Raw genomic sequence first — 115,343 nt, 5'->3', positions numbered from 1 at the left:
ACCATAAAAATATTGATAAATACTTTGCTAGCGTTTGTTATATTGATCCCCAAACCGATGCTTATTTTGATATAACTCACCTTGCTAAAGTTGATAATCTTTACTTGTATGCAGATCCGAAAAATCTAAATGATATTAGAGCGCGATCATCGGTATTTATCTCCACTTCAGAACATGAACCTTTTGGCCTGTCGATTTTAGAAGCAATGGCTGCTGGACTCGCCATCGTAATACCCGCCGACAATGCTTATTGGGATCAAAACCTTACAGATGGATATGACTGTATTAAATATAACCCAGATGACATGGAAAGTTTAGTGCAAGCATTAACCCGATTAATCAATGATCCTACTTATTTATTGAAAATTGCTCAACAAGCAAAGCATTCCGCACAACAATATTGCCATTTACGCTGCTATTCTCAGATTCTCAAATGCATTCCTAATTAGCAAAACACACTTTGCAATATGCAAATAAAAAACCACAGAACACATTAAGCGATTGATTTTAAAGCACATATACAACTGGCCTGATAGCTGCATCTCAATAAAGTAGCTAAACAATATAAAAGAGGTAGTTGTTATGTGTGGAATTATTGGGGCAGTAGCAGAATCAGCAATAAAACCAGTATTAGAAGGTCTTGGCAGACTTGAGTATCGCGGTTATGACTCATCTGGTATTTCAATATTATCTAATAATGAAATTCAAACAATTAAAGCACAAGGCAAACTTAGCAACTTAAAACAAAGATTATCAATGCAATCTATTGATGGTGATTGTTGCATAGGTCATACCCGTTGGGCAACACACGGCAGAGCTAATGTAACCAATGCCCATCCTCATCAATGTGGCCAAGTATCCGTTGTTCACAATGGAATTATCGAAAACTACCTACAGCTAAAACAACAATTAATGCAATGGGGCCATCACTTTAATAGTTCAACTGATAGCGAAGTAATTCCTCATTTAATAAATCATTATCTCGGTCAGCAAATGACTGAAGAACAAGCTATTGAGAAAACCATCAGCCAATTAAAAGGCAGTTATGCCCTTGGTGTGCTAATCAATGGTGTCAGTAGTAATCTTTATGCAGTTAAAAAAGATAGTCCTTTAGTGATATCACAAGGTAATAATGGTGCTTATATGGCCTCAGATGCCATGGCTTTAGGCACTGATAGCGGTAAAATCTATTACCCTAAAGATAATGAATTAATAAAATTAAACAGTCATGAAATAAAACTTTGTAATAGCTCTACCAATAAGGAGATTCATTATATTGCTAACAAACAATGTGCAAAGGTTGTGTCAAAGGGAGAGCATAGCTCTTTCATGGAGAAAGAAATCTTTGAGCAAGTAGATTTACTTAAAAGACTGTCAGTTACTAATCAAAGCAGTGAATATTCAATCATTAATTTTAACAGCTTGAATAAGATCACCATTATTGCTTGTGGCACTTCATATTATGCAGCCTCAGTGGCAAAATCTTGGTTTGAAAAGTATGCCAATATTTCAGTTGAAATAGATATAGCCTCAGAATATCGTTATCGCTCACCTATCGTCTCCAATAATGAATTGTCTATTTTTGTCTCTCAATCTGGAGAAACAGCGGACACGCTAGCAGCATTACGTTATGCCAAAAGTAAAAAAGCACAAACACTGGCATTAGTTAATGTGGCTAATAGCAGCATAGCGCGAGAGGCAAATTTTACTTTTGAAATTTACGCCGGTCCTGAAATTGGTGTTGCTTCAACCAAAGCGTTTACTTGTCAGTTAGCAATATTTTATAAAATGGCTGTTGAAGCAGCACAACAAAGAGCATTTATAGAGGAGACTGAATTAGCCCAATTAACACAAAGCTTTCTGCAATTGCCCTCTATCATGGAGAAAGTTTTACAACGCTGTACTGAAATGAAAATGATGGCTAAAAAGTTGTCTAACTATAAAAACATCCTTTTTCTTGGTCGTGGTGCACTCACCGCGATTGCACAAGAAGGTGCGCTGAAGCTCAAAGAGATCAGCTACATTCATGCAGAGGCTTATGCCGCAGGTGAATTAAAACACGGCCCTATAGCCTTACTTGATGAAAATATGCCAGTACTGGTCATAGCCCCTAAAAATAGCCTGACTGATAAATTGCTTTCAAATATTCAAGAAGTACAAGCGCGCAATGCACCTCTGTTTATTATTGGTGATAAGAGTATACGCCAGCATATCACCATAAAAGAGGATGAATTCTTTGAATTACCATCAATACCAGAGTCCATTCTACCCATAATCAGCGTTATCCCCATGCAACTACTCGCTTTATACAGCGCTCAGATGTTAGGAAAAAATGTTGACCAACCTAGAAATTTAGCTAAATCGGTGACAGTCGAATGAATACATTTAACATAAATCACGCCAAGCAATGGGCTAAAACCAGTGACAGTTTTTTAGCCCTGTTGATTAAAAAATTATGGTTTAAAATTAAAACCATAGAGATGCCGAATATCCCTGTCGTCTTTAAATTACTTTATTTTATTCACTTAGTATTAAAACAGACGATTAGTGATGTACTGCGCATCATTTATTACACACCTTTACTTAAATCAAGGCTTAAAAACAACCCCAAACAGCTTTATTTATATGGCGGTTTGCCTGTAGTAATTGGCAGTTTAGACATTGTTATGGGGGATAGAGTCAGATTGGCAGCCATGACCACAATAAGTGGCCGTGCTGTTGGCCAGTACATCCCGCAACTAATCATTGGTGATAATGTAGGCATTGCCTGGCGTACCTCTATCTCGGTAGGTAAGACTATTATCATTGGTAATAATGTGCGTATAGCCGGAGATTGTTATTTAGCAGGTTATCCTGGACACCCTGTAAATGCCGAGTTACGCGCTTTAGGAAAACCCGATGAAGAATCACAAGTTGGTGATATTATTTTAGAAGACGACGTTTGGTTAGCAACTGGGGTAAAAGTAATGCCAGGGGTAACCATTGGCCGTGGCACTATCGTTGCTGCAGGTAGTGTTGTCACTAAGAGTTTGCCTAGCTATGTCTTAGCTGGCGGAGTACCAGCAAAAATTTTGAAATCAATTGAGGATGAAAGTCATGAATGATTATAAAGGAAATTCAACACCTTCAGTTGCTGCTAATAAAGATAGACCTTTGATTGTTTTCGGTGAAGACTGGGGCGCGCATCCCAGTTCAACTCAGCACATAGTTAAAGTACTCGGCCAAAATAGGCCGGTGATCTGGCTTAATTCAATAGGCCTTAGAAAACCAAGGCTAACCCAGCATGACTTGGTCAGAATGTTTAACAAAGTTAAATCTTTCATTGTTGATCAACAAAAGAGTAATAAAACTAAAGAGGGTAATAAAAATAGCAACAACGATAATGACAGTCGATTCATCATCATTAACCCTTTAGTATTTCCCTGTGCAAGCAACTGGTTTACTTTAAAGCTGAGTAAGACTATTTTAAAGTGGCAGCTTAAGTTCGCCTGTAAAAAGCTAGATCTAACAGATGCCATTATTTGGGCATCATTGCCAACCACTGTTGATTATTTAGAACTCTTTGACAAAGCTCCTTGTGTGTATTATTGCGGTGACGACTTTAATAGCCTTGCTGGTGTTGACCATCAATTTGTATCACAAAAGGAAGGGGAATTAATTAAAAAATCTAGCTATATCTTTACTGCTAGTGAAAAGTTACTCGGTAAGTTCCCTAGCAGTAAAGCAGTCAATATTCCCCATGGCGTAAACTTTTCCCTGTTTAGTAAGCAGGTAAATAGTATTCCTGGTGATTTACCATTAGGTAGACCTATCGCGGGCTTTTACGGCAGCATTTCAAACTGGTTAGATCAAGATTTATTAGTTCAAACAATTAAGGCGCTGCCACATTGGCGATTTGTTTTTATCGGTAAAATTGACTGCGATGTTGATAAACTTGAGCAGTTTTCCAATGTCTATTTTCTAGGAACTAAGCCCCATACTGACTTACCTAAGTACATACAAAACTGGAACGTTGCTATCCTACCCTTTGTCAATAATAAACAAATCCAAATGTGTAACCCTTTGAAATTAAGAGAGTACTTAGCGAGTGGCACACCAATAGTTACCACTGATTTTAATGCTTTAAATGGCTATCGAAAATATCTGCAAATAGCAGACGCAGCCAAACCATTTTATCAAGCGATATTACTCGCCAATGCTGAAATAGTACCGGCCATTAATTTTGACAAGCTTGAAAATATAAGTGACTTACTCGCCATAACTCAAATTAAGCAGTCGAGGAAAAATTCGGTCATCGATGAGTCATGGGAGAGTAGAGCAATGGCTGTGCAGCGTTATTTACTGATGTGCGAAGAGGGATAATGCATTATTGCTAACAGTTAATACAGGCTTAATTAATGGGTATAAAGACTGAAAAACAACTACCTTTGCCTAACTCTGATCTAACCGTTATTTTACCATCATGTTGTTCAATTATTTGATGACTAATGGACAGACCTAAACCAGTACCTTCGCCAACAGGCTTACTGGTATAAAAAGGAGTAAATATTTGTGCAATGTTCTCCGGGTCTATACCTGTGCCAGTATCTTCAATTTCAATGACAACACAGCTTTCATCAATAAAGCTTCTAACAAAGATATCGCCTTTACCGGTTATGGCTTGCCCTGCATTTATCAGTAAATTCATGAATACTTGGTTCAACTTACCTGGAAATACATGTACTTTGGGTAATGCTTTTAAATCTATATGCATTTTACAACAGTATTTTAATTCATTGTGAACCATATTCAGTGTTGCACTCAAGCCCTCATTAATATCGACCAGTGCTTTTTCAGGCTGATCAATACGAGCAAAGGTTTTTAAGCTTTTTACTATTTCAGTAACACGATCAACACCTGAAATACTACTCTTTATCAATGGTGGTGAATCTTTAAAGAGAAACTCTAGTTCATATTTCTTTGCTAATTTTTTGTGATTTTCTTTGTCTTCTTTACTAGCAAGTGTTTCATTAAATTCATGATAATATTTTTCAATATCAGAAAAGTAATCTTCTAGTACTTCTAAATTACTGCGAATAAAGCCGATAGGATTATTAATTTCATGGGCTACACCCGCAGCAAGAACGCCAATACTGGCCATTTTTTCAGATTGAACCAGTTGAGATTCACTCTGCTTTAACTCTTCGATAGTATTTGAGAGTTTCTCATAGCTTTCCTTTAACGCTCGTTCACGCTCGGCTACCTTTTCACTCATATGGTTAAACTGCCTAAATAATCCGGAAAACTCAGTAAACCTTAAGTTTTCTTTAAGCGCGGTGTGTTCATTACCTTTTTCAAGACTTGATGTTAGCTGAGAAAGAGCGAGAATGGGTTTAACAAAATAACGATAGCCATATAAATAAGCCAACAAGGTTGTAAATACTATGGCAAGAACTATATAGCTAGCCAATTGGATAACTAAGTTAGATATAGCATTATTTCTATAAGCTTCATCTACGGTAAAGTTAAAACTAACACCAACATCTTGCCATTGGATGGTTTGCTTAGTCCCTATAACCTGCTTACCAAAAGTTGCAATAGTTTTCGAGCCTTTCACCACTTCAATCATTAAACCATCAAGCATCTCAGAGTCAATTTGACCAGAATGAATGGTGTCTAATGGTATATTAGCAACTAAAACCCCCTCAACTTGCTGGTTATATAATACAGGAAAAGCTATGCACCAAAAAAATGCACCTTCAATATTTAATATTTGAATAGAGTAACTTTCTTTTTGAGCAAATATGTCTTCCAACCAGGGAAATTTTTTATAATTAAGAGTACTTTCTAGGGTGGAGTGTAATGTTGTACCTTCAAAATCAAGTAGAGTTTCATCATACTTTTGACCTAATAAAGTTAAACCCGCCATATAATCTTTTATTTTCCCCAAATTACTTTTAGGCTGCATAAGGGCTTGTACAAAAAGAGCCGCTTGGGACTGCTCTTTCAATAAAATTAAATGGTGATTAATGAGCACATGGTAATTATTATTTATGGTGTTAATTTCTCTTTTAGCTATTTTCTCATATTCAGTATTAACTAAATCAACCACATGATTGTTCACTAAGCTGGTAATAATCACCGCCAAACCAACACAACTAATAAAAACAAACCTTGCCAGAGCAAAAGATACCGTAGTTTTAACCATTTATACCACTCAATAATAATACATTCACTATTCATACTCTTTACTATTTAAGTAAAACAACCTCGTCTTTACTGTTATATCTTCCCATCGAGTAATCATCAATAGTTAGCGCTTCATGAGCATCAAGCTTTTGCTTGCTAAACGGTGTGAAAGGTCGATGATATGTTTTCAACAATCCAGAGACAGGCTCAGCTAAGTGTTCTAAGGCATGATGCACCAAAACCTTGTCTTGGTTTTTATCACCGGTTAACTTAACTTGTCTAATAGCTGCAATGACTATTTTGGTTAGATCATAAGCATGAACAAATCCAGTTGGTGCTTTAATGTCAGTTTTATTGTTTAAACCTTCATTTGATTTAATACTCAAGGCTAATACATTTTCAGCCAAGGGTGATATATTATCATTGAGAAAGGAAAAGCTTGTTTGAATAAATTGCAAATCTACTTTTTTTCGTTCCGTGGCAGTAACTTTTTGGGTAAAATCACCACCCGTTATGCCCCAGTGACTTCTTATAGGCAAACGGATATTTTCCGGTAGTTCAACCATAGCATGAGTAAAAGTAACGCCTTCTACTGAGTTACCAACAAAGAAAATCACATCAGCACCACTGTTTTTAATATCTCTCAGTAATACTTTTGCGTGATTCTTGCCTGCCCCCCAATTGAACCAAGACAGTCCTACCGGTTTTATAGACGCTTCTTGTAAGGCTTTTGTCATGGTTTTTTCATTTGAACGTCCCCAGCCAGTATCCTCTAATAATAAATAAGGTTTACTAAAGCCCTCTTCAATGGCTTTTTTACTTATAAAACTACCGGCATTACTATCATCAATGGATAAGCGAAATATCCAGTTTTGTGATGATGAACTACGCGTAATAGGCCCAGCAGCTGCCCAAGGATCTAAAAGTAATATTTTATTGTCATTAATAAAAGATTTGTTGGCTAATAAAGGTGGGGAATGCAACCCTGAAAAAACCATTAAAGCTTGGTCATCGAGTAGGAATTTTTCTAAATTACGCCGACTACGTAATGAATTAGCTCTATGGTCTTTGATAACAAGCTCAAACTGAATTCCCTGTATTTGGTTATCAACTTCAGCCAGCGCTGTAGTAATACCTTGCTGAATGGCTAAGCTCGATGCTGTCGCGCCACTAAAATCGGCATCAAGATAAATAGTATATTTTTGCTCTGCGTACACATTAGAAGAGAAACTGGTGATAAAGATGAAGCTGGTACAAATTAAAAATTCAAATACATATTTCATAAAAAACATAAACTATCCTTTTATTAATTAATGACATACTTGTCTTATTCATTATAGTTAAGTTATTACTTTAGCAGATTAATAATACTATTTTTTGAAAAATATGACTTAAAATAGACTAATAACGCTTTTGACTATTCTTTTAGCCGCTTGAACATGTTTTTTAAAGTTAAGTGAATTAGCCAAAAGCAGCTATCTAACCTAACTATGGCCACAAGTTTGCCGAAAGTTAGAAAAAATAGTGTGATAAAAGAAGTAAATTCTAGGGGGGAGTTGGTTCAGTTAATTAAAAAACTATTGAGGGAAGTTATCAATACATCCTCAATATTGATTGATCTGTAATTATAATAGTACTCTAATTTCATCTCTAGCATCACGAAGATTTTGCCCAAGCTGCTCAACGGCTTGATCAACTTTTCGCTCAAAACAATGCTCGAGTAACTTACAAATAGCTATGTATTGTTTTGCTTTATTAATACGTAAAAAACAAATATGGTTAAATCGTTCAATTTTAGTTCTTATATTAGTAATCATTTCCTCTGTTTGTGGCCGTCTAATGCCCGAATATAAACAGTTGTAATATTCGGTATTTAAACCGTTCCATACTTTCGCTGAAGAAGCCATATTGATTTTCTCAATAATTTGTTGTGCGTCTTTTAACTTTTCATCAGAAATGAGCGGAAGTGAAGCCGCTAACATGTCAGTTTCTATCAGTATCTTCAAGGCAAATAATTCGTCAATTTGCTCTGAATTAATACTAGAAACAATCGCACCTTTATTTGCCTCAATAGAAATATAACCTTCACCATTTAATAACTGTAACGCTTCACGAATAGGAATTTTGCTGACATTATATTCTTTTGCTAAAACTTCTTGGTAAATACGTTCTCCTGGTTTTATTTCCCCTATTACAATTCTCTCTCTAAGACTTTCAACGACAAGCTCGGTAATCGTTTTATACTGAGGTCTAATTGTCTCAAGCATCTAATTTCCTAATGATATAATGAATATGACACTGAAAATCACCGGTTAGTAACTTCAGTTTTAAGCGTTATCAGGCTTAAAGTAAGTGAAATATACGATATTCATCATATCTTTGTAAGCCGTGAAAAAGTCAAATGAAGCAATCATTTAGGAAAAATGATAATAATGATTTAACCGCTGTAATGCGCCAACAGCATTACAGCAGTGAAAATAAAGAGCTTATTTACAACAATGGCTCAATTGGTAAGAAAAATTAACTTATAAGGGTGTTTTATTACTTTGATAAAAGATGATACAAAATTATAAATTACTAGCTAAGCCATACAGGAAAACTAATGCAGACTGCTTTTTGCTTTAGCTATTACGCTAAAAGATTTTATCGCCACTATAAATATCATCGACACGGGTATCAAACCTCTCACCGTAAAGAGCAGTAATTTAATCTAATTGACTTGTCCTTGCAGGGCAATTACCTGAGCGTGAATATGACAGCAGTGTCGATAATGTTTGGGGATTTTATTGAAGAAAATAACATAATGCGACGTTAACACCGTCATAAATAATGATTGATAATGACAGTGTTTTTGCAACATAGTTTATTCATTATAGCTATAAAGAAGTGAGTCACTGTATTCGCCTAGTTCAGGAATCTTGCTTAGCTAGGTATTAAAGCAAATGTTGACATAGTATTTACAAATACATACTTGCCACTATATTTACCTTAACGGCTGAGTAACGTTCAATGTAATGTCAATAATGTCACCTTAATAATGACCTACGTTGCTGCGTTATTGCTAACGCCTGCCGGAGGGTTAGTCAATCAGAAGCAAACTAGTATTATTGTCAACCGACTCGATCAGGAAGATAGACTTTTCATCTTGACTAACCACTATATTGGGATAATTATCTTTGCTTTTGACAACATAAATGACTTTTTGGCTGGCAAACTCATAAAAATATATAGCATTTTGGGTAACCGCTACTCGGTCCATAAAATAGATGCCTTTTGCAGTCACAACAAAGTCATTAACTGAATAGCGATTATTAATATAGGTTCGATCGATGATTTTATGCTCTTGCCCTGTTTCAGCATTAACATAATAAATATCAAAACTTACCTCTTTGGAATAATAGAAACTGCCATCGCTATTTTCATGAACTAGGTTGGCTTGTGCTAACTGTGGCAACTCTTTAATTGGATAACCAGTGCCACCCATTTTTACCGCACGTGCATTACCTTGTGCAAAGCCGGGCAGATAAATATCATTACCGTCATAGGAAAACCTTCCCGCATAGAGGTTTTCATTATCTGGGCATAACGGGCTGTCTTTACCATTGCTTATATTGATTATTCGACAAGTTTTATTGATAGAAAACAAGGCAGATTGAGTACCTTTTCGCCAATGCAAACTCAACGGATATCTATATTCAGGCTTTTCATTAAACTCTACCAATTTAGCCGCTTTACCCTCACTAAACTTCCATAGCTCAACTTGATAATTAGGCTTAATTGAGGCAAAAATCAACCCATCGTCCCCTATACCAGCAATAGCACGAATAGATAGGTTGTTATTGACAATGACTGCTGCTGTACCGTCTCCTCCTAATATTGGGTTATTAATTTTGATAATTTGAGTGGTTAACGAGGATAGTCCCCAGTCTTGCTGCATAATAAACTGGTTACTCTTGGGGACTTTTAATGGCCAGTAACCTAGGTATTGCTTTGCCGACAATTTAACTATTGTTTGCTCTTGCAGATGGTAGCTTGATAAATATCCCTGCTGATCAACGAAGTAAATTTCTTTACTGTCATCAGAAAAACTTATATTTAAACGCTCTTCCAGGCTCTCCACTTTTGTTGCCACTAAAGTTTTATTGACCAAATCATATAAATATAATTGATAACCGGCATTTTTCTTTGACCGCATAATAGCCAGCCAATTTTTATTAGGTGAAACCATAGCGGCATAATCGCCTAAATTACCAATATCGCCAAATAGGTCTAAAGGTGGCGAGGTTATTTGTTCTGAGCGATCTAAAGCGAGATCGTATAAATAGATTCTTAACGGAGCCGATACAGCTTCTCTAGCACTGTAATAAAATTGACTGTCATCCAACCAACTTATAGCTGGCGATAGATTGGTTTTATTAAGGGGTATAATAAGTTTGGCATTACTTGCAGTTAACCGCTTAGCATTAAAGTCAGCAATATAAATACCTTTGGCGGCTTTACGCCGAATAAACGCTATATATCTTTTATTGGGCGAAATACTGACAAAATTGTCTTTATTATCTCCACTATCAAACACTTTTTGTACTTGCAGAGGCGCTTGCATTTTACTGGCGTACAATTCCCAAGTAGAGTTTCTTGATGTACGATTTGAATAAATTAGAATTTCGCCATCTTGGCTAATCGCTGGGCTTTGCTCTCTCCCTTGTTGTGTGGTTAATACACTACTATGCTGATAAGTTTTGGGGATATTAACAACATAAATCAACACAATAATTAAGCTTAGCAGTACGCTAGCAATCAATGCTTTCACATAAGTCTGTTTGTTGATAGTTCGAGTACTATTTAGGTCAGTCTTTTCATCGGTAGTGCTATGGTTGTACTCAGCCGTATATCTGCTGCTTTGTGTGCTTCCTTCGGTTATTTCATCCGTAGGAGCTGTCGTCAATTGTGACTGTTGGCTAACGGTTGCAATAAGTCGATAACCACTTTGACTGCCGGTAACCGTATGAAAAAACTTAGTTTGAGAGTCTAGTTTTGCCAATGTCTGGCGTAGACTATAGATGTGATTATTTATGGTGTGATTTGACGCCGTTGAGTTTTGCCAAACATCTTCTCTAAGGTTGTCCCGAGTAATCACCTGTTCAGAGTGCGCGGCAAAGTAGCAAATCACCTTCATCGCCATCGATTTAATTTCAATGGTATTACCATCAAAAGTAATTTCATCTGTTGCCGGATTAATGGTTACATTAGCGAGTTTAAAAGGTTTATTCGTATCGAGCATAGTTGAGTTTTTATTTATTATTATTATTAAAGCACTAAGTCACCCTCTCACTTTGAATAAAAGAAGTCAATGCAGAATGGTTTCTTGCCTCTAAAGAAAAACACAAGCTAATAAAGCTTGTGTTTTAATTCAAAAAATAATGCTATTTTTAATGAGGCTTAGAACTCATATGAGAAGCCACCGTAGAAGTAACGCCCCATAGAGTCATATTGCGCTCTACCGTAAGAAGTTGATGGATGATCGAAATAGTTTTTATCAAAAACATTATTTACACCAAGGTAAACACTACCATTTTCTGTTACATCATAACCGAATCTAATATCATGCATGATAGAGTGTGGCGCAAACGGTTCATCATATAATTCATAAGTGCCATCTTCATCAAGTTGATACCCTTCGGCATAATTAGTGGTCCAATTCACTGTTAATGCTTCATAATTATAGGTCATCACAAAGCGTGTTTTAAGCTCAACGTTTCTATAACCAATGCCTTTATCAGAATTAACTGAACTTTCTGCACTATTTTGGTAAGTTGAATCTAATAGTTTGGTTGCATTAAAGGCAAAATCAACCTCTCCAAATTCAGCTAAACTTTGCAAATAAGATAATTCAAAATCGACTCCTGTAACATTCACAAATGCTTGGTTTACTGTAGTATTTAACACGTTGCTAATATTACCGTCAGCACCACGTGTAACCAGTGGACAATAAATACTATTGTTAACATCGTCTTCTTTAGCACATTTATCTAACGTGCTTTGAATCCCTGCGCTTCCCATGGCATCTTCTAAGTCAATATCATAGTAATCTACAGTCATTGATAAATTGTCAATGAAACTTGGTGTATAAACAATACCCACAGTCAATGTTTTCGCGGTTTCAGGTTGCAATTCAATATTACCCGTAGTGGTAGCATTTACACCTGCTGCTAACTTTGTTGCAGAATCAAAATTAGCAGGATCTGCTATGCCCCATGCTTGACAATTGGCAATGATTTGATCTTTATTTTCTGCTGAGGAATTTTGAATTTGAATCGAATCACAAGGATCCACTTTACCACTTGAAAATGCTGTTCTTACCGCGGAGAACTGCTCGCTAAGTTGTGGTGCTCGTGTAGTAAGCGCATACGTAGAACGCATTGCTAAACCGTCAATAATGCTCCAATTAACACCCAACTTCCAGGTATTATGTTTACCCGCATAAGTATAATCAGAGATACGGCCCGCAGCGCTCAATAATAACTCATCAACTAAGAAAACATCAGACAATACAGGAGCTTCCACCTCTAGAAATACTTCTTGAGTCGTTTTTGCAGCATACCAAGGTTGTTTCTTTGTCCCTGCTATGCCACTTTGCCATGATTCATCCACTTTCATATCGAGTGATTCACGACGCACATCAATACCTGCGGCAAACATTAATGCACCATAAGGTAACTCCAGAATGTCACCCGACGTTGTCGCTGCTAATGCATATTGCTCTGACGTTATTTGACTACCAAACGCATCTAAGGAGATGTAATCAAGTGCTTCTTGTGACATAGGCAATGCCGGGTGGCTTCCTGGGCAATCAAAAACATCTACACCACAACGTTCGCCATCATCATTAGTAATAGCCTTATGTCCATCGCTAAACCTGTCTTCATTGGTATAGTTTGACAAAAGTGTATCATGTTTTGTTTGACCGGCTGAGACATAAACATCCCATACCCAATCATTAGAGAATTCACCCGCTAAAGAGCTTGAAAAAGCAAAAAGCTCGCGTTCTACATCACTGGTACGTGGACCTAACTCGTTAAGACCAATAGAGGTATTAAACCAGCCATCATCTTCAGCTAGTAGTGCTTGAACATGTGCAGGGCGTACTAGGCTTTGGTCAAAATCACTATCATTGCCGCTAACCCAATAATTATACTGAGGGGAAATCTGGTTTTGACTGGTTACTTTGGTATAACGAAGATCGGCAGTAAATTGTAAGTCATCTGACAGTTCATAATTAAATAGCGTGTAAAAATTGCTTCTTTCATAAGGACTATTTACTTTGTTATAGCGGTTGATATTCCAACCTTGGGCATTATCACCTTGTTGCAGATAAAAAGGTGAGCGCCAATCATCACTATTGTACATGTAAATGGCTTCATCTCCAGTTACATTATAATAGTCTCTTCCATCAATATCGTCATTCCAAATGCCCAACATTTCACCATGAACATTATAATCTGGCCAGGCTAAGTTAGTACCTACTATTTTTGCAGGTATGCCATCATCATCACCTGTATTTAACGGGTTGTTTAGCCAAGATGTTTGTGCACCTGAGCCGGGACGGTCCATAAGACTCGCTTCACCTTCGTTGTAATAATCAATTGAAAAAACAACATTGCCTTTATCCTGATTAAAATTTACACCGGTGGTAATTGTAAACGAAGTTTGTTCACCATCGCCAATATCAGATTGGCCATATTGACCAGAAACGCGGGTGCCTTCATATTCTTTTTTCATAACAAAGTTTACGACACCGGCTACAGCATCAGCACCATACGTTGCTGCGGCGCCACCAGTTAAAATATCCACTCGTTCAAGTAAATCTACAGGAATATAACCGGTATCCGTTACCATTCTTCCATCGTCGAAAGTTGATTGTACAACTCGTCGACCGTTTACAAGTACTAAAGTACGCGATGTACCTAAATTACGTAGGTTTACTGCGCTTAAACCGGCGTTGCCAAAGCTTGAGTTACCTTGTGAACCATCATAACCCATAGCAAATTGTGGTAATTGCGTAAGTAAATCATTTATATTTAATACGCCCGTGCCTTTGATAGCGGATGCATCAATGGATACTACCGGTGAAGCTGTTTGCGTATTAATACGTGCAATACGAGAGCCAGTAACAACAATGCGCTCAACACCTTGCTCTGCACTTTCATCTACTACATCAGCTGCCAAAGCATAGGGGGTTGATAATGCTGCGAATAGCGCTACCGCAACGGGGGTGTGTTTAAATTTCATTTTCTACATCTCCAAATATATTGTTTCAAAGTTAATCTTTGCTTAAGCCATTGTTATTTTTTTAACAGACTGATGAATGTTACCGTCCGTATTTTTGTAGTTATGGCTACCCTGAGTTACAGGATGTATACAATATATTGCTAAATCACTTTCACTGTAAATATCACTTTTTTAAGGGGTATTTGCTGCAAAACAGCTTAGATGATTGTCATACCTCTGTATAAGGTGATTATTCACAGCCCTTTACAATAATGATAAACGACTGTTTAATCTTGGTTTTTTGTACAATAGATTTTAACGTTAAATAAAAACAATTAAAAAGTAACTGAGCGATGCAATTGGCTTAATTGATTTTAGAGATGATAAGCATGTGGTCATAAATGATAAGAAATTATCAGTCACCATGCAGAGTTCGTTACAATTTGTCCTTAAAAGCTACTACGCTAACAACAGTTGTAATTTATTAATGCGAAGAAAGTTTTATTAACTTGTTCATGATGATTTAAATTAAACCAATAAAGGTGGGGTTTTATCGAGAGATTATCGAGCGCTTCTTGAAAGTTTCTTGGTAATAATTACCTAAAGGTAAATATTAGAATTATATTATTCGGCTCTGCTTTTACGTTCAGGTATTGCTTTCAAGCATTGCTCTCAGGTATTAGCCTGTGAGCTTACTTTCTAGTATTAATCTCAGATATTAGCTACTGGTATTAGCCCTAGTATTGCTCGGTGCTCAAGACAGTTAATACCCACTTGTCCACTTTGAGCCACTTTTGCAATAAGTTGTAATATATTTTAGAGCCTTAACAGGTTATCTTGTTGCTGCTTTGGGCTAACGCTAATTTTGCCGGCAGTGTTTATTTACAACATTTAATTATCTTAAGGACGTTTTAATAAAATTTTAAAGTATTTGAAAGACATACAAAATTACATTTACCCAAAATCATATACAAAAAGCAAATATAAAAATAACAAGAGGAAATACCTATGAGTACAACTGATGAAACCTTTGACATGGTCGCTAATAGTGAAGGGAAATTTATCCCAAACAAGATTACCTTGAATAAAGCATTACACCAAAAAGTATGTTTATCGGTTAAAGATGAGAACACGGTAGTGCATTGCCAGTTTTATATCCACCTTGATGGGAAGAGTGACCCTATAGGCGAACCTTTCGTTGTTAGTATAGATAACAGCAAAACTTATAATTCAAGCGATTATAGTGATAGAACTTATTATTTAGTAAGCAAACTAGATAAATCTGAGTTAACCGCTATCAAACCAGAGCAACTACAGCTGGTTGATGGTCATCTTGTCGGTGCTGGTGAAGGTGGCAGTGGAAGAATTATTATCGACAACTAAATAAAAAGTACAGCCTATGTATTAGTAAAAATGGCTTAAAGTAGATGATTTAGGGTACGTGCCCTGAAATAAACTAACTAAGTCATTTTTATTATTTGCTCTTGCTTGCCCTTTTTATCTTCCCCTACTCTCATTTTAACCCTCTTTTTAGCTCTGCTTTTAGCCATCTGCTTATCTCGCAGTGACTAGTGCTGGATAATAGCGTGTCAATTTATCATTAAGCTGCTGAATTTGTTGTGTTAATTTTTCTATTTGTAAATTAAGGTTGTTTTTTTCAACCAGAGAAAGTGATAGTTGTTGCTGCCCTAGCTGTAACTGCACTACATTAAGCCAACGCTGTAAATGCTGGCGACGATATAACCACAGTAACGAAGGGTAATATTGTTGTAGAGTATTGAAGTATTGATCGGCCAGTCGATATTGACCACTTTGTGAGTACCACTCTGCTTGTGCTAATTGTGCGGCATTATTTATCGGTAAAGCCTCAATCTCTGCTTTTGTTATATCGTGCCAATTATGATTGAGTAGTTGCAGTAAAAAATAGCCTTCTTGACCATAACTAACATTTTTTTTCGCTTCAATGAGTGCTTGTTGATAGTTATCAATATTAACAATTTTCAAGCCAGTTCCAAAATAGCTGAGTTGCTCTTGCATTCGATGTAATAAGGCGCTGTTATCTATCAACAATCTATTGTCGGCATTGGTTAACAAGGCTTGTGTTAGCTTGTCTTTCGCCTGCTTTATTAAGCTTTGAAAAGGCTGGCCCTGCTGCCATTGATAAATGGCCCTGTCGGCTGCTAACAACGCTTGTTCAACCAGAATAAAAGCATGGTTTTTTCGTACTTGTTCAGCCTGTGTCAAATAATGCTCAGCTTGTTTGAGTTCAGCACTATTATCTATCAACAAACTGTTATTGATTTTAGCTAACCAGCGATAACTCTGTCCTAAATAATAAATAACAACAAAATGTTGCCGGTTAAGTGTTAACGCTTGTTGATATTGTATTATCGCTTGTAATAGTTTTTGTTGTGCTTGTAATAGCGGTAAAAATTGCGACCAATATAGATACGTGGTAGCTAAATTTACCTTAGCGCCAATGCGGTTTGGCTGTAACTGACTGGCTTGTTGATAAAGCTTAATGGCCTGTTCAAAATAACGACTTATTGCTAATTCTTGTATTTTTTCACTGTTTTTTGCAGCGGACTTTACTCGGTAAGCTTGCAGTTGTTTACCCTTATCAATCGCCAACATTTGCAACAAACCGGCGTAACTATTAAAGAAAAAATAATCACGTTTTGTTTTTAAAATACGCTCAAAGGTATTAATCGCCTGGGCAAACTCATCTGTTACCGGGTAATCCCTGTCCTGCAATAATCTTATTTTATGGAAATAAGCCCGAGCAAGTGAAAATAATATATTTGGGTTTTCAGCGGAGTAATTTAGTGCCAACTGTAGCTGCTCAATGGCCTGTTGTTGAGTGTTGATTGGTTGACCCGAATGCTGATCTTGATAATTACTTTTTATCGATAATAACTGCCCCTTAATAAAATAAGGCTGGTAATGTTTGGGCGCAATAAGCATGGCATTATTGACCAAAGTCATCGCCTGCTGATAAAGGCTAGCAAAGTCTTGCTGCTTACCGTATAGCGCATTGGTTAATTGCTGAAAATGCACGCCTAACGGTTTTAACTGTAACTGCAAATCAGAGCGACCTATTTCAGCGGCATTACCATAATGTTGCAATGCTAATTGACCATTGTCGATAACTTTATCATTTTCATTAATAGCACCCGCAGCTTCTGCTCTAGCCAAATAAATATCGCCGCGCAGCAGATGATGCTGATAAAACCATACAGGTAAATCTTCACTGCTGTCCAGTGTGGTAAGTGCCTGCTGTGGCTGTCCCTGATAAAACTGTAATAGCGCTTTAGCATAAGATTGATAAGGAGAGCCCTCCATGCCTTGCTCTAAGTACTCTATCGCCGGCTGTTTATGTTGCTGCGCTAACATTGCTAGGCGATCTTTACGGGCCGAGCTGCTACTAAGATTACTGATAATGGTCTTTTGTCGTTGATAAATAGCACTGTGACTAAGGGCTAAGGTATAAGCCACCCGTGTTTGTCGAAAACCGCTACGCCAGGCTTGTTGTAAATGCGTAAGCGCCAAATCATATTGTTGTAAGGCATAATACATACGGCCAATAGCATAATGTCCGGGGCCATAAGCGGCTGCACCCAGTGTGCTTATTTGCTCGGTGAGTATATCGATTTGCTGTCGCCATTGAGCGGTTTCTGCGCTGGTATCATGGCGCGGTGCCATTTTACTCATTTTTACTTTAGCTTCTAGCGTTTCTACTTGAGTGATAAAACGGCTAAGCAGCTGTTCACGCACTTGTTGTTGATGTGTTTGCACTTGTTGCCAAACTAGCTGGCTAATGCCGGCCACGCTTAATAAAAGCAATAACATCACTGGCCATTTATGTTTAATGGTTTTCTTTTTTAACCAATAACGGCGCTTAGTGATGACCGAGACTGGCTCGCCGGTAATATAACGCTGTAGATCACCTTTTACTTGTTCAGCGCTTTGATAGCGGTCAGCTGCAGCATGACTAAGACAATGGTTGACTATCGCCCTTACATCCTCAGGAATCTCCGTAGGTAGCGCTTTATAGTCACCATTAATAATCGCTTGGTTACGCTCTTTGCCATTTTTACCGACAAAGGCACGTTTACCGGTCAACAGTTGATAGAGTAAGGTACCAAACGAAAAGATATCAGAGCGTAAGTCTAAAGGCAGTGATAATGCCTGCTCCGGTGAGACATAACCCGGTGTACCAGTAAAGCCCTCGGTTATCATGGCCTTATCTTGCTGCTTGTTTTTATCTGCTGCTAACACTGTTTTTTGATGGCAAATAAGGCCAGCAATGCCAAAGTCGAGCACCTTAATGCTGCCATCAACCGTTAACATGATGTTTTGTGGTTTGATATCACTATGCATGATGTTGCTTTGATGCGCACAACTGATACCCGCGATGATTTCGCTAGCATAAGTTAACGCTGTGGCAAGATCGAAGCCTTGTGGCGGAATAACTTGGTCAAGGGACTGGCCGTCAATCCATTCCATGATGATAAAGTTACTGTCATCTGTCCTAGCGACATCAAAAATGGTAACGATATTGGGGTGATTGAGTTTACACGCCATGCGTGCTTCGTCGAGCAACATCAATTTTGTCGCTTGATTAGTGCCGACAGTGTTTTTTAACATTTTTAACGCGACGTTACGCTGCAAAGTTTTATCTTTAGCGCGATATACTGCCCCCATGCCGCCCTGGCCAAGAATTTCATGCACCTCAAAGTGTGCTAATTCTCCAGTGAGACTAAAGCCATGTTTTGCCGTTATTGATGATTTGGTTGATGATGATGACGAGTATGGCGCTTGGGTAATATCCATCTCACTACTGTTAATGCTGCTATCGTCGACATAGCGAAAAACACTGCCATCTATTATTGCTGACTTCGATTGCTGATTTTGCTGATTTTGCTGATTTTGCTTCGTTTTCTGCTCTTGTACGCTATGGTTTTCAACGGTGCAGGTTTTATCGAGATCAACATCATCAAGCAGTGACCAGTTGCATACTTGGCAGCTAGTATTACTTAAGGCATTATCAAAAAAACATTGCGGGCAGGCTGTGGTGCGGCTGTTGTCATTGCTCATCGGTGGTAATCGGCCTATATTGGCAGTTAACTATAAATTATTACGCGATTACGACCTTGGTTTTTTGCTTGATATAAGGCTTGATCTGCCTCTTCTAATAATAAAATAACCTGATCGCCATGTGCTATCTTGTAACTTGATATGCCTATGCTAACAGTTATCTTGATGATTTCACCGTCTTTTTTTATTTGGCTTTGTTCAGCTGCTTGTCGAATGCGCTCGGCGCATAATTTGGCACTGTGATGATCTACGCCGGGTAATACCACTAAAAACTCTTCACCGCCATATCGGCAGGCTCTATCACAATCGCGTATCTGGCTTTTAATGATGTTGGCAAAGGCTTGCAAAGCAAGATCGCCGCCAGTATGACCATAACGATCGTTCACTTGTTTAAAGTGGTCAAGATCAAGAATAAGGATGGTAAAAGGTATTTGGTGGTTTTGTGCCCTTTGTCGTTCTTGTGCTATCCGTTTGTCGATATAACTACGGGTATAAAGCTCGGTAAGATCATCGGTGGTGGCACGTTTGTATAACTGTGCATTATGTAAGGCGATACTGGTATGAGAGGCAAACGTTTTTAAAAATGGCAATTGTTTTGGCTCAAAACAGTGTGCTTGGCTTTGGCTGTCGAGATATATTACCCCGATCACTTGATTGTCTTGCTGTAATGGAATAACGATGATGCTGCGACTGTTGCTGTTATGGATATTGCCTATGCCTGATTGGCCATTATTTAGAGTTGCATCGCCGACCATGAGAATTTTATTTTGTTGTCGGCAGTTGGCTATTAACACATTACAGTGTTGCTGTATTAACTGTTGCTCTTGCTGGTTATTATCAGCACTGAAATTTCTCGATGAAATAAGTTCAAAAGCAGAGTCAGCTGGTGCGTTATCTAAGGCGAGTAAAACAAAACCTCGTTCTGCATTTAATACTTTACTGACTAAGTTAAGTGCCGTTTTAGTTAGCTCTTCTGTGGTTAAACTGCGATTTAACATATAACTAATAGAGTGCAGAGTTTGTTGCTCTTTTAATACAGCTTGTTGTTCGGCATTTAAACTTAATAAGTTTTTATCAATGTCCTGCATTAATTCTGCCGGCAGCGCTACAAAACCCAAATGATGTTTTAATTTTTGCTGTAAGCTTGTTCTAAAAGTATCGATGGCGACAGATAATTCAATTTTTTCCGTACTTTTACTCGGAAAAAAGCAGGTTTGCATGGTCTCATTGGCATTATCTGCGCTACGCATTTCATACCACAGACTTAAATTACCGATTCTAATTTCAGTATCATTGTAGATAGTAATTGTTTGTTCCGGCGCCAACTTTTGGTTTTCAACCCAAGTGCCAAAACTGGAGTTAAGATCGGTGATCATTAAGTGCTCTTGCTGCCATGATATTTTCATGTGCTTACGAGAGATGCTGCTATTGATCAGCTCAATATCAGATAACGGTGAACGACCAATAACTAACGAGCCTTCGCTAGGCGATAATAATTCAGATCTTATCTGGTTGTTAGCATCTATCCAAGATAAGTAATGGTCTATGTTATCTGTCATAAGTGTCCGAGTTTGCGAAAGCTTGCTAAACAAAATTAAATATCCCGCCCCTGGCGTTTACTTAGGTGACATTTGCTACGCAAATATGGGTATTTTAGTTAGTCAAAGGCAAATACTTTAGCTCGAAAACGACTAACTATTTAAGCCTTTAAACACTATTGATGTCTTATATCATAGCGTTGCACCAGTTTATATTACAAAGTATTTCGAATCGAGATAAACTAGTGATCTTTTTAAGTTAACCAATCACTTGCATGGCTATATTAATTAATATTGAAACAAAAAAGAGCCTGGTATTGAGAAACCCTCATATTTTTGGTCGCTCTGCCAGCTCCTGTAATACCTTATTAACTGGCACTAAGGCATCTAGATTACACTGTTCTATTCATTGGAATGGCTCGTATTGGTTGTTACAAGATTCAAGCACTAATGGCTGTTTTATTAACCAAGTTCGCATGACTAAAACTAAGATGAAGCGCTTAAAGCCAGCAGATAAGTTAAATTTTGCCGATTTAGATAGTGAAACTTGGCAATTAGTTGATGATAGTGAGCCAAAATCGATGTTAGTACCTTTAAATAAAAGTTTGCCAAGCATAGCGCTTGAGCATGTTTTTGTGCTGCCCGATGAAAACTCGCCGGAAATAACCTTATATTTATCGCCTGAACGTCGTTGGTTAGCTGAAAGCAATACGGGCACGGTCGAATTAATTTCTGGTGATAATGTTCGAACATCTAAAGGTGATTGGTATTTTGTCGGTAATTATCCGATAGCTGAAACTTGCTTTGTTAATAATTTTCATCAGGAACAAGTGCTAACCGTATCGGCTGAATTTAAAGTGAGTCAAAATGAAGAACATGTTTGTATATCTTTAGCGATAGCTGATAAAACAATTGAGCTTGGTATAAGAAGTCATCATTATCTGGTGTTAATGTTAGCGCGTAAATGGCTGGAAGACGATAGTCATAACAGGCAAAATAGCGAAAGAGGATGGATTGATAAAAGTTTATTATGCCATGAGTTAATCATGACAGAGCAATATATGAATATTCAAATTTATCGTTTTAGAAAACAAGTCGCTAGTTTGATGTCAGATAGCATAATACTTCCTCAACCTATTGAAAGACGTTTAGGCGAGATCAGGATTACCTTTGATGAAATTACTATTATTGGCGGTGCACTGTTGTAATCCCAATAGCTGGCTATTGGGATTGAGAGCAACGCCGCCTTAGAGTATTTTAACCAGCACAAGTAGGCAATAAGTTATTCGAATTGGTATAAAGCAGCTTACTAATGACGTGATTTAATATGGGTAAAGTGTGGTTTACACAGGTATAAACTTTTAGATAATTAAATATATATTTTATAATAAATATTTCAAGTAACAGATTTCAAATAATATAATTTAGGAGAGAGATTGTAGTTGAGGTTATTATTTATAACTAGAAAGTAATGGTACCCGGAGCCGGACTTGAACCGGCACGCTTTTCGGCGAGGGATTTTAAATCCCTTGTGTCTACCAATTCCACCACCCGGGCATTGTATCTTTTTGGCTTAAACCTAAAGATAAGGGAGTATTTTTATAGTAGGTTGGTACCTACTCTTTATAAATTTATTTATCATTTTATTAATGATGACTGACTACTTGTCATAAATTTATAAAAATTTGGAGCGGCTAACGAGACTCGAACTCGTGACATTCACGTTGGCAACGTGATGCTCTACCAGCTGAGCTACAGCCGCTTCATAGAGATTTTCTTTTACTATTTACCATTTTAAATAAATGGTACCCGGAGCCGGACTTGAACCGGCACGCTTTTCGGCGAGGGATTTTAAATCCCTTGTGTCTACCAATTCCACCACCCGGGCATCGTTATCTATAAGATAAAGGGAGTTTTTTATAGTAGGTATTGGTAACCTACTTATTCTTTAAAAACATATTAAATGGGCTAACGAGACTACTCTCATCAACATAAGTCGTGACATTCACTTCGCTTTTGGCAACGTGATGTTCTACTAGCTGAAACAACCATTCCATATAACATTAATTTTACAGGTAAAAACTCTTTTAGTATTACAACTAAAATTGGAGCGGCTAACGAGACTCGAACTCGTGACATTCACGTTGGCAACGTGATGCTCTACCAGCTGAGCTACAGCCGCTTCATGAGAGCTTGTACATTTTTACTTAATAAAACTTCTTTTAACTGCAAAAGCTAAAATTGGAGCGGCTAACGAGACTCGAACTCGTGACATTCACGTTGGCAACGTGATGCTCTACCAGCTGAGCTACAGCCGCTTCATGAGAGCTTTACTTTTTACTTCCCAAATCGTTGATGAATGGTACCCGGAGCCGGACTTGAACCGGCACGCTTTTCGGCGAGGGATTTTAAATCCCTTGTGTCTACCAATTCCACCACCCGGGCACAAAATGGAGGCGGATACCAGAATCGAACTGGTGTACACGGATTTGCAATCCGCTGCATAACCACTCTGCCAACCCGCCATTTTGTCAACGATGTTTTCAGTGATATCACTATCATAAACTTGTTTTCATCAAACTTAAATTGGAGCGGCTAACGAGACTCGAACTCGTGACATTCACGTTGGCAACGTGATGCTCTACCAGCTGAGCTACAGCCGCTAAATTTAAACTTAATAATTACAAACTTTGGTAAACCGATTAGCTAGATAATGTAACATCAACTTAGCTTAGTTCGCTTTACTTGCTGACTCCCTGTCAACGAAAACGCATTCTACATCTAAATATTTTCCAGTCAACTATTAAATCAACTTTTTATTCTAACTGCTTAAAAAGCGAGTTGTTTGTTCCATTTTTAACTAAAAGGCTTATTAATTGCCCCATTAGTTATAAACAAAGCCATGAAAGGCTTATTGTGCTTTCAATTCAGGCCATGCTGCTTTGAAGTAACTTACCCAGGTAGTAACGGTTAAAACGGTAGCTATAGAATAAAAACCATAAGAAAGGTAGTTAATCACTTCATGAGGCAAGTAAAACAAAATTAGCGGGATGTCATAATCAGGTCGCCAAATGAGTCCCATGATACCGAGCATTTGCGCTGCAGTTTTATATTTGCCCATATTAGATACCGCAATAACATCACGTTTGCCTATTGAAGACATAAATTCACGCAAAGCACTAATAAAGACTTCTCGCGCTATCATGATAATTGCAGCGATGGAGATTAGCCATGAGCTGTAGTCTTGGGCAATCATCACCAAAGCTACAACAACCATGAGTTTATCCGCTACAGGGTCTATGAATGCGCCAAAGGCTGAAGATTGATTAAGCTTTCGAGCAAGATAACCATCTAAGATATCACTAATCGCTGCCAACCAAAAAACGGCAAATGCACCAAAGTGGCTCCACGAAAGTGGTAAATAGAAAATTATCAAGAAAATAGGGATCAAGATGATCCGAAATAAGGTTATTTGGTTAGGTATTGTCCACATCTATTTTTCACTACAAGTCTTTTTCTTTAGTTTACACAAGTTGTTATAGCAGTGCTACGCCAGAATAGGACAAGTTTGTGTAAAACCTTTGATTAAAGGCTTACAGTCAAAACCTTAGGGGATTTTTACAAAAAATGGGAAATAGCGTTTTATTATCTTACTTTTCATGTAAAGCATTATGAATTTTTTCTGCCAGCAGATGACTTATGCCTGGAACTTTCGCTAACGTAGTAACGTCGGCTTGCATAACTTCTTGTAAGCCACCCAAAAACTTCAATAAACTTTGACGTTTTTTCGCGCCTATACCTTCAATGGACTCTAGTTTAGATTTCTTACTGGCTTTTTGCCTTTTTGCCCTATGCCCAGTTATGGCAAAACGATGCGACTCATCTCGAATATGTTGCACTAAATGCAATGCTGGTGATGTAGGCGGTAATGAAATTAGCTGATGGCTACCAGCCAATATTAATGTTTCTAATCCTGGTTTACGTGACTCACCTTTAGCAACACCGACTAATAATGGCGTTCTTGTTAGTGCTAACTGACTAAAAAACTCTTCAGCTTTAGCAAGTTGCCCTTTACCACCATCTATAAAGACAATGTCAGGTAGCTTTTCTAAGGCACTATGCTCATCGGGTTTAATCGGATTTGCTTTTAATTTCCCATAACGCTTATTTAACGCAAAAGCCATAGCTGCATAATCATCTCCAGGGGTGATACCATAGACATTATAACGTCGATAATCCGTTTTCAGTGGTCCATCTTGATTAAATACAACATTAGACGCTACGGTTTGCTGTCCCATTGTATGACTGATATCAAAACATTCAATACGCTGAATACCATTTTCTAGCTCAAATACTTCATTCAATGCGGCAAAACGCGCATGCATCGACTCTTTATGACTATTTCGAGTAATTAGTGCTGTTTGTGCATTAGTGCCTGCCAGCTTTAGGTACTGAGCTCGTTCACTACGAGTATTGGTAGAAATCTTAACTTCGTGCTCTGCTTGAGAGCTCAGTAACGCCGATAATTCTTTAACTTGCTCAATCGATTCTTGAATCACTATCTCTTTGGGGATATTCCCTTGGATTTTACCATGACTTGAATTGTCATTAGTTAAGTAGTGTTGAGCAATAAAAGCCTGCAATATTTCACTGTCACTACTGGCACTTGGCACTATTGGGAAGTAGCTTTTGCTACCTAATATTTTATGCTGTCTGATAAATAGCAGATGAATACAAACTTGCGATTTTTGACGATATAAACCAACCACATCAAGCTCGGCAACATGACCACTCACAAATTGTTGCTGTTGAACTTTACGCAATGTTGCTATTTGGTCACGATACTTAGCTGCAAGCTCAAAGTGCAACTCGTTACTCGCCAACTCCATTTTACTCACCAATTGTTCAATTACCGTTGAGCTTTTCCCCTGCAAGAATAGCTTGGCTAATTTGACTTGAACTTGGTAATCATCAACCGATATTTTATCCACACAAGGGGCTGAACAGCGTCCTAATTGATGTTGTAGACAAGGCCTTGACCGTGCACGGTAATAACTGTCTTCACATTGTCTAATAGGAAATATCTTTTGCATTAAGCGTAAGCTTTCCCACACGGCGCCAACAGTAGGAAATGGACCAAAATATTCACCTTTTATTTTTTTACCTCCACGATGCAAACCTAACTTAGGGTGTTTATGGGCAGTAATCAATAAATATGGATATGACTTATCATCGCGTAATAAAATATTGTATTTGGGTTGGTACTTTTTAATGTAGTTATTTTCAAGTATCAGCGCCTCACCTTCGGTGTGGGTAACAGTAACTTCAATAGCAGCAATCTGCCTAACTAATACTTGTGTTTTTACTGAGCCGACATCTTTTCGAAAATAACTCGCTAAGCGTTTTTTTAATTGCTTGGCTTTACCGACATAAATAACCACTTGTTGGTTATCATACATCCGATAGACCCCCGATTTTTCCGTGACTACACGCAAAAAAGCCTCACTATCAAAAGTTGAGGCTTGCGGGGTTTGACCTAATTGTTCAGGGGGTAAATTTTCGCTATTCTTTTCAGACATTGCAGTAGAGCTTCTTTACAGACTTATAGCTTTTCTGTTTTTAACATACCATGGCGAATGGCTAAATGCGTTAACTCAACATCATTGCTCACACTCAATTTCTCAAACATGCGATATCGGTAACTATTAATAGTTTTAGTACTTAAGTTAAGGTGCTCTGAAATAGCAGGAACTTTATCACCACGGGTTATCATAATCATAATTTGTAACTCTCGATCAGATAAAGCGTTAAACGGGTTTTCGTCAACCGATTTAAATTGGCTTAATGCCATTTTTTGGGCAATATCAGAAGGTAAATAACGTTGACCGCTGTGCACTGCACGAATAGCATTAACCATTTCATCCGGTCCAGCATCTTTGGTTAAGTAACCTGCTGCACCCATTTGCATTACTTTACTTGGGAACGGGTCTTCCGTATGCGCAGTTAAAACAATAATTTTAACATCTGGCGCAAAACGTAATATTTTTTTGCTAGCTTCTAACCCCCCCATGCCTGGCATATCCATGTCCATGAGTAAAACATCAGGTTCACTTTTACGACAGAATTTAATTGCCTCTTCACCCGTTTCACATTCGCCGATAACACTTAATCCCTTAACGCTGGTTAAAATTTTACTAATACCGACACGAACAAGATGATGATCATCAACCAATAGAACATTTATCACGCAGAGTAACCTTAATTAACTTGTAGAGTTAGCCAGAATATAGCGAAAGCGCTGACTATTCAATTGAATCTTACCGAATAATTATGCGATTAAATTTATTGTTAGCTCAGACTGCGCTATAACTTTATCAATAGCTTAGGCTGGTTTTAGAGTTTATTATTTTTCAGCCAGCTATTTAACAAACCAACTTGGCCATTTTTATATGCAGCATAAGTTAACCGCACGGCATTACTTAAAATAACGCTGTCAGACCAATTTGTTTGCTCACTTATGAGTTGATAACAATGTTTTGCCTCAGGTGACATATAACCACGCATTTCCTGCAAACCACGTTCTTTTTGCTTATCGCGATAACGCTTTTGTTTTTCGGCATTGCTCATAGCAATCTTTTTAGTTGGCTGCTCGTTCATTTGTTCGGCATTTGTCATGTCTGTTAAATTTATTTCTAGCTACATGTACCTATAGTCACGCATAACGAGAGCATAATCAAGGCATGACGTTAATTTGATTTATGAGAAATTAATTATATTATTTAACTGTTCGGAGTTGTTTAGTGTACAAGTGTACGCTAAAGTAGCTGCCTAAAATTTATTATCGGATTTCAGCTCATTATGGCAATGCCACAACAAAACTCATACAGTAAAGAAGATTTAGTAAAAGCAGGTACCGGAGAACTATTTGGTGAAGGTAATTCACAACTTCCTTCTGATAACATGCTGATGATGGATCGTATTATTACCATATCTGAAGAGGGTGGCGACCATGGTAAGGGCTACATCTTAGCTGAATTAGATATTACACCAGACTTGTGGTTTTTTGATTGTCACTTTAAGGGTGATCCGGTAATGCCTGGTTGTTTAGGTTTAGATGCTATGTGGCAACTTGTAGGATTTTTCCTAGCTTGGACTGGTGGTCCTGGTAAAGGTCGTGCTCTAGGTGTGGGTGAAGTGAAGTTTACTGGCCAAATATTACCTACCGCTAAAAAAGTTACTTTCAAAATTGATTTCAAACGCGTTATTAAACGTAAACTTTATATGGGCCTTGCCGACGGTAGTGTTAGTGTCGATGGTCGTGAAATTTATACCGCTAAAGATCTTAAAGTAGGCTTATTTACTGATACTAGTAAATTCTAATCTCAGTTAAAGCTTTATCGATATACGATAGATAAAAAAAGCCCAGCAATCAGCTGGGCTTTTTATTATATTATTCATTTACTTATAATCTGTTTGAACTGCTCTTGTTAAAACAAGTAATTGTTTATTTAAACAGCCCTTGATGTTTATCTTCTATGGCCTCTCGCCATCCGCCAAGCCATTGTGACTTTATCGAATCATTTTGGTACGGGCAATGTTCCTTAGAACGACCAGATATACCTGCTTGGTAACCTCTTGTGTGTGCCCTATTTTGGCGATCGCGTTTTTGCCGCTTCATCATAAATACACGCTCCTTGGTTCTTCTTAATAGAAATACCAATAGCAGACTTGAGCAATTATTCTTAAACTTTACTTACATTATTCACATTAATAAAAATAACTCGCCCAGCTGGTATTGCAATACTCCTCTAAGCATAGCTGAAGAAAAGCTATTTTCAATAAGTAAAAAGATAAATTTCACCCATAAAAAAAGCACTGCAACAGTGCTTTTTTTTTATACTTAATAATCAATAATTAAGTATAAAATTCGAATGAAAACCTAATATTTTTAGTTGTTGGCTTTTCTACGGCGAAGACCAAACAAGGCCATTAGTGACAATAAACCAAAGCCAGAAAAACTTGCTCCTTGCCTCTCTACTTTCTCTTCAACTTCTCCACAGTCTTCAACTTCACCGGCAATGGGGTTTAGTAAAACAGCGCGAGCAACGTCAATCATTACTGGATTACCGCTATCATCAACTATTGCTACCCCTTTGGCATCAAAACTTTCCGCCTTCATAATGGCAATCGCGGAAATCTGCCCTGCATCATTAATATCACTGGCTTTAAGAATGTCATAAGATGAATTACAAGCTAACAGATCGTTAACATTTGTCATTACAGGGCTATCACTTGAAGTATCATAGATAAATCCAGCCGTTCGGCGAGGGTTTTGTGTACTATCATTATGGGTTTCAATTTCAGCTTCACCGACAATAACACCAGAAGAGTTCACCCCAAAAGCGGTGCTTTTAGAGGTAGTGAAAAAGTCTTTTGGTATAATAACTTCCATGTCACTTTCAGGAACACTACTGTCTACATAAAAGAATTTTTTGACTCCGGTATCGATATTATGGGTAAAACCTACCACTAAACCGTTATCGTTAATATCGTTCGCACGAGAATATGGGAAAGTTGAACTGGTACCAAAATAATAATGTTGTTGGTTAAAATCAAAAACTTTGCCATCTTTAAATAATACGGCATATGAGCCACTAACTCGTTCATTTGAGTCTGGCGTAGTTACCTCACCAGCATCCCAACCATGAGAATACCCTACGGCAACACCACTTGCATTTACTGAAAGTGCCTGGCTAGAAAAGGCCCTATCATCATCCTCATGTGGAGTGATTAACAAACCTAAATCTGTTGTTTCTACTTCACCTGTATCTAACAATGTCGCCTTGAACGCCATGATATGATACATACCATTTTGGATATTTTGGATACAGATTTCTTCTGGAATATTCTTCAACACATCAGGGTCGGCACAACCACCCGTGGTATCAAGAACATATTCTTCTCGACTTGCCCCTAACTTATAACTGTAATAGCCAACCGCAGCACCGGAGTCATTCATATCAAAGATGGCTGATATCCCTCCCCCATAGCGAATTTCCTTTGGGATTACTGGGTAAATTTCGTTACCGTTATCTGGGGAGAAGAATCCACGTTGACCATGATCTCGTAGCCAAAAATCTCGTACAGTGCCATTGCTATCAGTAAATTCTGGCATAGGTAGATAAGGTGCGCTTGCAGTACCGTAAGTAATGCCCGTATCGGTAATACCTTGAACAACGGTAACGGTTGAGCGTGTTAATGTTCCAGAGCAAGCTGTAGAATCAAAATCAGTATCAAAAACACAGATATCAATAGATGATGAGTTACCAGCATCTAAATTAAGTAAGGCGGCAGTATCGGCAACAACTTGATATTCAAAATACGGGTTAGAGCTGGACGTATTTAGATCTTTCAAGTACATTTTTGACCAAGTAAGATCATTGGCTGTCGGGTTACCCGCTTTTAATGCTTCAAAATCTTCAATTGGTTCAAGCCCAAAATAATAGTCATGATTTCTCAGAGCATTATATTGTATTTGATTAAAGTCATTATCATCAAGATATTGAAATTGCACAGGGAAATTAAAAGAATTAGTCCCTGAAACCGCCATTTCGCCCTTGATGTTTAATGTTCCACCGTAAGTATACCCGGTGGAGTCTTTATCAACTTCAATCACTTCATAAGTAGCTCCATGGCTTTGACTCATGAGGCCAAGACTTAGAGTACTCGTAACCGCTAACACCAATATTTTTTTTGCAAATTGCTTCATACTACTTATTAACTCTTTATGGTTTATCTATTTAACTCGCTTTAACTTATCTGGGTTAAAGCGAGTTAAAGTTTATAATTTAGGCCGTTGTCTGCAGAAAACTGATGATTTCTCAGTTATTACTCATCATCAAGTTCTTGCCATCTGGCATAGACAATCTCGAGGTTGGACTCTGTTTCTGCCAGCTGGTTCAAAACTTTTTGTGTTATTTTTTCATCTTGACTGAAAAAATCAGCTTCATTAACTTGGCCTTGTAATACATCAATCAGTTTTTCTAGTTCATCAATTTTTTCAGGCAGCGCTTCAAGTTCACGAGCATCTTTAAAAGATAGCTTTTTCTTTTTAGCCACAGGCTCAGCAGAAACTTGCTGCGCTTGCTTACTTTTATCTTCAGTGACTTTATTTTTCTGCTCAGCACCATCTGCCATATTCTGACGTTGTGTATCTTTTAGCGCAAGGTAATCATCAACATCATCATAACCACCAACAATCTGATTTATCTGTCCGGTACCATCAAAATACAAACAAGTATTCACACAGTTATTTACGAAATCACGATCATGGCTCACTAAAATAACGGTTCCAGCATAATTTGCAACAACTTCTTCTAGTAGCTCTAAGGTTTCAATATCAAGATCGTTGGTTGGCTCATCGAGAATAAGTAAGTTACTTGGGCGTAAAAACAAACGTGCCAGTAATAATCTATTTTTCTCACCACCCGATAAAGCTCGAACGGGAGTACGTGCTCGTTTAGGGCTAAATAAGAAATCTTGTAGATAACCTAGTACATGTCGAGACCTACCATTTACCATGACTTCTTGTTTACCTTCACCAACAATTTCTTGCACGGTTTGGTTTAAATCAAGCGCTTCTCTGTGCTGATCAAAATAAGCGATGTCTAAATTAACACCTGAGCGCATTTTACCGCTAGTTGCCGCTTGTTTTTCCATGATCAGTTTGATCAAGGTTGATTTACCGGTACCATTCGCGCCGATTAACGCTAAGCGGTCATTACGAGAAATAAGTAGATTAAGGTTTTTAATAACGACGTTGTCACCGAAAGCTACTTTGACACCTTCCGCTTCAAATACTAACTTGCCAGAGCGATCGCCTTGGGTAATATTCATGGTGCTTTGATTACGTACATCACGGCGCGAAGTACGTTCTTTACGCAACTTCTCCAAAGAGCGTACTCGACCTTCATTACGAGTACGACGCGCTTTAACGCCTTGACGAATCCACACTTCTTCTTCGGCTAATTTTTTATCAAATAAAGCATTTTGCTGAACTTCTACTTGTAAATCATGCTGCTTTTGTTCGATATATAAATCATAGTCACCTGGGTAACTTTTAAGCTTGCCTCGATCAAGATCTAAAATACGGGTAGATAAACCACGGATAAACGCCCTATCATGGCTGATAAAAATAATAGTACCGGCAAAGTCTTTTAAGAATTGTTCTAGCCATAACACGCTTTCAATATCTAAATGGTTAGTTGGCTCATCGAGTAATAAAATATCTGGGCTAGTTACTAATGCTTTAGCCAAAGCAACTTTACGTAACCAACCACCTGACAAATCACAAATTTTCGCATCTGCATCCAATGATAAAGTAGTCATGGCTTGGTCAATACGCTGTTCGTCCAGCCAAGCATTGGCTTTTTCAAGCTCTTCTTGTACGTTTGCTAACTTATTAAGGTTTTTGTCACTGGGGTCTTCGCCAATCAAGTGAATTAAGGCGTGATAACGACGGATTAGTTCGGCATTTTCTTTTACACCTTCAGCAACATAGTCAAACACAGAGATTTCAGACGATTCTGGTGGATCTTGCTCTAACATAGACATTTTCATGGTACTAGACTTTAAAATCTGACCATCGTCTAAGTTTTGTAAGTCCATTAATATCTTCATTAACGTCGACTTACCTGCACCATTACGGCCCACTAAACAAATTCGCTCACCGGTTTGGATACTTAACTCGGCTTTATCTAATATTTTATCTTCGCCAAAGGCAAGCTCACCGTTGGCTATTCTTAATAATTCCATAATTCTTCTTAACTTCTAATAAATTTAATAATTTGCTATTAATTTTCTAATGATAGCTACAGGCTAAATTGTTCAACTTGTGTTTGGGTAAAAGGCCAAAACAGCTTAGTATTTTCACTACTGTTTTCTTCCAGTTTTTCTAAGACGGGAATATGCACACCATACAATTCAACCAATGTTTGTTTTTCATGAGCCACCTGCTCTTGTTCAATAATATCAACTTTTTTTAACTGTTCATCAGTCAATACAGTTAAACAAAGTGCCAAGGCCTGCTCACATAAATGGCAGCCTTCACTGCCATATAAATTATATTTTGTCATTATTACTATCTACTACTTAGGTAGCTTTGCGTTTAATAGACCAGCTATTATGAATATGTTTGTTACGAGCAAAATCTTTATCTCGTGTGATATCAGACATAGCCTCTGCACCCAGGCCGTGCTCAGACAATGCTTCAAAGTCTATTTTAAAGTTACGTTTATTATTAGTGAAGAATATTTCCCCTCCCCTATTAAGTGACTTTAACGCATCAGTAATTAACTCAACGTGGTCTCGTTGTACATCAAAACTATCTTCCATACGCTTTGAATTTGAGAATGTCGGTGGATCAATAAAAATCACATCAAACTTAGTAGTGTTTTTCTTCAACCAGTCTAAACAGTCTGCTTGAATAAATTGATATTTATGACCGTTCAACTTATTCAGGGCAAAGTTATCTTGTGCCCAGTTAAGGTAGGTATTAGACATATCAACGGTAGTCACAGATACAGCACCTTGTACAGCGGCTTGTACTGAAATTGAGCCGGTATAAGCAAATAAATTAAGTAAAGTCTTACCTTGAGATTTCTTCGCTACTATTTGACGTGTTTTTCGGTGATCTAAAAACAAACCGGTATCAAGATAGTCCCATAAGTTAATTTTAAACTGAGCACCATGTTCATTGATAGTAAGAGATTGTTTCGATTTGTCTAGGCGTTGATATTGATCACTGCCCCTTTGTTTAGCACGGGTTTTCAAAACGACTTTATCTGTTGGAATATCTAATACTTTAGGCGCCCAATAAATAACTTCTTGTAGACGTTTCTTGGCTTTTTGCTCTTCAATAGTTTTTGGCGCGGCATACTCTTGTATCACTAAATACTCGCCATAAATATCAATAGCAACATTATATTCAGGGATATCACCATCATATAAACGGTAAGCTTCTATTTCATTTGATTTTAACCAGCCTTTTAAGTTTTTACGGTTTTTCTTGAGGCGGTTTGCAAAAGCGCTGTCTTCCTCAGCGAAGTCCGATTGCGGATTTACGGCATCTTTTGCTCTTTGTTTTTCATCAACATTGTATAAAGCTAATTGACAATCTAATGGCCCGTTTTTAAATTTATAACGCTTGAAACTTGAGAGTTTCAACATAGCCAGCAAGTCGATATTTGCCGTTAATATTGCCACACGCCAGTCGATAAACTGCGTTTTAAGTTTTTGACCAAATAAAACAAAGTTTTCGACTAACTCGGGTAACTCACCAATACGTTCACCATAAGGAGGGTTAAACAACACAGTGCCAGGACCACCAAAGGTGTTATTCATGTCGTTAGTATTTTTACAGGAGAATTCAATATATTGTTGTAAACGTGCATTACGAGCATTTTGCTGCGCCGTTTTTAATACACGGCCATCAATATCAACACCAAATACTTTCACACCTTGAAGCGTATCTAATGATTTTTCAGAATTTGTTATAGCTTTGTCTAATTGCTCTTCCCAAAGTTCATTCTCATGTGATAACCAATATTCAAAGCCCCAAGAAGCACGGCTGATACCCGGCGCTTGCTTAGCTGCCATAGCAACAGCTTCAATCAAAATAGTACCTGAGCCACACATTGGATCAACTAACGGTGTACTAGTATCCTTTAACCAACCAGAACGAATTATAAGAGCCGCAGCTAAATTTTCTTTTAATGGCGCAGCACCACTGTGCTCACGATAGCCACGTTGAAATAAACCTCGGCCTGAAAAATCAAGGAAGATATGGATCTGATCTCTAAGTAATCGCGCTTGAAAACTAATTTGTGGCGATTTTTTATCTACATTCGGGCGCTCTTGGCCTTGCTCTCTAAATTGATCAACGATCGCATCTTTAATGGTTAAGCCACCAAACTGACTATTTCGAATTTCTTCGCTATAACCAACAAAGTCAATGGCAAAGGTAGTTGTTGAATTAAAAATATCAGGCCAGTTAATCGAACTCGCGGCTTTAAACAACTCATCTTTGTCTTTCGCTTCACCCTCACCTAATTTAAGCATGATACGAGTAGCAAGGCGTGTCCAAAGAGATATTTTATATCCCAACGCTAAAGACGCTTGAAAATAAACGCCTTCGGGTTTTTGTACAACGCGGTCTGCGCCTAGGTTTATTATTTCATCGAACAGTAAAACTTCAATACCAGGTGATGTTAAAGCTAAAAATTGGTGCATGGATTCTTTCATGGTGCGTTTCCGGAGTAAGCAGCAGTGTAAACTATGGGCGCGATTATATACGCAAACACAAGGTACATAAACAAAAGTTAGCTTTAACTGGCAGAAACCGCCTGATTTTCACTCGTAACGGATGACAATTGAGCGAACAGTATTATTTTGATAAAAGCGCTTGCTTTATCGATGCGCTATCCTTACTATACGCCTCGCTTTCAGGGACTAACCTTTTTGAAAGAAACTTCTCGCAATAAGAAGTAAAATATTGTGGCTTGTTTAAGTTTATACTAGCAATAGTAATCTTAAACCATTCGGACGCGGGATGGAGCAGCCTGGTAGCTCGTCGGGCTCATAACCCGAAGGTCGTCAGTTCAAATCTGGCTCCCGCAACCAATTCTTTTTAGAATGAATTAAAACTTCTAAGGCTTGTTTAAGTTAACCACTTAAACCATTCGGACGCGGGATGGAGCAGCCTGGTAGCTCGTCGGGCTCATAACCCGAAGGTCGTCAGTTCAAATCTGGCTCCCGCAACCAATTCTCTAATAATAGAATTAAAATAATTATTGGCTTTCCTACTTTAATGTAGGTCATTCGGACGCGGGATGGAGCAGCCTGGTAGCTCGTCGGGCTCATAACCCGAAGGTCGTCAGTTCAAATCTGGCTCCCGCAACCAACTTATATCAAGTATAAAGAGTAAGGTCGTAAGCTCCCTCTCCATAAGATAAGGGCTCCCGAACCAATCATTTTTATCTCCATATAAATTTCTATATAAAAAATCCATACTTTAGTTCGTCAGGCTATTACTTATAACTAGCCGAAAGTCGTCATTGTTTCTTCAAATCTGGCTCCCGCAACCAACTTCTCTTAAGTATAAAAGTAGGTCGTTAGTTCCCTATCCATAAGATAAGGGATCTCGTACCAATTATTTTTTACCTCCATATAAATTCCTATTTAAATAATCAAAACTTTAGCTCGTCGGGCTATTACTTATAATAGCCGAAAGTCGTCATTGTTTCTTCAAATCTGGCTCCCGCAACCAACTTCTATCAAGTATAAAGAGTAAGGTCGTAAGCTCCCTCTCCATAAGATAAGGGCTCCCGAACCAATCCTTTTTATCTCCATATAAATTTCTATATAAATAATCCATACTTTAGTTCGTCAGGCTATTACTTATAAATAGCCGAAAGTCGTCATTGCCTTTTCAAATATTGCTTCCGCAACCAATTTTTCATATCAACATTTTTAAAATAACATCTCATTTAAACCATCCAAGATATGCCTCGTAGGACAGTCCCTCTATAAACTTAAGTAAATAGCCGACAGTAATATTTTTTCACTCTGCATACTTCCAATTATCTTCTCCCCCCTATAATTTCTACTCATTATTTACCACTATGTGGAGCCTTAGTTCCTAGACTCTGCTGAGATTTTCATTACAATCCAGCCATCTTATCTAACTTGATAATTTACCCTATAAAACTAACCTGGAGAAATAATATGAATGTTGACCAACATATCAAAGTAGCACAATGGCATTTAGAGCAAGCTCGTTTACATAATGTTAGTGATCATACTTGTGGTTGTCCTGCTAACAAGCATGACCAACGCGCGATTGATGCTGTTGAAGCTGGTTTAATCATTGAAGAAAAGGCGTGTACATTAGAAGCTAAAGAAGCACGGGTTTAAGTTAGCCACTGATGTAATGAATTAAAACCGATAAAGCTGCGTTTATCGGTTTTTATCCTTGATATAAACTCCCGCCACTACTCTTTTCTGCAAATCAGCATTGTATCTCCTGCTTGCTTTAGCAAATATCACACTATATTTATCATTGAATAAAAAATTAAGATAAATATAGTGTTGTCGTTAACCTCATTACTTTATAAGATTCATTTACTCTAACTATTTATTTAGTAATTACATAAGGATTTTTATGGCTGGTGCAAGTTTACTGACCTTATTAGATGATATTGCCATGTTACTCGACGATGTAGCTGTTTTATCCAAAGTCGCAGCAAAAAAAACCGCAGGGGTTTTAGGTGATGATTTGGCTGTAAATGCCGAGCAACTTTCTGGTGGTTTAAAAGCCGACCGTGAACTACCCGTAGTATGGGCTGTGTTTAAAGGATCTATGCTTAACAAAGCTATTTTAGTCCCTATTGCACTATTACTGAGTTATTTTTTGCCCGTAGTGATAATGCCCTTATTAATGCTAGGCGGTGCCTATTTGTGTTACGAAGGTTTCGAGAAAGTGTGGCATAAATTTAGCCATAAGGTTGAACATAAACAGCAACATGAACAACGTGTTGCTGCACTCCAAGATGAAACTGTTAATATTACCCTCTATGAGAAAGATAAGATTAAAGGTGCCATCCGCACTGACTTTATCCTCTCTGCAGAAATTATTATTATTGCTTTAGGCACTGTCGCTGATAAAGCAATCACCACACAAATATCAGTATTAGTTTTTATCGCTATCTTAATGACCATAGGTGTATATGGCTTAGTTGCCGGTATTGTCAAAATTGATGATGGTGGCTTTTTATTAATTAAAGATAAGTCCATCAGTCTTTGGGGAAAATTTAAACGCGCATTGGGTTACTTTATGATTGCCTTTGCACCTAAACTTATGAAATTTTTGGCTGTTGCTGGCACAATTGCTATGTGGTTAGTAGGCGGCTCATTGATTACTCACGGTGTTCCTGCTTTTCATCACTTCATTGAATCAGCGATACACTTTGCTGGTAATTTACCTATATTTTCAGGGTTATTGGTCGCTATTACGCCACTGCTAATTGATTTAGTGGTAGGTTTTGTCCTTGGAGCGGTATTGGTTTTTGCTTCTTTAGCCGTGATGGCAATAACTAAGAAAAAAAATAAGCCGGTAAGCGAATAAGAACTCAAGTAACAACGAAATTAAGTAGCGATAGACTCTGTCGATGTTTCAATTTATTCGATTATCAAGGCAAAACGTTTATGAATAACGGGTTATTTATCTACGTTTTAACGCTGAGAATCGGATAAAGGGGAATATTGAGCAAGTGCTGCTTATCCAGAGATCAGGTTAACTAACAACTAAAATTAATTTTCCAATATTCTCATTATTGGCCATTTTTTTATGAGCTTGTTCGACTTGCTGCCACGGATAAACAGAGTCAATTACCGGTTTAATTTGACCAGTAGCTAACTCAGCATAAAAATCATTAATGAAATCAGCAACTAGTTGGGCTTTATAACCTTCACTACGATTACGTAATGTTGAAGCGGATAAGGTTAATCGCTTTGCCAGCAACTTGGCTATATCAAGTTGCGCACAATAACGACCGCCAAGCATAGAGAGAGTAACAATATGACCATCTAGCGCGGCAACTTTAATATTTTTCGCGACATACTCCCCTGCAATCACATCAATAATAATGTCAAAACCTAAAGGCATATTCGCTTTAGAGTATGCAACAAAATCCATTTCCTGGTAGTTTATCGCCACATCTGCACCAAGGGCTAAACATGCTTGTGCTTTTATCTCACTGCTGACGGTGGTTACCACATAACAATCCTTCGCTTTTGCCAGTTGAATAGCAGCGCTGCCAACACCACTTGCACCCGCGTGAATAAGTACATTACCTTTATCCGCTAAGTTAGCAATACTGAATAAGCTTTGATAAGCAGTGAGGAAAACTTCGGCACAGGCTGCACCTTGTTCAAAAGTAAAATGTTCCGGTAAAGAAAACAACTGCTTCGCTTTCACTTTGACGTATTGTGCGTAACCACCACCAGCAACTAACGCAAAAACCTTATCATTAACTTTCCATGGTTTAGCTAAATGATTTACACCAGCGTACTCACCACATTGAACAATTTCGCCCGAAACTTCTAAACCTAAAATTAAAGACTCCCCCATTGGTGGTGGGTACTTGCCCGCACGTTGTAATAAATCAGCTCGATTAACGCCAATAGCCTTAACCTTAAGCAAACATTCATCCGCAGCTATTTCTGGCATGACTGTTTCACTGAATACTAATGATTGTTGGTTGTCGACCTGGATATATTTCAAGGATATTTCCCTGTAACTGAGCTTTAAGATATAAGAAAAAAATGAGTTAAGCTTAAACTAAATAGCTTAAGCTTACGGCGTTAGCTAAAAAGCATTAACTAAGAGGCACTTAAACTAAAGAAGATAAAGCAACGGTATTGAATTTTACTTTGCTCCAGCCATTTTGGATAAAGTTACGAATGTTAGCGTGATCGTTTCCTTGTGGGTTTTTAACGACATCATCTCGATAAAAACGACCAAAACAATTTAATGTTTGCTGCTCGGTGAATTGATTAAGCTTGGCAAAATAAAATATCTTACAAGAGCCTTCATTAGTACCTGCTTCATTAACTAAATCACCATTACTAAAACTTGCTGGTGTATAATTATAATGTTCACTAATCACATGCATCACTTGTTCAAAGCTTATTTTTTCAGCATTAGCACTTAACTCGTCAATAAAATCAGCTAAAGCGTGCTTACCTGCAACACTCGCCATTATAAATCACCAGATTTTAGTTTTGCTTTGGCTTCTGCGACTTTAGAGAAGTCTAAACCTAGTTCATTAACCGCTTGTTCAATAAGTCCAGGATCAGCCATCACTAAGCTCATAATAGCTTGTAGTTTTTCTGGTGGAATACCAAGCTGGGCAATGAATGCCATTGCCATCATAGGGTTTTCAGTAAGCGCTTGAAAAAGCTCTCCAATTTTTTCATCACTGATATTTAATTCTTTTAAAATTTGAATAATCGGGTTCATTAATTTTTCTCAAGTTAACATTAGGTAATAATCATCTTATTTTAACAAATATCAGCCATTGTGAAAGCCTCAAATCAGCTAAAATTTTCTCTCTTCATTATATTTATGGTTTTATCCGGTTGCTTACAAACCTTATTGAGTGACAGCTAACTACACTAGCCTGCAAATAAAAAGTATAATAACGCTGAATTGATATATTTTACACGAAACTCATTTATATCATTAACATTTACTTTCAAACTAACTGTCGCTATATCCTTATTTATGCAACCAAAATTTAAACCTCAAAAATTTCAACAAACAAAGCTTAAGTATCTCACTGCCTACTCAAATGAGGTACAGATGCAAGTACAACGGATGCTTGAACAAAAAAAACTAGCACAATATTTATTAAATAAATATCCAATAACCCATGAAATAAGCAATGATAAAGCCTTACGTACTTATGTAATGTCACTCAAAAACCAATACTTGAAAAAATCTGCACCTTTGAGCCAGATAAAATATGATGACAAGATTCATATCATTAATAATGCCTTAGGCCTGCACACTTATGTCTCTCGAGTCCAAGGCAATAAACTAAAAAGTAAACATGAAATTCGCATTGGTAGCTTATTCAAAAAAGCCCCAGAGGCCTTTTTAGCTATGATAGTTGTGCATGAGTTAGCTCACTTAAAAGAAAAAGACCATAACAAAGCGTTTTATAAATTATGCATGAGCATGTTGCCTGATTATCATCAATTAGAATTAGACCTACGCATTTACCTAACGCAATTGGAGGAACTAGGTGGCATCTACTCTTAATAATGCCCCGTTAACTACTCGCCGTTTACTGATGATCTAAGGTGAATGCTGAAATGCAAAGTTTGCTTTAGGCAACTATACTAATGACTCAGCTAATACTAAGATCTATCTTGTTATGTTAGTGAAATCGATAATATTGTGTTTACTATTCTTAGCTCCCTACGGGTTTTCTGAGCCTGTGCAAATTGATATTCGCCATCGCCCGCCTGAAATGTCGATAGTTGATAAAAAATATTCTGGTCCTTTAATAGACATTATTAATCTTTTACTGATAGATGCTGACTTAGAAGCACAATGGTTAGTGGTTCCTTGGCCAAGAACCTTACTCAGGGCTAAATTAGGCCAAGTCGATATAATTCCTCGCCACTCCATGACCCCTGAACGAAAAGAATACTTATTACCTATGTTGCTAGGTTATGAACAACGAAGTGTTCATTACCTACTCTCACCTCACCTCAAAAATATCGAACAATATGAATCACCCCAAAATTTTAGTGACTTGATTTTTGGCTTGTTACGGGGGTCCTATTACGGACCTTACATTGAAAGTATTAATACCAATATAAGTACTGTTTTTACGCATGATATTAATCAGTTAATGTCATTGCTGCTTTCGGGGCGAATAGATGTAATGCCGATCCAAAACCTAAATTGGGCTAAGTCAGCTTATCAAAAAGTAAAAGATAAACATTTAGGGCAACATTATAAAATAGCAGGGTTTAAAGAATCGTTTATGAGTGGAAAATACATCAGTATTCCAAAGAGTTCCCCATTAGCTAACAGGTTTCATCAACTCAACTGTAAATTGTTTAAACTGCGTAATTCTGGTGCTATTAATAGCTTTTACCAAGAGCATGGTATCACTCCCTACATTCAAATCGTCGACAATAAAGAAAGCCAGCAACAACTCAACTCTTGTTTGAAGCAGAATAGCGGTTTATAAGGTGCTAAATAACTTAAATGAACTTTATCTCCCTAAAGTTCATTATGGCTAAATTATATACTTCAAGGACAAATAAACAGATGATACCCCTGAGTAAACAATAGAGAAAATAGCTAAACGAATTATCATGCGGGAGTATTAACAATGTGCAAGAAGAGTAACCGAGCAGGCCCAGTATCAGCTCAGGTATCAATGGTGAAATCTAAACAAATAGAGCCAAGTGATGAGCAGACTATAGTTGATATAAACAGGAAAAATACAGCAGCCTTAAAATTAAAAAAGGCTATAACAAAGCAAGCAGTTGACTTAGAAAACCCAAATTATATTCTGGGCTATAACTAAACATATGATACTAGTTATGCCAAACAATAATAAAAGGCTGAATGGCCAGAAAAACACCTAAACGCTAACGCCTTAGCGTTATATTTCAATAGCTTTTATTCTAATAATTTTTATTTTAATAGGTAATGACGCTCTGGCCGCCCTACTGTGCCGTATTCAATATCGGCAATAATCTCATTACAGCTTAATAGGTACTCTAAATAGCGTCTTGCTGTAGTACGGCTTGTGCCAATATATTCAGACATAGATTCCGCAGTATAGGCCGTGCCAGAATTATCACTAAACACAGCACGAATTTTGTCTAAAGTTAATGAATCTATGCCCTTAGGCAATGGCGCAATCTCATTGATTACTGAATCTGATTTTGACGGATTAGCTAACTTCCCCTGATTATGGAAGAGTTCATCTAGATCATCTTGCTCAAAGGGCTGCTGAGTACTTAATCGCTGACGATACTGAATAAACCGAGCCAGTGTTAATTTTAAGCGAGAAAATGCTAAGGGTTTTAAAATATAATCGAAAGCGCCATAGGACATAGCCTCTTGAATCACTTCACTATCTTTAGCGGCTGTTAACATAACAATACTGATATCAGCTGCATTTAGGTCTTGTCTAACGTATTTTAAAACATCTAAGCCATTGCTCTCAACTAAGCTAACATCGAGAAAGATAAGTTCAGGCTTAAAAATGTCAAGTAGGTCTATTGCTTCTGTGGCGTTTTGTGCGATACCAACTACCTCAAAACCAGCTTCTCCATTAATTGTTTTTGACAATATATTAGCAATACGCATATCGTCTTCAACTATCACTACGCTATTTATATTTGTTATTTCCATGACTTCATCCACTCTATTATATTTACTTTACTCAGAATTTTGAGCTTTGGGGATTGTTTGCTTAATAACTTAACTTTATTTTTGACTGAGTATTAAGGCGCTTATTGGGCGATTTATTTAGGTATATACACTGTCATTATCGTGCCACCCGTTTTCGAACGGGTAATTGATAAAGTACCTTCCACTTGATCCAAACAGTTTTTCACCAAAAACATACCAATACCATGTCCCATGGCACGTTTTGTTGTTTGACCAAAGGTGAAAATATCTTTAATTGCCGCATCAGTCATACCGACGCCAGAGTCTTCGATTTCAAAAATTATATCTTCGCCCATATCGGTAAACGACAGTGTCACCTGAGCTGGTTTCTCTTTATTACTACTTGCCGCGTCAAAAGCATTTTCCAGTATATTGCCAAGAATCGTCACCAATTTTGAGCGTGGCAATTTATTCGGTACTTGCAGCAAACTGCTTTCATTATCAATAATTAATTCAATTTTTCGTTCCTTGGCAACATCATATTTACCAAGGATAAGGCCGGCTATTATGGGGTCTGGCACAATACGCATTAGAAAAGCAATCAACTCTTGATAGCCAGTATTTTCTACCATAATTAAATCTAGCGCATCATCATAAGAGCCTATTTGAATTAAGCCGCCTATGGTATTGAGCTTATTCGAATACTCATGTGTCTGTACCCGTAACATGGTAGAAAACTGCTTCACTTGCGATAGTTTCTCACTCAATTCAACAATGTCATCTTTGCGGCGAAAGGAAACCACTACGCCACGTTGTTTATCGGCAATCATTAAAGGCGTTTTGGTTAATATTAACGTTCCTACCGAAATATCTACCTCAATATCTCGCCATATCCTTGATGAACCACTGGCAAATATATATTGATAATCAGGTAATAATTCATCTACAGCAGAGCCAATCAATGCCTCTTCAGTAATATTGGCTAAAATTTCGATGGCCATAGGATTACAACTACTAATAATACCTTGCTCATCAATGACTACTACACCTTCAAGAATTGATTCAAGCACCGCTTTTCGTTCACTATAAACCCTAGATATTTCCTCAGGCTCCAAGCCAAATATCTCATCTCTATAACGCTTAGCAATATACAAGACCAAACAGCAGCCGGCGACTAAGGTAATACCAAAAACCCATGAAAATGTATCTCGGTAATTACTAATACTGAGCATCATACCGTGTTCTAAATAACCTACAGAAATTAAACCGATGATCTGGCCATCGTTCGACAAAACCGGCGTTTTCCCTCGAATAGAAACACCTAAAGATCCCTCAGCCTTTGAGACATACGACTCGCCAAGGCTAAGGGCTCTAATACTATCTCCCCCTATCATGGCTTTATTTATTTTTATTGGATTAGGGTGTGAATAACGTATGCCTTTATCATCACCAACTACGATAAAAGAAGCCGCTATAGCTTCTCTAATAGGCTCTACATAAGACTGGATAGGTTGGCTTTTTTTATCTAGGAGGGATTGTACAATAATAGGGTTTTTAGCTAAGGATTGAGCAACTGAAAGCGCTTTTTCACCAAGCTGTTGTTCAAACTCTTGCTCTAAATAAGAAACACTAAACATACCTAAAAAAATGGTCTGTAACATCACCAGCAGCACAGACAATAATGCTAACTTATTATGTAAACCCATTACTTTAAATTTACTGGTTATTTTCATTGGCATTTCTTTTAAATCGGCAGATAAGAAAATTCATCGGTAATACATCGAAGTTACTTTAAATTTAGTTAATACTGACAAGCTAAGCAACATGGTATTACCTAGCTTGTGCAATTGTATCAAGCTCTACACTTAGAAACTAAATTTCAGCAACCTTGCTTGAAGCATCAGAGTCATCGCCTTTTCTCAATGAAGAGATAATTGGCATTAACAATACCAGCACGGTTACCGTCAATATCCCTAAGGTAATTGGTCTATCCCACAAAAATGAAATTGAACCATCATATAACGTTAGCGACCGACGTAAGTTTTGCTCTAACATGCCACCTAAAATAAATCCTAAGATCAAGGGAGACATACTAAAATCAAGTAACCTCAAACCAATAGCTATTACCGCAAAGCCAGCCATCATATAGATATCAAAATTATTAAAGGAAACTAAATAAACGCCAATCAATGAAAAGAACAAAATTAAAACCGTTAGCAGTTGCTTAGGTAACGTCAGTGCTTTAGCAATATAAGGTATCAAGGGTAAATTGATTAGCAATAACACTATGTTGCCGATATACATAGAAACAATAACTGACCAAAACACTTCAGGGTTATCAATAAACAAACGCGGACCTGGCTGAATACCATAGGCCATTAACGCACCTAGCATAACAGCAGTGGTACCTGAGCCCGGAATACCTAAAGTAAGTAAAGGTACAAATGAACCACTACAAGCCGCATTATTAGCAGTTTCAGGGGCAGCTAAGCCACGTAAACTGCCTTTACCAAATTTAAGCTTTTCTTTGGCTGAAGATAAATTACGCTCCATACCGTAGGCAAGAAAAGAAGCTATGGTCGCACCCGCACCAGGCAATACACCAACAAAAAAACCAAGTATGGATGATCTACCCACTGTAGGCGCCATTTCTTTTATTTCTGCTCTAGTAAGTTTCAAGCTACCTACTTCTGTCGCGGGAGTAACACCTGAGCCATCATCTTTATTATTAACAATTGATAAAAGCGCTTCTGATAGGGCAAACATAGACATTGCAATTAACAAGAAGCTAATACCATCGAGTAAATCAATTTGACCAAAAGTAAAGCGTTCAATCCCTGAGGCTTGGTCTGTGCCTACCGTAGATAACATCAAACCAAACAGAGTCATCATAATAGACTTCAGAAAATTGCCTTTACTGGAAAATGCAGCAACTGCCGTTAAGCCTAGTAATAGTAAGGCGAAATAATCAGGCGATTGGAAGCTAAGAGAAATACTCGACAGCGCAGGCGCTGCGACTAGCAAAAATACTGCTGCAATAGTGCCGCCACTAAACGAAGCATAGGCCGCAATAGCCAAGGCTTTACCTGCTTGCCCTTTACATGCCATAGGGTAACCATCAAATGATGTCGCTACTGTGCCAGCAACACCAGGAGCATTAATCAATATTGATGAGGTTGAACCACCAAAAATAGCACCATAATAAACCCCAGCCATTAAGATCATGCCAGATGAGGGATCGATCCCATAAGTAATAGGGATCATCAACGCTATCGCAGTGATTGGACCTAAACCCGGTAACATGCCAATAAAAGTACCGACAAAACAGCCGAAGATAACAAATAGTATGTTTTGCATCGACATCGCGGTTTGAAAACCAATAATTAAACCATCTAACATAGTATTATCCCCAAAGGTCGCCGGTTGTTAAGTAAATACCTAATAGCTGCGTCATGATTGCCCAAAAGACAATAACAACAGGAACTGAGGCAAGAAATAAGTTTTTAATGCTACGCTCACCGAGAATAAGGAAGCCAAAAACTAGAAAAGAAATGGTCGATAAAATAAAGCCAAATTGCTCTAAAGTAGCACCGTAATAAATCATTAACGCAATAAGACTCGCCACCTTTATCCAGCTTTCCTTATCAAAACTACTCGCATCAGCAGCTGAATTATTAGTACTGCGAATATCGTTAATAACTGACATAACAATAGCTAAACTTGAGACGATAATGCCTAAAAGGGCATAAAGTTTAGGCATGGATTGTGATGTGAAGACATCGTATTCTTCGCCAGGGTATAAAGGAATTTGTCCGGCGTAGTAACCATAACAAACACTAAAAATAAAAAATATTAATGCGCCAATGACATTTTTACTGATTTTCATAACTCACCTCAAACTGCACGGCCATTGTTATTAAAACTTAGCAAACAAGACAATGCAGCATTACAACTAAAACTTTATTTCAAGAAACGTTATTTTTTCAAAAAGCCTAATTCATGCATCAATACACCAAGCTCTTTTTCTTGGTTTTCTAAAAAGTGATAGAACTCGCTGTCAGGGTTATACAAGTTTACCCAACCATTACGGTCTTTAATTTTTGTCCACTCAGGCGTTTCTTGCACATCGCCTAATAATTTGGCATAGGCTTTAACTTTTTCATCAGACATTGCTGGTGAAGCAAAGAAACCACGCCAGTTGGCAAAAACTACGCCATAACCCATTTCTGATAAAGTTGGTATTTCAGGAAGGACGTCTAAGCGCTCTTTTGAGGTAACAGCTAAAATACGAACATCGCCACTTTGTGCCATAGTTAATGCTTCACCAACACCGGTAGATAAAATAGCGGTTTCACCTGAAAGTAAACCAGCCATTGCTTTACCGCCACCATCATAAGCAACATAAACAACCCTTCTAAATTTAGCGCGTCCTGCTTTGATTGCCATTGCTGCAACAAGGTGATCTAAACTACCGCGTGATGAGCCACCAGAGAATTTCACTTTGCGTGGATTAAGTTTAAAGTCAGCTAAGACATCACGCCAATCATGGTACTTAGAGTCTTTACGAACGACAAAAGCGCCAAAATCAGCAATGGTGCCAGCAACAGGTTTTAAATCACGAAATGATTGTGGGAAAACACCGGTTAACGAACGAACTACTATGGGTGTTGAATTCACCATTAGCGTGTTTTTTTGCTTTGCCGCAGTTTCAATCATATAAGCAATGGCTTTCCCGCCGCCGCCACCTGACATATTTTGAAAAGAAGCATTTTTGATTTTCCCTGATTTCATCAAAGCTTCACCGGTGCCACGTGCTGTACCATCCCAACCGCCACCAGGGCCACCTGGAATAAGGAAATGTATCTCTGATGTATCTACCGTATCGCTTGCCATTGATGAAGTAGAGACAAGCGAAAGAAGACCAATAGCCATAGAGGCTAAGGTAAATTGTTTAATATTCATAATTAATCCTAAAATTTTTTGATAAACGCTAATCTTGGGCTAGCTATAAACAGCCCAAGCATTGAGGTAGAGCTAGAACAGATATTGCAGTCTTGCGGTAAAGGCTTTACCGTCAGTGTGCTCGCCAACTAAATCATCAGCGCCTGGACCACCCACTTCTGAAATTAAGTAATTGGCCATTATCTTAATCTTTTTATTAAGGTAATAAGTCGCACCTAAGGTGATGACATCGGCCTTGGTACCTTGATTATTTGCTGTAGCATCGAATTGGCTCATTCGGGCATAGACTTCCCAAGCGCCATTATCTGAAATAGGCGTTGGTGAATTAAATACACCACGTTTTTTATAAACCCTACTCTCGCCCGTTAAGAAATAACTAGCGGTCACATAATAACCATCGAAGCTACTATCATTCATACTATCAACAGCATCTACATCACGTACAGCATATTCAGCTTGAATAGACATAGGTCCATAGACTCCGGCAAACTCTAAGCCAAACTGAGTCATATTATCAACAGCAAAAGTATCGCCACCAGCAGCATAGTTAACCAAACGAACATTGGTATTACGCACTTCACCGCGAGCAAACTTGGCACTCAGCTTATCGCCGCCCATGTCACGTTGTGAACCCCAAGCGCCAAAATGTACCGTTTCACCTTTATTATGAATCGGAGACCAAGTTAAACGACCCGTTACTGAAAGATTAAGATCACCATTTTCATCCTGACCATTAGTACCAAAGCTACCACCCTTGTATGCGCCAACAGCATAACGAAGACCTGTGTTTTTAAAGTATTGATAGGCTGAAGCACCGTATTTAAAATAAGGTGACATGACGTTAGACAACATAGGTCGAGAGATAGCAGTAATATGTTTACTACTCGTTAATGCTTCTAAACTGATATCTTCGCGAATCTTACCCACTTTAATAGTAGGACCATTTTCAAACCCTTTATAACGTAAGCGAGCTAAAGTAATTTCACCTTTGTTTTCAGAAAAATCGAGTAATAATTTGTAATCCCAATTATCAGCCTTTCCTTGAACATAAGTTCGAACACGACGCGGGAAAAGGTCTGAACCCGTTGCACCATCATTATCCGCATTATAGGCGCCATCAAAACGGTTATAGTCCAGCTGGAATCGACCTCCTATTTTAAAAGATTTGTCACCATCATTGCTTTTAATCTTAACACCACCGCCTTTCGTTTTAACTTTGGGCGTTTTTTTTATTTTTTCAACAGCTTTGGTTAATTCATCAACTTGTTGTTGTAGTTTTTTTACTTCTTCTGATTCATTGGCCTGAGCAGCCACTGGCAATGTTAGGGCTAATGCTAACGCTAAACTAACGCCGCCCATTCGGTATTTTGACGTGAAGTTTTCTATAGTTTTTTGATGTTTTTCTCTCATGAGCTGAAATCCCTCTAACTTGTTGTAATATATTTTTTATAAATATTTCTAGTACCAATGGTGAATTTATATTCACTTAAATCTGAGATTAACTCAGGTATTGGACGCCTATAGTTGAGTTTTGAGGCATGGAAAGTAAACAATGAAAAACTAAATAACTTTAAGAGCATAAAAACAATTAAACACATAAAATTTACGTTAAGTTACACTTTTCTATAAATTTAAAAATAACTGATAAGTAGCAAGTACTTAATCAGTATAGGTTAAAATTTTACCGCTTTAGAAGTGAAGGTGTTGAACCAAACTTACTGAGGTAGGTTTACTAGAAACACTCGACAGTTTTTTTAATTGCATTACAATAAATGCACTTTACATCAGCAAAGCAATCAAGATGTCTGAAACTAAGATTAAGTTTGAACTGGAAAAGCAAAACAAGAATAGTGTCCGCTATAAAGAAGTCCCCAAAGACGGCATGCCGCCAATTCTAGGCTCTATTTATGTACAAAAGTGGTATGCGGGGAATAGTAAATATTTAGAGGTAACGGTCAATAAGGTTGAATAACTCGTCTTGTATAAAAGGTTTAGATAGCGTAAAAAGCAAAAAACCAGAATACCTTATAATGAGGTAATTCTGGTTTTTTTGGCTTAACCGTTAGTAAATAAACGGTTAATATTTCTGCTTGTTACGCTTGGTATAACATAGCTAGAAATTCTTTAGACTCATTCAATTGGGTAAATTTAAACAATTGTGAACCTGCTTGGTCTTTAACAACAACATTTAATTTGTTGATTGAAATAGACTTTACTGGTGCTTCAATAGCGTAAATCTTACCTTGATAAGTATAAGACATAATATAACTCCTTTAATTGCGTAAAAACGCAATATTAAAAAGCCGATAACTGCATACACATAATGATAATAATACGATGAACCAATCGAGAACAACTCGAGATTTCATGCAGCAAAAAGCTTTAATTTAATAACTTTTTATTAAGGTATTGGCTGACTGTGAAAGGGAAAGACAAAACACGAAAAAATCACTGGGGATTAACGTTAACTAGCTGTGAAAAGATAATTAACGTAGGGAAATATACTAGTCTTTGTTGAAAAAGTAAACATTTATTTTTAATGGCGTTTAAAAAAAGCATTACCGACTTAATGCTAGTGAGTAAATCAACCTATCTGACTTAAGTATTTTAACATTTCAACGATAAAATATCACAGTCAATATTGTCGAGTACTTTTTCTACGGTATTACCAATAAATTTACCGTTATTCGCCATGCCCATAACTAATAAGTCAACTTGCTGACTTTTCACTAACTCTGGTATTTCATACTCGGCAGACCCCGCAATCAGGTGAGTCAATTGTTCATCAAATGTATAGTTGCTCAGTAACTCACTAAAAGCTGCTTGGTGATGAGCCTTAATAGCATCACTGTACTCATGAAAGTCGCCATTGATCAAACTATGGTCCATGCCCACTGAGCTCATGCCTTGCCATAATTCTATCCCGATCGGTTGATAACAATGGCACACATGAACTTGCGCATCAAATAACTCAGCCATGACCAAGCCTGCTTGTAAAATATTAACATCTAATTTTTCGACTTTATTATGTGTTTTTTCAGGGTCTACGGCTGTCATAACTTTATGGTATGAGTCGTCATCTCTGTTTTTAGTAAGTAACAAAGGCACAGGGCAATGTTCAAGTAATTGCCAATCGCAAGGAGTAAAAAACATTTTATTAATCATCGAGCTTTTCTGGGTTGATTTAACCACCATAGACGCGTTGACTTTTGCTGCTTTGGTCAGTACTGCACAGCTTACATCGGCATGCCATACGACATCAAAATGTACCACAATATCAAGGGCTTTCACTTCAGGTAAATAGGTTTCTAACCAGCGAAGTTTAGAGGCTATATATTCCTTTTGTAAAGCATCTAACTGCTCTTGATTAAAGTTCCAATGACTAACAAACTCATTTTTATATACAACAAGAAAAAGCTCAATCGTGGCAGAGGTTTTTTCCGCTATATTAATGGCTTGTATTAATGCCGTTTGGCGGTCACTATTATCATCCATTACCACCAAAATACTTTTAATAAACTTCATAATTTACTCCTAAGTATCAAGCCTATAAACCACATCTGCTTCAATAAATTCCCTCTTCACTTAGAACATAACCTTTGTTACTCCCCTTACTTAAAAATTAGTAGAATGAATGACTTTTAGCAACGTATTTATCAGAAGTTTTCAGAAAAACGCTTCTACTTAAAGCATTCAAAATCGAAAGTCGCACATCTAAACATCAAAAAGCGAAATGGAGTGATAATCGTCAGTGTTTTCATGGTGTCTAGCTTTGTTATTATTTATACTAAACTTATTATAAAGTAAGCCAATCAAACAACTAATTTGAAGTTAATTACAAGAAAATATCAGCTAAGATTACTTGCTTGCATGGTGTTATCATTATTAAGTCATCATGCTTTAGCTAAAAACAAAGTTTACTTCGAAGAACTATTCTCTACAGCGGTAGTGCTCACCGATTCAGAAACAATAACCTTAGGTGTGGGTAACTTTGACCCCGACAAGTTATTAAAATCACACGAGCAGGATTTTACTGAAAGCGACTCTATAAAACTGAGGAATGAATTAACCGCTTACAGTATTCCGTATACTTGGGTGTTGTCAGAAAGCAAACCTAAAAAAAAGCAGTCTACATTCTTTTATAAAGATGAGTTAACTACATCAATATCTTACCTTAAACAGAAAACTAAAACAGACTTGCTATCACAATCGTCGATAACTGATGACAATAAAGATGAGATTTATTCCGCTTATTTTGCTTATAGCAAACATAGTCAACTTAATGATAATTGGGATTTTAGGTTAAGAATTGGTTCGTATCTAATGCACCATGAGAATAGCTTTAACTATAACAGCGAAGAGTCACAACAGTATCAAGATATATTTGATGGCGTATTTTTAAACTTATCAGCCAATGCTTTTATTATTGAGCCTAATGTTAAGTTAACTTATAGCCACCCCAAAGATTGGGGAAAGTGGCAGTATATAAGTGATTTAAATGTATTTAATGGCGTAACCTTTAATGGTGTTGAGTCGAGCCAAGACGCTAATCCTCATGGTTGGCGGTTTAACAATGCCTTAAAATTGCATTACAACCTCAACCAATCAAAGTTTCATGCCGAATCTTTATATGTAAAATTTCAACGCTCGGACATTGGTGGCGACATGGTTAATAGCTTAGGAACAGATCACTTTTATGAGTTAGGCATTGGTATATTACTCGACACCCGTAAATTCACTGACTTAGCGGAAAATGTTGGCATAGGCATTAATATCCATCATGGTAGTAACCTTAATGGCGGCAGTATTGTTTTTTATTTTAATGAGTTATAACTATCTTTAATTGCCTAACTTTCACTATCCCTTTTCCATTCAAGTAATGTGTTTAATATCCTTAGTATATTCTCTGACTAGGTAACTTTTTTCGGCGGTTATCATTCGGTCTACTATAAAAAATCCGCTCTATTAAGATTAATGAATGACCTTAATAGAGCGGATGATATTATTGATAGTAAAGTAAAAGTTATAACTTTACCCACCGACAGGCACTACACCCTTGACCGTTAACTCACCGAACGTCTCAGTTACGTCCACTTTATGGTATTTAAGGGCAAATGACATTGCTTGTAGTTTGCATTGATTTTTACCATTAATTAAAATTGTGCTTTGTGGAGATAATTTTATTTTTCGGATCGCTTGAGGGGTATTAAATTCCATTTTATCATTCCTTTGAAGTAGTGAAACCCAGTATGTATATTTAACATACTACAGTCAGTGTAGGCTAAACCTTAATTAACGCCAATCATGAGGGGGATTATTCACCATATGGAATTGGTATAAAAATAACCATAATATTTATATTTTGCTGTTGTGAAGGTAGCTCGAGTGAGATTTCTGTCTTACAACTCGTATCTTTAAGTAATATAACTATATAGCGATCAATAAAGCTATTATTCATCATAGTCTTAATAATAAAATGTGCATAAGTCAGTTTTCCATTATAAAAATATGCACTATCAGGAGTAAACAATGTTAGAAATGGCTGTAATATATCTCGCCGCGGCAATTATTGCGGTGCCTATAGCAAAACGTGTCGGTTTAGGTTCGGTACTCGGTTATTTGTTAGCGGGTATTTTGATTGGGCCTTTTTTGTTGGGCTTAGTTGGCGATCAAACTGATGTCATGCATTTTGCCGAGTTTGGTGTAGTGATGATGTTATTTTTAGTTGGCCTTGAATTGCAACCTTCACGTTTATGGAAATTAAGGCACTCAATTATCGGCCTCGGCGGCTTGCAAGTAGTGGTAACAACCTTGCTTATTTCTGCGGCCTGTTATTTTGTTTTTTCTTTAGTTTGGCAAACCTCACTTGCCATAGGTTTAATGCTAGCGCTCTCCTCTACTGCCATCGTTTTACAAACCTTAAATGAAAAAGGCTGGATAAAACAAGAAGCTGGTCAAAACTCATTTTCAGTATTACTTTTTCAAGATATTGCCGTAATACCTATTTTGGCATTAGTGCCCTTATTAGCTTTTAGTGACAACATTGCCAGCTCAGGCTCTCATGGCAACTTGATAGAACATTTTCCTGTTTATATACAAACGCTAATATCCGTTGGTGTTATCGCTGCGATTGTCTTAGCGGGAAAGTATGTTTCTGCGCCCTTATTTCGCTATATTGCCGAAACACGCCTACGTGAGCTATTTACTGTTTTTGCCTTATTTTTGGTGATTTTCATTGCGGTGATCATGCAAAAAATAGGTTTATCTCCTGCCCTTGGCACCTTTTTAGCCGGTGTGGTTCTAGCTGAAAGTGAATTTAGACACGAATTAGAAGTAGATATCGAACCCTTTAAAGGCTTGTTGCTTGGTTTGTTTTTTATCACTGTCGGCGCTTCAATTGATTTCCCATTATTGTTTGCAGAGCTAAGCTTAGTGACCTTATTAGTGGTGTCGTTAATTGTGATCAAAGCCGCGGTTTTATTTTGTTTAGCATCGTTATTTAAAATGGCAAAGAAACAGAAGTTACTATTTACCCTTGCCTTAGCACAAGGCGGTGAATTTGCTTTTGTATTGTTATCACTAACCTCTACCTTACAAATACTCACGCCAGAACAAAGTAAAATAACAACCTTAGTGGTCGCTATTTCTATGTTGATGGCGCCAGTTTTATTAATCATCTATGAGAAAATTATCGATAAAGAACAAGAAGAAGCACACGAATTTGATAAACCTGAAGATATTGAAGCAACCAAAAGCGTTATTATTGCCGGATACGGTCGTTTTGGTCAAATAGTAGGCCGCCTACTCAGCTCTCAAGGTTACCATTTATCTATTTTAGACCACAGCCCCAGTCAAATAGAACTGCTAAAAAAGTTTGGTAATAAGGTATTTTACGGTGATGCCGCACGCAAAGATTTATTAGAAGCCTCAGGTGCACAAGAAGCACAATTATTAGTAATAGCCATTGATGATGCTGATAAAATCATTGAAATAGCCCAACTTGCACAGAAACATTACCCTAACTTACAAATTGTTGCTCGGGCAGTTGATCGCCACCATGCCTATGAATTAATTCGCATTGGGGTCAAAACCATTAAAAGAGAAACCTTTGAATCAGCCTTAGGTTTAGGTGTTGAAGCATTAAAGTTATTGGGTAATAGCCAAGAAAGCGCTAAACGTGCCGGTGAGTTATTTGCAGAGCATGATAGAGAGTCAATGCATGTATTATCAGAAATATGGGGGGACGATCACAGTTATGGTGTAGCGGTTAAACATCGCATGGAACTGCTGCAACAAGTATTAGTGAATGATAAAGAAGAGCAAAGTAAAATACAGACTTGCCAGAAATCAGCAGAAAGTAAATAAAAAAACATCACAATATACTATTACTTACAATCAATAAAAAAGCCCTTATCTAGAGGATAAGGGCTTTGACTAACCTTGTTACTTAGACAGCAATAAGTTTATGCCGTCATGATTTTCCAGAAATTCAACTCATTTTTTGTTGGCGAGCTAATAAGATTAATGCCATAAACATTAACAACACAGATGCTGGCTCAGGTACATCAACTGGGTTGCCTGAAGTAACAGAGTAAGTATTACCACTACTGCTAACACCAGTAAATGCTGCGCCAAAATCATCACCAAAGGCCAAGTCGCTTAAACCTAAACTTCCTGAGCCACTGCCAATCACTGTAAAATCAACACTCGCTAATATAAAGCGGCTTAAACCATCTTGCACTGGTAATAACTCATCCCACCATGCATAGCTGGTTTCTGACAGGCCTAAATTATCAACCATAACATCACTAAATTGATCACTACCTGCGCCTACATTGAGTTTATTGCCAAAACTGGTCGATACATACTCAATGAGTGAATTATCCCAAGAGACATTAAAGTCAAAAGTAGCCAATAATTTTTGAAAGCCAAAAGTGTCTTCTTCAATATCAGAAATGATAAAGTCTGCCGTTAAGACATCTCCTATTTGATAGTTATCTTGATTTAGCTCAACGCTAAGTAATGTTGCCTGCGTGCTTAACGAAACTAAAAGTGCCGTTAATAATGTTATTAATTTTTTCATGGTTACTTCCTTTTATATAATTTTTAATTTATTAATTTGTATTGAATAAATTGAGTTAAGATAAGTTAACTGTTATTCCACAGCACAGCGCGAACGTGTACATAAAGACATTAATGCTCTGACATCACGGCTATTAACGACATTATCGAGATTGAAATCATATTTGCTATCATCCGCCGTACCAGCGCGAACCATGGCTGAGAACTGATTAACATCATTTCGGTCAACATCACCATCACCATCAAAATCTCCGACAACATCAACTGAGCTAGTTAAATTCAGCGAAACTATAACGGGATCATGATCTGATGCACGATAAGCATCTTCAGCAAAATATTTTGCTAATTGCTCAGACGATTTATATTCAGTGTTGTAATCGAAAATACGAGGTTCATCAGCATTGATGTGCCAAACAGTGGTATCAACAACTTGGCTAGCTAAGTCGTTACTTGCTAAGGCGTGGTCTAAGTAACCTATTTCACCACCAAAGCTATAAGAGTAAGCCGCATTGCCCAGATGATCTGCCACCAAGTTATGATAATTACTGGCGGTAATAACATTAATAGGGTCTTCTTTACCATAAGCATTTAAATCACCAATGATAAGGAAATCACTATCTGTAGAGCCTGTAGGTTTAGTGTTTAACCAAGCGGTTAAGGCACTAGCCGCTTGAGTTCTCAGTTCATTCCAACAACCTTGGCCATCTCCTTGATCAAGGTTATTACCCGAAGCGCTGCCACAACTTCCTTTAGACTTAAAGTGATTAACTGCAATAGTTAAGGTTTCATCAGTGACAATTTCTTTAAACGTTTGTACCAATGGTTGACGGTTACCATAATCAAATGGGCTTTGATTAGTGGTGATTGCATCACCAATTAAAGCAACGGTTGCTGGCTTATAAATAAAACCAACAGCGATTGCATCGCCGCCAACGCCAGCTTGATTAATGCTGACGTAGTTATATGTTCCGTCACCTAATTTTATATTTAGCTGAGCAACAAGTTCAGCAATGGCACTGTTACTTGCAAAACCATCATTTTCTAGCTCCATTAGACCAACAACATCAGCATTAATCTCGGCTAGTGCCGATACGATTTTACTGCTTTGACGATTAAATTCTTCTAAGGTATCCGCGCCCCGTTCTGTCGGAAAACCTTGTCCGGCGCCATCACCATTGAAGTAATTTAATACGTTAAAACTTGCTACTTTTAAAGATCCAACACCACTAATATCAGGTTGTGAAGTTCTGGCATTTGTCGCACTAAATTGTGGCGTTTGGCTGGGTAAAATACGGTAAGCATTAAAACTATAATCAATAATACCGGTTAAGTTAGCAACTGAATCACCTAAACGTACAGTATTTTGATAACTTAATCCTGGCGCCGGAAATGGCACATCATCAGGATTTTGCGCATTATTCATATCATCTAAAGTGATACGGTTTCGACTGTTTTTATCCGCTAAAGTAATAGCTTGCTCACTACCCGCGTTATAAATATTGGTAGGTAAAATCAAACGTCCATTAGATAAGGTTAGCTGGCCATAACGTGCCAAATTATAAGTATCACTTACTTTTAAGGTATCTGAAAAACTAACCATCATACCTTCGATGGTCTCCCAGTAATCACTACTTGATATAGGTAAAGACACTATAGTAGCTTCAATTGGTTCACCAAGACCACAATCAACAAAGTCAGTTGTGGCGGTTAATTGTGTTCGGCCAAAGCTCTCTTTTATAGTGCCGTTTATTCTTACTTTATTACCCACAGTAGGAAAGTTGGCAATATTATTGAAATATATAAAAAGGGCTTCAGAAGTCATTAAATCAACATCAGTATCCTGCACTTCTTCTTGAACAAAATAGCCTTTTAAACTTGGCACTGCAGAGGTAACGGTTCCCTCAATCACCTTAACTTCGCCAATGAAAGTTGAATTACTACCACTGCCTTGGATGACATTAATTTTATCTGCCTCATCACCACACATACCTATTACAGGATCTTCACCAGGATTAGGATCGGTAGGTGGCGTATCAGCTAAATGGGTTCCTAAATTATCAAAAGTATCTTTTGAGTTTGATTGCCATTGCTCTGCTTTAATAAACTCATCTGTTCGATCATTATCTCCTGATGTTACTGAAGCTAAGCGTACCAATGAGGTATCTTTACCCCAATTTTGTCTAATACCATAAGTGCCAACGTTATCAATAATAATATCGCCATGAAGAAGCTCGATATAATCATCACCATTAAAATTAACAGCACCGACAAAGTGGTCAATATAAGGAGCTAAAGCACTGTTATCTGCAATTTGGCTAGAGCCTAAAACCACAACATCATTGGCGAGAAGTTGTCCCGTTAAGGTATAACTACCAGTAGCTGTTGAGCTACCGTTTGAATAAAGTTTGAATTGATAATCAGCTAAGTCGATAGTTGCATCTGTTGGGTTATATATTTCTACCGCTTTATTAAAACTTGAACCTTCAACGTATTCAGAAAAAAACAAATCAACGTCAGGTTCAGTTGGATCAACAGGGTCTACCGGATCGACTGGGTCAACAGGACCAACATCTGAACATGATGCACTGTAAATTGTTGCAATCCACTCAGGGTGATCAATAAATGGGTTACGATTTCCTTGAAATTCATAAATTTTATTATTTCTATTAACTTCAAATTCATCAACCGGATCCGCTTCACTCCACGCTAACAGCGTACATAATTTACCTAACTTTGCCTCTCCGACAGAAGTTATTCTATCAACAACTTGTAAGTCTGGCGTCACTGAGTCTAAGCCGGCATAACGAGTATCCATATATAACACTATTCGAGCAACATCACCTTTCACTGCATCTCTTGGCTCAAATGAATTACCGTCGACGCGATTTTCTGGCGATTCAGGTAAAGCATTGTCACTGTTATCAAAGTCTAAATTACCTCGTGATGAGTTAACTGAAATGTCAGTAGGTCTTAAGTGATGAATATCTGAGTAAGCAAATGCACTAGAGCTTGGAAAACCATGACTTTTTGCCCATACATGTTCGCGGTTCCAGTTATCAGGATCGGTCGATTGTGAACCGCTACCATTTGAGTGTTTTGCCTTGGAAATACCACGATAAAATAAGATGACATTGTCAGCATTAAGTGGGTCTTCATCTGTTACCGTTAATGCTGTCCAAGCCTCAGAATAGCTTAGCTGCTTGTGGTTAACAGAAATAACGTCATTGATATTTGTGCGGATAACCGCAGCACTTTGTGCTGAGTCAATAGCGCTAATAACAGGAGCATAATAGGTAGCATCATCAAATTCTGCAGCACTGGCAATTCGGCTCAAGTCTGGACAGTTATAACAAGCATTAGTTACTGTACCACCGTCATTACCATTGTCACCGCCGCCATCGTCAACACTAGAGGTGATGACTACATCATCTAAACGTATGTATTCAGAGCCAGAGTTATTTGCCATTGACACTTTTATTTGTAGGCTACTTCCCTCAGGAATGGCTTGTGTAACAGTAACTGAAGTGAAATCATCAACTAAGGTATGATTGTCATTGCCCTTGCCTTGCCAATTGTCTACCCTGACAAAAGCAGCATTATCTACTGAATATAACAGGTTAAAAAAATCTGCTGATTCGTGGTTTCCACTTTCCTCTGCTAAAACAGAGAGTTGAATATTATTCTTTCCGGCAATGTTGATAGTCTCTGATAACCAATCAACACTACCATCAACATCTCTTGCTTCAATCTTGTTATTAGTGACTTTAAACCAATCACTCGTTGCAGTTAACTCAGCATTACTAACATCGATAGACCAACGCGTAATACCATTCATATCGATAGTATTAAAAACAGCACCTTTATTGGCTAATGCTGGGTCATTAAAATTTTCTGACCATAATGTTTCAGCGCTTAAAGCACTATGAGTCACAAAACTTGAAGCAATACAAAGTGCAATCAAGCTTACATTTAACTTACCATGGCCGAAAAATCGACTTGGCCTTGCCTTACTAGTATTCATTTTATCTCTCCAGATTTATAATTATATTTGCTAAAAAATACTGCTATTGGCTAAAACTTCAACTTGATTCTGCACGATTAATGTTACAGTTTTGTTATTTAACAGTAGGATCCTTGTAAATCCTGACTAAATAGTCAACAGTTAATTGCATATAAAACAATCAACATGATAAAAACCATCCGGATGGTCAGATAGAGAAAGACTTCAGATTGATTATGTTTTTATTGAAAGAAATGAAAATTCTTAACTAAGCACATATTTAGCCAATAGCATTTAAAGAGCCGGACTTGGCAGGCAACAAAAATGCTTATTTTTCAGCCATGGTCACTGAATAGCAGGTAGGAGGTTTATTTTTGATGATTGATTCTAAGTCGTTTATGGTAATGGCTATCAATTGAAGACAAATAAAAAGCCCTAAATAGGGCTTTAATAAGCTGAGTAAACTATTGGTATAACCCGATAAAAGCACTGAAAATAGCTTGATAATCGAATAAATTGAGAGAGTATATCGTCACTTAACTTTGTAGATTTTGTAGCTAACAAGCTAAGTTTTGTATTACTTAAACAATAACTACCTATTATCCAGAGTTCAGGTTAAGTAATTAAAAATTAGAGTTTAATCACTGCCATTTTATCCTGAGACATATCGTGCATGGTATAAGCAATACCGCCAGTATTATAACCAGACTGTTTACGTCCAGCGAATGGCATCCAATCAACCCGAAATGCACTATGATCATTAACCATTACAGCTGTCGCGTTTAATTCACGTATTGCCTTCATAGCAACATCAAGGTTTTTTGTGAATACCGAGGCTTGAAAAGCATATTCCAATGAATTGGCTTGAGCAATGGCTTGGTCAATATCATCATAACCATAAACACAAACAACCGGTCCAAAAATCTCCATGGTAGAAACTTTGGCATCAACGGGTGGTTCAAGTAATACTGTCGGCGTATAAGTACTATCGCCTAACCTTTTACCGCCGGTAATTAAGGTTGCTCCCGTCGCCACCGCTTCATCAACCCATGCTTCAACGCGATCAACCTCTTTAGGCCGAATTAATGGGCCACATTCGGTAAATTCATCGATAGCATTACCAACAATAAGTTTCGCTGCGCCATCAGCCAACATCTGCGCAATGATCTTGGCTTTCTTTTTCGGTGCAAAAATACGCTGAACGGATACACATACCTGCCCTGAATGGTAAAACCCGCCTTTCAACAAACTCGGAATCATCGCTTCAACATCAGCACTATCTTCAATAATTACTGGGGCAACGCCGCCATGTTCTAGCGCACAACGTGTACCCGGAGCTAACTTAGCACGCAACATCCAACCAACATTACCTGAGCCAATAAAGCTGAAAAAAGCGATACGAGTATCGGTGATCATTTTTTCAGAGGTAGGAATATCACAAGCAATAAAACGGCACCACTGCGGCGGCAAACCGGCTTCATGTAAAATATCTACAAATGCTTTACACGATAATGGCGTATCTCGGGCCGGTTTAACTAAAACAGGACAACCCGCAGCAACGGCCGGAGCTACTTGATGTACAATTAAGTTGAGTGGGTGATTAAATGCAGAAACTGCCACGACAACGCCGATAGGCTCCTTAGTAGTAAAGGCTACTCTCCCCGCACCTGCCTGGGTTAAATCCATCGGTATTTCAGTACCGGTTAATTTAGAAATTTCTTGTGCGCAAAGCTCCACGCCATCAATGGCTCTGGTGACTTCTACTCGCGCATCCATCAATGGCTTACCGCCTTCACTGGCAATCAATAACGCTAATTCATCTGTTCTTTGTGAAATTAGATTTGCTGCTTTTTTTAGAATATTAATACGTTCAAAGGCTGGCAGCCATTGATTTCTATCCTTAAAAAGTTGCTCTGAGGTAGCTAAGTATTTATCAATATTATTCCAGTTTACTGTAGGAACTGAACCGATAAAACTTTGATCATAAGGGTTAACCACATTAAGTTTTCCAGCTAGCTGCTTTTTTCCTGCTGCACTGCTTTTTGTTGAATCAGCCATAATGTTGCTCTTTAATAAGTTGAAGTTTGATTTATAATAAATTGAATCGACTTGATATTTTTATATCAAACAAACCTTTTCGGCCAATTCATCAATTAATACTTTTTGATTTTCAGAGTAATCAACCGGCAATTCAACAAGATGGACACCCCCTGCAGAAAATGCTTTTTCAAACGTTGGAATTAGATCTTCTGTACAAGTCACTCTATGCCCAGTTGCGCCATAACTTTGCGCATATTTTACAAAGTCAGGATTACCGAACTCTAAACCCCAATCATCAAAACCAGCACTGGCTTGTTTCCAACGAATCATGCCATAAGAATTATCATTTAAAACGGTAACCACAAGGTTTAGTCCTAGGCGAATGGCTGTTTCTAATTCTTGTGAATTCATCATAAAACCGCCGTCACCACATACCGCCATCACGCGTCGATTTGGGTTTAGCATTGCCGCCATCATCCCAGAAGGCAGGCCAGCTCCCATAGTAGCAAGGGCATTATCAAGTAATACCGTATTGGGTTGATAAGCCTTATAGTTACGTGCAAACCAAATCTTGTAAATACCATTATCCAAAGCGATAATATCTTTATCGCCCATTACCGCTCGAATACCTGCAACAAAGCGTTGTGGAATAATAGGGAAACGAGCATCAGCGGCCCCTTCTTCAATATGCTCGTCAATAGCCAACTTTATTTTTTCAAAATAGCTTCTATCAAAATTAACTTCACCGCCTAACTGCTCTTTTAATTCATCAACGGCAGCCGCGAGATCGCCAATAACTTCAACTTGTGGAAAATAGACTTGGTCAACTTGCGCAGATTTATAATTTATATGGATAACCGTCTTGCCGCCTTGCTCCATAAAAAATGGCGGCTTTTCAATAACATCATGACCAATATTAATAATTAAATCCGCGCGTTCAATAGCACAATGTAAATAATCTCCAACAGATAATGCTGCGGTCCCTAAAAATAGGCTTGAGCGTTCGTCAACAACACCTTTGCCCATTTGGGTAACAAAAAATGGAATACGCGTTGAATGGACAAAGTTGCACATTGCCTCGCGAACATTTTTCCGATTAGCGCCAGCACCAATAAGAATTAGCGGCATTTTTGCCGACTTAATTAATGTAACTGCTTCTGCTAATGCGACCTGATTAGGACTAGCGTAATAGCGTTTATGCGGTGTCATAACACTTTCGCTGCAGTTTTCAGCGGCAATATCTTCGGGTAACTCTAATAACACAGCACCGGGCCGCTCTTCTTCACCAAGGCGAAAAGCTTCACGCACTAATGAAGGAATAGTATCGCCGTGTACTATTTGTTTAGACATTTTGCATATTGGAGCAAACAAACCAACCACATCAATAATTTGGAATTGACCTTGCTTTGATTTTTTGATTGGTTTTTGCCCGGTGATCATAATTAAAGGCATTCCTCCTAAGTGAGCATATGCAGCAGGAGTCGCCAAATTTGTAGCGCCAGGGCCAAGGGTAGCCATGCAAACACCTGCTTTACCTGTCAGGCGACCATAAGTAGCAGCCATAAAACCTGCGCCTTGTTCATGGCGCGTCAGTACTAACTTAATAGTAGATTTACGTAAGGATTCAACCATATCTAAGTTTTCCTCCCCTGGCACAGCAAAAATGTACTCTACCCCTTCAGCCTCTAATGCTTGTACAAATAAATCAGATGCCTTTATCTTATTATTACTCATAGTTTTATCCTAAAGCCCATACGCCGTGTTTAAAAAATTACTAAGTTATTCAAATCATTATTTATAACCCTTAAAATATTCTAGACCATAAGAGCAAGGCTTCCATAAATGTCGCTATTTAAGCTAATAAATGTCTACTAATTAGGCTATGAAACTGTTCACTTTCTAAGACGGCTTGATAATTACTGACCTGTGAACCAGTAATTTCCCTAGTTAATTGCCAAACAATTCAATACAATTGGCGACATCACTATGGTGTATAACTAGAACTTAACTTTTAAAATAAATTTTTAGCAAGTACCTCGTTTTAATGGAGCTAATACCAATTGTTGGCAATTTTTTTAAGTGTTATTTACTTCTTCGCGATTACGGTTTTATCTTATTATCAGTATTTATCAGCAAACCTGCTGCTTGTATTCTTTGCTTTCAATGGCATTAGTTTTTTACTTTATGCACTAGATAAGTACAAAGCAAAACAAGGCTATTGGCGTATTAAAGAAACAACACTGCACTTTGTGTCTTTATTAGGTGGTTGGCCAGGCGCAGCTTTAGCCCAACAATTACTAAAACATAAAAATAGAAAAGCTGCTTTTCAAGTAAGGTATTGGCTAACGATTATTGCCAACATTACCGTTTTGACTAGCATGCTTTATTTCTATCACGGTACTAACCACTATTACTCTTAAATAAGAGTACTTTTAATATTTCTATCTTTAATATCAGTACTTTTAACCACTCTATTTTTAATAAAAAGACCTCAAACAGACGATGCAGTTAACAAAAAATATCTTTAATTATTACTTTAAAATCCCGGCGAACAAATTGAGCCGATCATGCATTGTCATCAAAAAGTCGTTAACTCTGTTAATAATTTTATGCTGTTGCTTATTAGCTAAATCACAAGCAAATACGTTTAATAAGCTAACCACAGAAGAAATTAAAAAATATCATCAGTGCGAAAAAAAGTTTGAATATGATGTTTCTTTTCTAGGAGGTAATGTTGGTCATTTTCAGCGAACAATTACCTGGCATAAAAGTGCAACATCAATCAAAGCAACGGTAAAATCACAGGGCGAAGTATCTTTTCTTTGGCTTGACTCAACTTACCTACAAACAAGCACAATGCACTATTCACCTCAATATAAACATTTTTTAACGCCCGGTTTCTCACAAAAATTAACCGGCATGAAAGCAAGAGAAATGAAGGTCGAAATGTCGAATAATGGCCATTCGTCAACCGTCAGCTTAAACGCTGAAGTAATTCATTATGATAATGAAAACCTACCTTTATATGATATTGATACTTTAGGTGCACAAGTCCGCCTCAATTTATTGCAAGGAAAAACACATTTTAAGCTCTCTCGTCAGGCAAGTAACAAAATTGACAGTTATCAATTTGAAGTGGTCGGAACCGAAGTTATTAATCATAAAAAATGGGGCATGTTAACCTCAATTAAAGTCGTTGAAGTTGGCAAACATAAAGATATGGCTATGTGGTTCTCTGCAAAACATGATCATCAAATGATAATGGCTGAACTTGATATGATATTTTCTCCGGTGGTCTGGTTAACTCACTTTAGTAAACAGTGTCAGTAATCGATCAAATGAATCTCTATTAACATTAATTTATTCAATGAAAGGTAACCTCAAGTACCCTATTTGCCAAATCACACAAGTCGGTTGGCATCTGACTAAAAAAAACACTGCAACGCCATATAAAGTGACTAAACTAGATATTAGGGTTTGCTTTAATTGAGCGTTTCCAATGAAAATATCCAGCAAGATTATTTTAGCTTCAGTGGTACTATCAGCCATTGGCATTATAACAGCGGGTGGCTTAGTGGGTTGGCAAGCATCTTCTATTGCCGCTACAGCAATGGAGAAAAGAGCCTTTAGCCAGCTCGTTGCTATTAGGGAAATTCAAAAAACACAAATTGAAAATTACTTTAAAACCATAAAACAAGATGTCATTACTTACTCCAATGACGTCATGATTATCGATATGATGCAGCAACTATCAACGGCTTTCTTCAACTATGATAATCAAACCTCAATGCGTGACAACACCAAGATTGAGGGTTATTACCGTGATCAATTTGACCCCGAATACAGAAAGCAAAACCCCTCTTCTTCCTTAAGTTCTTTAGAAAAATTTCAACAGCTAAACCAAAACACTAAGTCATTACAACATGCTTATATCAGCGGTAACGCCAATCCATTAGGCAGTAAAAATGGCTTACTTTTCGCAGAGGATGGCTCAAAATATAGTCAATTGCATAAAAAATATCATAGCCATTTAGATCAATACTTAAATGCCTTTGGGTTTTACGATATATTTTTAGTTGAACCTGAGACTGGTTTTGTTATTTATACTGTCTTTAAAGAGCTAGACTTTGCCACATCACTATTATCTGGCCCGTATAAAGACACAGGACTTGCCCAAGCTTTTAGAGCAGCGAATAGTAGCTCAGATAAAAATTCCAGTTTTTTAATTGATTTTAAACCTTACTTTCCTTCGTATCATGCCGCAGCGGCTTTTATTGCTTCGCCCATTTATTCAGACTCCGGTGAAAAATTAGGCATATTAATATTTCAAATGCCAATTGCTAAGATCAATAACCTAATGACATATGATCAACAATGGAAAAAAGTTGGCTTAGGTGAATCAGGAGAAACTTACCTTATTGGCAGTGACAACCTACTTAGAAGCCAAAGCCGCTTTCTTATTGAAGATAAAAAAGGCTATATCAGTGCGTTGGAATCTGTTGGCACTAATAAAGCAACAATTGATAAAATTATCGCCAGTGATTCTGGCATTGGCTTACAAGAAGTAGCAACACAAAGTGCCAATGCAGCATTGTCAGGGCAAAGTGGTATCAAACATATTAAAGACTACCGTAACGTAGATGTTCTATCTGCTTTTGCGCCATTGAGTATCGAAGGAGTTGATTGGGCAATATTGAGTGAAATCGATGTTGCTGAAGCAATGAAAGACAGAGAGGAAATGCTTAATAGCATCTGGTTTATTATTAGCATCATTATGGTGGTATTGATCCCGCTAACGCTTGTTTGTGGATTTATGGTTGGTCGGGGGATATCAAACCCAATCAATAATTTCATTGGTCAAGTCAATAAAATCAGTAAGAACAAAGATCTAAGTCATAGCGTAGAATATAATGGTAATGATGAATTACTTGGCTTAGCCAATTCCTTTAATCACTTAATTAGAGAGATTAGAGAGATTTTGCAATGCGTCGAGAAACTATCGGAAACATTGCTTGAATCTACAGATAAAATGTTAACTAACATGGATGAAACAACGAGCCAGACCCAAAGTCAGTCGGATAATGCTGATAGTATGGCGGTTGCAACTAACCAGTTATTAGCGACTATCAAAGAAGTAGCTCGTAATGCTGCAGATGCCGCCAATACAGTGAAAGAAACCAGTGATAAATGTGCCGAAAGTAATAGTTCTGCCGAAAACTTGGAACATGATATGGATGAACTAAATCAGCAAATGTCATCGGCCTCAAGTTCTATCGAAAAACTCGCCGAAGAGAGTCTATCTATAGGCTCTGTTTTAGATGTTATTCAATCCATTGCTGAACAGACCAATTTATTAGCCTTAAATGCTGCCATCGAGGCAGCTAGAGCGGGTGAGCAAGGACGTGGCTTTGCCGTCGTTGCCGATGAAGTAAGAACACTTGCCAGTAGAACGCAACAATCTACTGAAGACATTAGAGCGAAAATAAATTCCTTACAGCAAGAGACACAAAGTACCGTGAAAATAGTCAGCTCTTCCAGTGAAATGGCTAACCACAGCATCGACTCCTGTGAGAAGAATCGACACATCATTACCGACATTCTAGCCTTAGTTGATCAATTAAGTGATATGAATATCCAAATTGCTACGGCCTCGGAGCAACAAAGCATGGTAGTCAACGATATTAACCAGAACGTTACCGAAATCGCGGATAACTCTCATAACATTTCAGATAAGGCTAATGTAAGTAGAAAAGACGTTAAGCACCTCAGTACCTTGGTGAAGAATCTTGAAGAAAAAATGCGAGAATTTAGCTTATAGCTATACTTATCACATTGTCTATAAAACAACCACAGGCGTTGTTGTACTTGAAACACTAAAGTACAAACACCAATGCTACAGGGGAAAAAATATGAAGAACTATTTATTAATAGTATGTTTTAGCTGCTCAATATTAACAGCATTATTATTTAGTAATAACGTATATGCTGTTGATGGACTATCTGCCAATGTTGCCATAACCAATAACTACCTTTGGCGTGGTTTAGAGCAAACCAATGGTCAATCCGCTGTATCTGGTGGTATAGATTATGCTTCTGACTCAGGGTTTTATGCCGGCACATGGGTCTCGAATGCTGATTGGGCTGCTGAAATGAGTTATGAACTGGACTTTTATGGCGGCTTTGCTGGAGAGATGAATGGTTTTGGGTATGATCTTGGCTTAATTTATTATGCCTACCCTGACAGTAAAGATGATGTGGATTTCAGTGAAATTAGCGCGAGTATTTCTTACGGGGTATTTTCTTTAAGTTATGCGGTACTTGCCGATGCTGAAGGAGCTGATTTTGCCGATGACTCCTATATAGCTGGTGATGTTAGTTTTGAGTTAGCATCCGAGATTGCACTAACTTTACATATAGGCTCTGGCACTGATGAATTTTATGCAGGTGAGAGTTTTATAGATTATAGTGCCAGCTTAAATAAATCTGGCTTTACCTTTGGCCTCAGTAAAACTGATTTATCCGATGATGACATGAGAGTATTCATTTCCTATGGCATTGATATCGACTTATAAGCGACTCAAAAGTTTTATGAATAACGAGTTATTTATCGACGTTTTAACGCTGAGAATAGGATAAAGGGGAATATTGAGCAAGTACTGCTTATCCAGAGATCAGCTTACTTAGATAGGTTCTTTACAAATTAGTGATGATAAATATGAGTGGGCGGGGGGAATATCAAAAGTTATAACCCCTTACCCACTTTGTTAATAGTATTATTTAAAAAAAGGGCAAGCAAAGTTGCCCTCATATTAATTGTTAATCTTTGATTAACTCGGCTTCTACTTTAATGGTTAAACCACTAATGCTAGACCAACTAGCTATATCGATATGGTAGGTACCAGCCGCCGGCGCGTCAAAAGTACATACTTCATCATTAGTATTACCGTACGAACGACAATCAAAGTCACTACGTGTTGACTCTTTGTCTTTTGAAACATACAAATCAGCATCGCCATCAACTGGACCACTTAGGGTAATAGTCAAGTTAGCATAGCCTTCTTTAACTTCAATGGCATAATTACTCCAACTCATGAACTCAACTGAAATATCTTCGATAGTTTCATTGATAGGTTGCAGTGCTTGGCACTTATCTTGAGATGAATCTTCACTACAAGGAATTTCACAGCCAGGTAAACTTGCGTCGTCTTCACATGTTTGGTTATCACCATCAATATCAAAGTTACCAACTAGGCTTAGGTTTTCTACATCCGAGCCAGCGCTCACAGCAATGTAGTAAATAACATTATCTTGAGTCATTTCACATGACTCATTGCTATCCCAACCTGCTGAACGACAGTCGTAATCCCAGACTTTTGGCTCAGAGCTAGCTTTTACATTTAAGTCAGCATCACCTGAGTCACCCAATGTTTTAATAGTGATATTGGTTGCATCAGCCGGAACTGCGAAACTGAACATAACACCGTTAAGTTGTGCTCCTGATAAACCAGTGATTGCCATACCCTTTTCTAATACAGTGCCACAGTCTTCTTGACATGTATCTGGAATATCACACTCTGCATGGTCAGGTGTTTCTTCACAGCTTAAAATACACTCTGACGTTGATGAATCTTCACCTACTTCACAGTAATCAACAGGGATCTGACATTCGTCATGTTCAGGTGTTACTTCACAACTTAGAATACACTCTGACGTTGTTGAGTCTTCACCTACTTCACAGTAATCAACAGGGATCTGACATTCGTCATGGTTAGGAGTTACTTCACAACTTAGAATACACTCTGACGTTGTTGAGTCCTCACCTACTTCACAGTAATCAACTGGTATCTCACACTCTGCATGGTCAGGCGTTACTTCACAGCTTAGAATACATTCGGACGTTGTTGAGTCTTCACCAATTTCACAGTAGTTAGTATCAACAATTGGACAAAGATCCGCTTCTGTTAAATAATCCATCGCCGCTTTAGCTTGCACTAAACCATAACCATATTTACGGTCACGACCTTTTTCCCCTAAGTCTTCAGCAGATGCAGTAAGCGCTGTACGAATTTGTTTATTTGAACAACCAGGGAAGTTACTCCATACAAGTGCAGCTACACCAGCAACATGTGGAGAAGCCATTGATGTGCCACTCATTTGACCTGTTGTTTCAAAAACCTGCACTATAGAGGTAGAAACTTGAGAGCCAATGTTTGGTAAACCGGCCATTTTACCAGCATTTTCGGTAATAGTAATCGCTGGAATTGTCGAAACTGGCGCTTCTGAATGATATACACGAGCTACCGTAGGTGCTAGTTGATCACCAGAGCCTTCTTCGCCAAATACAATAGCAGCTATGCCACCACTTTGTTCACAAATAGAAATTTTTTCTAATACATAACCATTTAAGTCTGCTGGCGGTGTACCACCTCGTTGCATTAAACAAACCTTGCCAGTTGCGTTCATATCAATGGTATAACCAAAACCCATATCATAAAGCTCACCCGCTATTTCGCCTTGTCTTCTCGGACCTAAACTTTGCTCACTATCACCTTCCTTTTCATAAAGCCATTCATAGACTCTTTCCATAGGAATATCACTGTAACCGCCCATAGATAGGTTTTCAGTACCTGTACCTTCACCTGCATCGTAAGGCATAGTCGAAATAATCGTTCGACCCGGCGCTGAAAGCTCTACTTGCGCATATTTACCAGAGAAGCCAGTAATATCTTTATTTGAATCTACCGCACCAACAGCAACAACTGAAGGCCAACCGGCAGGATAATGTGTTTGATCAGAGCTGTCTTCGCCTGTGCCATGGTTACCAGAGGCGGCAATCATTAATATACCTTCATCTTCTAATTGCTCGTAGAAAACACCTAGCTCATCACCGGTGTAATACATACTTTGATCGCCAGGACCCGCAGTACCAGATAAACTCATGTTTACTACAGTAGCGCCCGCTTCTTGACATTTAAAGATAGCTTCAACCACTTCACCTTCAAAGGCATATGAATAATCGTCATTAAATATACGTACGATTTCAAGGTTTGGATTTGAACCAATAACACCAACAACACCTACTCCATTGTCAAGTGCAGCAATAGTACCAGCTACGTGTGTACCATGAGCACCAGCAGCGCGATGCCATTCAGTTTCAACGCCAGGTTGATTAGTACCTGTGATAGTGTCGTTTAGCTCACCTAAGTCTTCATGAGGAAGATAAATGCCCGAGTCAATAATACAGACTTTTTTACTTAACGGATTTGAGCCCGCTGCAGCGTTATCGTCCACTTGATCAGCTTGCACCATAGTAATACCGTATGGCGTACTTTGGGCTGCTTGATACATTGGGCGTGAAGGGACTAATACTTTATCCGAGTTGTTTTTATTAAATTCAGCTACCGCTTGCTCACTCATGTTTTCAACGAGACCAAAACGGTTTTCTTTAACCATTCTGATTTTAGCGCCGCTTGCTTGAATTTGAGCAACAGCTGAGTTAATCGCTGCGGCAGCTAACTTTGGTGCTTTACGTATTCCTGAAGCACTCAATCTAACTACAGGTGCTTTGGAAATAAGAACATATTTATTGGGAATTATTTTTTTTATTGCTGACTCTACTTTTGGATCAAAGCCATCAATAGTACCTGCTGTCGCTATTGTTTGGTTAGCCATTATGCCTAATGCTATCGCACTAAGTACAGCAACCTTACCTGTATGTTTTTTCATATCCATTCTCTCTTGTTTTTATTAATTACTTTATTAATTATTTTTATTAGGTACTAAAAACAAACACCTCATATCCGTGTTAATAAATTAAAAACAGAATATGATTTAAGTTTTTAACGCTTGATTGCCTAGCTTAAAAAACAGAGGTTATTGTTTTTTTGGTACTGATAAATTATAAGATAATTGACTGAGTGAATAATTGCGGACTTACTAGCAGATTAGATTTTATTAGCAACATTAACCTAATAGGAACTTTAATTTGAGGTGGTTATTGCGATGTCAGCAGGAGAGGTTATTTACTGAAATAGTTTTACTCAACATAAGTGAATTGAACAAAATATATTAACAGGGATATGTCCATTGAATAAAATATGGCTTGAGGATAGGTAACAAATAGCACTATATTATGCTGATATTTCTATCAATTCTTATCGAGTGGCAGCTGGTGCATTATTAAACAATTCGATAAGCAAGAATTACTCCTATATATCATCATCGATTAGTCGTTAGGATTTAACAAATCCTCATGCTCTAACACCAGTTTTTTTAGGTACTGCCAGACAGTATTCACATGTGACAAGCGTTTGCTTTCTGGATGGGTGACCAACCAAAAGCTTCGAGTAATACTGATCTTCTGATTATGAAGCTTAATAAGGCTTTTGTCTTGCTCAGCTAAAAAGCAGGGTAATATGCCAATGCCTAAGCCACTTTTAATAGCAAAGTATTGGCTAATAATACTGGTGCTACTAAAGTTGGCTTTGAAATCGCTGCCCAAGTAATGTTCTAACTCTTTTATATAAGCTAACTGATCGGTAAATAACAAATTATCCACATAGGTAACCCATTTATGGCTCGCCAAATTCTCAAGTGAGATGTCTTGTCCACCTCGTTTTCGGTTGCGATCTAAGTAATCTTGGTGAACATAAAGCTGCAATTTATAATCACAAAGCTTTGACACTATCATGGAGGTACTTTTGGGTCGTTCAACAGCAATGGCGATATCAGCTTCATTCCTGCTAATTTTTACATAACGTGAAAAATGTAATAAATGTACATCAATATAGGGATGAAGTTGCTGTAATGATAATAAATTGGGTGAAACAAAAAAATTACCTAGCGCTTCAGTAACACCAATTCGTACTAGGCCACAATTCTCTTCATTATTATTCTGTATATTCGATAAGGCAAGTTGCGCATCTTGCTCCATTTTACATGCAGACATAAGTAACATTTCACCGTCTTGGGTTAATACGTGCCCTTCCTGAGTACGATCAAATAACTTAGTGCCGATGCTTTCTTCTAATTTATGCAAGCGCCTAGATACTGTAGAAGCATCCATAGTTAAGCGCTTTGCCGCTGTTGATAGTCGCTCTGCTCGAGCCACCTCAAGAAATATTTTTATATCATCCCAATTCATTCCCTGAGTGTACTGTTTTTACTGGGTGATTGCAAAAATGCAATGCGCCTTGCGTTTTTCATTATTGTGAGAGTATTCATAAAGGCCTATCTTGCTAGTACAGTTTCAATATTTTCAATATTTTTAATAGAGGTTGCTATGAGTATTACTGAAGTTCCACTAATCATTAATGGTAAAAAAGTTCGTTCACAAACTAAACAATGGTTGGATGTGCTAAATCCTGCAACACAAGAAGTCGTTGCTCGTGTACCGGTAGCAACAGCTGAAGAGGTAGATTTAGCCGTACAGAGCGCACAAACGGCCTTTAAAACCTGGTCTAAAACATCTTTAACTAATCGTATGCGCATTATGGTGTCTTTTGCCCATTTAGTGCGCGAACATACCCAAGAGCTAGCAGAATTAGTAACACTTGAACATGGTAAAACATTACCAGATGCTGAAGGTGAAGTTGGTAGAGCCTTAGAAGCAATTGAAAATGCTTGCTCTGTAACTCGCTTACAACTAGGCGATATGGGCAATAATGTTGCGACTGGTGTAGACACTTATACTTTACATAAACCACTGGGTGTAGGTTTAGGTATTACTGCGTTTAATTTCCCTTTAATGTTAGCAGCCTTTATGTTTCCGCCAGCCATTGCTTGTGGTAATACTTTTGTACTTAAACCTTCAGAGCAAGCGCCATCATCAACAATACGTTTTGTTGAACTTGCTATGCAAGCAGGTTTACCAGCAGGTGTTATTAATGTAGTTCACGGCGGTCCTGATGAAGTGAATGCGTTAATTGAACATGAACATATAAAAGCTGTTTCATTTATTGGCTCTACACATGTAGGTACACATATATACAACCATGCAAGCAAACACGGTAAACGTGCACAATCTATGATGGGCGCTAAAAACCATATGGTTATTATGCCTGATGCAAATAAAGATAGAGCCATTAATGATTTACTTGGCTCAGCTTTTGGCGCTGCAGGTCAACGTTGTATGGCTAACCCGGTAACTATTTTGGTGGGTGAAACACGAGACTGGTTACCTGAAATTGTAGAACGTGCCAAATTAATGAAAGTTGGACCTGGCTCTCAGCGTGATGCTGACTTAGGCCCGGTAGTATCACCTCAAGCTAAAAAACGTATTATCAGTTTACTTGATAGTGGTATTGAACAAGGCGCAACTATGTTAGTTGATGGCAGAGACTGTCAAGTAGAGGCTTACCCAAATGGTAACTTTGTTGGACCAACATTATTTACCAATGTTACCACTGACATGGATATTTATACGCAAGAGATATTTGGCCCAGCCTTATGTGTTTTAGAAGCTGAAACATTAGAAGAAGCCATAGAAATTATTAATGCTAACCCAAATGGAAACGGCACATCTTTATTCACTTCATCAGGTTGGAATGCTCGATTATTTGAAAACGAAATTGATGTTGGTCAAGTAGGTATTAACGTACCTATTCCTGTTCCTGTAGCTTTCTTTAGCTTTACCGGTTCAAGAGCATCGAAATTAGGTGACTTGGGACCAAACGGTAAGCAAACGGTTAGCTTTTGGACACATACTAAATCAGTAACTGCGCGTTGGTTTAAACCTGATCACCAAGATGGTGTAAACGTTCATACTACTATTAGCATGAAGTAACTACGCTTTTAATTCTCGGCAATACTGTATTGTCGAGAATTAACTTTTCCTTAAGTAATTAAAATGTCTATTTTTAAATTACTAAGTTTTAAATACCCAGATTTAAATGCCAAAGTTTAAATACCAAGCTATTGCAGTATTTGTTTCTAAAGAGAGCAGATAAAGATCCCTACCTTCTCAGCCCTTATACTCCCTGTTTTATATTCGCCTTTACTCTCATAAATACCACTACAAAACCATCTATAGAAAACTGTCGATAAAATTGACACTGAAGTAAAAAACAACTACAAAATTAAAAATCCTAAAACGTTTTTGGTCGTTACTACTCAACTACAGCCCTAATTATTCATCATTCAGCTTAAAATCTCATCTAGCGCCTTTCAATAGCACAAAAGATAATTCGATTAAGCCCTAAACATTTGGCTCAGATATCAATAAGTATCTATTTGATAAATAACCAATGCTTCAATTTAGTTAAAAGCACCTCAGGCTCAATGGGTTTAGTTAAATAATCATTCATACCTGCTTTCAAACATTTTTCTCTATCACCACTCATAGCATTGGCTGTTAAGGCTATTATCGGTGTACTAGCATTGTAATTAACAAGTTGGTTTTTTCTTATGTGCCTGGTTGCATCATAACCATCCATCTCTGGCATCTGACAATCCATTAAAATAACATCGTAACGATTATTTGATTGTTCTAATGAACTGATTGCTTCAACACCATTAACAGCAACGTCAGCCTTCAATCCAAAACGTTTTAATATGCCTAGAATAACAAGTTGATTCACCCTGTTGTCTTCAACCAACAGCAAAAGAGTATTCTCAGGCCATATTGGTATCTCAAGCTCGGCTAACGTTGGAGGCCTTTGTATTGTTTTTTCAATAATTTTATTACTTTTACTCAATGGAATTGTAAATTGAAAACTACTACCTACCTTAACTTCACTGCTGACACTGATATCGCCAGCCATTAATTTAGTTAACCTTTTTGATATAGCTAACCCTAAGCCAGTACCACCATATTTACGTGTAGTTGAGGCATCAACTTGATTAAAAGAATCAAATAAATTTTCTAAACTATTTTGCGGAATGCCAATACCAGTGTCAGTTATTACACAATTAAAACTCCAAGTACTTTCGTTATATTCAATCAATTTTACATCAATAGAAACGCTGCCTTTTTTAGTGAATTTAATAGCATTGCCTACTAAATTAGTCAGTACTTGACGAATACGACCAGGATCACCTGCAACAACTTTATTCGACAAATTGTTCATAGTTAATTGAAGTATTAAGTCTTTTTGTTTTGCCTGTATTTGCATTGAATCAGTAAATTCGTTCAGTAAGCTTTGTAAACTAAAATCTGTTGACTCTAGCTCCAACTTACCAGCATCAACTTTCGAGAAATCGAGTATGTCATTGATTAGTGATAATAACGATTTTGCACTAACTTGGGCTAGTTCTAATTGTTGCCTATTTTTAGCCTCTAATTTATTATTTAACACCAGCTCTAACATACCTATCACACCATTCATCGGCGTACGTATTTCATGGCTCATTGACGCTAAAAATTGTCCTTTGGCAATAACTGCTGACTCTGCAATTACATTGGCATCAATCAGTTTTTGATGCTGCAATTTTTTATCGGTTATATCAGTTCTTATGGAAATATAACCGGTGATCTTATTTTTATCTTCTACCGCAGTCATTGGGATAATACTGGTATCAACCCAGTATTCACTGCCATCTTTAGCTTTATTTAACACTTCATCATGCCAAACATTACCCTTTGACACTGTCTTAAACATGCTCTGCCAATACGCTTTAGATTGGTTACCTGAATTCACTATCCTATGATTACTGCCAATTAGCTCGTCGACTGAATAACCACTTATTTCACTAAATTTTGAGTTAGCGTAAGTAATTACACCTTTGAGATCGGTTGTTGCGATGATGGCGTGCTGATCCATGGCAAATTTTTGTATCAGCAACTCGTTTTGGTAAGATTCACTTTTTTCAATGGACTGTTTAAACTGCGATACTGCAGCCCAAATATTTTTAATGTAGGCATCATTGTGTTGGTAGTTTTCGATAGTAGTATCGCCCTTTGATAGCTTAATCAAAGCGCTATAAACCTGTGTAAGTCCCTTGGAAGTGTGTTTTGAGAAATAAAATGCCGACCATAACATTAATGCAATTAAGATAATGGCTAACTCTGTAATGTAAGTTTCTTGGTAAAGCGTACCCTCAACAAGTTTGGCTTGCTCGGTGAGGTTATTTGAATAATGTTGGGATAATTTGAGAAATAATTGATTCAGCGTTTTTAATTTTTTATTGGCTAACACTAATTCATAGTTGGCTTGCTTAGCATCAACTGACGACATCTCTATTGATAAACTAGCTTCAGTTAAATAGTCCTGAAAGGCATTCTTTATTGCTAAAAATATGTCTTGGTCATCTATCATTAAGCTTTCTTGCTCGTTAATACTTTTAGCAAGTCGCTCTTTGATCTGATAAAGATTATTAAGCTGTTTTTTACCCTCAACATAGATTTCTTCTTCATCAAAACCTTCTGACTCTAATAATAAAGAGATAATTTCACTGTTGCTTTCAGTCAATAACAAAGTAACTTGGCTGATTTCACTAATTTGTGGCAGATTACTTTCATTAATATGGCTGAATAACTTGGCGTGGGACTGAAGAATTTGATCACTGGTAAAGTACAGTATCAAGGTTAACAAAACACCAATGATCGGTGAAATTAAAAACCTATCTCGTATTGAAAGAGAACCTAACATGCTAACTACCCTTAAATTACTTAACTGGAGGCCAGTCATCAGGTTTAATCATGCCTTTAAAAATAACATTTCCTTGCTCTATTTTAAAAATTACCGCAACACCTTCAGGTTTAGGCCAAATATCTAAGCCGTCTTTTAAATTTGCCGTGTGGCCAACAAATACAGTGTTATTTTTAGTATCCGTCACCGACAAAATTGAGTCATACAAATACTGGCCTAACTTAGCTGACTCTTTTTCTAACTTAGCCATGGAATAAGCTAATAAGTCATCTACCTCATAATCACCAAAAACCGCTCTAGCCGTGTCTTGTGTACGACAATAAGGGCTTGATTTGACTTGGCCGATGGGAATCTTTAATGCCTTTATGACCTTACCTATACGCGCAACTTGTAATCGGCCTTCTTCAGTTAAATTACGTTGTGTTTCACAGCGCGTTAAATCCACCGCTGTTTTTGTGCGATTTTTATCTTTTCGCTTGGTGATGCCATGTCGCATATAAATAATATAACCACCTGACTTTAATGCTTCAATCAATTCATGAGGGGGTTGTTCAGCCGCGTGTTTTTCCGCTGCACCAACAACTTGGCTCCAGGTAGAGATAATAACAAGAAATAACAGCCCAAATATTTTATTGTTCATTTTTACCCTTTTGAATGTAATCTTCACATCATAATCACTATTACAAGATTGCATAATTTGTGAGAGATGGTTCTTATTACACCTAAGTAATCTTTATTACTTATTAATTTAATACTAGCGACACTATATGTCGAGGTTAATTAGACTAAATTCAGCGTCTGATAAACATCTGTCTTGATAATTTTTCTTCATATGCAAAGCAAAATGCAACCCAAGGCTAAGTTTTTCATGGGCATCATCTGCATCAAATAAATTAACACATTGAATTTACTTAGTTTTCCTAATTGGTTTGATTATTGCTCTTAGTATTTAATAACGACATAAATAACTGATATCTATTACGCATAATTACTAAGGAAGATAATATGAAAACTAAAATATTAAAATCGACTCTCGCTGGTTTAGTTATATTGGTTAGTGGTTGGGCAAATGCGACCTTAATTACCAATGCCAGTTTTGAAACTGGGGATTTTACTGGTTGGCACACTCAAGATTTATCCTCGCCATTTTACGCTTTAGAAGTTGATGGAGCTGGCGTTAACCCTTGGGGTAGCTTCTTTACATCAGCGCCAACAGATGGCAGTGTTGCAGTATTACATGGCTTTGATGGCAATGGGCCTGGCATGATTAAAGTGGGTCAAGATATTACTGTAACAAGTTTATCGACAATTACTTTTAACTATCGCGCCGCATGGCTAACTACTTTTAATGCGAACTTAGAACGAAACTTTTTTGTTAGCATAGAAGAGTCCGGCGGAGGAGTAGTGTTAGAGACCTTTAATATATTAACCGCACCTATAAACAGTACAATGAATGACACTGGAGATCTATTCGGATCCGTTGGTCTAAGTGCATATGAAAATCAGACCGTTAGAATGAATTTCGTCTGGGATATTCCAGAACACTTTACTGGGCCGGCATTCTTTCAACTAGATAATGTTCGTTCAATTCCAGAGCCCACAACTATTGCTATTTTAGCCTTAGGCATTATCGGCTTAGCATCACGTAGTTCAAGAGCAGCTAAAGCGAGGACTTACCGAAAAACTTAAATCAATAATTTAAATTTCAACGACAACAAGAACAACAATGCGCCATTAACACCGGCGTTTTTTTACTAAAATTTTCATTTATCACTTTGAACAGCATAATAACTGAGTCACCTAATCATTTGATAATCAATCTTAGTCTGCCGATGCCAAGCTGAGATTAATTATTTGCAATGATTCATCTGCAATGCATATTTTTTGCACATTGTTTTGTTATGCTACTGTGTAAATTAACCTTGTTAGCAGCTTTATTTATGCTAATAAGGTCAAACGAAGCACTGGGACTCTTAAATTTTCAATGAAGATTCAAAATAAACTATTCGTTTTTTTGTTTAGTTATAGCCTGATTTTAGTTACCGTTTTGGTCTTACTGATACAGTGGAGCATTGGTAAGGGCATGGTTGAATATGTCATATCCAAAGAAATTGACACACTCAAGCCTGTATTAACAAACCTCTCAAAAGAATATCAAAAAGAAAACAATTGGCGTTCAATGACTGACAATCACCCTAGATTTCGCCAGTTAATTTCAGAGCAACTTACCGGTAGTGATTTTGAATCAAAACAAAAAAAATTCCCCCCTGAACACAGACGTTTTAATAAAACTGAACATAGGCCAGCTCATATGCCTGAACATATGCCCATGCATAGACCGCCACCACCAAAAGGTTTTGGTAAGAGGCCGCCGCCAGAAAGTGAAGCGCATTATGCCCTACTCGATATTGACAAAAAACTGATTGTTGGCAACTACCTTAAAACATTGGAATACGTAAAAACCCCTATCAATATCAATAACCAAGTTATTGGCTATTTTGCAATATCTAAACGTAACCAATTAACACAAGGTTACGAAGTAGACTTTATAAAGCAGCAACAACACTATTTATGGCTTATTGGTTTGTTTGTAATGAGCTTAGTAGTCTTAGTGACATTGCCACTTGCAAGGCATGTAGTAGAGCCTATTAAACTAATTACTCGTGGCATGCATAAACTAACTCAAGGTGATTACCAACAAACCATTGAGTTGAAACGTCAAGATGAGCTAAGTGAATTAAGCCGAGATTACAATGAACTTGCATTAACCTTGGCCGAAAATGAAAACGCCAGAAAACGTTGGTTAGCCAATATATCCCATGAACTACGTACACCCGTCGCTATTTTGCGTGGTGAATTAGAGGCCATGCTCGATAAAGTGAGACCGATCACCGAAAATAATATCGCCTCGGCCAATGATGAAGTAAAACACCTACAACGTTTAATTGATGATTTAAATTTACTGACCTCTGCTGATATAGGCGGCATGCGTTATCGCAAACAAACCGAAGAGTTAGTGTCTTTAATACAAAGTGAAGCCGATAAGTACCGAGGTTATTTAGCTGATGCTGGCATCGAATTAACGCTTGAGCTTGGTTCGCAACAAAGTAATATTTATGCTGATAAAAATAGATTATTCCAACTTTTTGAAAACATAATAAATAATGCCATAAAATACTCATCTGCAACTCAGTTTCACATATCAATAACGTTCGAAAAATCAACTAAAAATGTAGCCGAAAACATTCTGTCTGATGTAACAATAACGTTAGCTGACAATGGTGTAGGCGTTGATGAGGTTCATTTTATCCATCTATTTGAACACTTATACCGGGTAGAAGATTCTAGAAACCGTAAAACAGGGGGGTCTGGTTTAGGTTTATCTATTTGTCGCCATATAGTTACAGCCCATCAAGGTGAGATTAGCGCACAAAAGAGCAACCTAGGCGGTTTAGCTGTGAAGATTAGCTTACCTTTATCGTAAATAAACCTTGTTCGAATCTAATCTTGGGCTTACATTCAACCTTATATTTAAAACAGTCTATCGTAACGTAGAGAGTTCTGATGCCAAATTCGATTTTGATAGTAGAAGATGAAGTTAAGCTAGCTAATTTATTAGCTGATTATTTTAAGCTAACAGAATATGTGCCGCATTTAATCCATCATGGCGATGAAGTAATCTCTTGGGTAAAAGCCAACGAGCCCAAGGCTATTTTACTCGACATTATGTTACCAGGTAAAAATGGTATCGACTTGTGCAAAGAAATTCGACAGTTCTCTAATGTACCCATTTTAATGGTTACTGCAAGAGTTGACGAAATTGATCGTTTACTTGGTTTAGAGTTAGGTGCTGATGATTATATTTGTAAACCCTTTAGTCCTCGTGAAGTGGTTGCCAGAGTAAAAGCCGTTTTAAGAAGAACAGATAGTCGAACACTCGAAAACACTACAGATATGCTTATTCTGGATGAACACCGTTTTACTGTCAGCTTCCACCACCAAGAAGTGTCGTTGACCTCGGTAGAGTTTCAGCTGCTGAAACCGTTGGCCGATAAACCCGAACGAATTTTTACCCGTGAACAACTCATGGGAAATATGTATTCCGATCATCGTATTGTTAATAACCGCACCATTGATAGTCATATCAAAAAATTACGCAAGAAGCTCAGTGATATTAGTGAAGGAAAAGACTGGCTACAATCTGTATATGGTGCTGGCTATCGTTTAGTACTTTAATTTTTTTCATAACTCCTTCACGGTTATAACTTCCTTTTTATTTGCACATTGTTTGCCATTTCTGTTGTTAGACTTATTTTTATAATAAATCGGCACAACAATAGGAATTTTTATGTCTCACCTTACCAAACCCGCTTTAACGAATAAAATAACTAAGACTATATTGCTCACTTTAGCTACCACTATAATCATTTCAGCATCGAGTTTAGTTCAAGCAAAAAATACTATGCAGAGCAAAGAGCCTCACCCTAGGCCTTGTTTTTCCTCGATAGATATTAACGGCGATGGTGAAATTAATTTTGATGAATTTTCATCACATAAGATTCCACATGGCGATCATCAAACCGTTTTTGACTCTATTGATACCGATAGTGATGGCATTATAAGTAACGACGAATTTGTTAACCACAAGCCACCACAGCGAAAAAAACGCAGAGAGGATCGCTCATGATAGATGCAATGAACGCTGGTATGTCGATGCCTCCTCCTCCAAGAGCAGGTTCGGCAAAAGCCTTAACTGCAGACCAACAAACATTAATTTCAGAAACCTTGTCACAATATGATGTAGACAATCTTAACGAAGCTGATGCGCTTAGTATCACAGAAGCATTTTCAGAAGCGGGGATTCAACCCGGCTTGGCGCTTGAAAAAGCTGTATCGGGCTCGGGTTTTGATGCAAAAAGTATCGGTGACCTAGCGAAAGTATCAGATAGTGGAAACAGACCGCCTCCGCCCTCTTCTATGCCAAAACAAAGTACTGACGGAATAACCTCTATGGTTGATTACCTCACTGAACTTATGGAAGAGAAGTTTACTGCAAGTAATAGCAATAAACTTAGTGATGCAGATAAAGAGTCAATATTGGCGCAAGTTTTTGATGAATTTGATATTAAAGAAGGTCAGTCGGTTATAAATACTCATGCATAAAATATAAGAGCTCTGATTATAGCGACTAAGAATTTTAGCAACGTTGTTCAATAAGCTTTTTTTCACCCTGCTACGTTCTATCAGTTACCACTAGCAAGTTATTGCTAGTGGTAACTTACTCGCCTTATTAATTAGAGTGTTCGGTTTTAACTTTTAAAAATGCTAACTCTTCCACAGTTGCTGCACATTTCCTGCACATTGACACATTAAGCTACATAATATCAACGTAGTAAATAACAGGTGAATTCACCTCAGAGGTAGATGGACAATGAAAGATATAGCTAGTTATTGGAATAAATCAAAAACAACAATATTAAGCCTTTTAGTCAGCCTAATATTAACCAGTACATTGACCGCTTGTGGTGGCAGCGACAGCACCGAAAGTGACGATTCAGGAAGTGGCAGCACTGAAGATAATGGCACTATTACCACTAATTCCGCACCAGTTGCTCATGCAGGTAATGATCAAACAGTATTCATAAACAGTACGGTTTCACTTTCTAGCGAGTTAAGTAGTGATACAGACGGCGATGCACTTGGTTACGCATGGAGTTTATCAACATTGCCTAACGGTAGTGTTGCCGTTTTATCAAGTGAAAGTGCCGCTGCACCATCATTTACCGCAGATGTAATTGGCAGTTATGTTGCCCACCTTACCGTTAACGATGGCCAGCTAAATAGTGAAGTTGCTAGTGTAGAGGTGGTAGTTACAGCAGTCATTGAAGGCTCTACAGCAGGTATTTTATGTGATTATAATTATAACCAATACAACGATTCTATTTATGTGCTTGATGACAGTATGGCGCAATGGAGTTGTACTGATGGCGAACGTGTACTGAGTGCAAATGGCATACCTGATCATGAAGTAGGCGAATTTCCCAATGCCAACAACCCTAATACCATCACTGAACAGTTGGTATCTGCCAATTTAAGCTTATCACCGATAGAATCAGAAACTTCGACAACTTTAGGTGGTCCAAGCGGCGCTACCGGTTATGTACTTAATGGCGTAAAAATTGATGCTAATACCGCTGGCAGCTGCGATGACTCAGGCAATGATTGTAGCCTCATTGGCAACACCGGTAATTGGCATATTGAAGCGCTTGGTCAAACAAGTTTCAACTTTGGCACAGATGATAATAACGCCCATGTGCAACCCGGTGGCTCTTATCACTATCATGGTATGCCTGAAGGCTTTGTCACTAAACAAGGTGGAAGCAGTTCAACCATGACCATAATTGGCTGGGCTGCCGATGGTTTCCCAATTTATGCCCGATATGGTTATAGCATTGCTAGTGATGCTACATCGACACTTATATCGATGACAGGGAGTTATCAATTGATCAGCGATGTGCCTAGTAATAGACCATCAGCATCAATTTATCCGTTAGGGACTTTTGGTGAAGACTGGCAGTTCGTTGCAGGCTCAGGTGACTTAGATGAATGTAACGGCCGTGTTGGTGTTACTCCTGAATTTCCTGAAGGGATATACCATTATTATGCTACCGATAGTTACCCATACTTTCAGCGTTGTGTAAAAGGTGAAGTAGAAGTAACTGCTGGCATGCCGCCGCCACCTTAATTTCCATAACTTGATTATCAGTCAATATTGCTAATAAGTGCATTGCGCTCATTAGCAATAAAAGTAATTAGTACAAACTGAATGTTATGCAACTATATAGGAATTAATCACATGAACTTTATAAAAACCTTATCTTTTACTACTTTGACATTAATTGTAAGTATGCTGTTTTCTCAGCAGTTACATGCACATATGATGGTTGCCCAACATGGCAGTTTAAACGTGGTCGACGGTGGCGTATTTATGGTACTTTCACTACCTGTTTCTGCCTTTGCAGGGATTGATGATGATCAAGACGGTAAACTTTCACCGCAAGAGTTTGCGATACACCGCGCTGAAATTAGCGAAGTAATTCACAGTAAAGTAGTATTAAAAGATAACAGTGGCAAACTTGCACTAAAGGGAATGATGTTATCACCAGTTACCGCGCATCATGCCCCTAAAGCACCAGCATCACAGTTAGTTGTTATGGGCCGGTTTACCCTTGTTGACTCACATAGCGAACTTGAATATCAACTAGGACTTTTTGGTAACAACGCGACTGAACAAACAATGTTAATCACAGCAACACGTAAAGAAGACGGCAGTAAACAAAAGATTGAGTTATCGCCAAAAAAATCGAACTATGTACTTTTTAAATAACAACCCTGATTTATCACTATTAGTGAGTTTAGTTTTAAGTACACAACCTTAATTATATTAAAAATAAAAAGCCAATATTCCAGCCAAATATCGGCTTGTTTTTACAAAGTTCTAGCTGTTTATTACACCAGCGTAACGGTAGTTTTCACTAACATCACATCACTTGCCATAGTTCATTAAAAGTCGGTACATCTTCATTGTCTTTTACATGAATAAGTGCATAAATTATTTTTAATTATCACTGCCCGCCTCCGCTAAAAATTAACCTATGCGAACAAAACTGATTTATTTTGTAATCAATACTTTATCTGTCGCCAATGAACTATGGGTATAATTAGCCAAGCCAATTGTTAACCTTATGAAACAGAAATAACAAATTATTATCATACTTTTGTCAGATTACTTTACACTATCTAATTATTAATAAAGTCCGAAATCGCCATATTGTTGGAACAAAAGAGTTTTTATTCTTTGGCACAATTGATGCGTTAAAAATATAGCAAAAAGAATTAAATACCATGATGTTTATTAGAAATATAATACTAAGGAATTTAATATGAATATAAAAATGTTAAAATCGACTATTACTGGTTTGGCTTTTCTAATCAGTGGTGTTGCGAATTCGGGTGTTATATATGATTTTGATCTTGTATATGACGGTAGTACTTTTAGCTTTGAAAATAATGTTTCTTGGCACAATTTAAACTTTAATGTCGGTGACTCTCTCGATATAACTTTAAAGGCAGACCAAGGTGACCACTGGCAATGGCTTTTAGGCTCTAACGAACGCTATGCCTGGATTCGTGACAGCTGTAACAGTAATACAGGTTTATCAGAATGGGAGTTTTCTAATAATAGTTCAATTGTAGGCAGTGGTTCCCAAAATACTAGTCAAGGCTGCATCCATTTTGGCCCTAATACGTTAAACCTCGCTAATGGCACTTTATTTGACCAATACCAATTTAATTATACCTATACTTCAGGTCCCAATACGGTTCTCAGCACTCAAGACATACTAAATAATTCACCTTGGGGCTGGACGTTTAATGATGGTGTAAGGTTCCAATATGTCGATGCAAATATTAATGAAATATCAGAGCCTTTACCCCTTACAATTCTAGCATTAGGTATTATTGCTCTAGCATCACGCAGATATAAAACACAATCTAATTAACTATTTATTATTAATAGATAGTTATAGATATGGATAAGTAAAAACAAAAAGCCAATGCTTAACTAAGCATTGGCTTTTTATTAATTCATGAGGCTAAAAAATTAGCTATCAAGATTATTTTTCAGCAGCAAGCTTACGCGCTTGATGCAACTTTTTATAGCTTTCAATTAAACGTTGATGTTTGTCTAAACCTTCTAAATTCATGCTTGTCGGCGTTAAACCAAAGAATCTTATTTCACCAAATACTGAGCCAACAACATTGTTCATATTTTCTTCACCGAACATTCGATTGAAGTTATCAATAAAATCTTCAAGCTCCATTTCTTCATCTAAGCTCACTTCAAGTACAGCATGGACAGCTTGATAAAATAATCCGCGTTCAACGGTATTGTCATTATATTGTAAAAATTCGCCGACTAACTCAATAGCATCTTCAGCTGCGCCTAACGCTAAGCAGATTAGAATTTTCAGTTCAAGAATAGTTAGTTGGCCCCAAACTGTATTTTCATCAAACTCAATTCCTATTAAGGTTTTGATGTCGATGTAGTTATCTTGCTGGCTTTCTTCTAAACGTTCAAACAAGCTGGTTAATTGCTCTTCATCTAAGCTATGCAGGTTTAAGATATCTTCGCGATAATCAAGTGACTTGTTGGTATTGTCCCAGATTAAGTCTTCTACAGGGTACACTTCAGAATAATCAGGGACTAATATACGACAAGCCGTAGCGCCAAGTTGGTTAAACTCAGCAATGTACACTTCTTTGCCTAAGTCTTTTAAAATAGCCATTAAACCAGAATTTTCTTCTTCGTTAGTGCCAGAGAAATCCCATTCAACAAATTCATAATCGTGCTTGGCACTAAAGAAACGCCAAGAGATAACACCTGTAGAGTCAATAAAGTGGTCAACGAAATTTTCAGGCTCTGTTACCGCCATACTATTAAAAGTAGGTTTTGGTACATCATTTAAACCTTCAAAACTACGACCCTGTAAAAGCTCAGTTAAGCTGCGCTCTAACGCGACTTCAAAACTAGGATGAGCACCAAATGAGGCAAATACACCACCATTTTTAGGGTTCATCAAAGTGACACACATCACCGGGAATTTACCGCCTAATGAGGCATCTTTAACTACCACAGGAAAGCCCTGTGCTTCTAAGCCTTCAATGCCCGCTAAAATAGCTGGGTATTTAGCAATAACGTCTTTAGGTACGTCAGGTAAAACAATTTCTTCGGCAATAATTTGCTTTTTAACGGCGCGTTCAAAAATCTCAGACAAGCATTGTACTTGCGCTTCCGGTAAGTTATTACCCGCGCTCATACCATTACTTAAAAATAAGTTTTCAATTAAATTTGAAGGGAAATATACAGTTTCACCATCAGACTGACGTACATAAGGGATTGAACAAATACCACGTTCAGTCATGCCTGAGTTAGTATCAATCAGGTTTGAACCGCGCAACTCGTCTTCAGGGTTATATATAGCTAAACAATAGTCATCTAAAATATCGCTTGGTAGTGCATCATCTATCCCCGGTTTAAACCACTTTTCATTGGGATAATGCACAAAATCACTGGTGGCGATATCGGTTCCAAAGAATTGATCGTTATAAAAGAAGTTACAGTTAAGACGCTCAATAAACTCACCTAAAGCTGAGGCAAGAGCACTTTCTTTTGTTGCGCCTTTACCGTTGGTAAAACACAGTGGGGATGCAGCATCGCGAATATGCAACGACCAAACATTAGGTACAATGTTGCGCCATGAAGATATTTCTATTTTCATACCAAGGTCAGCTAAAAGGCCTGACATATTGGCAATAGTTTCTTCTAACGGTAAGTCTTTACCTAAAATAAAAGTGCTAGTGCCATCTTCTGGTTGTTGCATCAGCATAGCTTGAGCATCACCTTCAAGGCTAGTAACTGCCTCAACTCTAAATTCGGGTCCCTGCTGCACGACTTTTTTCACCGTACAACGGTCAATTGATCGCAAAATGCCTTTTTTATCTTTTTCAGAAATACTCTCAGGTAGCTCGACCTGAATTTGAAAAATTTGATTATATCTATCTTCTGGATCAACAATATTGTTTTGCGATAAACGAATATTATCGGTTGGGATATCACGAGAGTTACAATATACCTTAACAAAGTACGCTGCACACATAGCAGAAGATGCTAGGAAATAATCGAAAGGACCAGGCGCTGAGCCGTCACCTTTATAACGTTTAGGCTGATCAGCGATGACACTAAAATCGTCAAACTTGGCTTCAAGTCTAAGGTTGTCGAGAAAGTTAACTTTGATTTCCATTGATATATTTCCGAAGTTGTATGCGACCAATCGATAGACTGATTCTAATGGCGCTAATTATCGGATTTTTTGCGCCATTAGTCTTGGATTAATTAAGCAATAATGAAATAAATTGAATAAAGCACTATTTCTCGATGAAATAGTGCTTACTTCGTTAGACTTACAATAGGCTAACTTTTATATTGAGGAATAAAGTGAACTTTAAAGAGAAGAAACTTCAATAGTACTATCTGCAAACTGTAGCTTCTCAATACCTGTTAGGGTATTCATGCCATCACGAGCATCCTGTAAGTCTTGCACTTTGATTTCACCATTTTCATTGGTGATTTGATATTGTGCTGCTTGACCAGAAAAAATCACCGTATTAATACCTTCATTACCGGTAATATTGTTATCAAATTGGTTCAACACTACATTACTGCTTTTACTGCCAGTCAAGGTGACATCTTTAAGGTATTGTGCATGATGGCTATAAGATAAACTGCTGATAAATTTCAGGCTAAAATCACCAGTAAAACTATCGTCAATTCGTGCATTATAAGTAAGGTATGGATGAAAAAATTGGTTAGCCATTATTGCTGCTCCTTGTGGATCTTTTGTGGCCAAATCATCACGGGTTTTAGCAATATACATGCCCCACATACCATACTCACTATCAAAAGCGCCCCAAAGACCGTAATAACTATCAACTACCGATGCTAAGTATTCTTGCGATAAACTATTTTCAACAGTTAACTCCGCTAACCAACCTGCTTGCTCTGCTGGCCAAGCCCAAAGTTTTGCTGATACGGCAGTTACCTGCGCCGCACGAATATCTGCTTGATACTCTGGTAACGCACCCATAAATTCATCACCTTGGTCAACACCAATACCGTAATCATGTACTAGATGTAAAATTTCCTCGAATGAGGCATCACGATATTCATAATTTTGGGTGATATACCAACTGTGCCCTTCCACTTGCATTTCGCCATAATATAACGGCTGACCATCAAGCTCTGCGCCAGCATTAGTGCCATCATCAACACCATTTAGCAGTAATAAAATAGCGCCATTGTCAGCCATTTTATTAGCCACTGCGCTTTTATCTGCACCATATTTTGAGCCAGGATAATCGGTTAAATAATGCTGTAAAATGCCACGAGCACGGACAATTTGATTTTCCATAATTTCATTTTGAGCAAGGATATGAATTGCGCCACCGTTGGGAGTATCAACCTTGGTGTAGCGATCAAAATTTAACGTTGCACTGTAAGTATTATTTAAATTATCTGGCACGACAGAAATGCCCAAATCATTACTCTCTGGACTTGTCGGAGTGGTGGTTGGGGGTGTTGTGGGCGTAGTTGTTGGTGTAGTCGTTACAGGAGGCTTCACGGTTTCCTCAACGCTTGTTTTTTTATCGCTACTTGAACCACCACAAGCAACTAACGTTGTGCTGATAAAAATGGCAAGGGCAACTTTTGTAAAAGAAGTTGTGAAAACGTTAGCCAAAGGGCTTTTATTCATTAGGGTCATTATTTTCTCCAAAACTGTTCAAACGCAATCTAAAGGTAATCACTCGGTATTGACCGATAAACTATTGTCCACTATTCGACCAAGCTTTAGGGTAAGCGCAAGTAAGCGTTTGTAAGCGATGAAAAAAAAGTATTCCGTGTCTCATATTCCGTAATCCATATTAAGTATGAGATTTTAGCGCATAAAAAAGCTCCTTTATCAGCCATGCAAGAATAACTATGCAGGTGATAAAAGAGCTTATTAACGATTTAAAGCTGAAGGGTTAGTTTGTTAATACACCATATAAAACCATTTCTTCAGCTGTCATCCAATGGATACTGTCAGCTGAAGCGGCTTTAAGGGTATACCAATAAAAGTCAGTCGTTATGCCAATAGCCTTATAGTAATTAAGATATATATCGTGTGCTTGATGCCCTTTAAGATAATCTAATGCAGCCTTACCACTGCCATCACTCCATGAGTGAACGCCGATTCTAGCGCCTAGAGCAATAGTACGCTTAACACCTGCTAAAAACATATCACTACCGCCCGAAGCCACCATGCCGTCTGCTGGAATATGAGTATTGATGCCACGGTTTCTAATTTCCATTGACGCCAGCAAGTTGATTTCATCATCCATAGAGCCCGGTACATTTTGCATTACCAGGGTTTTAATTTGTGGGTAGGTAGAAAATAATGTTTGCATCAACGCTAAAGTATCAGAGCCAATAACGCCATTCATATAAACTGTATCAGCGCTGTCATCATCATTTTCGAATGTAAAACTAGCCGTTTTTTCTTCATTGCCATCTTCACCGCCACCTTCGTCAGTATCAGCTTCAGTTGGACTAATAATAAAATCTTGAGCAGAGTAGTCACCATCAGGCAATGACGTTGCCAAACCATATTCCGCATTCGTTAATAAAGCATGTACCGCTAGACCTTTACTTTGTACTTTTTCCAGCGTGTTTAACTGCCACTCATTATTGATTTGAGCTAAACGCTCATCTCCTGCTTGAGCCCCTAAAATAGACGTTAATGACCAATACACATATTCAGTGACCATACAGCTGTAATTACACGTTTCATCATCATAGGTATACCAAGCAGAATCAGGGTAACTTGCTGGAATAGTTTCAAACTGACCACCGCGAGCGATATCCATAGCGTTAGCAATTTCTGAGCCTATCACTTCACCAAATACTTCAGGGTAAACACCAGCATAACCAACATGAGTTATTAGATGTAAAACTTCTTCAATCGTTGCATCAAAGCCATCGCCTGCACCCGCAAGAACCACCTCACTGGCATACAAATCTTGTAACGCTTCTGACTCAGGTATTTTTTCAAATAAAGTCTCTATTTCAGTTTCATCTTTAGTCATGATTAAGGTCGCGCCTTGCTCAAGCATGTGCTCTACCACTAAGGCATTATCTGGCTGACCATCTTCATCATTATCTAGGTATTGCGCCATCACGTTAGCGGCGTGTAACATCGCTTCATCAGAGGTTTGCTCTGTACCGTAAATTGGAATACCAAAAACTGAGGTTTTCTTTGAAAAGACTTGCTCTAATGCTGAGTTTTCACCTTCTTCGCTTTCATAAGTTAGCGCAGGGATTTTATCTACACAGCTAGAATCAACAACGTTATTTGGCTCAGCTAAAAAGTCACTAGCAATAGTATTGAAACAAGTTGAATCAGAAAAAAGTTGTCCATGACCACCTTGTGGGTTAGTAAGGTTTTGAGCATTCGGCATATTTTGAGCAACCAATATGCCCCACGCTGCTGGCGTTTGTGCATCTTGTAGACCATTAAGCATTAATACCGGTAAATTACTGCTAACGGCTTGTGTCTCAATATCGTTGGCCGGGGCAACATTCCAGACTTCACATGATGCTTTATCAAAACCCATATGGTACATATCACCAACCGCAACTTGGGTACTTGCCGACCAGCCTTGGCTATTTTCACCAATTAAGGCTGTGACATTAAGGAATGGGTATTCTTCAGCACAAATAGTCGATAAGCCCATAGCGTTGTAGAACTTGTCTTCTTCGCCCTGCTGCTCATCTACTTCAGAGCCTTCAGCCTCTCCCATACCTTGCTCAGCCATCATAGTTTCAATGATTGAGGCATATTTACTAACATCTTCATTGACGGCCAATAAGTAATCAATAATTACTGGTTCTGCACCTAGTTCAAGTAAGATTTGAACAAACTCTCGACTCTCATCAATCATGCCTTCATTATGCATGCGGGCAATAATATCTTCGATAATCCCTTTAAACTCATCTGCAGGACAACCGTCAGTATTGTCACAGTTTTTAACTACTTGATTTAACGATTCATAGTTTGCCCATGGCGTATCAGTAATACCGTTCACTTCTATCGGGAACATGCCATCTAAGATAACACTGCGAATACCTTCACTATTTTCTCGCATAATAGTTGTGGCAAGACGAGTACCATAAGAGATACCATATAAATTCCACTGTGAAATATTTAACGCTTTTCTTAATTCAATAAAATCCATAGCACTATGAACACTATGATAAGCAGTTAAATCAATACCTGCAGCTTCAAGCCGTGTTTTACACGCTTTTAACTGCTCTGCTGTGCCAGCTTCCTCAAACTCACTACAAAATAATGCGGGTTTTGAATAACCCGTACCACGTTGGTCAACTATGTAGACATCCCTGTCATTGAGAAATGTTCCAGTTTCAACTACTTGCGCAATACTTGAACTAGCACTGCCACCCGGGCCACCTTCAAGGTAGACAACCGGATCGGCTTTTTTATTTACTGAAGTAGACGCTAGTTTAATTACAGCTATTTTAATGTTTTTTGTTGATGCTGGTTTGCCATATAACGCGTGTTTTTCTGGCACTGTAAGGTAACCACAACTTGATCCTGAGGTTAAAAGAGATACCTGTGGCGCTGACAACATGTCCTTACATGCAACTTCTTTATAGGTATTAACTTCATGGATAGTTGGTTTGATAGTGGTTTCTTTTTTAGTATCAGAGCCACCACAAGCCGTTAATATGCTTGTAGTCATTATTGCCAAAGTAATAAGGGTTTTATTGGTTGGTATCATCGAACCTTCCTTCATGATTAATAAATAGTTGCGCCGTAGTTGTTTGCAACTTAGTTCTTCAACGCAGTTATTCGCAACACTGTTATTGCCAGCAAAAGCGATGAGTTATTATCAATGATTGGATAAAGGATTAGGGTAAGCGCAAGTAAGCTAGTGTAAGTAATATCTAACGTATGTAAGCACATGTAAGCTAGACTTTAATTGCAGGAACTTTTACGTTAAATTTGCATCGTGAGTGAATAAATTAAGAGACAGTGGATGAGCAAAACTAGAATATTACTTATTGAAGATGACGCAGAAATATCACGTTTAACCGCGATGTACTTAGACGTTGAAGGCTATCAGGTAGACGTTATTGATGATGGTTCGCTTGCCTTAGAAGCAATCAAAGTTACTAAACCAGAGTTGATTATTCTTGATTTGATGTTACCCGGTATGAGCGGTATTGAGATATGCAAAGCGGCTCGAGAATTTTATCAGCCCCCTATATTAATTCTCACCGCCTGTGATGATGATGTCAGTGAAGTCAGTTTATTAAAAATGGGCGCCGATGACTATTTGGTTAAACCTTTAAGACCTCACGTTCTTGTTGCCAGAATAGAAGCCCTGCTACGAAGAAACCAAAATTATCATAACAAGCCAACGAATACTCAATCAAACTCAGCCCTGATAATAAATGAAGCCAGCAATCAAGTCACTTTTCAAGGTAAGTTATTGACCCTTACGGGGTCGGAATATGAAATGCTAAAATTATTGCATCAAAATGCCGGTGAAGTTATTTCACGTGAACAATGTTGTCAGGTATTGAGGGGAATTGATTATGATTTTAGTAACCGCTCTATTGATATGCGCATTTCAGGTTTACGCAAGAAGCTGGGTGATGACCAAGTTCCCTATAAAATTATTACCACTATACGAAACCAAGGTTATAAGTTAATTAATGAATAAATTATCGCTATCTTTATTCTCTCGGTTGTATTTAGCTATTATTATTTCGGTAATTATTAGTGTTTCCTTAACAAAATTCTTTATGGATAGTTATGACGACCAAGAAGACTTTAACGAGTTTATTAGCGAGGTTAATTACATATTTAAAGAAATAGCTGTTAATGCAGAGATACAAATTAACACCGAACAACAAATTATTCCGCTCGGCTTTCCATTAGATAATTTCCTCACCGCTAAACTCATTAACCCTGATATGAATAGTGAGGTTTGTCCTTCTTGTCAATTAATCACACGCATTAACAATACTTCTTATTATCAAATGCTTGATGGCGGGCGTTTAGTCGAATTTAAACTACCTAACGCAAAAAGCAATATCGTTATATATGAGAAAAATGAAAGCGAGATCAAGCCAGAAGACTTACCTGAAGACCTCGTGGAGGAATTAGCTGAAGGCTTTACTGGAGGGATATTAGATGATGAGGACGTTGATTTCGTCTTCCTGTCATTAATACTGGTCACCTCGTTATTTCTTGGCATTGCCATTTATTGGCCTATCAAAAATCTGCAAAACCAAATAAATACGCTGATTGATACTCACCAGCAATTTGGTTCAGGAAATATGACGGCTAAGGCCAATGAAGATATCCAAAAACCCTTAGATAAACTAGCTTCAAGTTTCAATGACATGGCGTTAGCAATAGCTGACAATGTTAAAGAGCGTGATACTTTTTCCCAAGCAATTCCCCATGAAGTCAGAACTCCATTAAGTCGTATTCAATTAGCCTCAGGCTTAATTCGCCGAAAAAGCACTGATTTAGATATATTGGCATTGGTTGATGACGTTGATAACTATGTGGTCGACATTAATGAATTGATCAGTCAAATTGTTGAATATTCAAAAATAAATTCAACTGCTGTTACTGGCACAAGCTCAAATTTAACGAATGAAAATGAGCTAGATCAGTTTCAAACTATTGAGCTAAAGGCGTTTATCGAATCCAGATTACATCTTTTGGCTAAAAACCAAAATAAAGAGTGCATATTAACCGTTGATGAGTCCATTGAAATAACCACCAACCCTTTCTATTTAAGGCTACTGGTCGATAATTTTATTAAAAATGCTTTTAACCATGCACAAACAAAAATCAAGCTTTCAGCTAGTGTCATCCTCTTCAATAATGAACAGCAATTAACTATTACTATTGAAGATGATGGCGTAGGTGTGCCTATTGAAGACAGAGAAACTATTTTTATTGCCTTTGCCCGATTAGATAAAAGTCGCAGTAGAAAAACAGGTGGCTTAGGCCTTGGCCTTCCTATAGCGAAAGCAGCAGCGACAAAAATGACAGGCAAGATAGTGGTGTCAGAATCACCTTTAGGTGGAGCACAATTTTCGTTTACTAAAGCGGTTTAATGACAAGTATTCACAGGTAATTCTAACCAGAGTAATTTTCGTTTCATTACCACGTTTTGTTAAACAACGGATGGTAATGAAACTTTTCTTTAGGTTATCTTTTTTTTAAGCTATTTCTTTAAGCTCTTTCCTTAAGGTATGTCAGTGCATCTAACCGTGTTGCAAAGATATGCTCCGCGGGTATTTTTTCAAGTAACTTTAATTTATTAAAATCATCTCGTACTCGTTCACAGACATTTGATAGTAAAATATCTCGTCCTTGATTTCGGTAACTGACAATTATCTCTTCAATGGCAATAGTACTGGTAATGCCAACAAAGCGGGCATCTGTTAAATCAATTAATAACGTTTTATTTTGATCTGTTTCTGAAACACTTTGCTTCAATCCGCGTGCTACGCCAAAACCGATAGGCCCAGAGATATTAAGTAATAACACGCTATCGTCCATAGACTCTAATAACTTTCTCTCTGGCTTTGATAGATGTTCTGCCTCTTTCGCGGTGCACAGCTTTATGTTGTCAAGTTGGATTTCTGATAAGCGGCGTATAGTGACTAAGTTCGCTAAAAATACGCCCACTAATACCGCGGTAACTAAGTCAAAGGCTACCGACATAACCATGGTGGAGATCATCAAACCAACACTGAATAAAGGTACTTGATGGATACGTTTAAGGAAGTTCCAATCAATAATGCTAATACCAACATGGGTCAAAATTGCTGCTAACACTGCCATAGGAATATATGCTGTGTATTCCCCTGCCCATAAAACAATAGCTAAAATAAACAACGCATGAAGAATGCCAGATAAAGGTGTAGTTCCACCGGCCCTTAAATTGGTTACTGTACGCATTGTCGCGCCACCGCCAGGAAGTGCACCAAATAATCCAGCAACCATATTGCCAATACCTTGACCAACCAACTCTTGATCAGAATCATGTAATTCATTGGTAATACTATCCACGGTCAATGAGGTCATTAGTGAATCGAGTGTACTTAACGTGGCAATTAGTAGCGCCGATTTAATCATTTCACTGGCTAAAGAGCTTTCCCAAACTGGCATATTAAAAGAAGGTAATTCGCTGGCAATAGCGCCAACAACGGGCATTTCAGCACCCGAAAAAATATAAAAACATGTTGCGCCCGCTACCGCAATAATACTGGCTGGTACTACACGACTAAATTTTTGCGGCCAAATAAAGAGTATTGATAAACAAACTAAACCCAATAAAGTATTGGTACTCGTTAATGTACCTAACGACAGCTGTAATTCAGGTAATGAATGGCCAAATAAAGGTTCTATTTGCGAGAGTATTATTAATACACCAATGCCTGAGGTAAAGCCTGAAATAACCGGATATGAAACTAAAATAAAGTACTTACCTAGCTTAAAAAAGCCAAATAACATTTGAAACAAACCCGCAAGCGTTACCACAGTGAATGCCGCGGCAATACCATTATCAGGAGATTGGGCGACAAAGCTGGTTAAGATGGCCACCATTGCAACGGTTAATCCGGTATTGGGACCAGAAATTTGTTGGTTGGTACCGCCAAATAAAGAGGCAAATAAACCGGTTATAATCGCACAATAAATACCGGCACTGGCACCAGCTCCCGAGGTTACCCCGAAAGCAAGAGCAAAAGGCAGAGCAACGATAGTTGATGTTAATGCACCAAAAATATCGCCCTTTATGGTTTGTTGATTAAAATGTGATAAAGAAAGCATGATTACCTAATTTTAAAATAAGGAGTTAACAGCACTCACTATTACATATCTGATATCTCACTTTTGCTTATCAAATACGTATTAACGGTGCCTTGAAAGTTTGCTTACTAAACAAATTACAATAATTATTGCTGTTCGTGAATTAAAGCGCTGAGATGAATTGTACACTAAAAAACCATTTCTTGACACTATTGACAAGTTTTCTATTTTAAGGATAGGATGAGGTGTTGTTCATCAAATAAAAACTAAGTGCCAATAAAAAATTAGCAAATATCAAATTCTGGGAGCTATGCTGAGCCCTTTGCAGTATGTCCGATACAGCCCAACTTGATTTTACCATGTGGAATTCTATATTTAGTTCTATGTAGTAAAATCCAGTCACTACCAGTTATATAGGATGTAGCGATGAGATAATCGCAACAGAGGTTTCACCATATGGAATTAACAGGCGGGTTTACTTATTAACTTTGATTTTTATTTATGTATTAATGAATACAGCTAAACAGAAATTGGGTCCAACACAGCCTCTTTCTAATTTATTAGCAAGCGCTGGTATTACTTGCTCCATCGGTAAGGCAGCTACAAAAAGGTAAAACGTTAAAATTATTACAAGTAGGCCAATCATTAAAAATATAAATAAACGGCCTTAAATATCAATCAACGAGAGAACTGTAGTTATGGAACAGGTTAGCAAATCTTGCGAAAACCCAACTGAAGAACAAACTAGCGACGTAGGTCTGTTAGAACGTCTTTTTAAACTATCACAGCATAATACATCAATAAAAACTGAACTCATGGCGGGTCTGACCACCTTCGTGACCATGTCATATATTATGTTTTTGAACCCTGTTATTATGTCCAATACTGGCATGCCATTTGATGGTTTGTTCTTAGCAACCTGTTTAGGTGCTGCTATTGCCACCATATTAATGGGTATGTACGCTAACTGGCCTGTTGGTCTTGCCCCAGGCATGGGCTTAAATGCCTTTTTCACTTTTTCCGTCGTCGGCGGCATGGGTTATAGCTGGCAAATCGCATTAGGTGCGGTATTCCTTTCAGGTGTGCTCTTTGTCTTAATGAGTGTTACCCGACTTAGGGAGTGGATGCTTGATAGTATTCCCATGAGCTTACGACTTGCCATGACCGCAGGTGTTGGGCTTTTCTTAGGTTTCATCGGCCTACGTTTCACCGGTATTATTGTTGCTAGTCCTGACAACGTAGTTGCCCTTGGCGACATGACTCACTTTGGCTTTGGTCAATTTGGCCCTGAAGCGCCGGCATTAGGTTTCCTAAGTTTCTTATTAATTGCTGTTCTTAGCTACCGTAAAGTATTTGGTGCGGTAATCATTGGTATTGCCACAGTAACCTTGCTCGCTTTTGCGATGACTTGGGTATTACCAGCTGATTTCTTCGTTATATCTGAAGCAGCTAAATCTTTTGCTCCAGAATCTGGTTTTGTTGCTTATAAAGGCATATTAGCGGTACCTGAATTTTCTGCTCTAGAGCCAATATTTTGGAAAGCTGATATTGTTGGCGCTTTTCAAGTAGCGTTAATCCCAGTTATTGTAACCTTCTTATTCGTTAACATCTTCGATACCGCGGGCACCTTAATGGGTGTTGCTGAGCGTGCTAACTTGCAAGACAAAAATGGTAAAATTGAAGGCTTAAGCAAGTCTTTAAAAGCTGACTCTATTGCTTCTGTTATTGGTACAGGTTTTGGTTGTCCACCAGTAACTTCCTATGTTGAGTCTGCTGCTGGTGTTGCTGCAGGTGGTCGTACCGGTCTTACTGCCGTAACTATCGGTTTGTTATTTGCTATTGGTATGTTCTTCTTACCACTGGCACAAATGTTACCAGCCTTTGCCGTTGATGGCGCGCTTATTTATGTAGCTATGTTAATGATGAGCTCACTTAAAGGCTTAGATTGGGATGACTTAACTGAATACGCACCAGCCGTGTGTACTACGGTTATGATGGCGTTTACCTTCTCAATTGCTAACGGTATCGCTTTTGGCTTTATCACTTATACTGTATTAAAAGTAGGTACGGGTAAATCTGACCAAGTATCTAACGGTGTTTGGGCATTAACAGCATTATTTGTTGCTAAGTTCATATTTTTAAACTAGAAAAACTATTAACTTAACATTAATAAAGCCTTTGTTCGCAAAGGCTTTTTTTGTTTAGCTGATAGTTAAGTGTCTCAGTAATGCTAAATGTTTATCTATCTAACGATGCAGCCAAGCGCTGCATTTATTCATTCATCAACAAGAAAGAAATACCAATGAAACATACTATTGAAGTTATGATCTCAGAAGAAGAAATCAAAAAACGTGTTGCCGAAATTGGCCTGAAAATCAGCGAGCATTATCAAGGCAGCGATAACTTAGTCATGGTTGGTTTATTACGTGGATCCTTTGTATTCATGGCCGATTTAGCCAGAAAGATCACCGTTAATCATAGCGTAGATTTTATGACCGCATCAAGTTATGGCAATAGTATGGAAAGCTCTCGCGATGTTCATATACTTAAAGATCTTGATGATAATATTGAAGGCAAAGATGTTTTACTAGTAGAAGATATTATTGATACCGGTAATACTTTAAGTAAAGTTGTAGAGATTTTAAGTTTACGTGGTCCAAACTCAATTGAAATTTGTACCTTATTAGATAAACCAAGTCGCCGTGAAAAACATGTCGATGTTAAATGGATAGGTTTCGAAATTCCCGATGAGTTTGTCGTTGGTGTCGGTATTGATTATGCACAAAAATATCGTCATCTGCCTTATATTGGTAAAGTTATTCCTCAAGAATAACTAAACTGCCTTAGGTGGAAAATTAAAACGTTTCATATAAAAAATCCGACAATAAGTCGGATTTTTTATATGATGGATCAATGAGGGGTTTATCATTTCAAAAGATTAACGACGTGAGCGTTTATGTTTCATTGAATGAAACTTCTCTAACTGCTCTGCGGTTAAGACACTTTTCATAGCAAATTTACTTTTTGCTTTGACTAACGCCATTGCGGCAAATACATCTTGGTTATTCGCTTGTAGTTGAACAAATGCCTGTTCATCAAAACTCTCGGCTGACATCAAGGTTTTAACTTGTTCACGAAAGGCTTTCATTGCCGGCTTTAAAGCTTGCATTTGTGTTTTCTCTTCAGTTTTAAGTGCTTTTATATCAGCTTGCTGGCTCTCTGACAGGCCTAGTTTTCGGCTCAATTTAGCAAGTTTTTTTTCACTCATCTGTTGGTGGCCTTTTTCATGACCACCGTGATGAGTTGAGTTGTCACTACCTGCAAAGCTTAGTGGGGTTAACACCAATGCTGAACAAATGGATGTTGCAATAGCTAAATTTTTAAATGTAATTTTCATCTGGTAATCCTTATTAGGTATGCTTGTCTCTATTGATAAAGAGTTAAGTTAACTTTAGTTCGTTTCAATTAAATTCAATTTTAGTATATCGAGACTTTTTGCAAAGCAGTGCAAGGCTATGTAAAGCTATGTAAAGTTATTTTCTGCTTAGCTAAGATGACGTAAACTAATAGTTAGTAACCTTATGTTCACTTCGGCAACTAAGCCGCTCATTTTTAAAAGCAGTATTTATATGACACCAGCTACAGTTCAACCGAAACACATTTTATTAATTGATGATGATGCCGAACTTGCCGAGTTATTGACTGAATATCTCGCTTGTGAAAATATTCAGGTGACTTCTTGTTTAGATGGGGCCAGTGGGTTAGCAAGAGCATTTGATGATAGTTTTGATTTGATTTTACTTGATGTCATGATGCCTGTATTAAATGGCTTTGAAGTATTAAAAGCACTGGGCGGCAAGCATAAAACCCCTATATTAATGTTAACGGCTAAAGGCGATGATAATGACCGTATCTTAGGACTTGAGTTAGGTGCCGATGACTATTTAGCCAAACCATTCAAACATCGCGAACTATTAGCACGTATTAACGCCATTTTTAGACGAATTTCCATTGTAAAAAGCCAAAGTGCTTCACCAAGGCATGATAGCGCTGAACAACTTATGGTTAATCAAGTTAGGGTTAATCAAGCTACTCGTGAAATTACCTGTCAAAACAGTTTACTCGAACTTACTGGCACTGAATATTTAGTACTGGTTTATATGCTGGAGCACCATGGTAAAATAATCAGTAAAGCTGAAATATCAGAGCAAGTACTGCAACGCAAACTCAGTCCATATGATAGAACTGTTGATGTTCATGTCGGTAATGTCCGTAGAAAACTGCTCGCTATTGATCCAATAGATAAGATGAAAACAGTGCGAGGCGCAGGTTATGTATTTTTACAGGGAGAGCAGTAACAGTGCTTAATCAAAATACATGGCAGAAGAAGTTCTCCTTAGGTATTAGTTTAAAGTTATTTCTGGCTTTTTGGCTGGTTATACTCACTTCTGTTTTGATTAGTTACTTAGTTACCATGCAATTTAGGCATAGCCCAAGCCAAGAACAGGCTGATCCGCAACAACTGAAATTATTAACGGTTTATCAGCAAAGACTAATAGGTAAAACACATATAAAACTTAAAGCAATTCAGCACCAATTTCACCGAAAACATCAGCAATATTTACTAATAAAAAAAGTAGCGACTAACAAGGTTTATACACCCCACAATCGCGGCTGGTCAAAGGTAAAAAATTATTTAAAAAGACACCCTCTTAATAACCCTGTCACCATTGATTTTGATTTTACTAAGGTCACCTCTTCTCAACCTATAGTAGTTAATGGTGAGCAGTTGCAATTGTTTATAGCCAATGAGTTACAAAGAAAACGTTTAGTGACTTTAGTCACTCAATTACCTATTGCTTTACGTCTTTTTTTCTTATTAACCATTAGCTTTCTGTGTTGCTGGCTACTCGCTAAAAGCTTTACTAAACCTTTAATTGCTATTCAAAAAGCAAGTAATAAATTAGGCGAAGGTAAGTTATCAACACGTATCACACAATTTGACCAACGTTCTGATGAATTTGGCGATCTCGCGCGAAGCTTCAATCAAATGGCAGAACAATTAGAAGGTAATATTAGTGTCCATCAACGTTTGTTAGGTGATGTATCCCATGAGCTGAGGTCGCCATTAACTCGTTTGCAGTTAGCCGTTGCTTTAGCTGAAAAACATATGGGCAATAGCACGGAGCAACAAAAACATTTAACTCGTTGTGAAACTGAAGTTGATCGTTTGGATGAAATGATAGCTGACGTACTGACACTTTCAAGGCTTGAACATAGCCATAATGCCTTTACTGCTGATGAAATTGAGTTAAGCCATTTTGTCAGGCAAGTGGTAAATGATTGCCAATATTTTGCTAATAGCAAAAATATCATCATCTCTTTTGAAGGAAAAGCTAATTACTCCATTTTAGCCGATGTTAAGTTGCTCGCCAGTGCCATCAGCAACGTGATAAATAATGCGATTAAATACTCTCCAAACGATGAAATAGTTGTTATTGAGTTAACACAACAAGCTAAGCAAGTAGAATTAACTATTTCAGATAAAGGTCCCGGTGTACCTGATGAAGTAATATCTCAACTGTTTAGTCCCTTCTTTCGAGTTGCTGATGGTAGAGAACGTAGTAGCGGCGGTACAGGTTTAGGCTTAGCGATTGCGCAACAAGCAATTCACTTACATCAAGGTGAGATAATCGCTAAAAACCAAGCTTCAGCTGGTTTAAAGGTAACAATTATGCTGTCGTTATTACCAATATAGTATCACCAATTTACAAATCGACTTTGCCTTGTACAGATAAAAAGCAGCTACCTACTAGCTGCTTTTTCATTTGTCGATTGCCGATAATAAAATATCCCCCTTCTGAAACATTTAGCGACAAAAGCCACCTTGAAGCTCTATAACAAAGTGTGACATTGTAAGATGTTTTGCTATGAAACTAATATGACAACATGGAAGATAAAATAAAATGAAAAAAATAATAACGATATGCACTGCCTTGCTGCTCAGTAGCGCTATAAATGTGAGTGCAGCACCTGTAACTCAACAAGAAATAACAGCGACTAAAAAAAGTTATGATAATGTCTTAGCGACTTTTGTTGATGAAAAAGGTCCTGGTGCAGCCGCTATAGTTAGCCAGCACGGAAAAGTACTCTATAAAGGTGCTTTAGGCCTAGCAAACATAGAGCTACAAGTTCCCTTAACAACTGACAGTATATTTCGCCTCGGCTCTATTACTAAACAATTTACCGCAGCAGCAATAATGATGCTGGCAGAGCAAGGTAAGTTATCTGTAAATGATGATATTCATAAATATGTCCCTGATTTTCCAACCGAAGGGCAAGTTGTTACTATTGCTAATTTATTAAGTCATACCTCAGGTATTGCTAACTACACCGAAGTTGAACATATTTGGAAAAACCTCATTCCAACAGAGACTTCATTAGATGAAATGTTAACCGAGTTTGCCAAGCAGCCTATGCCGTTAAAAACCGGCGAAGCGATGCGTTACTCCAATACTGGTTATGTTTTATTGGGAAAAATTATCGAAGTAGCCAGTAAAAAAAACTACGCTGACTTTATTGAGCAAGATATATTTGCCAAATTAGGCATGAAGAATAGTCACTTTGGCGGCACTCAGTTGATTGGCAACAGAGCTTCTGGTTACTCTCGCACTGAGCAAGGTGTGGTTAATGCCGACCCAATTAATATGATGTGGCCACACGCTGCTGGTTCATTATTATCAACTGTTGATGATTTAGATATTTGGTTTACCGCGCTGCGTGATGGCACATTAATTTCTAAAGCCAGTTATAAAAAAATGATCACCCCTTTTAAACTTAATGATAAAAGCACTTCTGATTACGGTTATGGTTTAGGCATGTTTGATGTGAATAAATATACCGCTATTGGTCATGGCGGCGGTATCCATGGTTTTGTAACACACGCTTTTTATATTCCTGAAGAGGACTTATACGTGGCTGTTCTTAACAATAGTGACTCTGACGGTGCTCCTCGAGATATAGCATTGTTACTTGCTGCAAAAGCATTGAATATTAAAGTTCCTGAATTTAAAGCAATAACATTATCAGATAAAAAAATTAAAACTATGATGGGCTCTTACCAAGTCAATGATGAGTCTCAACGTACTTTAAGCTTTGAAAATGGTGAAGTGTACTCGAAACGTGATGATGGCCGTAAGTGGGTAATTAAGCCCATGTCTGACAATAGTTTTTATTATGAAGGCAGCTTGTCTTATTTCTCTATTGAGATAAATGAGCAAGGTAAACAGGTGATGAATTTTTACAGTGGATTATCAAATGATGCAAGTCCAGCAGTAAAAACTGAATAAGTTAGTTAGTAAATAAACAAAAAGGATGCATCTGCATCCTTTTTTATTACCTAAAACAAACCATACAAGCCTTTGTTTATAGTGAATTGAGGTAAGTCTCGTGCAAAAATAAAACCCAAAGTACCCGATTAGTACCCCTGAATATGTATCTCACTAGATTCAGCCGCTGATTACGACCACTCATAATAAATCGAATATGTTCATTAAATTGTCGATTCTTACCACATAGGCTCTGCCTTAGTCGGTAGGTATCTGTCTTTTTCAGGTTAATTAATCTAGTCTAATTATTGGACTAGTAACAAGGAGGTAATTTATGGGCACAATCAAAATTAGAAGAGGTGTAGCAATACCCCTAATTCTACTAACTATTCCTGTAACTATACTATTGTCTTGGGATGGCGAGAAGCAAGAGCAACAGTACAGAGAGAAGTTTAAGGCTGTATTACAGGAAGTCGCTACTATCTGCAACAAGGAGCAAGATGAGAGGTACATTCTAGGCAAGGATTTCGATTGCACTATCGAACAGCTAGCGATCCTTACACCTCAATAAATAATTATCGAGTAAATCATCTGCTTTAAAGGTCGCGTTCTACCACAAAGAAGACATTAGCATTTAATCAGTAGCGGTGATTTGGATTAGATTTTTTTATCGATAACGCCTCACTAAGAGGCAAAAATTGTTGGCTAAAATTAGCAACGAAGGAGCAAAAGCCAACTGTTTTTTGTCCTTTTGAGTGACTTGTTAGATTTCATTATCTCTCAAAAAGGTCATCAATAGCATCTGTAGAAGATTCCATACTATATCCTTGATCTCTATATTGATCGTAACCATCATCTTCGTACATTGCTGAATTTATATTAGATTGAATGATATCATCGATATCACAGCAGTCCTTTACATAATCTACATCGGCCTGTTCAAAGCTAATTCCTAGCTCTGAGAATCGTTCACTTATATAGTCCTCTAATTGGGGATAATCATTAGTATATTTTTCATATTCATCATTCAAAATACCTTCTTCAATAACATCACTTGTAATACCATCAGATAAATATTCTAAATACTCCTCTTTCAATTTCGCAGTTAAAGAGGCTGGAGATAATTCTACCGTTGACACCAAGTTTGAAATTGGAATGAATTCGTCCATATCTTTTTCATATTCATAGACCCAACTATTTAGTTGTTTTTGAAAAGCGGAGTCTGCAGAGTTGATATAACCTAAAGACAGTGACCAATTAATAAATTCAAAATAATCATATCCATATGAACAGGGGCCTGATATTAAGGCAGATTTAACTAGGCATTGTATATATTCAATTACGTCGTCTTGTGGTGAAAGCCTTGAGGAGGCACTAGCGAGTATCCTAAGTTTGTAACTATCTATTTCGTTTGCTTTATGTGATTTAGAAAGGCTCAGCAGTTGAGATTCAAGAATATTACAGAAATACTGTTGTTCAATAACTCCTGATGTCATCAAACTATTTAGGTTATAGATTGATTGAGGTGTTTTTAAGCACAAAAGTAGCTGATCAATATAATTAAAATCAGTTAAATAGTTTGAAATTACAAAGTCAGCTATAGACGGATTAAACAGATCATATGAAATTTTTTCTTTGTCTAAAACGCTTCTATTTAAAAGCGCACCAACTAATAACTTTATTACTGACTCATAATCTTTACGAGAAGTTAAACTTAAGTTACTTGATAATATTTCTCCGTAAAGAGAAGTTAACTCTTTCTCTGATAAGGATTGTCCATGCAACGATACCGCTATAACAATATGCTTGCAGATGTCATCAACCTGTATCTCGAAAACATTTTTCCAAATATCTTTGGGATTTGATAACGTTTTATCTATATATTCCCAGTATTGATTTGAATTTATATTAGAAAGACGGTGTTGGTCAGTTATAAAAGATATCAATCTCGGATTGAAATTTTTATGCTTAATTATTTGTAGGTAACGTTTCTCTTCATATATTTGATCTATATACTCTTCATTCAAATCACCAAACCAGATGTGGTTATATAATATTTTAGCCTTATCAATATCTGTTAACGAGGAAATTGATAATTCATATTCATTCCTATCTACTTTTTTAATGTCAAAAAGATCGCTGAGCCGCTTTCCTTGATTTAAAATATTTGAGCGTGATGTGAGAACAAACCTCTTCTTCTTATCTCTTTCAATTCTTTTAATAAAATTAATAACATGCGAGTCTTGGTGAGAATTAAGAGCTAATAAGAAGTTTCTTCCTAAAAAATCATCAAAATAGAAAACTTGCTTTGACTCATCATTATAAATATCTTCCGCCTCGTTTAGTGAATTTTCAATAAAACAAAACTCAAAGCCTTTGGCTGTATAATATTGACATAATTGATCGGCTAAAGAAGTTTTGCCGACACCTGGCGAACCAGTAATTATCACTGAGTGAATGTTTTCAAGTTTTTCGATTGCTTGTGTATGACTTTGAGTCACTACATATCGACATGATTCTTCAATGATTTCTTCTAATTTATGCTTACTTCTACCAATGATTGCGGAATTCAATATTGTTTGCAGGACATTGGTACTTGATATCCACAATTTGTAGTGTTTTCTTTCTACTTTAATATTATTTGATAAAATGTCATTAAGATCTTCACTTCCAAAAACATCTGACTCAGACAATATATATGGGGATAAAAGGCTCTTAATTTTAATCTTATTGTCCCTCGACAGCTCTAATGATGTTACGAAAACATAGCGCTTGGGGTTAAGCTTCCTCACTTTGTCTGCTTCTGTCTTTTCTATTGATCTGATAAGTGCCGCAATACCTGACTTTATCCAGTGCTTGCACTGAATAATGACTTCGTCTCCTTCCGAGGAAAAAAAACGACCATCGACTCCTCCATCACGCCCAACTTTAAACCTCTCAACTCGAGAGCCGAAATAGCATGTTAAAAGATCTGCTGATAAATCCTCGAATTCTTTATCATTCAAGCTACTAAAATCATAATCTGACATTTATTTGATGGCCTTTAGAGAAACTGGATATGGGACGAAAATCTAACGCCCCAATAAGAGGCTAAAAATTGTTTGCTATAATGTTGAGGAACGAAAACAGTAAACTGTGTTTAGTCCTGCTTGATTGGCTTGTTAGCCGCTAAAACACTATAAACTGTGGATATTACTCCAGAGTCATTCGTTAGTATTACCTTTCTCTTTATAGCCCGCTCTAGAATAACCTCAGCTATAGCATGAGCTAAGGTGATGTCAACTTTCCTTAAATTTTTATCTTTTATATGTTCAACAAAATCTTCAAGTGAAAAGTTTTTAAATTCAATCTTTTTAATAAAACCTTTAAATATTCTATTTTGTTCTGTCTCGGTTTTAAGCCTTTCATTATTTTCTTTTATTGATTCCTCTTTTCGCCAAGTGTAAATCCAAAATGCAACGGAAGAAATTACCAAGTACATCCAAATAAAATTTGTAAGAGAATCATTAAAGTTAACATAATTTGAAAGGACAGGATGATCTTTGACCGTATTTGGAAATAACCATAATCCTGATAATGCTGCAGTAACAGCTGTCAATGCTATTTTTGGCATTTTCATTCTAGCTTTGTATCCATCGCTATTTCTCTGGAGTGCAGTTGATAACGCTATACTTGTATTTACACCTTGATTCTGTGAGGAAATTAAATTTGTCACAGCTTTTGTTAAATCAGTCACGGCAGACATTGCAATTAGATCACTGTTTGATGTTTTTTGTGAGTCTATAAAATTAATTGCGCTATCTAACTTGTGATAGTTTGATTCTTCGCTAACACTTTTAAATTCACCACCGTTTTTATCGGGATGTAACGAAGATTGCATATTTCTTAAAATCCCTCTTACTGTATCAATTGATTCTTCAGAAATATTAAACTCATTTTTAATCATATCTATTGAGTTGAATTGATTGCTCATATCTATCCTTGTACGGCTAACAGCTTATTATGGAGACTTCTCAGTAATGTCAGCCCCATAGCTTTTATTTAATTTGTATTAATATCCCATAATTTCAGTGCCCTATAAACTAAAAACATTTTATTTTTGTTCGATGTTGGATATTACTGAGACTTCTCAGTAATATGACACAGTCAATCCATTAGAAAATATATCGCAAATATTTTGAAGCTAATTTCCGCTTTGCGCACCAAGAAGCCCTTAACAAAAGGGCTAATTAATTTGGAATCACTACTTTTTTAAAATGAAATGTTAAGGGCGGTAAGTACCAAGAGCAGACATTATAAATTACAGATATTTGATAGGTTGAATTAGGTTTTGTATTGATAGCATCCTAATAATGGGAAAAAATTGTGTTATCAATAATTGTTGTATTTGAGTTTTAACACTAAATATTACAAAATATTACAGTCAGCCATATTCAGAAAAATAGCATCTATACTACCTATTGCATCGCTTTTGATGTGAAGAATATTTAACTTAATCTCAAGGAATTGATTATGAAAATGATGATAAAGGTATTTGCTATTGCACTCTCAATGATTACTTTTTTTGCAAATGCAGAGATAGTAACCGTTGGCTTCAAGTCAACAGTTAGCTATAGCGATAACCCTGATATATCAGTTGGGGAAACAATTGATATATCTTTAACTTATGATACTGCATCTGCTTTTGATGGTGGAAATATATACTTTGATATCTCACCTGGCAGTAACATAACAGCAACCTTTGAAAATGGATTAGTGGTTAATACTAATCCGGCAGCGCCAAATAAAATTGATATGTATAGTTATAGCTACGAGGTGGCTCCAGCAACCTTTAACTATGATACTAATTTCCATTCGTATGATGCTGTTTCTAATACGGCAGCTACGGTAATGAATATGGATTTACTACTTTCAAATGTAGTTAGCACCAACCCAAATAATGCATTACGTGTTACTTGGGATGATGATGTCTCAGCATTTTCAATTAAAGATTTTAATGTGATGATTGACGGTTTATTTGTTCAATCTACTATCACTGAAATTTCAACCGCGCCAGAATCACCTGTTACTGTTGAAGCAACAACCTATTCAGCACCTATTTCGTCATACGGTGGGAGGTTATACTTTATCCGTGATGTTATAAATACTTCCACTAATACTGTTGAGATTAAACGTTGGGCATATATCACTTGGCCAGACGGTACACATTATAATCGTGATAGCCCTAAAAAGTTCATTTTAGACCCTATGGAGCAGAACATACAAACATCAGCATACTTTACTGTTCCATCATATTGGCCAGCAGGCACATATGAATATCATCTTAATTCAATTGTTGTTCAAGATGGTCAAGGGAATGAAGGTACTGTCTCGCAAGATTCATTTATGTTTACAAAAGAATAGATATATTATTCGAATTTAAAGTCATATAAGGCCGCCCATTTTAATTTAATGCGGCCTTTTTTATTCATCCATAATTATGAGCTAAGGCTGCTTTTACCACATTCGAGACATTAGCGATTACAGCTAATTGGACAGGTTGGATTAGATTTAGTATCGATAACACCCAATTAAAGGGCTGAAAATTGAGAGTGAAAATAAAGCGAAGCGAAACCGAGCAAACTCTTTTTAGTCCCGCTTAATTTGCTTATAAGCAAATGCTAGAGTAAATCACCATAACCCCAAATGATTGTTCCCCACAGAGCTAATACAACACCTAGACCTTTAAAGAATGAATAATATTTCCCAAACTTCTCTTTAGGCTTTTCACATTGAGAAGTAATTAACCCTGTAGGATTTATTTCGTCATTAATAGGAAATAAGACATATTCGATCCAAACAGCAAAAAATACAGCTAATGAACCACTTCGTTGAAACCATACATTTACAGGCTCAAGTTCAGGTTTAAATACAGAACAAATAGCGCCTATCGGAATTAATATGGCTAGTAACGCAAGAGGAATGCATTTGAGTAATCCTCTTTTTATTTCAGCATCAGTCATTGAATTGTGCCTTGCTTTAACGACTTGTTAAGCATTAAAACCCATAAAATTTGCCTATAGCAGTTGCTAATAAGCTTCCCGCTGCGCCAACTTTAACATCCCAAGCAGTTGAGGCAGCTTTTCCAACCATTTTCCCCATCCAACTCGATACCTCTGTTCCAAACTTACCTTCTTTTACTTCATCAGAAACGCTGTCATTCTCAATAGATGTTTCAAGTTTAGCAATATCTTCATCGCTCACTTTATGTTGTTTTAAAACCTCAATTAATGACGGAAGGTCATTTTTAGTAACAGAGTTTTTAATTGTTTGCGTATTTGAGTCACCCACCACTATTGTTGCGTTATCACCAAATACAGCATTATTAAACAAATCACTCACTCCAACCTCCTTAGACCTAGTTTTCATTTCATCTGAATCCATTTCAGACGGGAATCTTTCAGAAAGTTCTAAAACAAAATCTAATAATCTAGAGTTTACTTCAGTTAATACTTGCGTCATTGCTCCGGCTGAATGTATTCCCCAAGCACTTTCCACTTGGTAACTACTATCAAAGCCTTCTGACAAATAAGGATAAAACTCAGGAGCAACAGATATACTTAGATGTTCCTGTTCAGAATATTGCTCAATAACAGCAATACCATCCATTAAGTACTTTGTATCCAAACGTTCTCGAATTGCTGCATCTAAATGCATAACAGGTAATGTATGGTTTGGATATCTGTGTACCATATTGCTGACATGACCCTTTATAGTTAAGTGGAGTACTCTATAATCAGGAACAGATTCTTTTTCTGAGTATCCTTTCAACTCACCATTAACCCAATCTAATAACTCTTTTTCACCCAACTTATGAAGTAACACTTTGGTTTTAAGTAATGCTATTTTTAAGTTGTTTTCACCTGAACTTAGTAGCTCAATTATTTCTTCAATTAATTTCATAGGGTAACCAATATTAAATTAATGCATAACAATTTTATTATGAGGAAAAATGCCTTCTTTCTACAAGGCGGGATTAATCATCAATAATTTTATAATATTGTGAGGTTACTTGATTATTATCTGTAGATCAATGAGTTAAAAATAACAAATAAACTGGTCTATGTGTGAAAGAAGGTAATATCCGCTCTTTCTTGTAGAAAGCAGAAATCACAGCCTACTGTATACGAACAAACTAACAATAAAATAAACATTCATGAGAAAATATATGGCAAAAATTTTAACTCTAATGTCCATAAAGCGCACAGAGAAACCTTTAGCGGTGACCTGTTTTTAGTTGGTTATTTATTACGAGCTAAGACTCAATGTTACCACTGGGTACACTCGCTACACGAAGAAGTGCAGAAAAGATTAGGGACTAGAAATTAAATGAATCGCTGCGCTCGCTAAGTACAGCTTGTTATTTTTTCTTAACGCTCTGCTAAAAAAAGAACAAACGTAAAACTGACAAAACGCTGTGAGGCTTGAAACTTAACGCTCACAGGGCAACCCCGACAAAACTTTACCCCCGTATTACTAAACGGGAGTAAAATTTCATTCAGATGCTGCCATCATAGATTTAAAAACATAAAAAAAAAAAGTTCAAGAAATAGTTTTGCAGGAACGCGCATTAAGATTTTTATTTATTGAAGCACCAAGAACGCGATCAACATCTGTATGATATTGCTCTATTTCTGATAAAACTATGTTTTATGTTACGCTCCGCTGCATGCTTCGCATAAAAAAAACAACGCCAGAACGTTAAATAAACAAACGTGGGACCTCCCACTTACGTGGGTCCCTCCTCGTTAATTTAATTAACTGAACTGGCTAGAATTGAGTTTTAAAGATAGGCACTACTGGTGAGAACGAACAAAAGGCAGTGTAATCACCCCACACCTAATAAAACGATGCTTTATGCTTCGCATATGAAATAATTAAAAATGGTACCAAAAAACAAGTCGCTGGTTTAATCCTGGCAAAGAAAATGGTACCTATAACTTTTACGGCCAAGTCCGTTCGTCAGCCTACAGTATTTTTTTTGGTACCTTTCTTATCTAGCTGATCTAAAAAAAACCGCATAAGACAATAACTAAATAAAACCGCTAAAGGATCAAAAATATTCATAACAGTAAGAAGAAGAAGAACCTCAATTAAAGCAATCATAATTTCTCACCTAATAAAATTTGCAAGCTTTCTTCTGCTGACTGTTTAGCCCTAACCAATGCTCGCATTTCCTCTATAATCCCAGTTAAGCGTTCAACCTTTCTTTCAGCCTTTACCTTAGATTCATAGCATGACAAATAAGTCGTTGCAGCATTAGAAACCGCCTTAGATGCTGTACCAACTTCAAAATGTCCCTTTAAATCATCTAGATTATTATCTAAAAAAATATCGGTTTGGATTTTAATTAACATGTCCGGTCACTCCTTATTGTGTAATATTATTAATTGTTTCTATATAAAAACCTGAAGCTTTAAGGCTATACAAAACAGTATCACCAACAGATACACTAAAACGATTTAAAACCCTGTATGGTAAATCACCTTTAAAGAAGTGCTGAAAACTACCATGGCGGTCTTCAACAATAATTAAATTCTTTTCTACTTGAACAACCATACTTTCCGTAACTTTAATCATTTTAATCAGTCCTTTTATTAACTTATGGTACCAATTATACAGTAGCAACAAACAAAATCAATCAAAATAGTACCGTTTAAGTGTTTTATTTTCTCCAGGAAAAAGAAAAATGGTACTAAACAACCAAAACAACGTAGTAAATACTAATTAGAGGCTATTGCACCCTCACCTAAAAGAACACCTTGCTTAGGAGCATTACACGTTAAGTAATCAACAAAATCATAATACTTAATACGTATAGCGCAATCAGAAAATATCTTCATATCATAACCAGCCATCAACAAGTCTTTAGTTTTAAGCGTAAATACATGCTGACCATTTTGACTAGCTGAGAAGTAAAAAACCGTAACGCGTCTACCCTCATCCGTATACTCAGAAGAGCCGCTTATGCTTAAACTAATCTTGTGGAATGGATGAAACTTTTTACTATTAATTACCATCATTTCATATTCAATCTGTTGTGGGGTTTTAACGATAGGTACTACTGGAGAACTAGAAGCAACGACGGGCTGCTGAACCTTATTAGGTTGCTGAATAACTGTAGATACCTTTACAGTCTTATCTTTTTTAGGTTTAGCGGTTATCGGTTTATTACTACCTAAAATAGTACTAAGTAGAAATGCAGCAAACAAGAAAAAAACAATACTAAGCTTTACAGACCAATGCTTATACCACTTTTCAATATCATTACTTGTAGCCTCCTCAACAGCGCTATCACTATCTGTATGAGACTTATAAAAATTAAAATATTTTTTTTCATAAGTTCTTTCATGCGTAGCTACAACTGAAGCATTAGAACTAGCAGAGCCATCATGAACTTTTAAAATATACTTATCGTCTTGACCCATCATAGACTTTTTAATAGCTCTATAATGATTTACAACATTATCCTTAATGTCAGTATTAACCTTTCTAAAATTTTGAGTTATTAACATAATGTCATAGCCGCTATGGCGAGCTAAAGAAATGAAATCAACTAAATCCTTATCGCATTTAACTTTAGGCATAGGGATATGGCATTCATCAATAAAAAAATAAACGCCCTGATTTTTTTCATTTTTCCAATCTTTATATTGTGTGAAATGCTCAAGTTTTGAAAAAGGTCGTTGCTTACCGTAATTATGAAATTCACCGTCAACGACTTCTATAAGGTCTCTACAATAATCACCATAAACAGAACAAAAATAATCTACCATCAAAGGAATATTTGTTACAACCTTACGTCTATCCTTAGTCACAATAGGGATTATATGATTAACAACAGCCTCGTAACTTTTACCACCACCAGATTTTCCCGAAATACCATGAATCATTTTTAACTACCCCAACGTACAAAAGGAATCATTTGAATAATAAAACGAATACCAATACAGGTAACAATCATGCCCATAGCTTCAGAAAAACCAATGATTTTTAACATATAGATAGTCTCAGGTGGCAACATAGTAAAATATTTAGCAACATCTAAACCGTCCATAATTGAGCCAAGGCCATCAAGAATCACTATTGCAACATCCATTAAGCTATCTATACACCACATAAAAAAATCCTTTAACATGTCATAAATAGAGAGTACTAAACGCCAAAGAAAATCTATTCCATCATTCCAACGATTCGCAAACCAATCCAACATAATTAACCCCCAAACAAAATTTTACGACACAAAAAACCTGCCGTTATTAAAATAAATATCCTTATTGCTGGATAAACTCTCGGGTCAATTAAAAGAGAATGGCAACCAAAATTAGCCATAGAACCCATGTTAAAACAAAGCTGCATAGGCGGAGCAGCACCAGAGCCAAGACTAGGATTAAAGCTTTCTATAAAACCATAAAAAGCAGTACCTTGAGCATCTAAAATCTTACCTTCCATGATACCGACTAAACCATCAGGATAATCAGTTTTCCAAAAACCCTTTAAACCATCACTAGGCTCAGTTCTAGTAGCGATATTTGTGGAACAATTCCCCTCCTGATCACAAAACCCATCAGGAATACAATTATCACCTGTACAAGGCTCAGTTCCAGAGCCAATATCACAACCATCCCCCGTACAAGGCTCAGTTCCAGAGCCGCCACCACCAGAGCCATCACCACCAGAGCCACCACCACCAGAGCCATCACCACCAGAGCCATCACCACCAGAGCCATCA

The 115,343-nt window shown here is 37.4% G+C and carries 86 protein-coding genes, 11 tRNA genes and 1 pseudogene (1 of these 98 running past the window's edge); 40 read left to right on the top strand and 58 right to left on the bottom strand.

Annotated elements, in window-relative coordinates:
* The 4 genes from GAB14E_RS00135 to GAB14E_RS00150 form a co-directional block, all read left to right on the top strand.
* Window positions 1-449, top strand: the 3' portion of a protein-coding gene (locus tag GAB14E_RS00135; protein ID WP_033084658.1) for a glycosyltransferase family 4 protein. Its footprint begins 685 nt before the window's first position; the window shows 449 of its 1,134 coding nt (coding positions 686-1,134); its start codon lies beyond the left edge, outside the window; it ends in the stop codon at window positions 447-449.
* 133 nt (window positions 450-582) lie between these two features.
* Window positions 583-2,379 (top strand): glutamine--fructose-6-phosphate transaminase (isomerizing), encoded by a 1,797-nt coding sequence (glmS, locus tag GAB14E_RS00140; protein ID WP_033084657.1) that lies wholly within the window; start codon window positions 583-585, stop codon window positions 2,377-2,379.
* Window positions 2,376-3,104, top strand: coding sequence for an acyltransferase (locus GAB14E_RS00145; protein WP_033084656.1), 729 nt, complete (start codon window positions 2,376-2,378; stop codon window positions 3,102-3,104). Before glmS ends, GAB14E_RS00145 begins: the two co-directional genes overlap by 4 nt.
* Entirely contained in the window at window positions 3,097-4,362 is a 1,266-nt protein-coding gene (locus GAB14E_RS00150) for a glycosyltransferase (RefSeq protein WP_052094188.1), read from the top strand. The genes GAB14E_RS00145 and GAB14E_RS00150 overlap by 8 nt, the downstream gene beginning before the upstream one ends.
* Before the next feature lie 28 nt (window positions 4,363-4,390).
* Here GAB14E_RS00150 and GAB14E_RS00155 read toward each other — a convergent pair whose 3' ends face one another.
* From GAB14E_RS00155 to GAB14E_RS00165, 3 genes are all read right to left on the bottom strand, one after another.
* Window positions 4,391-6,187, bottom strand: coding sequence for a sensor histidine kinase (locus GAB14E_RS00155; protein WP_033084655.1), 1,797 nt, complete (start codon window positions 6,185-6,187; stop codon window positions 4,391-4,393).
* Window positions 6,188-6,230: 43 nt separating this feature from the next.
* Window positions 6,231-7,460, bottom strand: coding sequence for an ABC transporter substrate-binding protein (locus GAB14E_RS00160; protein ID WP_033084654.1), 1,230 nt, complete (start codon window positions 7,458-7,460; stop codon window positions 6,231-6,233).
* 333 nt (window positions 7,461-7,793) lie between these two features.
* A complete protein-coding gene (locus tag GAB14E_RS00165; protein WP_033084653.1) occupies window positions 7,794-8,435 on the bottom strand; it encodes a GntR family transcriptional regulator in 642 nt (213 codons plus the stop codon).
* A 134-nt stretch (window positions 8,436-8,569) separates the two neighbouring features.
* Between GAB14E_RS00165 and GAB14E_RS25605 the strand changes: the two genes are divergently transcribed.
* Complete coding sequence (locus GAB14E_RS25605; RefSeq protein WP_269429149.1) at window positions 8,570-8,692, top strand: hypothetical protein; 123 nt, start codon at window positions 8,570-8,572, stop codon at window positions 8,690-8,692.
* 555 nt (window positions 8,693-9,247) lie between these two features.
* Here GAB14E_RS25605 and GAB14E_RS00170 read toward each other — a convergent pair.
* Window positions 9,248-11,449 (bottom strand): winged helix-turn-helix domain-containing protein, encoded by a 2,202-nt coding sequence (locus tag GAB14E_RS00170; RefSeq protein WP_033084652.1) that lies wholly within the window; start codon window positions 11,447-11,449, stop codon window positions 9,248-9,250.
* Window positions 11,450-11,607: 158 nt separating this feature from the next.
* The gene (locus GAB14E_RS00175; protein WP_033084651.1) at window positions 11,608-14,457 is read right to left on the bottom strand and encodes a TonB-dependent receptor plug domain-containing protein; all 2,850 of its coding nucleotides are present in this window, start codon (window positions 14,455-14,457) and stop codon (window positions 11,608-11,610) included.
* A 987-nt stretch (window positions 14,458-15,444) separates the two neighbouring features.
* Between GAB14E_RS00175 and GAB14E_RS00180 the strand changes: the two genes are divergently transcribed.
* Complete coding sequence (locus GAB14E_RS00180; RefSeq protein ID WP_033084650.1) at window positions 15,445-15,819, top strand: hypothetical protein; 375 nt, start codon at window positions 15,445-15,447, stop codon at window positions 15,817-15,819.
* Between the two features lie 171 nt (window positions 15,820-15,990).
* Here the strand turns inward: GAB14E_RS00180 and GAB14E_RS00185 are convergent, their stop codons facing one another.
* The gene (locus GAB14E_RS00185; RefSeq protein ID WP_033084649.1) at window positions 15,991-19,533 is read right to left on the bottom strand and encodes a serine/threonine-protein kinase; all 3,543 of its coding nucleotides are present in this window, start codon (window positions 19,531-19,533) and stop codon (window positions 15,991-15,993) included.
* A 26-nt stretch (window positions 19,534-19,559) separates the two neighbouring features.
* Window positions 19,560-21,092 carry a diguanylate cyclase gene (locus GAB14E_RS24350; RefSeq protein WP_052094186.1) on the bottom strand — a complete coding sequence of 511 codons (1,533 nt, stop codon included), beginning with the start codon at window positions 21,090-21,092 and terminating at the stop codon, window positions 19,560-19,562.
* 296 nt (window positions 21,093-21,388) lie between these two features.
* Between GAB14E_RS24350 and GAB14E_RS00190 the strand changes: the two genes are divergently transcribed.
* The gene (locus GAB14E_RS00190) at window positions 21,389-22,279 is read left to right on the top strand and encodes an FHA domain-containing protein (RefSeq protein ID WP_197061266.1); all 891 of its coding nucleotides are present in this window, start codon (window positions 21,389-21,391) and stop codon (window positions 22,277-22,279) included.
* A gap of 264 nt (window positions 22,280-22,543) precedes the next feature.
* On the opposite strand, the gene GAB14E_RS00195 is transcribed toward GAB14E_RS00190, so the two are convergent.
* From GAB14E_RS00195 to GAB14E_RS00250, 12 genes are all read right to left on the bottom strand, one after another.
* Window positions 22,544-22,628 (bottom strand) — tRNA-Leu (locus tag GAB14E_RS00195).
* A gap of 129 nt (window positions 22,629-22,757) precedes the next feature.
* Window positions 22,758-22,833, bottom strand: a tRNA-Gly gene (locus GAB14E_RS00200).
* A gap of 41 nt (window positions 22,834-22,874) precedes the next feature.
* Window positions 22,875-22,959 (bottom strand) — tRNA-Leu (locus tag GAB14E_RS00205).
* 218 nt (window positions 22,960-23,177) lie between these two features.
* Window positions 23,178-23,253: transfer RNA gene (locus GAB14E_RS00210), tRNA-Gly, on the bottom strand.
* Window positions 23,254-23,313: 60 nt separating this feature from the next.
* A tRNA-Gly gene (locus tag GAB14E_RS00215) sits at window positions 23,314-23,389 on the bottom strand.
* Window positions 23,390-23,431: 42 nt separating this feature from the next.
* Window positions 23,432-23,516, bottom strand: a tRNA-Leu gene (locus GAB14E_RS00220).
* 6 nt (window positions 23,517-23,522) lie between these two features.
* Window positions 23,523-23,596 (bottom strand) — tRNA-Cys (locus GAB14E_RS00225).
* Window positions 23,597-23,658: 62 nt separating this feature from the next.
* Window positions 23,659-23,734 (bottom strand) — tRNA-Gly (locus GAB14E_RS00230).
* 248 nt (window positions 23,735-23,982) lie between these two features.
* A complete protein-coding gene (gene pgsA / locus GAB14E_RS00235; RefSeq protein ID WP_033084647.1) occupies window positions 23,983-24,564 on the bottom strand; it encodes a CDP-diacylglycerol--glycerol-3-phosphate 3-phosphatidyltransferase in 582 nt (193 codons plus the stop codon).
* 157 nt (window positions 24,565-24,721) lie between these two features.
* A complete protein-coding gene (gene uvrC / locus GAB14E_RS00240; RefSeq protein WP_052094184.1) occupies window positions 24,722-26,650 on the bottom strand; it encodes an excinuclease ABC subunit UvrC in 1,929 nt (642 codons plus the stop codon).
* Window positions 26,651-26,673: 23 nt separating this feature from the next.
* The gene (gene uvrY / locus GAB14E_RS00245; protein ID WP_033084646.1) at window positions 26,674-27,318 is read right to left on the bottom strand and encodes a UvrY/SirA/GacA family response regulator transcription factor; all 645 of its coding nucleotides are present in this window, start codon (window positions 27,316-27,318) and stop codon (window positions 26,674-26,676) included.
* Between the two features lie 146 nt (window positions 27,319-27,464).
* Window positions 27,465-27,746, bottom strand: coding sequence for a hypothetical protein (locus tag GAB14E_RS00250; RefSeq protein ID WP_197061265.1), 282 nt, complete (start codon window positions 27,744-27,746; stop codon window positions 27,465-27,467).
* Between the two features lie 189 nt (window positions 27,747-27,935).
* Here GAB14E_RS00250 and fabA point away from each other — a divergent pair, with 189 nt between their 5' ends.
* Window positions 27,936-28,451: a bifunctional 3-hydroxydecanoyl-ACP dehydratase/trans-2-decenoyl-ACP isomerase gene (fabA, locus tag GAB14E_RS00255; protein WP_033084699.1), complete on the top strand. Its 516-nt coding sequence runs from the start codon at window positions 27,936-27,938 to the stop codon at window positions 28,449-28,451.
* A gap of 124 nt (window positions 28,452-28,575) precedes the next feature.
* Here fabA and rmf read toward each other — a convergent pair whose 3' ends face one another.
* From rmf to rlmKL, 5 genes are all read right to left on the bottom strand, one after another.
* A complete protein-coding gene (gene rmf / locus GAB14E_RS00260) occupies window positions 28,576-28,749 on the bottom strand; it encodes a ribosome modulation factor (RefSeq protein ID WP_033084698.1) in 174 nt (57 codons plus the stop codon).
* 270 nt (window positions 28,750-29,019) lie between these two features.
* The gene (locus GAB14E_RS00265; RefSeq protein ID WP_033084645.1) at window positions 29,020-30,840 is read right to left on the bottom strand and encodes a DUF3466 family protein; all 1,821 of its coding nucleotides are present in this window, start codon (window positions 30,838-30,840) and stop codon (window positions 29,020-29,022) included.
* Window positions 30,841-30,959: 119 nt separating this feature from the next.
* The gene (gene uup / locus GAB14E_RS00270) at window positions 30,960-32,885 is read right to left on the bottom strand and encodes an ATP-binding cassette ATPase Uup (protein ID WP_033084644.1); all 1,926 of its coding nucleotides are present in this window, start codon (window positions 32,883-32,885) and stop codon (window positions 30,960-30,962) included.
* Between the two features lie 56 nt (window positions 32,886-32,941).
* The gene (locus tag GAB14E_RS00275) at window positions 32,942-33,205 is read right to left on the bottom strand and encodes a glutaredoxin family protein (protein WP_033084643.1); all 264 of its coding nucleotides are present in this window, start codon (window positions 33,203-33,205) and stop codon (window positions 32,942-32,944) included.
* 16 nt (window positions 33,206-33,221) lie between these two features.
* Entirely contained in the window at window positions 33,222-35,372 is a 2,151-nt protein-coding gene (gene rlmKL / locus GAB14E_RS00280; protein ID WP_052094181.1) for a bifunctional 23S rRNA (guanine(2069)-N(7))-methyltransferase RlmK/23S rRNA (guanine(2445)-N(2))-methyltransferase RlmL, read from the bottom strand.
* Between the two features lie 301 nt (window positions 35,373-35,673).
* Here rlmKL and GAB14E_RS00285 point away from each other — a divergent pair.
* From GAB14E_RS00285 to GAB14E_RS00305, 5 genes are all read left to right on the top strand, one after another.
* A tRNA-Met gene (locus tag GAB14E_RS00285) sits at window positions 35,674-35,750 on the top strand.
* Between the two features lie 64 nt (window positions 35,751-35,814).
* Window positions 35,815-35,891: transfer RNA gene (locus GAB14E_RS00290), tRNA-Met, on the top strand.
* 62 nt (window positions 35,892-35,953) lie between these two features.
* Window positions 35,954-36,030 (top strand) — tRNA-Met (locus GAB14E_RS00295).
* An 824-nt stretch (window positions 36,031-36,854) separates the two neighbouring features.
* Window positions 36,855-37,043, top strand: a complete 189-nt coding sequence (locus tag GAB14E_RS00300; RefSeq protein WP_033084642.1) for a hypothetical protein — start codon at window positions 36,855-36,857, stop codon at window positions 37,041-37,043.
* A 247-nt stretch (window positions 37,044-37,290) separates the two neighbouring features.
* The gene (locus GAB14E_RS00305) at window positions 37,291-38,253 is read left to right on the top strand and encodes a DUF808 domain-containing protein (protein WP_033084641.1); all 963 of its coding nucleotides are present in this window, start codon (window positions 37,291-37,293) and stop codon (window positions 38,251-38,253) included.
* A gap of 168 nt (window positions 38,254-38,421) precedes the next feature.
* On the opposite strand, the gene GAB14E_RS00310 is transcribed toward GAB14E_RS00305, so the two are convergent.
* The 3 genes from GAB14E_RS00310 to GAB14E_RS00320 form a co-directional block, all read right to left on the bottom strand.
* On the bottom strand, window positions 38,422-39,411 hold the full coding sequence (locus GAB14E_RS00310) for a zinc-binding dehydrogenase (RefSeq protein ID WP_033084640.1): 990 nt from the start codon (window positions 39,409-39,411) through the stop codon (window positions 38,422-38,424).
* A 109-nt stretch (window positions 39,412-39,520) separates the two neighbouring features.
* Complete coding sequence (locus tag GAB14E_RS00315; RefSeq protein ID WP_033084639.1) at window positions 39,521-39,889, bottom strand: HopJ type III effector protein; 369 nt, start codon at window positions 39,887-39,889, stop codon at window positions 39,521-39,523.
* Complete coding sequence (locus GAB14E_RS00320) at window positions 39,889-40,149, bottom strand: DUF2999 family protein (protein ID WP_033084638.1); 261 nt, start codon at window positions 40,147-40,149, stop codon at window positions 39,889-39,891. Before GAB14E_RS00320 ends, GAB14E_RS00315 begins: the two co-directional genes overlap by 1 nt.
* A gap of 264 nt (window positions 40,150-40,413) precedes the next feature.
* On the opposite strand from GAB14E_RS00320, the gene GAB14E_RS00325 reads away from it, so the two are divergent.
* The 3 genes from GAB14E_RS00325 to GAB14E_RS00330 all read left to right on the top strand — a co-directional run bounded on the left by GAB14E_RS00325 (window position 40,414) and on the right by GAB14E_RS00330 (window position 42,238).
* Window positions 40,414-40,953: a M48 metallopeptidase family protein gene (locus tag GAB14E_RS00325; RefSeq protein WP_033084637.1), complete on the top strand. Its 540-nt coding sequence runs from the start codon at window positions 40,414-40,416 to the stop codon at window positions 40,951-40,953.
* 178 nt (window positions 40,954-41,131) lie between these two features.
* Window positions 41,132-41,896 carry a substrate-binding periplasmic protein gene (locus GAB14E_RS24345; protein ID WP_197061264.1) on the top strand — a complete coding sequence of 255 codons (765 nt, stop codon included), beginning with the start codon at window positions 41,132-41,134 and terminating at the stop codon, window positions 41,894-41,896.
* 192 nt (window positions 41,897-42,088) lie between these two features.
* Complete coding sequence (locus GAB14E_RS00330; protein WP_156115816.1) at window positions 42,089-42,238, top strand: hypothetical protein; 150 nt, start codon at window positions 42,089-42,091, stop codon at window positions 42,236-42,238.
* 110 nt (window positions 42,239-42,348) lie between these two features.
* Here the strand turns inward: GAB14E_RS00330 and GAB14E_RS00335 are convergent, their stop codons facing one another.
* From GAB14E_RS00335 to GAB14E_RS00360, 6 genes are all read right to left on the bottom strand, one after another.
* Window positions 42,349-43,074, bottom strand: a complete 726-nt coding sequence (locus GAB14E_RS00335; RefSeq protein WP_081967932.1) for a response regulator — start codon at window positions 43,072-43,074, stop codon at window positions 42,349-42,351.
* Between the two features lie 113 nt (window positions 43,075-43,187).
* Window positions 43,188-44,786: an ATP-binding protein gene (locus tag GAB14E_RS00340; protein WP_033084635.1), complete on the bottom strand. Its 1,599-nt coding sequence runs from the start codon at window positions 44,784-44,786 to the stop codon at window positions 43,188-43,190.
* A gap of 139 nt (window positions 44,787-44,925) precedes the next feature.
* Complete coding sequence (locus tag GAB14E_RS00345; RefSeq protein WP_033084634.1) at window positions 44,926-46,452, bottom strand: tripartite tricarboxylate transporter permease; 1,527 nt, start codon at window positions 46,450-46,452, stop codon at window positions 44,926-44,928.
* A 4-nt stretch (window positions 46,453-46,456) separates the two neighbouring features.
* The gene (locus GAB14E_RS00350; RefSeq protein ID WP_033084633.1) at window positions 46,457-46,939 is read right to left on the bottom strand and encodes a tripartite tricarboxylate transporter TctB family protein; all 483 of its coding nucleotides are present in this window, start codon (window positions 46,937-46,939) and stop codon (window positions 46,457-46,459) included.
* Between the two features lie 89 nt (window positions 46,940-47,028).
* Window positions 47,029-48,015, bottom strand: a complete 987-nt coding sequence (locus GAB14E_RS00355) for a tripartite tricarboxylate transporter substrate binding protein (RefSeq protein WP_052094177.1) — start codon at window positions 48,013-48,015, stop codon at window positions 47,029-47,031.
* Window positions 48,016-48,087: 72 nt separating this feature from the next.
* Window positions 48,088-49,374, bottom strand: a complete 1,287-nt coding sequence (locus GAB14E_RS00360) for an OprO/OprP family phosphate-selective porin (protein WP_033084693.1) — start codon at window positions 49,372-49,374, stop codon at window positions 48,088-48,090.
* Window positions 49,375-49,816: 442 nt separating this feature from the next.
* Here GAB14E_RS00360 and GAB14E_RS25200 point away from each other — a divergent pair, with 442 nt between their 5' ends.
* Complete coding sequence (locus tag GAB14E_RS25200; RefSeq protein WP_197061263.1) at window positions 49,817-49,987, top strand: hypothetical protein; 171 nt, start codon at window positions 49,817-49,819, stop codon at window positions 49,985-49,987.
* 121 nt (window positions 49,988-50,108) lie between these two features.
* Here the strand turns inward: GAB14E_RS25200 and GAB14E_RS25195 are convergent, their stop codons facing one another.
* Window positions 50,109-50,276 (bottom strand): hypothetical protein, encoded by a 168-nt coding sequence (locus tag GAB14E_RS25195; protein ID WP_197061262.1) that lies wholly within the window; start codon window positions 50,274-50,276, stop codon window positions 50,109-50,111.
* 346 nt (window positions 50,277-50,622) lie between these two features.
* Window positions 50,623-51,540: a universal stress protein gene (locus GAB14E_RS00365; RefSeq protein WP_033084632.1), complete on the bottom strand. Its 918-nt coding sequence runs from the start codon at window positions 51,538-51,540 to the stop codon at window positions 50,623-50,625.
* A gap of 300 nt (window positions 51,541-51,840) precedes the next feature.
* On the opposite strand from GAB14E_RS00365, the gene GAB14E_RS00370 reads away from it, so the two are divergent.
* Window positions 51,841-52,848: a Solitary outer membrane autotransporter beta-barrel domain gene (locus GAB14E_RS00370; protein ID WP_156115815.1), complete on the top strand. Its 1,008-nt coding sequence runs from the start codon at window positions 51,841-51,843 to the stop codon at window positions 52,846-52,848.
* A gap of 198 nt (window positions 52,849-53,046) precedes the next feature.
* Here the strand turns inward: GAB14E_RS00370 and GAB14E_RS00375 are convergent, their stop codons facing one another.
* Window positions 53,047-53,232, bottom strand: a complete 186-nt coding sequence (locus tag GAB14E_RS00375; RefSeq protein WP_033084630.1) for a hypothetical protein — start codon at window positions 53,230-53,232, stop codon at window positions 53,047-53,049.
* 312 nt (window positions 53,233-53,544) lie between these two features.
* Between GAB14E_RS00375 and GAB14E_RS00380 the strand changes: the two genes are divergently transcribed.
* Window positions 53,545-55,380, top strand: a complete 1,836-nt coding sequence (locus GAB14E_RS00380) for a monovalent cation:proton antiporter-2 (CPA2) family protein (protein WP_033084629.1) — start codon at window positions 53,545-53,547, stop codon at window positions 55,378-55,380.
* 124 nt (window positions 55,381-55,504) lie between these two features.
* Here the strand turns inward: GAB14E_RS00380 and GAB14E_RS00385 are convergent, their stop codons facing one another.
* From GAB14E_RS00385 to GAB14E_RS00400, 4 genes are all read right to left on the bottom strand, one after another.
* Window positions 55,505-56,098, bottom strand: coding sequence for a hypothetical protein (locus tag GAB14E_RS00385; RefSeq protein WP_033084628.1), 594 nt, complete (start codon window positions 56,096-56,098; stop codon window positions 55,505-55,507).
* A 72-nt stretch (window positions 56,099-56,170) separates the two neighbouring features.
* Complete coding sequence (locus tag GAB14E_RS00390; protein ID WP_052094175.1) at window positions 56,171-60,118, bottom strand: ExeM/NucH family extracellular endonuclease; 3,948 nt, start codon at window positions 60,116-60,118, stop codon at window positions 56,171-56,173.
* 609 nt (window positions 60,119-60,727) lie between these two features.
* Window positions 60,728-62,155 (bottom strand): aldehyde dehydrogenase family protein, encoded by a 1,428-nt coding sequence (locus GAB14E_RS00395; RefSeq protein ID WP_052094172.1) that lies wholly within the window; start codon window positions 62,153-62,155, stop codon window positions 60,728-60,730.
* 60 nt (window positions 62,156-62,215) lie between these two features.
* On the bottom strand, window positions 62,216-63,856 hold the full coding sequence (locus tag GAB14E_RS00400; protein ID WP_231562140.1) for an acetolactate synthase large subunit: 1,641 nt from the start codon (window positions 63,854-63,856) through the stop codon (window positions 62,216-62,218).
* Between the two features lie 344 nt (window positions 63,857-64,200).
* Between GAB14E_RS00400 and GAB14E_RS00405 the strand changes: the two genes are divergently transcribed.
* The 4 genes from GAB14E_RS00405 to GAB14E_RS00420 all read left to right on the top strand — a co-directional run bounded on the left by GAB14E_RS00405 (window position 64,201) and on the right by GAB14E_RS00420 (window position 68,709).
* Window positions 64,201-64,557 carry a DUF1294 domain-containing protein gene (locus GAB14E_RS00405; protein ID WP_231562136.1) on the top strand — a complete coding sequence of 119 codons (357 nt, stop codon included), beginning with the start codon at window positions 64,201-64,203 and terminating at the stop codon, window positions 64,555-64,557.
* 136 nt (window positions 64,558-64,693) lie between these two features.
* Complete coding sequence (locus GAB14E_RS00410; RefSeq protein WP_231562135.1) at window positions 64,694-65,467, top strand: DUF3108 domain-containing protein; 774 nt, start codon at window positions 64,694-64,696, stop codon at window positions 65,465-65,467.
* Window positions 65,468-65,636: 169 nt separating this feature from the next.
* On the top strand, window positions 65,637-67,955 hold the full coding sequence (locus GAB14E_RS00415; RefSeq protein ID WP_033084626.1) for a methyl-accepting chemotaxis protein: 2,319 nt from the start codon (window positions 65,637-65,639) through the stop codon (window positions 67,953-67,955).
* A 91-nt stretch (window positions 67,956-68,046) separates the two neighbouring features.
* Window positions 68,047-68,709 (top strand): TorF family putative porin, encoded by a 663-nt coding sequence (locus GAB14E_RS00420; protein ID WP_052094166.1) that lies wholly within the window; start codon window positions 68,047-68,049, stop codon window positions 68,707-68,709.
* 244 nt (window positions 68,710-68,953) lie between these two features.
* On the opposite strand, the gene GAB14E_RS24340 is transcribed toward GAB14E_RS00420, so the two are convergent.
* Entirely contained in the window at window positions 68,954-71,863 is a 2,910-nt protein-coding gene (locus GAB14E_RS24340; protein ID WP_197061261.1) for a S8 family serine peptidase, read from the bottom strand.
* A gap of 499 nt (window positions 71,864-72,362) precedes the next feature.
* A complete protein-coding gene (locus GAB14E_RS00425) occupies window positions 72,363-73,280 on the bottom strand; it encodes a LysR family transcriptional regulator (RefSeq protein ID WP_033084625.1) in 918 nt (305 codons plus the stop codon).
* 138 nt (window positions 73,281-73,418) lie between these two features.
* Here GAB14E_RS00425 and GAB14E_RS00430 point away from each other — a divergent pair, with 138 nt between their 5' ends.
* Window positions 73,419-74,921 (top strand): CoA-acylating methylmalonate-semialdehyde dehydrogenase, encoded by a 1,503-nt coding sequence (locus GAB14E_RS00430; RefSeq protein ID WP_033084624.1) that lies wholly within the window; start codon window positions 73,419-73,421, stop codon window positions 74,919-74,921.
* Between the two features lie 442 nt (window positions 74,922-75,363).
* Here the strand turns inward: GAB14E_RS00430 and GAB14E_RS24335 are convergent, their stop codons facing one another.
* Window positions 75,364-77,724, bottom strand: coding sequence for a PAS domain-containing hybrid sensor histidine kinase/response regulator (locus GAB14E_RS24335; RefSeq protein ID WP_197061260.1), 2,361 nt, complete (start codon window positions 77,722-77,724; stop codon window positions 75,364-75,366).
* A 16-nt stretch (window positions 77,725-77,740) separates the two neighbouring features.
* On the bottom strand, window positions 77,741-78,364 hold the full coding sequence (locus GAB14E_RS0123620; protein ID WP_052094159.1) for a histidine phosphatase family protein: 624 nt from the start codon (window positions 78,362-78,364) through the stop codon (window positions 77,741-77,743).
* A 365-nt stretch (window positions 78,365-78,729) separates the two neighbouring features.
* Between GAB14E_RS0123620 and GAB14E_RS00435 the strand changes: the two genes are divergently transcribed.
* The 8 genes from GAB14E_RS00435 to GAB14E_RS00465 all read left to right on the top strand — a co-directional run bounded on the left by GAB14E_RS00435 (window position 78,730) and on the right by GAB14E_RS00465 (window position 86,285).
* Window positions 78,730-79,413, top strand: a complete 684-nt coding sequence (locus tag GAB14E_RS00435; RefSeq protein ID WP_033084623.1) for a PEP-CTERM sorting domain-containing protein — start codon at window positions 78,730-78,732, stop codon at window positions 79,411-79,413.
* Between the two features lie 295 nt (window positions 79,414-79,708).
* The gene (locus GAB14E_RS00440; RefSeq protein ID WP_033084622.1) at window positions 79,709-81,208 is read left to right on the top strand and encodes an ATP-binding protein; all 1,500 of its coding nucleotides are present in this window, start codon (window positions 79,709-79,711) and stop codon (window positions 81,206-81,208) included.
* 80 nt (window positions 81,209-81,288) lie between these two features.
* Window positions 81,289-81,960, top strand: a complete 672-nt coding sequence (locus GAB14E_RS00445) for a response regulator (protein WP_033084621.1) — start codon at window positions 81,289-81,291, stop codon at window positions 81,958-81,960.
* Between the two features lie 112 nt (window positions 81,961-82,072).
* On the top strand, window positions 82,073-82,411 hold the full coding sequence (locus GAB14E_RS00450; protein ID WP_052094157.1) for an EF-hand domain-containing protein: 339 nt from the start codon (window positions 82,073-82,075) through the stop codon (window positions 82,409-82,411).
* Entirely contained in the window at window positions 82,408-82,887 is a 480-nt protein-coding gene (locus tag GAB14E_RS00455; RefSeq protein WP_033084620.1) for a hypothetical protein, read from the top strand. The genes GAB14E_RS00450 and GAB14E_RS00455 overlap by 4 nt, the downstream gene beginning before the upstream one ends.
* A gap of 268 nt (window positions 82,888-83,155) precedes the next feature.
* Window positions 83,156-84,469, top strand: coding sequence for a YHYH protein (locus GAB14E_RS25415; protein ID WP_081967929.1), 1,314 nt, complete (start codon window positions 83,156-83,158; stop codon window positions 84,467-84,469).
* Between the two features lie 111 nt (window positions 84,470-84,580).
* Window positions 84,581-85,111, top strand: coding sequence for a hypothetical protein (locus GAB14E_RS00460; RefSeq protein ID WP_033084619.1), 531 nt, complete (start codon window positions 84,581-84,583; stop codon window positions 85,109-85,111).
* 556 nt (window positions 85,112-85,667) lie between these two features.
* Window positions 85,668-86,285: a hypothetical protein gene (locus GAB14E_RS00465; protein WP_033084618.1), complete on the top strand. Its 618-nt coding sequence runs from the start codon at window positions 85,668-85,670 to the stop codon at window positions 86,283-86,285.
* Between the two features lie 114 nt (window positions 86,286-86,399).
* On the opposite strand, the gene GAB14E_RS00470 is transcribed toward GAB14E_RS00465, so the two are convergent.
* The 3 genes from GAB14E_RS00470 to GAB14E_RS25410 form a co-directional block, all read right to left on the bottom strand.
* Window positions 86,400-88,586: an OsmC domain/YcaO domain-containing protein gene (locus tag GAB14E_RS00470; RefSeq protein WP_033084617.1), complete on the bottom strand. Its 2,187-nt coding sequence runs from the start codon at window positions 88,584-88,586 to the stop codon at window positions 86,400-86,402.
* A 201-nt stretch (window positions 88,587-88,787) separates the two neighbouring features.
* A complete protein-coding gene (locus GAB14E_RS00475) occupies window positions 88,788-90,104 on the bottom strand; it encodes a hypothetical protein (protein ID WP_231562134.1) in 1,317 nt (438 codons plus the stop codon).
* Window positions 90,105-90,366: 262 nt separating this feature from the next.
* Window positions 90,367-93,180: an alpha/beta fold hydrolase gene (locus GAB14E_RS25410; protein WP_081967928.1), complete on the bottom strand. Its 2,814-nt coding sequence runs from the start codon at window positions 93,178-93,180 to the stop codon at window positions 90,367-90,369.
* Between the two features lie 258 nt (window positions 93,181-93,438).
* On the opposite strand from GAB14E_RS25410, the gene GAB14E_RS00480 reads away from it, so the two are divergent.
* Entirely contained in the window at window positions 93,439-94,128 is a 690-nt protein-coding gene (locus tag GAB14E_RS00480; RefSeq protein ID WP_033084616.1) for a response regulator transcription factor, read from the top strand.
* A complete protein-coding gene (locus tag GAB14E_RS00485) occupies window positions 94,121-95,542 on the top strand; it encodes an ATP-binding protein (protein WP_033084615.1) in 1,422 nt (473 codons plus the stop codon). The genes GAB14E_RS00480 and GAB14E_RS00485 overlap by 8 nt, the downstream gene beginning before the upstream one ends.
* Before the next feature lie 118 nt (window positions 95,543-95,660).
* On the opposite strand, the gene GAB14E_RS00490 is transcribed toward GAB14E_RS00485, so the two are convergent.
* A complete protein-coding gene (locus GAB14E_RS00490) occupies window positions 95,661-97,265 on the bottom strand; it encodes a SulP family inorganic anion transporter (RefSeq protein ID WP_033084614.1) in 1,605 nt (534 codons plus the stop codon).
* A 677-nt stretch (window positions 97,266-97,942) separates the two neighbouring features.
* Here GAB14E_RS00490 and GAB14E_RS00495 point away from each other — a divergent pair.
* A complete protein-coding gene (locus tag GAB14E_RS00495; RefSeq protein ID WP_033084613.1) occupies window positions 97,943-99,391 on the top strand; it encodes an NCS2 family permease in 1,449 nt (482 codons plus the stop codon).
* 155 nt (window positions 99,392-99,546) lie between these two features.
* Window positions 99,547-100,077, top strand: a complete 531-nt coding sequence (gene hpt / locus GAB14E_RS00500; protein ID WP_033084612.1) for a hypoxanthine phosphoribosyltransferase — start codon at window positions 99,547-99,549, stop codon at window positions 100,075-100,077.
* A 105-nt stretch (window positions 100,078-100,182) separates the two neighbouring features.
* Here hpt and GAB14E_RS00505 read toward each other — a convergent pair whose 3' ends face one another.
* Window positions 100,183-100,641, bottom strand: coding sequence for a Spy/CpxP family protein refolding chaperone (locus GAB14E_RS00505; RefSeq protein ID WP_033084611.1), 459 nt, complete (start codon window positions 100,639-100,641; stop codon window positions 100,183-100,185).
* Window positions 100,642-100,873: 232 nt separating this feature from the next.
* Here GAB14E_RS00505 and GAB14E_RS00510 point away from each other — a divergent pair, with 232 nt between their 5' ends.
* The 3 genes from GAB14E_RS00510 to GAB14E_RS00520 all read left to right on the top strand — a co-directional run bounded on the left by GAB14E_RS00510 (window position 100,874) and on the right by GAB14E_RS00520 (window position 104,593).
* Entirely contained in the window at window positions 100,874-101,602 is a 729-nt protein-coding gene (locus tag GAB14E_RS00510) for a response regulator transcription factor (protein WP_033084680.1), read from the top strand.
* Window positions 101,603-101,604: 2 nt separating this feature from the next.
* On the top strand, window positions 101,605-103,002 hold the full coding sequence (locus GAB14E_RS00515) for an ATP-binding protein (RefSeq protein ID WP_033084610.1): 1,398 nt from the start codon (window positions 101,605-101,607) through the stop codon (window positions 103,000-103,002).
* Between the two features lie 208 nt (window positions 103,003-103,210).
* The gene (locus GAB14E_RS00520; protein ID WP_033084609.1) at window positions 103,211-104,593 is read left to right on the top strand and encodes a serine hydrolase domain-containing protein; all 1,383 of its coding nucleotides are present in this window, start codon (window positions 103,211-103,213) and stop codon (window positions 104,591-104,593) included.
* 752 nt (window positions 104,594-105,345) lie between these two features.
* Here GAB14E_RS00520 and GAB14E_RS0123605 read toward each other — a convergent pair.
* Together GAB14E_RS0123605 and GAB14E_RS00530 are read right to left on the bottom strand one after the other, a co-directional pair.
* Window positions 105,346-107,601 carry an nSTAND3 domain-containing NTPase gene (locus GAB14E_RS0123605; RefSeq protein WP_052094154.1) on the bottom strand — a complete coding sequence of 752 codons (2,256 nt, stop codon included), beginning with the start codon at window positions 107,599-107,601 and terminating at the stop codon, window positions 105,346-105,348.
* Window positions 107,602-107,711: 110 nt separating this feature from the next.
* On the bottom strand, window positions 107,712-108,545 hold the full coding sequence (locus GAB14E_RS00530; RefSeq protein WP_033084607.1) for a hypothetical protein: 834 nt from the start codon (window positions 108,543-108,545) through the stop codon (window positions 107,712-107,714).
* A gap of 539 nt (window positions 108,546-109,084) precedes the next feature.
* Between GAB14E_RS00530 and GAB14E_RS00535 the strand changes: the two genes are divergently transcribed.
* A complete protein-coding gene (locus GAB14E_RS00535; protein WP_033084606.1) occupies window positions 109,085-109,975 on the top strand; it encodes a hypothetical protein in 891 nt (296 codons plus the stop codon).
* Window positions 109,976-110,232: 257 nt separating this feature from the next.
* On the opposite strand, the gene GAB14E_RS00540 is transcribed toward GAB14E_RS00535, so the two are convergent.
* From GAB14E_RS00540 to GAB14E_RS25190, 7 genes and pseudogenes are all read right to left on the bottom strand, one after another.
* Entirely contained in the window at window positions 110,233-110,574 is a 342-nt protein-coding gene (locus tag GAB14E_RS00540) for a hypothetical protein (protein ID WP_033084605.1), read from the bottom strand.
* A gap of 34 nt (window positions 110,575-110,608) precedes the next feature.
* The gene (locus GAB14E_RS00545) at window positions 110,609-111,514 is read right to left on the bottom strand and encodes an AbiTii domain-containing protein (RefSeq protein WP_033084604.1); all 906 of its coding nucleotides are present in this window, start codon (window positions 111,512-111,514) and stop codon (window positions 110,609-110,611) included.
* A 1,199-nt stretch (window positions 111,515-112,713) separates the two neighbouring features.
* On the bottom strand, window positions 112,714-112,968 hold the full coding sequence (locus GAB14E_RS00550) for a hypothetical protein (RefSeq protein WP_033084603.1): 255 nt from the start codon (window positions 112,966-112,968) through the stop codon (window positions 112,714-112,716).
* A gap of 13 nt (window positions 112,969-112,981) precedes the next feature.
* On the bottom strand, window positions 112,982-113,191 hold the full coding sequence (locus GAB14E_RS00555; RefSeq protein WP_033084602.1) for a hypothetical protein: 210 nt from the start codon (window positions 113,189-113,191) through the stop codon (window positions 112,982-112,984).
* Window positions 113,192-113,334: 143 nt separating this feature from the next.
* Window positions 113,335-114,504 carry a zonular occludens toxin domain-containing protein gene (locus GAB14E_RS24330; RefSeq protein WP_052094152.1) on the bottom strand — a complete coding sequence of 390 codons (1,170 nt, stop codon included), beginning with the start codon at window positions 114,502-114,504 and terminating at the stop codon, window positions 113,335-113,337.
* Between the two features lie 2 nt (window positions 114,505-114,506).
* The gene (locus GAB14E_RS00560; protein ID WP_033084601.1) at window positions 114,507-114,824 is read right to left on the bottom strand and encodes a DUF2523 family protein; all 318 of its coding nucleotides are present in this window, start codon (window positions 114,822-114,824) and stop codon (window positions 114,507-114,509) included.
* 2 nt (window positions 114,825-114,826) lie between these two features.
* Window positions 114,827-115,343 (bottom strand): annotated as a pseudogene (locus GAB14E_RS25190) (hypothetical protein); the annotation flags it as partial.

It is taken from the genome of Colwellia psychrerythraea, assembly GCF_000764185.1.
GTDB lineage: Bacteria > Pseudomonadota > Gammaproteobacteria > Enterobacterales > Alteromonadaceae > Colwellia > Colwellia psychrerythraea_B.
This window is presented reverse-complemented; position numbering and strand designations above follow the sequence as displayed.

Excerpts from the sequence above, each read along its gene's own strand:
- glmS (WP_033084657.1), top strand. The coding sequence starts at position 583 with ATGTGTGGAATTATTGGGGCAGTAGCAGAATCAGCAATAAAACCAGTA.
- GAB14E_RS00145 (WP_033084656.1), top strand. The coding sequence starts at position 2,376 with ATGAATACATTTAACATAAATCACGCCAAGCAATGGGCTAAAACCAGT.
- GAB14E_RS00150 (WP_052094188.1), top strand. The coding sequence starts at position 3,097 with ATGAATGATTATAAAGGAAATTCAACACCTTCAGTTGCTGCTAATAAA.
- GAB14E_RS00155 (WP_033084655.1), bottom strand. The coding sequence starts at position 6,187 with ATGGTTAAAACTACGGTATCTTTTGCTCTGGCAAGGTTTGTTTTTATT.
- GAB14E_RS00160 (WP_033084654.1), bottom strand. The coding sequence starts at position 7,460 with ATGTTTTTTATGAAATATGTATTTGAATTTTTAATTTGTACCAGCTTC.
- GAB14E_RS00165 (WP_033084653.1), bottom strand. The coding sequence starts at position 8,435 with ATGCTTGAGACAATTAGACCTCAGTATAAAACGATTACCGAGCTTGTC.
- GAB14E_RS25605 (WP_269429149.1), top strand. The coding sequence starts at position 8,570 with ATGAAGCAATCATTTAGGAAAAATGATAATAATGATTTAACCGCTGTA.
- GAB14E_RS00170 (WP_033084652.1), bottom strand. The coding sequence starts at position 11,449 with ATGCTCGATACGAATAAACCTTTTAAACTCGCTAATGTAACCATTAAT.
- GAB14E_RS00175 (WP_033084651.1), bottom strand. The coding sequence starts at position 14,457 with ATGAAATTTAAACACACCCCCGTTGCGGTAGCGCTATTCGCAGCATTA.
- GAB14E_RS00180 (WP_033084650.1), top strand. The coding sequence starts at position 15,445 with ATGAGTACAACTGATGAAACCTTTGACATGGTCGCTAATAGTGAAGGG.
- GAB14E_RS00185 (WP_033084649.1), bottom strand. The coding sequence starts at position 19,533 with ATGAGCAATGACAACAGCCGCACCACAGCCTGCCCGCAATGTTTTTTT.
- GAB14E_RS24350 (WP_052094186.1), bottom strand. The coding sequence starts at position 21,092 with ATGACAGATAACATAGACCATTACTTATCTTGGATAGATGCTAACAAC.
- pgsA (WP_033084647.1), bottom strand. The coding sequence starts at position 24,564 with ATGTGGACAATACCTAACCAAATAACCTTATTTCGGATCATCTTGATC.
- uvrC (WP_052094184.1), bottom strand. The coding sequence starts at position 26,650 with ATGTCTGAAAAGAATAGCGAAAATTTACCCCCTGAACAATTAGGTCAA.
- GAB14E_RS00250 (WP_197061265.1), bottom strand. The coding sequence starts at position 27,746 with ATGACAAATGCCGAACAAATGAACGAGCAGCCAACTAAAAAGATTGCT.
- fabA (WP_033084699.1), top strand. The coding sequence starts at position 27,936 with ATGCCACAACAAAACTCATACAGTAAAGAAGATTTAGTAAAAGCAGGT.
- rmf (WP_033084698.1), bottom strand. The coding sequence starts at position 28,749 with ATGAAGCGGCAAAAACGCGATCGCCAAAATAGGGCACACACAAGAGGT.
- GAB14E_RS00265 (WP_033084645.1), bottom strand. The coding sequence starts at position 30,840 with ATGAAGCAATTTGCAAAAAAAATATTGGTGTTAGCGGTTACGAGTACT.
- uup (WP_033084644.1), bottom strand. The coding sequence starts at position 32,885 with ATGGAATTATTAAGAATAGCCAACGGTGAGCTTGCCTTTGGCGAAGAT.
- GAB14E_RS00275 (WP_033084643.1), bottom strand. The coding sequence starts at position 33,205 with ATGACAAAATATAATTTATATGGCAGTGAAGGCTGCCATTTATGTGAG.
- rlmKL (WP_052094181.1), bottom strand. The coding sequence starts at position 35,372 with ATGAAAGAATCCATGCACCAATTTTTAGCTTTAACATCACCTGGTATT.
- GAB14E_RS00300 (WP_033084642.1), top strand. The coding sequence starts at position 36,855 with ATGAATGTTGACCAACATATCAAAGTAGCACAATGGCATTTAGAGCAA.
- GAB14E_RS00305 (WP_033084641.1), top strand. The coding sequence starts at position 37,291 with ATGGCTGGTGCAAGTTTACTGACCTTATTAGATGATATTGCCATGTTA.
- GAB14E_RS00315 (WP_033084639.1), bottom strand. The coding sequence starts at position 39,889 with ATGGCGAGTGTTGCAGGTAAGCACGCTTTAGCTGATTTTATTGACGAG.
- GAB14E_RS00320 (WP_033084638.1), bottom strand. The coding sequence starts at position 40,149 with ATGAACCCGATTATTCAAATTTTAAAAGAATTAAATATCAGTGATGAA.
- GAB14E_RS00325 (WP_033084637.1), top strand. The coding sequence starts at position 40,414 with ATGCAACCAAAATTTAAACCTCAAAAATTTCAACAAACAAAGCTTAAG.
- GAB14E_RS00330 (WP_156115816.1), top strand. The coding sequence starts at position 42,089 with ATGGTGAAATCTAAACAAATAGAGCCAAGTGATGAGCAGACTATAGTT.
- GAB14E_RS00335 (WP_081967932.1), bottom strand. The coding sequence starts at position 43,074 with ATGGAAATAACAAATATAAATAGCGTAGTGATAGTTGAAGACGATATG.
- GAB14E_RS00340 (WP_033084635.1), bottom strand. The coding sequence starts at position 44,786 with ATGAAAATAACCAGTAAATTTAAAGTAATGGGTTTACATAATAAGTTA.
- GAB14E_RS00345 (WP_033084634.1), bottom strand. The coding sequence starts at position 46,452 with ATGTTAGATGGTTTAATTATTGGTTTTCAAACCGCGATGTCGATGCAA.
- GAB14E_RS00350 (WP_033084633.1), bottom strand. The coding sequence starts at position 46,939 with ATGAAAATCAGTAAAAATGTCATTGGCGCATTAATATTTTTTATTTTT.
- GAB14E_RS00355 (WP_052094177.1), bottom strand. The coding sequence starts at position 48,015 with ATGAATATTAAACAATTTACCTTAGCCTCTATGGCTATTGGTCTTCTT.
- GAB14E_RS00360 (WP_033084693.1), bottom strand. The coding sequence starts at position 49,374 with ATGGGCGGCGTTAGTTTAGCGTTAGCATTAGCCCTAACATTGCCAGTG.
- GAB14E_RS25200 (WP_197061263.1), top strand. The coding sequence starts at position 49,817 with ATGTCTGAAACTAAGATTAAGTTTGAACTGGAAAAGCAAAACAAGAAT.
- GAB14E_RS25195 (WP_197061262.1), bottom strand. The coding sequence starts at position 50,276 with ATGTCTTATACTTATCAAGGTAAGATTTACGCTATTGAAGCACCAGTA.
- GAB14E_RS00365 (WP_033084632.1), bottom strand. The coding sequence starts at position 51,540 with ATGAAGTTTATTAAAAGTATTTTGGTGGTAATGGATGATAATAGTGAC.
- GAB14E_RS00375 (WP_033084630.1), bottom strand. The coding sequence starts at position 53,232 with ATGGAATTTAATACCCCTCAAGCGATCCGAAAAATAAAATTATCTCCA.
- GAB14E_RS00380 (WP_033084629.1), top strand. The coding sequence starts at position 53,545 with ATGTTAGAAATGGCTGTAATATATCTCGCCGCGGCAATTATTGCGGTG.
- GAB14E_RS00385 (WP_033084628.1), bottom strand. The coding sequence starts at position 56,098 with ATGAAAAAATTAATAACATTATTAACGGCACTTTTAGTTTCGTTAAGC.
- GAB14E_RS00390 (WP_052094175.1), bottom strand. The coding sequence starts at position 60,118 with ATGAATACTAGTAAGGCAAGGCCAAGTCGATTTTTCGGCCATGGTAAG.
- GAB14E_RS00395 (WP_052094172.1), bottom strand. The coding sequence starts at position 62,155 with ATGGCTGATTCAACAAAAAGCAGTGCAGCAGGAAAAAAGCAGCTAGCT.
- GAB14E_RS00415 (WP_033084626.1), top strand. The coding sequence starts at position 65,637 with ATGAAAATATCCAGCAAGATTATTTTAGCTTCAGTGGTACTATCAGCC.
- GAB14E_RS00420 (WP_052094166.1), top strand. The coding sequence starts at position 68,047 with ATGAAGAACTATTTATTAATAGTATGTTTTAGCTGCTCAATATTAACA.
- GAB14E_RS24340 (WP_197061261.1), bottom strand. The coding sequence starts at position 71,863 with ATGAAAAAACATACAGGTAAGGTTGCTGTACTTAGTGCGATAGCATTA.
- GAB14E_RS00425 (WP_033084625.1), bottom strand. The coding sequence starts at position 73,280 with ATGAATTGGGATGATATAAAAATATTTCTTGAGGTGGCTCGAGCAGAG.
- GAB14E_RS00430 (WP_033084624.1), top strand. The coding sequence starts at position 73,419 with ATGAGTATTACTGAAGTTCCACTAATCATTAATGGTAAAAAAGTTCGT.
- GAB14E_RS24335 (WP_197061260.1), bottom strand. The coding sequence starts at position 77,724 with ATGTTAGGTTCTCTTTCAATACGAGATAGGTTTTTAATTTCACCGATC.
- GAB14E_RS0123620 (WP_052094159.1), bottom strand. The coding sequence starts at position 78,364 with ATGAACAATAAAATATTTGGGCTGTTATTTCTTGTTATTATCTCTACC.
- GAB14E_RS00435 (WP_033084623.1), top strand. The coding sequence starts at position 78,730 with ATGAAAACTAAAATATTAAAATCGACTCTCGCTGGTTTAGTTATATTG.
- GAB14E_RS00440 (WP_033084622.1), top strand. The coding sequence starts at position 79,709 with ATGAAGATTCAAAATAAACTATTCGTTTTTTTGTTTAGTTATAGCCTG.
- GAB14E_RS00445 (WP_033084621.1), top strand. The coding sequence starts at position 81,289 with ATGCCAAATTCGATTTTGATAGTAGAAGATGAAGTTAAGCTAGCTAAT.
- GAB14E_RS00450 (WP_052094157.1), top strand. The coding sequence starts at position 82,073 with ATGTCTCACCTTACCAAACCCGCTTTAACGAATAAAATAACTAAGACT.
- GAB14E_RS00455 (WP_033084620.1), top strand. The coding sequence starts at position 82,408 with ATGATAGATGCAATGAACGCTGGTATGTCGATGCCTCCTCCTCCAAGA.
- GAB14E_RS25415 (WP_081967929.1), top strand. The coding sequence starts at position 83,156 with ATGAAAGATATAGCTAGTTATTGGAATAAATCAAAAACAACAATATTA.
- GAB14E_RS00460 (WP_033084619.1), top strand. The coding sequence starts at position 84,581 with ATGAACTTTATAAAAACCTTATCTTTTACTACTTTGACATTAATTGTA.
- GAB14E_RS00465 (WP_033084618.1), top strand. The coding sequence starts at position 85,668 with ATGAATATAAAAATGTTAAAATCGACTATTACTGGTTTGGCTTTTCTA.
- GAB14E_RS00470 (WP_033084617.1), bottom strand. The coding sequence starts at position 88,586 with ATGGAAATCAAAGTTAACTTTCTCGACAACCTTAGACTTGAAGCCAAG.
- GAB14E_RS00475 (WP_231562134.1), bottom strand. The coding sequence starts at position 90,104 with ATGACCCTAATGAATAAAAGCCCTTTGGCTAACGTTTTCACAACTTCT.
- GAB14E_RS25410 (WP_081967928.1), bottom strand. The coding sequence starts at position 93,180 with ATGATACCAACCAATAAAACCCTTATTACTTTGGCAATAATGACTACA.
- GAB14E_RS00480 (WP_033084616.1), top strand. The coding sequence starts at position 93,439 with ATGAGCAAAACTAGAATATTACTTATTGAAGATGACGCAGAAATATCA.
- GAB14E_RS00485 (WP_033084615.1), top strand. The coding sequence starts at position 94,121 with ATGAATAAATTATCGCTATCTTTATTCTCTCGGTTGTATTTAGCTATT.
- GAB14E_RS00490 (WP_033084614.1), bottom strand. The coding sequence starts at position 97,265 with ATGCTTTCTTTATCACATTTTAATCAACAAACCATAAAGGGCGATATT.
- GAB14E_RS00495 (WP_033084613.1), top strand. The coding sequence starts at position 97,943 with ATGGAACAGGTTAGCAAATCTTGCGAAAACCCAACTGAAGAACAAACT.
- hpt (WP_033084612.1), top strand. The coding sequence starts at position 99,547 with ATGAAACATACTATTGAAGTTATGATCTCAGAAGAAGAAATCAAAAAA.
- GAB14E_RS00505 (WP_033084611.1), bottom strand. The coding sequence starts at position 100,641 with ATGAAAATTACATTTAAAAATTTAGCTATTGCAACATCCATTTGTTCA.
- GAB14E_RS00510 (WP_033084680.1), top strand. The coding sequence starts at position 100,874 with ATGACACCAGCTACAGTTCAACCGAAACACATTTTATTAATTGATGAT.
- GAB14E_RS00520 (WP_033084609.1), top strand. The coding sequence starts at position 103,211 with ATGAAAAAAATAATAACGATATGCACTGCCTTGCTGCTCAGTAGCGCT.
- GAB14E_RS0123605 (WP_052094154.1), bottom strand. The coding sequence starts at position 107,601 with ATGTCAGATTATGATTTTAGTAGCTTGAATGATAAAGAATTCGAGGAT.
- GAB14E_RS00530 (WP_033084607.1), bottom strand. The coding sequence starts at position 108,545 with ATGAGCAATCAATTCAACTCAATAGATATGATTAAAAATGAGTTTAAT.
- GAB14E_RS00535 (WP_033084606.1), top strand. The coding sequence starts at position 109,085 with ATGAAAATGATGATAAAGGTATTTGCTATTGCACTCTCAATGATTACT.
- GAB14E_RS00540 (WP_033084605.1), bottom strand. The coding sequence starts at position 110,574 with ATGACTGATGCTGAAATAAAAAGAGGATTACTCAAATGCATTCCTCTT.
- GAB14E_RS00545 (WP_033084604.1), bottom strand. The coding sequence starts at position 111,514 with ATGAAATTAATTGAAGAAATAATTGAGCTACTAAGTTCAGGTGAAAAC.
- GAB14E_RS00550 (WP_033084603.1), bottom strand. The coding sequence starts at position 112,968 with ATGTTAATTAAAATCCAAACCGATATTTTTTTAGATAATAATCTAGAT.
- GAB14E_RS00555 (WP_033084602.1), bottom strand. The coding sequence starts at position 113,191 with ATGATTAAAGTTACGGAAAGTATGGTTGTTCAAGTAGAAAAGAATTTA.
- GAB14E_RS24330 (WP_052094152.1), bottom strand. The coding sequence starts at position 114,504 with ATGATTCATGGTATTTCGGGAAAATCTGGTGGTGGTAAAAGTTACGAG.
- GAB14E_RS00560 (WP_033084601.1), bottom strand. The coding sequence starts at position 114,824 with ATGTTGGATTGGTTTGCGAATCGTTGGAATGATGGAATAGATTTTCTT.